Raw genomic sequence first — 110,328 nt, 5'->3', positions numbered from 1 at the left:
CCGGGTCTAAGCGCCCCATGTGAGCGATTGCCATCAACTTCACTTTAGACATACACACCCATCTTCATTTCTGCCAGAAAAATGGAGCTGGGTTTACTGCCTGTATGACCTAGCCACCTGCTTTCAGCAAACCACTTGGTCACCTGCTACACGCGCTCATCTTGTCAGCCGGTGTGCCACATGCTGCCTGAAGCGCTCCAGCCATAACAAGTTCCACGCCAGGTGGGCAATGCTGAAGCTGCCTGCGGTCAGCCTGAATTTCCAGGCGCCATCCCCCGGTCGACAAGCGAGCAGCTACAGCACATGCGAAAACCTGCTTTGCCAAAGACAGCTGCACCAAGTTTGAGAATGCCTACGCATAAGCACTCCTCACGGGAGGCCCTGCAATGCTCGTGCATGCACGCTGCGCGACAAACTGTGTCGGGCGTTATCCAGCACATCCTTTTTGACTATCTGCGGTGACGGTGCGCAATGCATCGACCCGTCAAGCGCCTCTGTTGCGGCCGTACTGCCGGCCAAAGCGACATGCACCGCACAAGCAGCAGCATCCGACTGGATCCCGAACTCTGTTGACGAATGTGCTGCAGCGAAGTCATTTCGGGATCTATTGCGAAATGAAAATTTCATAGCAACAAACATATAAACAACAATGCTTTCCACCATTTAGCATGCCGTTCAAACGGAAAAACTGGCAGGCATATCAGGGTTTTCGATTAAAGATTCTAGAACGAACATTCAATTAACATCGGTCAAGCTAACAGTTTTTAGCCAATGCACTTTGCGCCAAATCAATGAATCAACCATCTCATGAGCGGTTGCTGGATCTTTTGGCAAACAAGGCCACTCCCGAAAGACATTTATGCCAACACTGACCGAAGCAAATACAAGTAAACGCATTCAGACCAAAAGCTGGGACATTCATTACCATGAAGCAGGCAGCGGCCAGCCTCTGATCCTGGTGCACGGTGGCGGCCCTGGCGCCTCTGGCTGGAGCAACTTCCACCCCAATATTCCCTACCTGTCGGAACGCTTCCGTGTGTTCGCCGTTGATCTTCCTGGCTGGGGCAAGTCCCAGTCGGTGAACTACGAACAGCGCGATAACAGTGGCGCCCTGGCCGAATTCATCGAAACCCTTGGCTTGGGCAAGGTTGCCATTGTGGGTAACTCAATGGGCGGCTCTTCCTGCATCCGCTTGGCCTATGAGCGTCCTGACCTGGTTTCACACCTCGTGACGCTGGGCTCTTCTGCAGGCATTCCCAGCATCTTTGATCCTGTGGGCCTGAGCGAGGGCGTCAAAGCACTTGAAGCCGCCTATTTCCATCCCGGCCCGGACTCCATGCGCAAGTTCATTGCAGCCATGGCCTATGACACACGCCATGTCACCGATGAGTTTGTCAACGAGCGCGTTGGCATTCTGCTCTCGCGCCCAGATCACATCGAAGGCTGGAAGAGCGGACACGGCAAGCCGATGGTACGCATTGACCAGACACGTCTGGCGGACATCAAGGCGCCCACCCTGCTGGTGCACGGACGCGATGACCGTACCGTTCCCTTCACAGCCGGGCTGCATCTGGTTCGCCAAATTCCTGACGCCCGACTGCTGCTGGTCACCCGCTGTGGTCACTGGGTCCAGCTGGAACATGCCGACGAGTTCAACCGCTCTGTGGCTTCGTTCATCCAGGGCCACTAAGCACACCACCTGACATGGTTCGCATGCACGCCATCTGAATGCACGGCGTGCATGCAGCACGCCCCATCAGGTGCGTGCTGCTCAAGCAGCGCTACTAGAAAGAATCGCATGATTACGTCACTTGCATATTTTGGAGCGACCTCTCCTGCTTACAAGGAGTGGGAAAAGTTCGGTCCTGAAATTCTGGGCTGTGAACTGGTCACGCCGGGAGAAGACGGCGCAGTACGACTGCGCTTTGACGAAGTCGCCTATCGCATGGCTATTCACCCTGGTGAAAAAGACAGCGTGTCGTACTTTGGCTGGGCCACATTGGGCGAAGACAGCGTGCAGCCCATCTTGGAGCGCTTGTCCACCTATGGCATCCAGGCCCAGAAAGCCAGCGCACAAGAAGCGGCAGCACGTGGTGTGGTCGGTTACTACTGGTTTGTGGATCCGGTCGGCATAAGGCATGAGCTGGCCTGGGGCCAGCTGCGCCCCCGCACCCCCTTCCGTCCAGGGCGTGCACTGAGCGGTTTCCGCACCGGCGACCAAGGATTGGGCCATGTGGTCCTGGCGGTTCCCGACCTGGAAAAAGCCGATCACTTTTACCGCGATGTCATGGGCTTTCACCTGTCGGACACGGTGGTCGATGGACCGATCTACGCGTTCTTCTACCACGTCAACGGACGCCATCACTCGCTGGCCGTTGCACGCTCCCCCAACCAGCGCGCAGCTTTTCTGCATTTGATGGTGGAGGTGAACTCGCTGGAAGATGTCGGCCGCGCCTTGGATCTGTGTGAGGCACAGCAAGTGCCGATCACACGCACCTTGGGCTGTCACACCAACGATCAGATGACGTCGTTCTACATGCAGTCACCTTCCAACTTCCGCATCGAATATGGCTGGGGTGGTTTGGAGGTGCACGACCTCTGGGAACCCCGTTATTACGACCGCACCAGCAGCTGGGGACACAAGCATCAACACAAAGAGCTTTCTCCCTTTCTGGACATCGAACCAGCAGCGCCCCCTACTGCCTCCGCGCAATAACTACAACTTACTCTCACTGGAGATTGAATATGCACCCCGTCGTTGAAGGCCTGCCCAACCTGGCCAATCTGGTGGCCCAAGAGGTTGATGCCAGCGAAGCCCGAGGTTTCATCACTGATCAGGCAGCAACGCTGCTGCGCGAAGCAGGCGTTGTACGCATGCTGCAACCCAAAGATTTTGGTGGTGATGAAGCCCATCCCCGTGACTTTTACGAAGTGCTGATGGAGCTGACTGCACGTGCACCATCCATCGGCTGGGTCAGCGGCGTGGTCGGTGTACACCCATTTGAATTTGCCCAGGCAGACCGTCGTGTTCAAGAAGAGGTCTGGGGACAGGACAAAGACACCTGGATCGCTTCTCCATATGCATTTATTGGTCGCGCCAAGCGTGTCGATGGCGGCTTTTTGCTGAACGGCCAATGGCCCTTCTCTTCCGGCACAGACCATTGCGACTGGGTGGTGCTGGGTGGCCGCGCAGAAAAGGAAGGCGGGCCTGAGAATGAGTTCACAGAACCATTCCACTTCATTTTGCCCCGCAAGGACTATGAAATTCTGCAGGACTCCTGGAAGGTCATGGGTCTGTGTGGCACCGGCAGCAAGGATGTCCTGGTCAAGGATGCCTTTGTTCCAGACTACCGTACCCTGGCTGTGGGCGCGCTCAACTCACGTGAATACGCCAGCAAGAACCGCCCCGGCAATGCCCTGTACCAGGTTCCTTTTGACCTGCTGTTCCCCGGCGCCATTGCAGCTGCCACGATCGGCATTGCGGATGGTGTGGTGCGCCACTTCTCGGACTACTCACGCGATCGCGTCTCGCGCATGGGCATCAAGGCTACGCAGAACCCTTATCACATGTCTGCACTGGGAGCTGCCATTGCCGATATCGATGCCGCCAAGCTGCAGATCCTCTCGGATATCACCCATGCGTACGACGTAGCTGCTCGCGGCGAGCGTGTCACGGATGCCATGCAGGCCCGTGCTCGCGTGCACCAGGTACGAGCCGTGCATCGTGCGGCGAATGCCGCTGCCAACGTATTTAAAAGCGCTGGCGGCAATGCCAATCGACTGTCCAACCCGATCCAGCGCCAATGGCGTGATCTGTCGGTGGCGCTGGGCCATGCATGCAACGTTGAAGACCCCGTCTATGCCGCCTTCGCAGGCTCGCTGTACGGCATTCCCAAGCCCGCAGGCGTAATCATCTAAGCCGTCCTGCAACTACTTGTACAGGGAGTGATACGGCCACTCCCTGTACTGATGCGCTCGCTTGCCCGGATTTCTCAGGCCATGGAAAACAATCAAAGTCACATTAATAGCGAACAGTTTCGTGCGGTGCTTGGCAACTACCCCACCGGTGTGGCTGTTGTCACGGGCCTAGACGCCACAGGCGAACCTCTGGGGATGGTGGTTGGCACTTTCACCTCGGTCTCGCTGGAGCCCCCACTGGTGGCATTCCTGCCAATGAAAACGTCTCGCACATTCAATGTTCTGCGGGAAGCCTCGGACCGTTTCTGCATCAATATTCTGGCCGCTGACCAAGAAGGCATCTGCCGCACCCTGGCCGCGCCCGGCGATCGCAAATTTGACACCGTGAAATGGCATCGCAGCCCTTTGAACAACCCGGTGATAGACGGCGTCGTAGGCTGGATTGACTGCACATATGCCAATGTCGTCGACGGCGGCGACCACTTTATCGTGCTGGGTGCGGTGCAGCATATGGGGTTGGAACGTGATGCCCTGCCTTTGCTGTTCTTCCAGCGTGGCTATGGCCGTTTCTCCACAGTGCCATTGATGCTGAACAATGAACGCGAAGTCCTGCATGCAGTGCGTCTGGCCGAACAGGCTCGTGAAGACATTGAGGCCATCGCCCGGGAGCTGGATGTGGGCTGCAGTGTGGTGGCGCCTTCTGGAACAGATTCCGTCTACGTAGCCGTGGCTGACCACGCATGCGCACAGGGCAGCAACAACCGTTTGGGTGTGCGTGCGCCCTTGCTGCCACCACTGGGAGCACTGTTTATCGGTGCCAGCAATGCCATCTCCGAAGAAGTCTGGCTATCGCGACTGGGCAAATGCCCCCCAGAAACCCAAGAGCGTGCCAAGGAGCAGCTGCAACGTGTGCGCCAGCGCGGCTGGTCCATTTCTTTGCGTGGTGCATCGGTGCAGGAGCTCGATAGTGCTCTGGAGCTGTACTCCTGCCCACACCGCACGCCAGAACAGGAGCGCCGCTTCATGGCGACGGTGTCACGCATGTTCGACATGCATGAGCCCGAACATATCAGCCCTGCGCACAACTACGAAGTGCTGCACCTGAACGTCCCCATCAGGAACGCCAGCGGCGAAACTTTGCTTGCATTGCGCTTGAGCGAGCTGCCCAGTGCGATGCCTGGTGCACAGGTGCTGTCGTATGTAGAAAAGCTGCAAGGCATTGCCGCACGCATTGAAGCCAAGATCGCATGCCTGTCCGCATGACGGCTCAGACATGGAGCCCTGTAGCTCCGTTCTTTTCCCACCAAGCCATGGAGTGATCGTGATGGATATGAGCCAATTGCGCAGCTTTGTTGCTGTGGCGGAAGCTGGCAGCTATATCAAGGCCGCGGACTTGTTGAGCACGCCTCAACCCACGTTGAGCCGCCAGGTGCGCACGCTGGAACTGGAGTTGCGTGCATGCCTCTTTCACCGGCATGGTCGGGGGGTACGCTTGACCGACAAGGGCGCCAAATTCCTGGAATATGCGCGTTCGGTCATCCATACGGTCGAGGCTGCCATCTTGTCGGTCAGAGACAGCGAGTCTGTCTATACCGGCCAACTGGCGATTGGTTTGACTCCCAGTATCGGACGCATTCTGATTCCGACCTTGGTGCCTTTGCTGAAGGCCGAATTTCCATTGGCCTCCATTCGTCTGACCGAAGGTCTGTCTGGCGCCTTGTATGAAAAAGTCTTGCTTGGGCAGATTGATTTCGCCCTGGTATTGAGCCCTGCCAGCTCTCCGCACCTGGCGATCGAACCGCTCGCCACAGAACAGCTGTATCTGATTGGCCCTCCGTCACAAACGGCGCAGGACGACATCAGCCTGAAAGAGCTGGTGGAACTGCCATTGATCCTGCCCCATAGCAACCAATGGACCCGCCCAGCAGTGGAAACCGCTGCTGCACGCCTGGGCCTGCGTTTGCGTATCGAGCTGGAAATCGACTCTACCGCATCCACTTCTGAGATTGTTTCTAACGGGGGTGGTTATTCCATCATGCCCGGCAGCCTGAAGCGACTGCAATCATATCCGCCACTTTCATGGCGCAAGATTGTTAATCCACAGCTTGAAGCAACCATCAGCATGATTACTTCTACACGCCAGCCAAGCAGCAAACTGGTGCAAGCCGCTGCTGATTTAGTCAAAACCACCATGCGGGAAATCATTTAGGCATTTGTTTTTTACAGAGACAAGGTTGCGCTGCCCAGCGCCTCAACATTCAGAACTACACCTATATGAAAATCAAAAAAACGACTTTCAACCTGATTGCCGTGTTAACGGGCCTGGCCCTCACTGCTGCAGTGACACACCATATGGCATCCAACCCGCGTTGGGCAGGCGATAACGGTCCTGGTGTCGGTAAGCTCCCCCGCGAGATTGTGCTCGGGTTTATGACGAGCAGCTATGCATCCGGTCAAGCAGCTCTCGCCATCGAAAAATACATGGCCCCCAAAGCGGTGGATACCGGAGTGCCTGACACACAAAAACAAGACGGCCAACTTGTGAAACAGCACGTCAAGCGCTTTGTTGCCGAAGGCTTGCAGATTGCAGTCTGGCATTGCCTGGACTTTCCAGATGGATCAAGCCAAGAAGTGGTCGATTTTTTCAAAACACGTGATGGCCGCATTCAAGAACGCACCCGAGCGCTGACGCAAGCCTTACCTGAAGGCACTCGTTGCACCGTCCAGGATCGCTGAACCACTTCAAAAATCGATTGCCTTTAATAGCTTCTCTGATCTCTAACGCAGGCCAAGGTACTCAAATCTCATGAACACCTCCAACGATAACCAATACATACCGATTAACGGATGGTTTACCGGAACCTTGATCATCACCTTTTTCCGCTGCATGCTGGGTGCTTGGATGATTGTCAACGGCGTCAACCATTTATTACCCATGGTGGGGCTTCCAAATATTTACCCACAGCCATTGGGAACATTACACCTATCGAATGTCATGCTGGTCAGCATGATTGAGACAGGCCTGTTTGATTATGTGAAAATTGCTGAACTCCTCGTTGGCATTTGCCTTGTTTTCAATCGATTTGTACCGCTCGCATTACTCATTGCATTGCCACTGAGTCTGGTCGTTTTCTATAACTCGATTGTTTTAAATCTGAGATTCGAGCGCTTATTCAGTTTCTATATGGCCGTATGGTGCACATATATGAACATTATTCTCATTTTTGCCTATATAAGATATTACATCCCGATGCTGCAATACAAAGCTCCAGTCGGAAAAGTCGAAGATTTACGACTCATCGGTCAAATTTTCAAATCCGATGACCATCACAAAAATCCATGAATCTGGAGCTGCAATGAGTATGTCTGATACCGTCCAATCGCTGGCGCAACGTCTGCGCGAAGCGGAAGCCAACTGCACCCCTATTGCACCTCTGCGCGACTTGATCGCTCATGACAGCGAAAACCTCGCCTACGCCATTCAACAGTGCAATGTAGAACATGGCGTCGCCCAGGGACGCCCTATTGTGGGCCGAAAGATTGGCCTTACCTCTCCCGCCGTACAAAAACAACTGGGGGTCGATCAGCCGGACTTCGGCACCCTCTTTGCCGACATGCTGTACGGCGACCACGAACCCGTACCGATGCACCGCACATTGCAAGCCAAAGTGGAAGCAGAAGTGGCATTGGTGCTGGAGCAGGATCTGCCTCGCGCAGATACGACTCTGGTGGAGCTGATGCATGCCACTGCCTACGTGCTGCCGGCCATTGAGATTGTCAGCAGCCGTATCGAGAACTGGAACATCCGTTTTGCCGACACCGTGGCCGACAACGCTTCCAGCGCGCTGGTCGTGCTCGGTGGTGTCAAAGTGCCACTGGACAACCTCGACCTCAAACAGGTGCAAATGCAGATGACCCGCAATGGGGAAACCGTGTCACAGGGCCACGGTGCAGCCTGCCTGGGACACCCGCTGAACGCAGCGCTTTGGCTGGCTCGCAAGCTCGCAACACTGGGCCAGCCTCTCAAGGCGGGAGATCTGGTGCTGACTGGTGCTCTCGGCCCGATGGTGCCGGTCAGCGCCGGGGATGTGTTCGAGGCCCAGATCAGTGGCGTGGGCTCAGTTGTTGCCCAGTTTGCCCCCAACCCAGCTTCCTAAATCTGCCTTTCCTCCAGCACCTACAAGGTGCACCCTGATTTCCTTGCAAGGAGCGTGTTATGACGCAAAAACTCAAAGCAGCCATTATCGGCAGCGGCAATATCGGCACCGATCTGATGATCAAGATCCTGCGCCACGGTCAGAACATTGAAATGTCGGTCATGGTGGGCATTGACGCCAACTCCGACGGTCTGGCACGCGCTGCCCGCATGGGTGTGGCAACCACGCACGAAGGCGTACAAGGGCTGGTGAACATGCCAGAGTTCGAAGACATTGACTTCGTGTTTGATGCCACCAGCGCTGCTGCCCATGTACACAACGACGCACTGCTGCGCAGCAAGAAACCAGGCATTCGCATGATTGACCTGACTCCTGCAGCCATCGGCCCGTACTGCATCCCCGTCGTCAACGGAGCGCAGCACCTGGATGCCTTGAATGTCAACATGGTCACCTGCGGCGGGCAAGCCACCATCCCCATGGTCGCGGCTGTTTCGTCCGTGGCCAAGGTCCATTACGGCGAAATCATTGCCTCCATCTCCAGCAAGAGTGCTGGCCCGGGCACCCGCGCCAACATCGACGAATTCACAGAAACCACGTCCAAAGCCATTGAAGTCGTGGGCGGTGCAGCCAAAGGCAAGGCCATCATCATCATGAATCCGGCTGAACCGCCGCTGATCATGCGTGACACGGTCTACACCCTGAGCGAATTTGTCGATGAGCAAAAGGTTGCCGACGCCGTTGAGCGTATGGCAGCCTCGGTTCAAGCCTACGTGCCCGGCTACCGCCTCAAGCAACGTGTCCAGTTTGACCGGATCACCCAGCCCATCCGTATTCCTGGTGTCGGGGATGCCTTGACAGGTCTGAAAACGTCCATCTTCCTGGAAGTCGAAGGCGCAGCCCATTACCTGCCCGCGTATGCCGGCAATCTGGACATCATGACCAGCGCAGGTTTGCGCACCGCAGAACAAATGGCCACGCGCATGCTGGCTGCCAAGGTCGAAGCTTAAGGAGTCTCCATGATCCCCGCAAAAAAAATCTATATCTCCGACGTGACGCTGCGCGATGGCAGCCACGCCATCCGCCACCAGTATTCTGTGGAAAAGGTCAAGCAAATTGCGCGTGCCCTGGATGATGCCAAAGTGGACTCCATCGAGATTGCACACGGCGATGGCCTGCAAGGATCGAGCTTCAACTATGGCTTTGGCGCCCACACCGACCTTGAGCTGATTGAGGCTGTGGCCAGCGAAGTCAAGCATGCCCAAATCGCGACCTTGCTGTTGCCAGGCATTGGCACTGTGCACGACCTCAAGAATGCCTACGATGCAGGCGTGCGCATTGTTCGCGTAGCCACCCATTGCACCGAGGCCGATGTTTCCAAACAGCACATTGAATATGCACGCCACCTGGGCATGGAAGCAGTGGGCTTCCTGATGATGAGCCACATGACCACGCCACAGGCACTGGCCCAGCAGGCCAAGCTCATGGAGAGCTATGGCGCAACATGCTGCTATGTTGTTGACTCGGGTGGCGCCCTGGGCATGAACGACGTGCGCGATCGCTTCAAGGCGTTCAAGGACACCCTCAAGCCTGAAACACAGACAGGCATGCACGCACACCACAACCTGAGCCTGGGCGTAGCCAACTCGATCGTTGCAGTGGAAGAAGGCTGTGACCGCGTCGATGCCAGCCTGGCCGGCATGGGAGCTGGTGCCGGCAACGCCCCCCTGGAGGCCTTCATTGCCGCCATTGATCGCATGGGCTGGAATCACGGCACGGACTTGTACAAGCTCATGGATGCAGCCGACGATATTGTTCGTCCTCTGCAGGACCGCCCTGTGCGCGTCGATCGCGAAACACTGGCATTGGGCTATGCGGGCGTTTACAGCTCTTTCCTGCGCCACTCGGAGTACGCTGCCGCCAAGTACCAGCTCAAGACGGTCGATATTCTGGTGGAACTGGGCAAGCGCCGCATGGTGGGTGGGCAAGAGGACATGATTGTCGACGTGGCTCTGGACTTGCTGCGCAGCAAGCAAGCCGCATAACCTGCGCCAAGCTGGTGGGGAAAGGCTGTGCAACGCAAGTTGCACAGCCTTTTTTCCAGACACGCAACACCTTGTCGCCGATTACTGAAGCGAACCTGACGCCCAGCTATCCGCCAACCTGCTTTCCAGAGGCTGAGAAATGCCATTTCAGCCCTCAAAAAGACCGCGAATTACCCCTACTGCAGGTATTCAATCACAGGGGTTTTCCTCTACTGCACAGCGGTCCAACCTCCCCCTCCAGCAGCCATTTCAGAGGGAGAAAGCACTAGCACAAAATCTATACGCTTCGGACATATCAGAGTTGGTGTTTCTTCGTGTTGATTTGACTCAATGTCAATCTCAGAATTCTAGAAAATAGATTCCAGAATCACTTTCTGGAGAACGACAGGAACGGAGACAACGATGAACTTTGCGCTGCTCAAGCACGCGTGTTGCGACCATGCGCAAGCATTGGCTCATCACGCTGCAGCCTTGCACCAAAGCTGGCGTCAATGGTCCTTGGCTGCTTTGGCGGCGCTCTCCGCCTCGGTCGCATGCGCACAACCGGCTGCCAGCACCAACTCTGCACTCACCGTTGCGGATTACAGAACCTATCTGCCTGACAGTCATTCCGTCCCCCAGGCTCTGCAGCTCCTGGCGCAAAGCTTCAATCAGACCGCTCCAGGCACTACCACACTGCAAGTGGTGCGCAACCCGCTCAGCGGCAGCCCTTTGCAACAGTTGCAGGCACTACAGAAGAACACCGGAGAGGCACCAACCATCATGCTCTCCGCCACGTCCGGCTTGGCAGCGCTGGACCCCGCCTTTGCACTCTTTGATCGCCCTTACGCTATTGAAACTGCCGCGCAGGCTGAAGCTTTCTACGCCAGTGAAGAAGCCGCCGCCATGCTTAAAGCTTTGCATGCACATGGACTCCACGGCTTGGCATGGATGGAAAACGGCTTTCGCATCATCACCGCCGACCGTGCGCTCAAGCAGATCACCGATTTCCGCGAGTTGCAAATTCGCACCGTACCTGTGCAGGAATCGCAACAGCTCTTTGCTGCGCTTGGCAGCCTGCCTGTAAGCCTGCCGGCAGACCAGGTCAAGCACGCTTTGGCCAGCGGTCAGCTACAGGCACAAGAGAGCTTTGTCAGCCTGGCACTGCAGCAGCATGCACAGGCATTCCATCGCCATCTATGGCTGACACAGCATTCCTACGGTGCTCAAGTGCTGCTCATCAACCTGCAAGTCTGGCAAGCACTCTCCGCCTCCGAACAGGAGCGCTTGCAACATGCCGCCACGCACGCAGCCCGAAAGCAGCGCCAACATAACCGAGAAGCTGACCTCCAGGCTTTGCAACAACTGCAGGAACAGGGAGTGCAACTCAGCCAGCCCTCGCTGCTGCTGCTGCGAGAAATGAAAGATGCCACGCGCCACTTGCGCGAGCCCCCCAAAGCGGCCCTCCGTAAAAGCTCAGCATAAGTTTCGACGATGCCGACCCTGACGGAGCCTCTTGCCTGGGTGTTCATAGAAAAACTCCCATCGCGTTCCCACTTGATAAAAAGAGACAGTTGATTCCTATGACAAATACCATTGATGCAGCAGCGCGCGAAACCCAAAAACGCAGGGCCATATTGGCCAGCTATTTGGGAACCACACTGGAGTATTACGACTTCTTGCTGTATGGCATTGCCGCAGCTTTGGTCTTTCCCAAAATCTTCTTTGTCACGCTAGATCCACTCGCCGCAACACTCTCTTCGTTTGCGACATTTGCGGTGGGCTATTTCGCTCGGCCTCTGGGTGCCATTGTTTTTGGTCACTACGGTGACAAACTGGGCCGCAAGAACGTTCTGGTAGTCACCTTGGTCATGATGGGTGCCGCCAGCACGCTGATTGGTCTGCTGCCCACCTATGCCCAAGTTGGCGTCCTGGCCCCCGTATTGCTGGTGGTATTGCGCTTGCTGCAAGGCATTGCCATGGGTGGTGAATGGGGTGGTGCAACCTTGATGTCCATGGAGCATGCCAAGCCCAAAGGCCGTGGATTTGCAGTCAGCCTGGTGAGTGCTGGTGGCCCTACCGGTGCAGTATTGGGCACCTTGGTCATGACCCCCTTCTCTTTGCTGCCCAGCGACCAGTTCCTGAGCTGGGGATGGCGCGTGCCATTCTTGATCAGCGCACTGCTGATGGTCGTTGGTCTCGTGATCCGTCTCAAGGTCACTGAAACACCTGAATACGAAGCTGCACGCAAAGCAATTGCGGAAAAGAAGAGCAGCACCCCATCGATTCCGCTGGTAACGGTCCTGCGCTACAACAAGGGACAAATCCTGTCTGGCGTGCTGGGTGGCCTGGCCCCATTGTCCTTCTCGACATTTGCCGCCGCCTTTTTGCTCAACTACGCAGTGGAAGTGGGTCATTCACGCCCCAGCGCTTTGATCGCCATGACCATCGCGAACTTCTTCAACATCTTCACCCTGCCACTGTTTGGCGCACTTTCGGACCGTGTTGGCCGCCGCCCTCTGATGCTGACGGGCGCCATCGGCGGCATTGTGTTGATCTGGCCCATCTTCCTGCTGGTGCATAACACAAGCTTCTACACGCTTTTGCTCGCGATGGTGCTGGCCATGCCTGTCATTCAAGCGCTGATGGGCGGTGTTTTCAATACCTGGATCAGTGAGAAATTTGCAGCTGATGTGCGCTACAGCGGGATTGCTCTGACCTTCCAGATTGCCTCCACGCTGGGAGCAGGCCTGTCTCCCCTGATTGCAACGTCGCTGCTCTCAGCTTCCAACGGCAAGCACCCAGAATGGGTGGCCGCATACTTTGCTGCCATTTGCTTCATTAGCTGCCTGGCATATTGGTTCAGCCGCGAACGTTTCGACAAAGAACTGGATACACATACCGAAGTTTCTGACGCCCCCAGCACAGGTACAGCCAACTTTCAGAAACAGGCCGCTTAATAAAAAAAATAATAAGCCTTAATCCCTGATTATCTTTATACCCATCCTCATTTTCATGAGGATGGGCATCTTCACCCTGAAATAAGTAAATAAAATATTTGGAGACAACCCGTGAATAAAAAATTGCAAGCTGGACTCTTGATTGGATTAACAAGCACTTTGGCAGTCGCCCAGGATAGTGAAAGCAAAGTTTCCATCTATGGAACCGCTGATCTTGCAATTGCCCACTACAAAACCTCCGGTTTATCCAAAACAGCCATGCACGTCGGAGGCGCTGGCTCACGTCTCGGATTCTTAATTAGCGAAGACCTTGGCAAAGGAACAAAAGTCAATTCTCGCCTGGAAACCGGGATTAATATGGACAACGGCACCACCAGTTCCACCAATGGTATGGCAGGCAGATTCTGGAGTCGGCAAGCTTATATTGAAGTCGAAAACTCCACCTATGGTGCGGTGAGATTTGGTCGCCTGGAAGGACCGACTTATGCGTTTTTCCCCAAGTTTGATCCCATGCTCCTTCCAGCCATGGATGCGTGGGGTGTTTTGACCACCTTGGGATCGCCTGCGCCCGGAACACCTACAGGCCGAGGTGTTTCCAATGGATTCCTGATTAATCCAACACAGCGCACAGACAACACCATTGCCTATATTTCCCCCCGTCTGGGCGGCGTTCAGGCCAAGCTGTCATACAGCCTCAATGAAGGCAATAAGAACAGAGCCAAATTCTTTGAAGGGTCGCTCGATTACGTCAATGGTCCTATCACACTGGGTGCTCTGGTGGTGAAAGCTTCAAGCACCAAAGCTGCTGGCGCCGCCCCCGCATCCGAGGGAGTGACGGAATATGCGCTGGGAGCCAGTTATAAAAAAGGCTGGATTCACCCGTACTTCACCTACATCCATCGAGACAAGACAGATCCGGCCCTCGGCGTCAACGGCCAGGTCATGAATGACCGCTCCGAATCCGTCACGCTGCTGGGTGCCGTCATTCCTGTGAGTCAGCGAGGCAATCTGCGCATGACATATGGCCAGTATTCAAGTGGCAGCGATCAAAGAGATGCCAAAAGCTACGGTCTGGCCTACACCTACGATGTGAGCAAAAAAATGATGCTCATGGCTGCAGTCACACATCTGAAGCAGGACTCCGCCTCCAAATGGCCCGTTTTTCAGAGCCCCTCTCCTAACGCCGGCGCGAATGTGAGCGGAGTTATTTTGGGCATGACAACTCGCTTCTAAATATCACTTTCAAATTCAGTTCTTCAGAGGTTAAATCATGGCAGCCCAATCTCCCTGGTATTACATTGTTCAGTGGTTGCGCCTTTATTTTGGCGCCCACTTGCTTTTCTCTGGCATACGTTACGCAGCAACCGGATATGTTCCGGATATTCCCGGCATCGGTGGTGAGTGGGTACAAGCGAACGCCAATATCTATCTATACCAGATCATCAAGTACCTGGAAATCATTACCGGTGCAATGATTTTCTTTAATCGTTTCACGCTGCTGGGATTGATTCTTGAAATGCCAGCCACCGTGAACATTTTCTGGTTGAACACCATTATTGTGGCCTCTCCAGCCATGCCGCGACAGTACTTTACCGGACCCCAGGAACTTTTCCTCAACGGTGTATTGCTTCTGGCTTACAGCGGGTGGATTTATGCAGCACTCAAACCCAAGCTGGAACCACTGTGGTTGTGGGATGGTGAAAAAGCATACAAAGAGAATATTGGTCGAAAAATCACTAATTAAATAACCAAAGGAATACATCATGGACAAAAACAAATGGATTGCAGTTGCTGTATGCCTTTTTCTCACCGCAGCGGCATTTATCGGCTCCACAGGTTTGTTCTACACAACCTACCGTCCTATCCGTAATTACGATTTGGTGGCATTTTTTGCTTCTTGGGTTGGCCTGATTTATTACCTCTACCGCGATAAAGGCAAGAAGTAAGAAGCCATACGTTCAACCACTGTTGAGGAGACAAAGCATGATTGAGGCCGACAAAGGTCCGTGGAAATACATCGTCCTGTGGCTGAGGTATTACTACGCCATTCACTTTCTAAAGTCAGGTATCAACTTCGCCGTTTTTGGCGTAGTCCCGGATTTCAGCAAGGCTGGGGCCGTTGGACCCTATTTACGGGAAATGCACGAAGTGGGTTTTTACCCATTCGTCAAGTACCTAGAAATTGTTCTAGGGGGCATGCTGCTTCTCAACATTTTGGTCCCTGTTGCCCTGGCTGTGATGGCTGGCATCGCATTCCAGATTATTTACCTGAACCTCTTCATCTCACCCCATCCGAGACAGTTGTTCACCGGAACCCAAGAGCTTTTGCTGTGCGGGTTGCTGATCCTTGCCTACGGCAAATATTTCGCCCACCTGTTCCAGTGGAAATCTTCGCCCAGGTTCCCATGGCAACCCGATATGCCCACACCGCAGGTGTCGAGCACGCCGGTCAACACCCCCCATGCGGCCCAGCGCAAGGACTTCATCATTCTTTTAGCGATTGCAGGTATTTGGACGCTGGTTGTGATTGCCTTTTCCACAACCATGGGCAGCCGGCCGCTTCGCATCTACGACTGGGGCCCACCAGTCGGTGCCTTGTTGCTCGCATACATCAGCATGTGGCGAAGTGGTGCACGTTGACAAACGCAATGCACTGTGCGGATTTCCGCCCACGGCCTTTATCCAATAAGCAAAGGGTACGCCCATGAACTTGAATCGCAGAAAGTTTTCGCAAATTGCCACGTGGCTGGCATCGGCCACCGCTGTCGCCCCTCACCTGGCGTGGGCCGATGCTGCAAAAACTCCGGCCGCTGCCATGCCGGACGCCATTTTTGATTTGGCGGATTACTGCATTGCCACCCAATATTCCGATCTGCCCGCAGACGTTGTCAATGTTACCAAGATCCAGATCATGGATACGGTCGCCGTGGCACTGCCCGCGCTGAACGCCGATGGCATGCGCCAGCTCCTGGCTTTGGCCAAGGAAAGCGGAGGCAAGGAGGAAAGTCTGGTTCTTGGCACGGACATCCGGCTGCCGGTGGAAAAAGCAGCAAGGCTCAACGCTTCGATGGCCGCCACCTTGGAGTTTGATGACACCTATGAGCCCTCGCTCATGCATGCGTCTTGTGTCGTCATTCCGACCGCGCTCGCCACTGCAGACTGGGTCAAACAAGTCAGTGGCCAGGCACTGATTGCTGCCGTTGCCGTCGGCACCGATATTGCCTGCCGACTCTCGCGCGCAGGTTCACCGGGCGTGTCTCCGTTTATCGTGGGCTGGGACCCGACGCCCATGTATGGCTTCCTGGCTTCGACCATGGTTGCCGGAAAAATCATGGGACTCAACCGTGAGCAGATGGTCGCCGCCGTTGGCTTGGCCTATCACCAAATGTCTGGAAATGCCCAAGCCAGCGTAGATGGAACGCTGGCAAAGCGCTTTGGCTCAGGCTTTGCCAGTTACGGAGGTTTGCTATCCGCTCGCTTGGCACAGCAGGGCGTCTTTGGCTCTCAGAATGTGCTGCAGGGAGTCAAGGGCCTGTTCAAGCAGTACCACAAAGGCCTTTACTCCAGGGAAGCCCTGCTGGGTGATTTGGGCAAGGTCTATGCAGGCGTCGATATCGCAGCCAAGCCTTACCCCAGCTGTCGAGGTGGTCATGTGGCGATCGATGGCACCCTCGAGCTGGTGCAACAGCACCAGCTGGCGCCAGCCGACATCGAGAAGGTCGTGATCTACAGCCCTCCTGCTGAGATGATGCTGCTGGGTGCTCCTATCGAGAAGAAACGCAACCCGCAAACCATCGTGGAAGCGCAATTCAGCAATCCATGGGTAGTTGCCTGTGCCATCCAGGACCGTGAAGTGGGCCTGCACCACTTTACCGAGGAGGCATTGCGCAGAACTGATCTCAAGCAGCTCACACAGCGCATGTTCACCATTGAAGACAAGTCCCTGGTGCGTCCTGATGGTGGACCTGGCTTTGTCCGGTTGGAAATCACCACCAGGCAAGGCAGTACCTATACCAAAGTCGTGCAATACGCCAAGGGCGACCCCAAGAATCCAATGTCGCCGGCAGAGTACGAAAAGAAATTCTTTGCCTGCACAACGGCAGCCAGGATGCCACAGCAGCAGGCCCAGAACGTGTTGCGACGAATTCAGCATCTGGAGCAGGAAAAAGACGTTTCGGCCTTGCAATCTACCATGGCTATTGCCAGTTAGAAATTGCCCCAGCTTCTGCTTGTATGTACTTACTTTAAATGTAAGCAATTAATGAAATAATAGAAAACGAGGGGCCTACCAAGGCCCCTCCTATTTTCTTTGATCAATAACTTCGGATGTGTCATGAATTCCAAGGTGACAAGCACTCAGAACCGCACCCGTAAGCATGGCGAACACAGATCTAGTGCGGCAGTTCGTACGCGTATCTTGGAGACCGCGTTTAACGTTATTTCCACCTACGGCTACAGCGGCATGACCATGGCCAAGGTAGCCAGCATGTCTGGTTTACCTGTTGGCAGTGTGTATTGGCATTTTGAAAGCAAGGATCTGCTCCTCAATGCCATGATTGAAGACAGCTTTTCTCGCTGGCACCAGGCCACTGCAGAGCGCAACCAGCCTCAACCAGGCGAAAGCTTTGAGCAGCATGTGACACGCATTTTTGGCGGAACAGATCACCCCCGCTACTTTGCCGCTGATTTCTGGCGGCTGGGTGTCATCCTGAGTGTTGAGAAATCGGTGCCGGAACAAACTGCACGCATGCAGTTCTTGCGCATTCGTGAAACCCAAAGGGATGAACTGGCAAATTGGTGGGCGCAGATTCTGCCGGACAACCTGCTACAGCATTTACCAGCCCTGCCCAAAAAACTCAGCTCATTTACGCTGGCCATGCAGGACGGCAATGCGATTGCCGGTGCATCTGGCGAGTCTCTGGACGATTTTCAGGAAATTCTGCGTACTTGCCTGATTCATCTGGTACAGCAGTCCCTTCAAAAGCTTGAACAGGCACCGGCCACCAAAAAGCCACGCAAACGATGACGAGAATCGTCGCCAGCCAGCGACGAGACACCATCGCTGCTTTGCTTCAGGTAGCGCTGTTTACGCCCGCCTCGCGACGGCGCAAAACCACAGGCTTTCCGCCGAAGCGCTGTTTCGAAAGCCAGTGTGCCAAGGCAGAATCCAAATGTGTGGCATGACCGGGAAACCAGTCCACCAATGCTTCAATCAGGGATCGGCAGATCTGCACATCTCCGGCATCCAGTTTTTCACGCACTTCGGCGACCGACTTGAGAACAGCCGCATGCTCGTCCATATGGCATTGGCGCGGAGGAAAACCGGACTCCTCCATCCACTGGTTTTCTTCAGCGAAATGCTGCTGAAGGTGGACTTCCATGGCCTGTAGCAGGTTCGGCAATTCCGCATCTTCTGCCTGCTCAAGTCGAGTGGCCAGCTCTACGAACTCCTGATGGATATCATCCATCGGCGCGTGCCCCAGCAGTTGGTGGGATCCCCATTGAAGAGTGCTAGTTGATGTCATGTTGGCTGCCTCACAAAGCAATGTGCACCTGCATCTGCAGGCGCACATCACACTTACAGATCCAAGACTAGGCGCGAACTCTTAGCCCCGGAACAACAGACCATCATAGTCTTGTTGGCACAGCGCTCAGCCTCTGTCAGGATGGCATCGCGATGGTCTACATCGCCTTCCAGGACAGCCACCTCACAGCAGCCGCAAATACCCTCTTTGCAGGAAGAGTCAACGGCAATTCCGTTTTCCAGAAGCACGTCGAGCACACTGGCGCCCGTTGGCACTGTCAGCTCCATGCATGAGCGAGCCAGAGAGATGACAAAGCCGCCCTCCACCGCCGCTGCTTGCTTTGCAGCAAAACGCTCGAGGTGCACATACTCTGCAGGCAGATGTGCCGTTGCCGCTTCGTACGCATCCAGCATCGGAGTCGGCCCACAGCAGTAGAAATGTGCGCGGGCAGGCGCTGCCTGGGCAATCGACGCCAGATCAAGGACTGCCCCGGCTTCTTCGTCCACATGAATGTGGACGCGCTCACCCAGTGCCTGCAACTGCACAGCGAAGGCAATATCTGCACGTGTGCGCACGCTGTACCACAGCTCCCAGGATGCGCCCAGTGCCTGCAGGCGTTGCAACATGTTCCAGATGGGTGTGATACCGATGCCACCGGCAATCAGCACACTGTGCGTCGCATCCTCGGTCAAGGGGAAATGATTGCGCGGCGCAGACACCGGCATGAGGCTGCCAACACGCAGTTGCTCATGCACATAGCGTGACCCTCCACGGCTCTTGGCGTCCAGCTTGACACCCACGGTGTAGGAGGAGGGCTGTTCACTGGACTCGACCAGCGAATAGGAGCGCACAATGCCATTTGCCAGATGCAGGTCGATATGCGCTCCTGGCTCAGTTGCAGGCAACGGTGCGCCTGTCGGCTCGACCAGCTCGATCAGATGGGTGTCTTTCGCGGCGTAACGAATCGACTGGACGCGCAGTTGCAACAAGGATGATCCCGACATATTCACTGCTCCGCTGCAACCACACGCACTTGCATTTCACCGATGGAGCTGATCGATGCATGCATCACGTCTCCTGGCACTACAGGCCCCACACCTTCACAGGTGCCCGTCATGATGACGTCGCCGGGATAGAGGGTGTAGTAGCTTGATGCCCACTCGATCTGCTCGGCGATGTACATGATCATCTGCGCAGAGTTGGTGATCTGGCGCACTTCTCCATTGACCGTCAGGCGCAGATCCAGTTGCTGAGGATCAGCAATTTCATCGGCAGTGACCAGCCATGGGCCAAGGACTGAATAAGTATCCAGCGATTTGCGCAAGGAGCGATCCTCCGGACCGCGCACGGTCATATCCAGCGCAATGCTGTAGCCCGCAATGCAATCCAGCGCTTGCGCTTGCGTAACACGCGAGACTTTCTTGCCAATCACTGCGGCCAGCTCGATCTCATGGTGCGTCAGACGCTCTGGCATGGTGATTTCGACCGCCTGGCTGCAGCCGATCAATGAACTGTTGGCCTTGAGAAACAACCCCTGCTCTTTCACGCCGCCGGTGTAGCGTGTGGTGAAGATATGGGCATCGCGCTGCGCTTCTTCCACATGGGCCTGGTAGTTCACAGGCACCCCAATGATCTTGCCAGGCTGTGCGACAGGGCTGAGCAAACGCACCTCTTCCACCCGGTAAGTCGGCGATGTAGGCAGCAAGCTGGTTGCCGCAGCGCGCAAGACGTCAAGATTCGCCACAACCAGGTCGCCGCCGACTTGCGGGTAAGAAGGCTGTGGCAAAGCCTTCAGCGCTTCCGTCACATCGTGCACCAGACCATTTTCGACCACACCCAGACGGTGTTCATTGAACCAGCAAATCTTCATTGTTCTTCCTTGCTCGACACAGCGGTGCCGATTTCTTCACGTAGCAAATTCAGGCGCTGCATGGCATCGGCATCCGAGACCACAAACAGCCGGGCATCCGAGGACTGCGCACGATGGCTCGCCCACTGATGCTGAGGGATGGTGAACACATCACGGGCCGACCACTTGATGCGCTGATCGCCAATCACGCTCTCGCCCTCACCTTCCACCACTGCCACCACCTGGTTGCAGCTGCTCTTGACGGGCAACGACTGCGTCTGTGCATCAATCTGCAGCATGCTGGCCGACAGCAAAGCCATGGCTCCCTGACCATTGAGCGGATTGACGTAATTCACGCGTCGCATGCCATCCTCACCATGCGGCGCATGCTGCAGCGCTCCTACAGCATCGGCATAGGGATAGCGGAACACCGGCGAGTGATCCGTGCGCCCCACTGTGACGCTGGGGCGGATGTTCGGATAGGCAAATGCAGCCTCGGGCATCGTCTCGGGCTGAACCTCGATGGGCCCAGGCTGGAACACCACCGAGCCCATGTACATATGCAGCGGCACATCCAGCACATCCAGCCAGACCACGGGCACGTCTCCGTCATGACGGTGCTCATGCCAGCACATACCAGGCGTAAGCACCAGGTCACCGAACTCCATGGGGCATTCCTTGCCATCCACCAGAGTCACCACCCCAGAGCCTTCCAGCATGAAACGCAGAGCATTCATGGTGTGGCGATGCGGGCGTGCTGTTTCACCGGGCAGCAGACACTGGTAGGCCGCCAGCACATTGCCACAGGTATGCTCATCGGCCAGCGACTGGGCTGCGGGACTGAGCATTTGCAGCACCCGACGCTGCACAGCCTGCGGATTGGTTTCCTGGAAGGCATGCTCAATCAAAGGACGCATATCCTGCCAGCGCCACAGATATGCAGGCACAGGGCTGGGTGGTGGCTTGTGGGCGTTTGGGCTGTCCCACAAAGGAGCCAGACGCGCTGCATGCCATTGCTGCAAGATGGTTTCGCTGTTCGATGACATGGCAGACCTCAGATGCTGAAGCTCTCGAACGTACCGGGGTGGAACATGTCTTCAGGTGTCACCAGACGTGGCGACAGCCCCTGGGCATGGTGGTGCTTGAAGAAGTTCTCCAGCACGTGGCGGTTGGCTTCGATGCCGTAGGACCAGTGATCCTGACCCATCAGGTCGCGGGCCTCCTTCAGACGCTCTTCCACAAAAGGCAGCGTGATCTTGGTGGCGGAAGTCTCGGACAAATGCTCCAGCGCCTTGACCTTGGACTCTTCGAATGCCTTGTAAATCGCGCCAGGCAGCCATGGATGGCGTTCAGCCAGCTCACGGCGCACACCCAGGATGTGCATGATGGGGAAAATCCGGGTACGGCGGTAATAGTCTTTGGCCGCTTCCACTGGATCGCGGAACAGCCAGCCCAGATTCGGCGTACCTTCTGGCACATCGGGAGCGCGGGGTGCGACATAACCATCGATTTCGCCCTTGGCCAACAGGCTGGAAATGGTTTCGCCTTCCGGTGCATCTTCCACACGTACATCATCGGGCAGCTTGATCTTGAGCTTTTCCGGGCGGCCCGCATGCGAAATGCCACCGCGCACCCAGGTCACATCCGAAGGCTTCAGGCCATAGTCTTCTTCCAGAATGGCTCGCACCCAGACGTTGGCAGTCAGTTGGTACTCGGGCAAGCCAATTTTCTTGCCACGCAAGTCCTCAGGTTTCTGGATGCGATCCGTGCGGCAGTAAATTGCCGTATGGCGGAAAGCACGCGAAAGGAACACCGGAATACCCACATAAGGGAAGTTTCCGTTGGCGACCTGAAGGGTCGAGCTGGACAGCGACAGCTCACAAATATCGAATTCCTGGTTGCGGAAAGCGCGAAAGAAAATCTCTTCGGGCGAGAGCGTCATGATGACGGGCTTGACTCCGTCAATCTGCACGGCACCGTCAATCAAAGGGCGGCAACGGTCATAGTTACCAATAGCAAGCGAGAGTTCGAGTTTGGACATGGCGTAAATAGCGTTAAGCAGTCAGTGGCAATGGATGTGTGGGTCAGGCCAGGCCAAACTCACTTCGGATCAGGCTGGTGTGCTCTCCCAGAATCGGGGCTGCCAGTTCCGTCGGTCCTCGCTGCCCGTTGATCTTGACTGGGCGGTGGATGGCGGTCAGAGTGCCATGCTCGGGATGATCAATCGTGTAGAACGATTGCAACTGCGCGACTTGAGGGTCCTGCATGACTTCAGGCACGGTCTTGACAGGAGCAAAAGGCACGTCGGCGGCCGTCAAGCGGGCTTCCCAGTGCGCATAAGGCTTCTGCGCAAATACCTGCCCCACTAGGTCGCTGATGAGCAGATAGTGCTGGGTGCGCAAAGGTGCCGTTTGGAAGCGTTCATCCGTCAATAAATCCGGGCACTCCAGTGCATTGGCAAATGCAGCCCAGAACTTCTCCATGGAGGAAAGGTGAACCGCCAGCAAGCGCTCGTCGGCGCAGCGGAAGGCATAGGACTGGGAGATGGCAACACGTGACATGGGATTGGGAACGGAGCCCAGGCGTGTGAACTGCGAGAAGCCTTCAGGAGAGAAGGCAATCGATGCCTCCAGCATATTGACCTCTACACGAGCACCTTCGCCCGTGCGCTCACGCTGGTGCAAGGCACCCAGGATGCCGTACGCCGCATACATTCCAGTAATGTTGTCGGACAGCGAAGGCCCGTTGAGCACAGGTTTCGCTGGGTCGATTTTCTGGCTGGCCAAGCCACTGATGGCCAGGGCGACAGCGTCATAACAGGGTCGGTCTTTGTAGGGTCCTTCTGCACCAAACCCCGTGATAGAGCAATGCACCAATCGAGGATTCAAGGCTTTCAAGCTGGCCTCATCAAAGCCCAGACGAGGCAGCACGCCCGCACGGAAGTTGTCCAGCAGCACGTCGGCCTTTGCAATCAGCTTGCGCAGATCGGCTTTTCCCGCATCCGATTGCAAATCCAGCTGAATGCTTTGCTTGTTGCGGTTGTAAGCGCTGAAGTGGGGGCTGTACAGCTTGCCTGCATGCCGACGAAACGGATCGCCACCCTCTGGATGCTCCACTTTGATCACACGAGCACCCAAATCTGCCAACATCATTCCAGCCAATGGCGCCGTGAGCACAGTGCCCAGCTCAATGACCAGAATGCCTTGCAATGCATCTTTCATTTACGGCTCCTCAGGCGAACTGCTTCAAGATTTGACGCGCCAACGTGGTGCGTAGCACCTCAGTGGGCCCTTCGGTGATGCGATAGCTGCGCAAATCACGCCAGAAGCGCTCGATGGGCGTGTCGTGGGTCAAGCCCATGCCACCATGCAGCTGCATGCAGGTATCCGTCACACGGAATCCCATCTCCACACCAAACGTTTTGATCATGAACGTCTCCAGTTTTGCATCGACCCCGGCATCCACCTTGCGTGCTGCGTCATAGACCATCAACCGTGTGGCAAAAACCTCGGTGAAGCCATCCGCCAGCATCCATTGCACCCCTTGGCGCTCGGACAGCTTTTCACCAAACGTCTTGCGCTGGGACACGTAGCTGGCCGTCATGGACAAGCAGCGATCAGCCGCGCCCACTGCATGTGCCCCCTGACGGACACGCCCGTGGTTGATATAGCCCTGCGCGAGAGCAAAACCCTTGCCCTCTTGGCCCACCAGATTGGCAGCCGGAATGTCGACGTTTTCCAGAACAATCTCGCACGGCGAGTCGCCCATCAAGGTTTTTTCAGATGTCGCCAGTTGCACACCCGGGGTATTCATATCCACGATGAAGCAGGAAATACCGCCTCGTGCGCCCTTTTCCGGATCCGTCACTGCCATCACCAGCGCGAAGTCTGCCTTCGCTGCTCGCGTGATGAATCGTTTGATGCCATTGAGGCGATACCCCGTCTCTGTCTTGACCGCCCGCGTGCGCATGGCGGAAGGGTCGGAGCCCGCATCCGGCTCCGTCTGTGCAAAGCAAAACCGCTTCTTTCCTTCCACGACGGGGTACAGATAGTCCTCGCGCTGCGCTTCATTCAGTCCCATCAGGATGGGACCCACCATGGGACCAAACAAGCCATGGTCGCGCACCCAGGATGCCACGGTGCTGCGCCCCACTTCCTCCCAGAACACCGCAAGCGGCAACAGCGAAAGCCCCTGGCCGCCGATTTCTTCGGGTACATCCAGCAGCCACAGGCCCGCGGCCTTGGCGCGCTCACGCACTCGCGCCGCGGTTTCTTCATCGAGCAAACCTGCTGCGTTGAGCTTGTTTTCGAGAGGAATCAACTCCCTTTCGACAAAGCGGCGTACGGATTCACGAAACATCAGCAGCTCCTCGGGGAGTGCTTCGTGGGGAGTCATGTCAAGCATCGAAATACCAAGCGATCAATTCAGAAGGTGTGACAAAACCAACCCTCCAGCAAAGGTGGAGGGTTGATACCTAAAGGCTCAGGGGGTTCAGGCCTCGGTTTTTTCCAGCAAGGAGGGGTCTTCCTCCCCTGGCTGGTGCGGCAGCTCCAGCGGTGCTTCGAGCGCCTTCCATGCCTTGATCGGTTGTCCGGCTTTCACCAGATCCAGTTCACGCCAGAACAGTTTGCGCAAGGTCACGATGCCCAGGTCCGAACGCCCAAGAATCTCGTCTTCTCGCTTGGTCACACGCTCTTGACCCCGGATCGACAGATAGTCCTGAGCAGCGGTCAAGCCGACAAAAGTGTCTTCCGGGTTCTTCCAGACACGTGAGCTGAACAACTCGTCATGATGCTCGGCAGGGTCGTACTTGCCATACTTGGCAAAGTACGTCTTGAAACGCATTTGCGAGGCTTCGCTGGCTCCTGGCGGCAGGCTGTAGATCATGAAGCGAGTGGTATTGAGCTCGTCATTCGGCGTCATCCACACAAACACGTCCAGCCATGGGTCCTCGGGCTGCAAGCCTGGAACCGTAATGTGGTTGTTGTTCGGGAACGTCCAGTCACTCTGGCGCACGTTGTCTTTGCTGCGGCGCGCGGTCTGGCGAATGCCGGCCGAAGTTTCTTCGTAGCTCAGCTCAGGAATACCTGTCGTCACCGCCTTGCCAAAAGCACCCACGGTTAGTGCCATGTGCACAAAGCTCACATGTACGGCATCCATGGAGTTTTCCACCTGCTGGAACCAGTTGTTGTCCCAGCGTTCCATACCGTTGGCGACCAGCGCGCCAGGGCGCTCTGTCAGCAACTTGCGCGGCAGATCAAATTCAGGTGGCTCGCCTTCACCCATGTACGCAAACACTAGCCCCTGGTACTCTTTGACAGGGTATCCGGCGATCTTGGTACGCGGCATGCCCGTGTCGGCTTCAGCGGGACGCTTCACGCACGCACCGGTGCTGTTGAATTGCCAGCCGTGATAGATGCAGCGGATTTCCTCACCATCAACCCAGCCGGTATGCAGCAGAGTGCGGCGGTGAGCACAGCGCCCCCCGACCAGGTGCACCTTGCCACTGGTGCCACGGTAGAGTGTCAGCTCTTCACACATGATCTTCAGTGGAATGGCCGCCCCCACTTCCACGCTCTCGCTCAAGGCAACGGGCTGCCAGAACTTACGCAGCAAGCGCCCCATGTCGGTATCAGGCCCCACTTCCGTGAGTCGGTTGAATTGCGCTGCACGCGCCAGGCGGCGCTCATCCATTTGGCTCATTGTTGTCTCCATCGTGCGTTGTAAGAATTAGACGGGCTCACCCAGCAAGTCCGTCAGCGGACCTTGTGGTTCACCGTATTTGGTCCACTGGATTGAACGGGCATAGTCCTTGATATTCAGCGGGTGGTGGCGGCCAGGTGACCATGTGGGATATTTGTGGCGCAAACCACCATCCACGGCCATATCTGAGCCAGTCATGCATGCCGACTCATCGGAGGCCAGGAAAACAGTGGCCCATGCAAGATCGGAGGCTCGCGGGAATCGGCGCAGCGGCATTTGGTCCAGGTATTCCTGGCGCGAATAGAAGCCCTTGCGATCAGGCACCTTCCACTCGGGATCGAACATTTCATCGCGCATCGTGGTCCACAACTGATGCTCCATGGAGCATGGTGTGACACTGTTGACGCGGATACCCAGGTGCGCCAGATCCAGCGCTGATGAACGCACAAAACTCAGCAAGGCGGCTTTGGCTGCGCAATAGGCGGCCCCATCAGCTTCACCAAAATGCGCGGCCGTCGACAGGATGTGAATCATGCTGCCGCCATCCCCCGACTGCATCATGGCGCGTGCGCAGTGTTGGGTGGTGAGCAAGCCCGCTGTTGCAAAGCTGGCCACCGAATCATCCCAGTCATCATGCTGCATATCCAGCACATGGCTCCAGTGCACACGGCCCGCCATGTTGACTGAAATGTCCAGGCGTCCGTAGCGCTCCATGGTGGCGGCTACCGCACGTTGAACATCGGCATCCTTGCGCGCATTGGCTTGCACCGCAAACGCTTCCAGGCCTCGGTCCTGGAGAAACTTCACGGTTTCGTTGGCAGCCACTTCGCTGACATCCGTCACACAAACGCGAGCCCCTTCACGGGCCAGAAAGTGGGCGATCGTGCCCCCGATGTTGGGGCCTGCGCCAAAAACGATTGCGACTTTGTCTTTGAGTCTGTCCATGTGCTTTTTCTTGAAGGTTAGATCGTGCGGATTCAGAGAATTGAGAAGATTCTCGAAAACAAGCCATTACCCAACAAGATGAAAAGCTCAGATTCAGATATTCATTTTTTCAATAAATAAATCCCGCTCTCAATGTGCAAAAACTTCCGTCGCACCAAAGGGAAAACCCCGATATTCTTTAATGACCTTCCAGCCGACTGGTATCGCAAAGTTTGCGCAGCAACTCAGCAAAAACTTGCTGCTCTTTCGCATTGAGTGGCTGCAAGATGCGCGCCTGGGTACGTAGCACGGCAGGCCATGCTTTCTCCAGTTGCGCTTTTCCCTCTGCAGTCAGGTGCAACAGACGTACACGCCGATCTTCAGGGCTCAGACTGCGAGTGAGCATTTGCTTGGATTCCAGCCTATCAATGACAGCACCTATGGTGGAAGTGTCAAAGCTCACAATATGTGCCAGTGTTTTTTGATCCACGCCAGGCTGCAGCGCCAGGGCTTGCAACACTGCAAATTGCACCGGTGTGAGCCCTGTTCCGTCCATTTCCTGCATAAAAAGTGCAACTGCAATTTGCTGCAAGCGCCTGATTCCATGCCCAGGCATGCTGTGCAACTCAGAACCCGATAACGATTCAAAGGGATGACTCATGGTTAATCCTAGGTCGCGTCAAAGACCATCGCCAAAATAATACGTGAACTGATTATTTGTTCACTGCCAATCCGTTTACGGTTCTATTATGCAATTTCACCTCCAAGGGTTTCGTCCCGGCGATCCTCACGTTCAAGATGCCAGTGCCTATGCCTATGCAGTCCCCAGCCACGTTGATGTCCTGATCGTCGGTTGCGGACCTGCCGGGTTGACGCTGGCAGCCCAGCTGGCGCAGTTTCCTGATATCCGCACGGCCATCGTGGAGCAGAAAGAAGGGCCTTTGCAACTCGGCCAAGCGGACGGTATCGCCTGCCGCACCATGGAGATGTTCGAGGCTTTTGGCTTTAGCGAGCGTGTGGTCAAAGAAGCATGCTGGATCAATGAAGTCACCTTCTGGAAACCAGATGCACAGGATGCCAACGCCATCACACGCCATGGCCGTGTACAAGACACGGAAGACGGCCTGTCCGAATTCCCTCACGTGGTGTTGAACCAGGCACGCATTCATGATTTCTATTTGGAAAGCATGCGCAATGCCCCCAGCCGCCTACAGCCTCACTATGGTCGCCGTGTGCAGAACGTGTGCGTTGACCGCAGCCTTGAATATCCGGTCACTGTCACCCTCGAACGTGTGGATGGCCCTTACACAGGCCATACCGAAGTTGTGCACGCTCGCTATGTGGTGGGCTGCGATGGTGCGCGCAGCAGCGTCCGCAAGGCCATCGGCCGCGAGCTGGTGGGCGACTCTGCCAACCACGCGTGGGGGGTCATGGACGTTCTGGCGGTATCGAACTTTCCGGATATCCGCCACAAAGTCGCAATACAGTCGGACAAGGGCAACATCCTGATCATCCCGCGTGAAGGCGGCTACCTGACGCGCTTTTATGTGGAGATGGACAAGCTGGGCGAAGATGAACGTGTGGCCCAGCGCGGCATCACGGCAGAGCAACTGATTGCCTCTGCGCAAAAAGTTCTGCACCCTTACACCCTGGATGTTAAGGAAGTCGCATGGTGGTCGGTCTATGAAATTGGCCAGCGCATTTGCCACCAGTACGACGATAGCAACACCGATGATGAAGAACCTCGCGTCTTCATTGCGGGAGACGCTTGCCACACCCACAGCCCCAAGGCGGGTCAGGGCATGAACTTCTCGATGCAGGACACCTTCAACCTCGGCTGGAAACTCGCCGCAGTGCTGCGTCACCAAGCCCAACCTGCGCTGCTGCGCACATACTCGGCTGAACGGCAGGTCGTTGCACAGCAATTGATTGATTTCGATCGTGAATGGGCGACGATGTTCAGTGATCGTGGCGGCGTTGATCCCAAAGTCTTTCAAAAATACTTTGTGCAACACGGCCGCTTCACAGCAGGGGTGGGTACACAGTACCAAGCTTCCCTGGTTTGCGGTGACACCACCCACCAGCACTTGGCGGCAGGCTATCCGGTGGGCATGCGCATGCATTCAGCACCAGTGGTGCGTGTCTGCGACGCCAAACCCATGCATCTGGGTCATGTCGCCAAGGCCGATGGCCGCTGGCGCCTGTATGCATTTGCCGGAGCTCAGGACCAGACACAGCGCGATCAAGGACTCCATGCCTTGTGCGAGTACCTGGCCCAATCACCTGATTCCCCGATCGTCAAATACACCCCCTCTGGCCAGGATGTGGATGCGATCTTCGATGTACGTGGCATTTTCCAACAGGCATCGCATGAAGTCGATCTGGAGCAGGTGCACCCGCTGCTGCGCCCACAAAAAGGACGCTATCAGCTACATGACCTGGAGAAGGTGTTTGCCGTGGATCTGAAGAACCAACAAGACATTTTTGCCTTGCGCAACATCAACCGTGAAGCAGGGGCCCTGGTAGTGGTGCGCCCCGACCAGTACGTGGCATTGGTCCTTCCCTTGAATGCCCATGCAGAACTCTCGAAATTTTTCGACAGTTTCATGCTGAGCCCTCAGGCTGCCGCTGCATAAAAAAGACTTCCGATGTATTAATCCATACCGCGCAAAGCAATACTTTTGCTGCCATCTTATGTTCGCAATGCCCGCTTACGCGGGCGTTGTCATTTTGGACCTTTGGCAGCCGTTGCAGCAGCCTGCATTCACCAGGGGTTGTGTGCCACAGCACAACAGAGCATCGCACCACGCTAAAGTGCTCGCTGCCAATGTCCAAACTTTGAATATGCTGTTGTGTTCAACCGCCCAGGCAAGAAGTATTCGCCGGGATTTTCTCGTGCCTTCACTGCTTACGGAACATCATTCTTTCGGCAATGCCCGTTCAACGCGCTAGCCATATTGCCGAAGAAGGGTCCGGTTGCGCCATGGCCTTCACTATTTCTTCTGTATGCTGTCCCGCCACGCACATCGCTCCAGGCTCATAGGCCTGGGCGTCAAAGCGGGGTGCCGGTGCAGCCTGCAAAGCGCCTTGTATCTCGCGGTAAACCTCCCTCGCTTGCATATGCGGGTGCTTCGATGCTTCCAGCGGACTCAGCACAGCGCCAAAGCATGCATCTGTGGGCTCGAGCAAATCTTGCCAGTACGCACGTGGCTGCGTCAGAAATAGTGACGCAAGACGGGCGCGGCGCATCGGCCACTGCGCCTTGTCCCATTGATCTCCGACAAAATCCGGATCGTGTGTCAACCCCAGAAGTTCGAGCAGCAAAGCATAGAACTGAGGCTCAAGGGCACCAACCGTCACGTAATGCCCATCCGCACAGACATAGGTGTCATAAAACGGGGCGCTATCGTGAATCGACTGCCCGCGCTCATCTTTGACCAGGCCAGATTGGCGGGCACTCAGCATCAGGTTGAGCATGTGCGCAGCACCATCCACGATCGCTGCATCCACCACAGTGCCGCGCCCTGTCGCCCTCGCTTGCAGCAGGCCCGAAAGCAGACCTGTCATCAAGTACAGTGCACCACCACCGATATCCCCTAAAACAGCGAACGGAGAAACTGGTCGCGCACCGGAGGGGCTGCACCCCCAAAGTGCGCCACTGACAGCGGCATAGTTGGTGTCATGGCCTGCTCGCTGCGCCAAAGGACCACTTTGCCCCCAGCCAGTCATGCGCCCGTACACCAGGCGTGGGTTGATGCGCATACAAACTTCAGGCCCAAGCCCCAAGCGCTCCATCACACCAGGCCGCATCCCCTCGATCAGGGCATCCGCCTCAGCCACCAAGGTCAATACCAGCTGTCGCCCCTCTTGCGTCTTAAGGTCCGCATACACAGAACGTTTGCCGCGATTGAGAATATTGCCTGTCACGCCCTGGGCTTTGCTTTCGCGGACCACCGAAATGACGTCCGCTCCCAAATCAGCCAGATGCATGGCACAGAATGGCCCCGGACCCAAGCCTCCGATCTCGAGCACTCTCACACTGTCAAGAACCTTCACGGCGACTCCTTAGTTATGTTGCTGATTAAAGGGCCTGGTTATGACAAGCCAGAGGTCCCCAATACGCTTTCTACCGAACGCACCAGGGTACGCAACCGAGGACCGACTTCGCTTTCCAGCTTGCCGCACAGAGGGCTGTAGACAGGCAATGTCACAGCAAACACCCACAACTCCCCATCCAGTGGTTTGGACATAGCCACGGCAATGGACTCCAGCTCGCGATGCAGATCACCATGGCTGCGGCAAAAGCCATGCTCTGCAAGGCTCTGGCGCGCATCATCAAGCCTTTGCTCCAGCCATGCTGCACGCTGTGGATCCTTGCTACGCATATCGTCAAGGTAAGCTTCTCGCTCCTGCGCTGGAAGCCCTAGGAGATAAGCACGGCCTGAAGCTGTGCGCGACAGTGACGTGTGCACACCAACCTCCGGCTGAAAAATGGAATTCCCCAGGCAATTGGCCTTCTCCACCAGGCAAAGCTCACTGCGAAATCCAACTGCCAGTTGAACCTGTCCTTCGGTCAGGTTGGCCAGCGCCTGCATTTGCGGGCGAGCCAGCTGGCGTAACGCCAAGCGCGTAAGCACCGGAGAAGACAGACTAAGCAGTCCAAGACCAGGCACGTATTTGGACAGTCTGTCCGAGTAGCGCAGCAGGCCCAGCTCGCACAGCGTTTCAGTCAAACGAAAAAGTGTTGGCTTGGGCAGACCGGTCAAGTCCATCAGCTCTTTAGCACTCAGTTCCTGGCATTTGCTGGAGAAGCAGCGTAATATGGAAACACCTCGGACCAGAGCACTGACAAGCTTGCTATCCGGTTCTGCATTTGCATTCATATCAACCTCAAAAAAACTGAGATTTTCACCTTTTTCTTCTTACTCCCGAATATGCACTCCAGCACGCATGACCCAGAGATGGGTACCTTGGAAGGCAGCACTTTGTCGCCAAGCCAAGTTGCAGACAACCTTTGAGCACCTCCCAAGCTCGCTGAAATTTTCAGCCCAAGGCTTGGCAGCCGCCTGGAAAGCAACCACATGCCCTGTCTACCCAGCGGCTCGAGGCACATAGGATGCGCGCATATCCCGCCCACCACGCAACGATGAGCCTCCATCCACAGGGATCACAGCCCCCGTGACGTAGCCAGCCAGCGGAGAGGACAGGAACAGCGCCATATGCGCGACGTCATCCAGCGTTCCCATTCTTTGCAACGGAACCGAAGCGACTGCCTTTGCAAGTGCTTCTGGGGACGGTGCCAGGCGACGCATCCCTTCCGTGTTCTCTATGGGACCAGGCGCAATCGCGTTCACTCTGATGCCGACTTCTCCCCACTCCATGGCCAACACGCGCGTCATCATGTCAATACCTGCTTTGGCGGCGCAGGCGTGCACCTGATACATCGTTGGATTGATACCTTGCGGGGCCGAGATGTTGATGACACTTGCATTGGGCTTTTTAAGCAGCGGATAGGCCAGACGCAGCACATGGAAGCTGCCGTTGAGGTCAATGTCGATCACGGTCTTAAAGCCATTGGGCGAAAGCTCTGCGGCAGGCGCAATAAAGTTCCCTGCAGCACCGGAAATCAACACATCGATTTCGCCAAACTGTGCATGCGCTTGACGTAGCGCAGCATCTACTGCGCCTGGGTCACGCACATCCGCGCTGATACCCATTGCCTGCGCACCCAATGCATGCAGACCATCCTGCGCTTGCTGCACTTTTTCGGGGGAACGGCTCATGACCGCCACGTTGGCACCCGCGCGTGCAAAAGCCTGGGCGATTCCGAGATTGATGCCACTCGTACCCCCGGCGACAAATACATGTTGGCCACGAAAGGAAAACGACTCAAGCATGACTCCTCCCTCAATCCAGTTGCAGCTTCTGACTACGGATCAATTCACCCCAGCTCAGCCGATCACGCTCCACCATCTTCGAGAACTGCTCTGGCGGCATCCCACCTGGACGGCCACCCAGCTCCTCGTAGCGTTTAACCACTACCGGATCCTGCAAAACAGCAATCAAGTTTTCGGTGAGCTTTTTGACCACATCTGGAGGTGTTTTCGCAGGCAGGAAAAAGCCCATCCACCCCACTTTGTCGAACTCCTTCAGACCCAGCTCAGTCATCGTTGGCACCTCAGGCAGTGCTGGCTCTCGAGTAGTGCTTGTCACTGCCAGCGGGCGCAATTTCCCGTCCTTGATATGGCTGAGCGATCCTGTGAGGTTGTCAAACATGAACTGTGTCTCACCCGCCACAATGGCCATGGTTGCAGGAGCAGACCCTTTGTAGGGCACATGAACCACATCCACATGGGCACTCTGGCGCAACAGCTCGCCCATGAGATGCGTGGTCTGCCCAACACCTGCTGACGAAAACGCGAGCTTTCCCGGCGTGCGCTTTGCCACGGCAATCAGCTCACCCACACTCTTGATGGGCGACTCCGCCGGAACAACCAGCACGTTGGCAAACGAGATCATGTCTGTCAGTGCAACGAAATCTTCTGCCTTGTAACTTAACTTCTGGTACGCGGTGTAATTGATCGCATTGGAGCCTGTGTTCCCCACCAGAACCGTGTATCCGTCTGGCTGGGCACGCGCCACGACGCCAGCCCCCAAAGAGCCTCCCGCACCGGGTTTGTTATCTACGATGACTGCTTGGCCTAGCCGCTCACTGAGCTTTTGTGCCATGAAGCGCACAGGCGTGTCTGTGGTACCGCCAGCCGCACCAGGCACCACAAAGGTGATGGGACGCTTGGGCCAGCCTGCATCCGCCCATGCATGCGAAGAAATTCCCATTGCAAACAAACTCAGCAGAAAACTGGCGCACACCTGTCGGCGTGTACTGTGACGTGAAGACGATGACATGTTTTTGTCTCCTCTTTTGTTAACGGCGCTACGACCTTCTTGCAGCCCACTACCAACTAAATCGCAATCTCCGATGGATAGCCGGACGATCCCAACTTTTTCACTTCAAACACCCTTCCAGACTGGCGCCCGCTTCTCTGCAAAAGCCGCGGCCCCTTCACGCGCATCCTGGGATGCGAATACAGGCGCAGTGATCGCTGCTTGCCTGTCGAACATCTCCGCTTGCGACCAGTCTGCCGACTCCAGCACCACACGCTTGCTGGCGCTCAACGCCAATGGCCCATTGGCAGCCACGCGCTGCGCAAGCTCCAAGGCAGATTCCAGCGCCTGACCGGCCTCAACCAGACGATTCACCAGACCATGTGCCATGGCACGTTCAGCACCCAGCATCTCCCCCGTCAAAATGCACTCCATAGCCAGGTGATATGGCAGGCGCTTGGGCAGACGCAAGAGCCCTCCTGCCACAGCGGCCAAGCCGCGTTTGACCTCGGGCAAACCAAACTTGGCACTTCTGGAAGCAACAATCAAATCGCAAGCCAGTACGGCTTCGAATCCGCCCGCCAAGGCATAACCTTCGACTGCGGCAATGAGAGGTTTGCTAGGCGGTTTTTGCGTCAGCCCCAAAAACCCCCTGCCCGCCAGACTGGGGCGCTTCCCCTGAAGAAAGCCTTTCAAGTCCATCCCCGCGCAAAAAGTGCCTCCTGCGCCGGTAAGGATGCCTACCTGCAGCGCCGGATTGCTGTCCAGCTCATCCAGCGCAGCAGCCAGCGCCTGTGCCATCTCCAGCGTGGCCGCATTGCGCGCCTCGGGATTACTCAAGGTCATGATCTGCACATTGCCGCGCACTTCTACCAATACTGTGGATGCCATAAATAATCCTCTCTCAGTTTCACCGTGTTGCAGTGCTGCCAGCCGTATGCCAAACAGGCACAGTCAATCTGCTAGGCCGTGCTATCGGCCGAGGGCACTCTTCATGCTGCAAAGCCATGCCGTGCAGGAGATATCAACGCTCACAGGGAGCGTTGCTTCAACGAGGCTGCATGCGGATAGCGCCATCCAGGCGGATGGTTTCGCCATTGAGCATGGGGTTCTCCAGGATGTGCAGCGCCGTCATCGCATACTCGCAAGGGTGGCCCAGGCGGGCAGGGTTGGGCACCGAGGCAGCCAGTGATCGGCGTACCTCATCAGGCAACTTGGACAGAATGGGCGTATCAAACAGGCCTGGGGCAATGGTGCATACGCGGATAAACTTGGAGGCAAGGTCACGCGCAGCAACAATGGTCATGCCAATGACGCCCGCCTTGGAGGAAGCGTATGGAATCTGCCCGATCTGCCCCTCGTAACCCGCCACCGAGGCCGTCAGCACACAAACACCGCGCTCGCCATTGTCGGGATCGTTCTTGGCCATGCTCACCGCCGCCAGACGTAGCGTATTGAAGGTGCCAATCTGGTTCACGCGGATGATGTTGATGTACTTCTCCAGCGACCCCGGGCTTCCATCCTTTTCAATCAGACGCACCGTCCCGCCAATGCCAGCACAGTGCACCAGCGCACGGAAGTTGCCAAAGCCTTCCGCAGCAGCAATAGACCTGCTCATCTGCTCGGCATCCGATACATCTGCCTTCACATAGCGCAAGCGGCCAGGGTACTGCTGCTCCAGCGCCATGCCTCGCTCATCATTCAAATCCACAATTACGACGTTCAGCCCACGCTCCAGCAACGCAATCGCTGAAGCTTCTCCCAGCCCCGAAGCGCCACCAGTGACAAGTGCTGTCATCCCTTGCTCTAGCTTCATATGTTTTCCTCTCGTGACTTTCCATAGCTACCGAAACACTGCGCACCATCACAGTCGTTCAATAATGGTTGCGTTGGCCATTCCCCCAGCCTCACACATGGACTGCAGGCCATAGCGCTGTCCGCTGTCTTCCAGAGCGTGAAGCATGGTGGTCATCAGGCGAATACCAGAAGCTCCCAACGGGTGCCCCAAGGCGATGGCTCCACCTCGCGGATTCAAGCGCTCACCGTCGGCCTTCAATTCCTTCTGCCATGCCAGCGGCACAGACGCAAAGGCTTCATTGATCTCGTAGTGCTGGATGTCTTCGAGCGTCATCCTTGCCTTGGCCAGAACCCGCTGCGTCGCAGGAATCGGAGCCGTCAGCATGTACAGAGGGTCATCGCCCACCACATCAAAAGCCACGAAGCGAGCCCGAGGCCGCAGCCCCAGCTGCAAAGCTCGTTGCTCACTCATGATGAGCATGGCGCTGGCGCCATCTGTCATCTGCGAAGCATTGCCAGCTGTCGTGGCCCACTGAATCTCGGGGAAGCGTCTGGAGAGTTCCTCGCTCTCAAACACCGCCTTCAAACTGGCAAGCTTTTCCACCGTGGTTCCGGGGCGAATGGTCTCGTCCATGGATACGCTGCCTGCACAGGTGCGGATTTCCACAATCTCACGCGTGAATCCACCGCTGGATTGCGCGGCATGGGCACGCTGGTGCGAACGTGCGGCATAGGTATCCAGCGCATTGCGCGACAGTCCCCACTTTGCTGCGACCAGATCTGCCGACACACCTTGCCCCACAAGGCCTGGCGCGTAGCGTGCATCAAAGCGTGGCCCTGTGATGCTTTTGCCCATGCGCGAACTCCCCATGGGTACGCGGCTCATGGATTCCACGCCGCAGGCAATCACGATGTCTTGCGTGCCCGCCATGATGGCCTGGGCTGCAAAGTGCACCGCCTGCTGGCTGGAGCCGCATTTGCGGTCAATCGTGGTGGAGGGCACATGGGTGGGCAAACCTGCCGCCAGCCAAGCCATACGGCCCGGTGTACCCGCCTGCTCACCGGACTGACTGACGCAACCACAGACCACATCGTCCACGCTGCCTGGGTCAATACGGTTGCGGGCGATCAGTTGCTCGAGCACCTGGGAAAGCAAATCGACCGGGTGGACATCAGCCAAAGCTCCATCAGCCTTTGCCCGAGCCATCGGACTTCGGATGGCATCAACGATGACAGGAATATTCATATCGCCTCCATACTTTTATGAGACCAATGATCCATTAAAAATAGTTTTGCCATCGTTTATTTGTAATTAAGAGCGTATTTACCCGATATTTTTAAAACAAAACGGCTGAAAGAATGATTTCATAAATTGTTTTATGGAACATCAAATCTGTCTTTGCAGATTGCGTTAAGCAACCAAGAGGACGCACCAAGGAGCAATGTGTGACAGGTATGCAGGACTTCTTTGGCCGCGCGGCAGCGGCACCCGAACGGGTGGTACTGGTCATGGCCGAGACCGGCGCGCACTTCACTGCAAGCGATGTGGCACACAGCGCTTTGCAGATGGCTCAATGGCTCCATGAGCAGGGGCTGAAACCGGGTGAACGTTTCGCGGTTCTTCTGGAAAACCGTGTGGAAATCCTTGCACTCACGCTCGCGGCCCGGCAAGCAGGCCTCTATGCGGCGGTACTGAGCACCCACCTCACGCCACCGGAGATTGCTTACATCGTGCAGGACTGCGATGCGCGATTGGTCATTGCCTCGCACAAGACACTCCCACAACTGTCGGCACTGCCAAACAGCAACCCAGTGCCACTCTGGACCGTCGACGATGCGACACCCCAAGCCCCGTCACTGAAGACAGCGCTGCAAGCCATCCACGTCTTGTCTGCCGACTTTTCCGATCGCCCTCAAGGCCGAGATCTGCTGTATTCATCCGGCACTACAGGCCGCCCCAAGGGCGTGCTCAAACCCCTGCTGTCAGCCCAACTGCGCGGCCACACAGACCCTGAAGCCCTCGGCCTGGGCCGGATCATGGGCATGGACGCCCATACTGTTTATCTCTCCCCCGCGCCGCTATACCACGCTGCACCCTTGCGCTATACGCTGCGTGTGCTGGAGCTAGGTGGCAAGGCCGTCATCATGGAGCGCTTTGATGCCGAAAACGCCCTGGCGCTGATCGAGCGGTACCGCGTTACCCACAGCCAATGGGTGCCCACCATGTTCAGCAGAATGCTCAAGCTGCCTGCGCAGCTTTGCAGCCGCTACGACTTATCCAGTCACCGCGTGGCCATCCATGCCGCAGCGCCCTGCCCGATTGATGTCAAGCACGCAATGCTCGACTGGTGGGGCGACATCCTGATGGAGTACTACGCAGGCTCCGAGGGCTGTGGCACGACCATGATCAGCGCTACCGAGTGGCGCCAGCGCCCTGGCTCGGTGGGCCGCCCAACCACTGGTAAGTTGCACATAGTGGGCGACGACGGACAAGAACTGCCCGCAGGCGAGATAGGGCAGGTGTACTTCTCTGATGGCGGGCAGTTCAGTTACTTGAACGACGAAGAGAAAACTCGCCAGGCCATCAATGAGCATGGCTGGATCACCTATGGCGACATTGGTCATGTAGACACAGACGGCTATCTTTTCCTGAGTGATCGCCGCGCGGACCTGATTCTTTCGGGCGGCGTCAACCTCTACCCACAGGAAATCGAAAACGCACTCATGCGCCACGCAGATGTGCAAGAGGTGGCCGTGGTTGGAGTTCCACACCCTGATTTTGGCGAGTACCCCCTGGCCGTTGTTGTGCTGCGTCCGCAAGCAGAAGCTTCGCTGACCACAGCACACGCAATCACCACCCAGGCCAGCCAGGTACTGGCTCGCATAAAGCTGCCCCAGCGCATGGTTTTCGTTGAAAGCCTGCCACGCCTGGAAACGGGAAAGTTGCTGCGTCGCAAGCTCAAGGAGCGTTTCCGCGAAGAGCCGCAGGCGGGCTTTGCAGTCAGAAGCGCATGAGCACCTCGCTCCTCGTTTCGTTCCATCCCCTCCACACCCACGCTTTGGCCTGACTGAGGCAATTTTTACGGAGACACAGACCATGCAAGACTTGATACACCGCACCGTTTACCGCGAAGACCATGAGCAATTCCGCGAGCAGGTACAGCGCTTTTTTGAAAAGGAAGTTGTGCCGTTTCACGCGCAATGGGAGCGCACAGGCATCGTCCCCAAGGAGGTATGGCGCAAGGCTGGCAGAGAAGGGTTGCTCAACACCATGCTGCCCGAGCCCTATGGTGGCGGTGGCGACTTCGGTCATGCCGCCATACTTATCGAGGAAGTCGGCCGCACAGGCGTTACAGGTCTTGGTTTTCCTTTGCACTCAGACATTGTTGCGCCCTACATCAATGCCTATGGCAGCAAGTCACAAAAGGACCGCTGGCTGCCCAAGATGGCTGCCGGTGAGCTCATCGGCGCCATCGCCATGACAGAGCCCGGAGCGGGCAGCGACCTGAAGTCCGTGCGCACCACGGCAACCCGTGAAGGCAACCATTACGTCATCAACGGCAGCAAGACTTTCATCACCAACGGCATCAACTCCGAAATTGTCATCGTCGTTGCGAAGACTGCTCCGGAGCTCGGTGCAAAAGGCGTATCGCTGATCGTCGTCGAAGAAGGAACACCAGGTTTCAGCAAGGGACGCAAACTGGAGAAGATCGGCCTGATGGCCCAGGACACCTCCGAACTGTTCTTTGACAACGTCAAAGTGCCTGCTGACAACCTTCTGGGCGAAGAGAACATGGGTTTCAAATACCTCATGCACGAGCTGGCCCAGGAACGCCTCGTGGTAGCCGTACGCGCCGCCATGTGCATCGAGAGCTTTCTGCAAAAAACCGTGGACTACACACGAGAGCGCAAAGCGTTTGGGCAGACCGTATTCGAGTTCCAGAACACACGCTTCAAGCTTGCAGAAGCCAAATCACTTGCCACCATGCTGCGCGTGTTCGTGGATGACTGCATTGGCCTGCACATGCAACGCGCCCTCACTCCCGAACGTGCAGCCATGGTCAAGCTCAATGCCACAAGGCTGCAGAACCGCCTGCTCGACGACTTTCTACAGTTGCACGGTGGCTACGGCTACATGACCGAGTATCAAGTCGGACGCGCATGGACTGACGCGCGGATCGGCCGCATTTACGGCGGTAGTGACGAAATCATGAAAGAAATCATCGCACGCACGCTGTAACGCGAACACCGCCATCACCCATCATTCAAAGGAGACACGGCCATGGCATTCACTCGGCGCACAGCCATCGCTTCCTGGCTTTCCCTGGTTGCACTCAGCACCTCGTGTGGCATGGGATATGCGCATGCACAGGAGGCCTACCCAAGCAAGCCCATGCGCATCGTTGTGCCTTACCCAGCGGGTGGCGGCACCGACATCATTGCGCGCTTGATAGGCACGCAGTTAACGCAACGCCTGGGCCAGCCTGTAGTGATCGAGAACAAGCCCGGTGCCAGCGGCATTCTGGGCAACGACACCGTCGCCAAAGCACCGGGAGACGGCTACACCTTGCTCATGGGCATCACCACAGTTGTGCAGATTCCAGCGCTCTACAGGAAAGTGCCCTACAAGCTCAGCGATTTGGCTCCCGTGTCTCAAATTGCCAGGTCTGCCGACCTCCTGATGGTGCCGCGCAGCTCTGGCATCTCTACACTGCAGCAGTTCGTGCAGCAGGCCAAAGCCGAGCCCGGAAAATTCAACTATGGCAGCTATGGCAATGCCACCTCATCGCATATGAATGGTGAGCGTTTCAAGCGAATGGCAGGCATTGATATCACGCATATTCCCTACCAGGGCTCAGGCCCAGAAATGGCGGCGCTGCTCGGCGCACAGGTGTCACTTGCCTTTGTCGACGCAACCGCTGCCTACCCGCATATCCAGTCAGACAAGATCAATATCCTGGCGATTACGGGGGCCCAGCGCCATCCAGCACTGCCAACTGTGCCCACCATGACTGAAGCTGGCTACCCTGGTCTGGGAGCCAATGGCTGGTTTGGCATGTTCTTGCCTGCCTCTACGCCCAAGCCCATTGTCGAAAAGCTGGGTACAGAACTCGCTGCCATCGTCAAGGCCCCAGAGCTCAACAAACGTTTGACAGAGATGGGGTTGATTCCCGTCGGCTCACTGCCTCAGGAGTTTCAGGCTCAGATAGACAAGGACGCCGCACACTGGAAGAGTGTCGCGGAAACCGCTGCAATATCCATGGATTGATGCAGCTTCACACTCCTGCCTTCTCAGAACGTGTTCAAAGTCCCCGAAGCAGGAGTGCCAAGAATGGCAGGTTGATGAACTGCAAGCCGGTGTTTGCCAGCTATTCCAGCTAATTAATGTCGTAAACACTGCCCTAGGATAGATGCGGCTTTCGAAAAGTTCAATTGAATCAGCTGCTCGTCTAAAGTCGTAAACACATACTTTTCCTCTCGAATGACAGATCGCAGCCGCCCCACATTGGTAATCCCTCATTTTTACTTGCCAGACGTGGAGTCAAAGATGCTATAGACAGTTCAGACCAGCAGCAGACAAGCTCGATTGTTGTTGTGAGTTGCACGACATCACGAGATTTGAATGGAGCCCTTCTGCGCGGTTGGTTTCTTGGGGGTGCACACCATGTGCACACTACCGTCTGTAGATGTGCAGTCTGTTCCTAGTTTTACGCCTCTTGAACACCACGGCAGTCAGGTTCACCAAAAAGAAAACCCATCAGCGCTTGCTTTTATGGGAAGTCTCTGCAATGCAACAACCCCTTTTTTAACCTATCAAGAGGGTAAATAGTGTCCACCGCTGACATCCAACTGAGCACCTGTAACCACACGTGCGTAATCACTAGCCAGATATAGCGCAGCATCGGCGCACTCTGCATCGTCTGGAATTTGGTGGCGCAAAGGAATTTGCTTGGCGATGACATCAACCACCGAGGCCAAGGGCAGGCTTAGGCGTTTGGCTTCAGCCTCGAAGTATTTTTTGACCGGTGTGCCCCACATCCAGCCGTTGTAGGTACTGTTCACCCGAATACCAAAGGGCCCCAGATCTTCCGCTAGATATTGCACTGCGGTTTTCAACGCACCCTTAGAGACTGCGTAACCAGCCTCCAACTGATTAGGACGGCGTGTCGCCATGGTGTTGATCATTACAATACTTCCATCTTTTTGTGCCTTCATCTGCGGCACCACGGCTTGGGTCATGTTCATTGAGCCATACAGATTGACTTCCATGACCTTGCGCCAATCGTCCATGGACGAGTTACTGGACGATGCCCACGCACCATGGGCATAGGCGGAGTTGATCAACGCATCAATACGGCCGAATTTCTTGACCGTCAATTCGGCCAGTCGCTTGCATTGCTCAGGCTTAGAAATATCGGTAGCCTCTTTCAGCACCTCACAGGTATAGCCCGCATCTCGGATGACCTTTTCAGTGTCATCGAGCATGGACTGAGTGCGCGCAGCCAGCACCACGGCCTTGGCTTGGTACTGTGCAGCACGCAGTGCCAGCTTGATACCCATGCCTGGGCCAATGCCAGAGATGATGACGACTTTGTCTTTCAACAGCATGTTTGTCTTCCTGTTTTGTTTTTTATGAAAATACGGGCGCCTTAGGCTGCCTGAGTTGCACCAGCTTGGTGCAAGGCTTCGGCACGCACTTTGAGATCGCGCGCCACTTGATCGAAAGCCATCTTTACCCATGCCCCGTGTTCGAACATGATCTTGTCTGCGTTTAGGCCTAAGAACTGATCCGTAGTGAAATAAGTGCAACGCTGCTCATCAATTGCTTCCACATATTGGTCACGGCGCGCAGCGTCTTTGTTTTCAGGGACAGGTCGCTGCTCCCAAGACAGCAATTGCTCGGGCTCGCAAGCGACCAGGTACTCATTGACAAGCCATGTTTCACCCGTGATCGGATGACGAGTTTGCATCTCTACCAAATCATTGATCTGCATGCCACAGCGGATACTGAAACAGAAGCTGTTCCATTCGCCGTACTTGTCCAAGTCTGTAAGCACTTCCCACACAAGGCTGGCAGGGGCATTGATTTCTACCTTGATGGAGGTGACGAGGTTGGCAGCTTTGGTCATAGACAGACTCCGGATGAATTAGTTGATAGGCTTGGAAGTAATTTTCAATTGCTCGCTTAATGGCTGCAGCGTCTCCAGCAAGGTCTTGTAGCCAGTTTCTGCAATCCGCCATCCGCCATCCCTCTTGACGTAGCGGTCTTCGTAAATCGCCCCACCATTCATGTGCGTTTTGTCATCGAGGTTGATGAATACATAGTTCAGATACCAAAGCCCACTCGCTTCATCGCCGTTGACCTCAATTTCAGGTGTATGGCCGTTGTGCATGGCCAAGCGCGTTTTAGTGAATGACGTCTTGTAAAAATCCAGTGTCTTGTCTAAGCCTTCCAGGTGGAATTCGTAAGCAGGGCTTTTAAAAGCAAGCTTAATATCGGGAGTCAGTATGTTCCGCAACATTTCCAAGTCGCAGGTATCTATAGCACGGAAGTACCGCGCCTTGAGTTGCTTGATCAGCTCAATGGCTTCAAGATCCAACATTCATTTGTCTCCTAGTAATAATCGTCAGTTTTTAATTACTGGCTTGGTAAAAACTGGTGAGCACGCAGTCCAAAGAACTGAAATCCATGAAGTGACAGGCAGAATCCGATAGCGCTTGCTCGCGCTCTTACAACAAATTCGCGTCGCCTTGAGCACCATAGAAACCATCCAAGCTGCCAATAGCATCGGAGGGGTAGTGCTCCTCCACAATGGCGTGGATCAGTTGGGCCTGAGGTGTCAACGACTCCACCACGATGTTCTGGCGACAGTCAAAAATCGACTGCAGCGCATACGCATTAAAAGCATGGCAGTCACGCCAGTAGTACATCCACTGCGCAAGCTCCAGCCATGCTGGGCGCTGAAACAACGACTCTTGGCACATCCCCGGCGTACGCTGCCCTATCGCAACGTCTGCCTGCACTTGGGCTCGCCGCATGCTTCGCTTTTCTGGATACGGTACAAATTCATGCACGTGGTAGGCATGTAACCGTGCAGCATGCTTTTGCAAAGCAGCTTGAACAGGGTCGAGCATGTTGCTTTTATCCAGCCACAGACTCACCATGCCCATCAAGGGATCTGCACTGGCTGTCATGCACTGTGCAGCCACTTTATCTACATCGGCATCTACCACCATCACGCTCACCTGCGTGGCATCTATGCGCGCCAAGCTGCCCCCTAGATCCACCAATGCGTCACGCCAGTAAGTGACAGCAAGCCCTTGGGGTTTCCAAAGGCTGAACATGATTTTTTCCATAGGAAAGCCTGACTGTCTCAGTCAGCCGCTTTCAAGTGGCGTGCACGGTAACTGGCGTAATCCGCCTGCATTTGCTGCTCGCTCAAACCAAAGACCTCTAAGCTGTAATCATGGCTAGAACGCTTTTCGCGGCCATTGTTGTTGATCCATTGCTGCGCAGCGGCGCGGGCCTTGTCTGTGAACGGAAGCTCCGCAAATTCATACACACGCTCCAGCACTTCCATTGGCTTGGACACGGTGTCCGCGAAATGGATATCCATGAAACGCGCCTCATTTCCGCTGTCACGTACCTTCATGGTGTGGCGGATCCCTCGCGCCATGCGGGTGTTCCACTGTTTGCCTGCAGACTTCGCATCAGGTGAGTCGCTGTAGATCTGCCACAGCGTATATGCCATGCTGGACATCGACGGAATGGTTTGTGCAGGCTCACGGTGGGTCAGCATGACCTTCGCTTTCGGAAAAACGCTCAACAGAATATCTATCGTGTGCAAATGCTGAGGCGCTTTAAGCAGCCAGCGCTGACTCGGTGCTTCGCCACGCTGAGCCTTTTGCCACTGCAGAAACTGCAGCATCTTTTTCAGCAGTGTGTATACAGGTCGCAAGTCTTGCTGATCAAGCCAAGTGGTGTAGCTGGGAACGTCCGCATAAGCGTCCATGGCGCACAAAAAGGAATGCTCCATCAACATGAACTCTTCATCACACAGCATGGCATCCAGCGGATGAATGGACAGAATCTGTGGAATAGCTTCCACCATTTGTGCAACTTCAGCCTTTGCTTGGCTGATGCGCTGCACCGGCTCTTTCAAAGACTCGCCAGCTAGCGGTGCAGGGTAGCGAGTTTCCCACCAAGCTGCTGAGTAAAAGCGTGAATCGACTGCCAACGTGCGCTGCAGCATGGTCGTGCCAGTACGTGGCAAGCCCACGATGACCAGCGGATCATCGATCTCCATCTTCGCAATTTCTGGGAAGCGCTGGAAGTAATCTTCCACGATCAAACGATTGGCCAGTTGGCTCACCAAACGCTCTCGCATCAGGACAATACCCGTGGTGGACAGTTTGGCTTCTGTATTGAGCGACTTTGTGAGCACTTCCAATGCTTGTCGATAGTTATCGTCACCGAAGTAATCTAAGCCTGCGGCTCTTTCGCGCGCTGCTTGCAGCAATTCATCAACGTCGAGTGCTTGAGAAATGGAGGATGCATTCATACGGTTTCAGCCAGTTGTTCAATAGAAATCAGCTTCGTAGTGGGGTGACACTGGTCTTTGGCACCAACCCATCGCAGGCACATGGTGCCTTGGCGCACACCGGCGGTTTGCAGCCAGTTGGGGACCCCGGGGTCGCGCTCGCTTAGCACCAGCGTTACGCCCCCATTCGCGTCATAGACCGCCTGATGCTTGTTAATGCAAATCTGGTGATAGCGGTAATCCAGCGATTCCATCCAGTAGTTGTTGATTTGCAGATTCCAGAAAGAGCAATCCGGAACTTTGTCGACATGGATGATCAACGCCTCATCTTCCTTGAGCGACCAATGCGAGTGGTAGTAGTAGATGTTGGGATCACCACCCGCTGCTTGGCAGTGCGCTTGATCAGCCGGTGGCAATTCATTGCTATGGGGCAGATAGCTTTGTGCCCAGTCTGCGAATATTCTGGAGGTGCTTTCGACAAAGCTGGAAGCACGCTGCAATGCCTGCACAAACTTCACAGGATCGAGCGGACCTGGCTTGTCTTGGGTGCCAACACGCTCAATCGTCAACTTGGCAGGCACTTCCGTTTTTCGATCCATAAATGTCTGCCGCACCAGCACGGATACAGAGGCCTCTTCCATGGGCAACCAGTTACCGGGCTGTGGTTCCTTGCTGAGGATCAGCTCAAAGTTGCCATGGGCATCTGTCTTCAGTTTGGAGGCATCGATAAATCCTGTGACGGTCATCTTCCCGTCCGTCTCATAGCCACCCTTTTGGGTACTGATACTCAAATAGGACACCGTACCGCGATTGCCGTAGATACGGTAAGTCAGTTCTCCTCGAAGACGCGCGTACTCATAAATGTTATCGGGATTGTCTGCACCGATCTTGGCAGTCTCATGCGAGGTTTTGAAGAAGCTGGGGAATTCCGGATCGGCAAACTCCACATGCATTTCGAGTGCAATACGCAGCAGCCTGCTCAGGTAGCGAAATCCTTCGGCACGAATAGCCGGGTCTGCTGGTGTCTCCAGACGCAGAATCTGCTCGCCGCAGCGCTTGAGGTGATCGCAAAATTCTGCCCAAACTTCTCCAGTAAGTAGCTTTTCATTGATCTCTTGATGTTCCATGTTCTGACTCTTTGATAAGAGCCTGCGACTAGCTTGCTCACAGGCATTAAGCCCCGTTAACACCACCCTTGATACGTCGTTGCTTTGCCTTGCCGTACGTCAGTACTTCCTGCGGCTTCGCGCCTCGTCTCAATCGCAAAACTTCGATTTGGTGGTTGGTGTTCGCGGCTCTAAGAGAGAAACCAGCGCGCCGCTCTTGAAAGATGCGACGCGCACGCTGTTGGAGAGTGCTTACCCGCTCACACCGATGATGCCGCGAGCAGTTAGCTCGGCAATGATCTTGTCCACCGCTTGTTCTGCAGTCATATTTGTGGTCGAAATATGAATATCAGGTTGCGTGGGCACTTCGAACGGAGAATCAATACCAGTGAAGTTCTTGAGTTCACCGCGTCGAACCTTCTTATACAAACCCTTCGGATCGCGCTCTTCAGCAATGCTCAGCGGAGTATCGATAAAAATTTCTAGAAACTCGCCTTCATTGACCAGCTTACGAGCCATGTCTCGCTCTGCTTGGAACGGAGAAATAAACGCGGTGATGGTGATCAAACCTGCATCCACAAACAGCTTGCCCACTTCTGCAACACGTCTAATGTTTTCCACACGGTCAGCATCCGTAAAGCCCAAATCTCTATTTAAGCCATGACGCACGTTGTCACCATCCAGCAAATAGGTGTGACGACGCAGCGTGTACAGGCGTTTTTCGAGCAAATTGGCAATGGTCGATTTACCAGCGCCTGACAGGCCTGTGAACCACAACAGAGCAGGCTTTTGACCAAGGCATTCAGCACGTGCTTTTTTATCGACATCCACATGTTGCATGTGAATGTTGTCCGATCGACGCAGCGCAAAGTCAATCAAACCAGCGCCCACCGTCGCATTGCTGAGACGATCAATCAGAATGAAGCTGCCCGTTTCGCGATTGTCTTGATAAGAGTCGAAAGGAACTGGCTGGCTGGCAGACATATTGCAGACACCAATCTCATTGAGTGCCAATTCCTTCGCCGCCAAGTGCTCCAACGTATTCACATTGATTTTGTACTTTGGCGCAGCAAACGTGACCGGAATAATCTTGCCTCCGATTTTCAGCAGATAAGGGCGGCCACCCAACATAGGCTGCTCATGCATCCAGATCAGTGTGACTTGGAATTGGTCAGCCACGTCCGCAGGCGAGTTAGCCAAAGCAATCACATCGCCTCGGCTGCAGTCCACCTCGTCCGTCAATGTCAGAGTAACGGATTGACCTGCCACCGCCTGCTGCAAGTCCCCATCTTGCGTGACGATTCGGGCCACCTTGGTAACACGGCCGCTAGGCAAAATACGGACTTCATTGCCGGGGTGCACTTTGCCACCTGCAATACGGCCTGCAAAACCACGGAAATCCAAGTTGGGGCGGTTGACCCACTGAACAGGCATGCGGAACGGCAGTCGCTGCTGACGAGCCTCATCGACCTCCACCGTTTCCAGATAACCCATCAAAGTCGTGCCGTGGTACCAAGGCATGTGCTCGCTGCGCTCGGTGATGTTTTCACCGCGCAAAGCAGACATCGGAATCGCAGTGATGTCCTCCAGACCGATCTTTTTGGCGAACTCGCGATAGTCGGCAGCGATGTCGTTGTAGACCTTCTCGGAGTAGTCCATTAAGTCCATCTTATTGACGGCCAGCACAATCTTGCGAATGCCAATGAGCGAAGCCAAGTAGCTGTGGCGCTTGGATTGGGTGAGCACGCCACGGCGTGCATCAATCATGACGACCGCCACATCTGCTGTCGATGCACCAGTGACCATATTGCGGGTGTACTGCTCATGACCCGGCGTATCAGCCACGATGAACTTGCGCTGGTCTGTCGAGAAGAAGCGGTAAGCCACATCAATCGTGATGCCTTGTTCGCGCTCTGCAGCCAAGCCATCCACCAGCAGTGCAAAGTCCAGGTCACCGCCTTGAGTACCGACCTTTTTAGAGTCTACGACCAGCGCATCCATCTGGTCTTCAAAAAGCATCTTGGATTCATACAGCAAGCGGCCAATCAATGTACTCTTGCCATCATCCACACTGCCACAGGTAATGAAGCGCAACAGGCTTTTTTGCTCGTGTGTCTTCAGATATTTCTCGATATCTTCGGAAATCAGATCAGATACGTGTGCCATTAGAAATACCCCTCTTGTTTCTTCTTCTCCATAGATGCTGCCGAGTCGTGATCAATCATGCGACCTTGTCGCTCGGAAGTGCGCGTCAACAGCATTTCCTGAATGATCTGTGGCAGCGTATTGGCATCAGACTCCACAGCACCGGTCAGTGGATAGCAGCCCAAAGTACGGAAGCGCACATTGCGAATCATGGGTACTTCACCACTCCTCAGTGGCATCCGATCGTCATCCACCATTAGCAACGTACCATCGCGCTCAACCACCGGACGAGGTGCTGAGAAATACAAAGGAACGATTGGAATATTTTCCAAATAGATGTATTGCCAGATGTCCAGCTCTGTCCAGTTAGACAGAGGAAACACGCGGATCGACTCACCTTTGTTCTTGCGTGTGTTGTAGAGACTCCAAAGCTCTGGGCGCTGGTTCTTCGGATCCCAACGATGCTGATCCGAACGGAACGAAAAAATACGCTCTTTGGCACGCGACTTTTCTTCGTCGCGGCGGGCACCGCCAAAGGCTGCATCGAAGCGATACTTGTCCAAGGCCTGCTTCAGGCCTTCGGTCTTCATAATGTCGGTGTGCGTTTGCGAGCCGTGCTTAAATGGGTTGATACCCATTTCTACGCCATCTGGGTTGATATGCACCAGCAAATCCATACCCAGCTTGGCAGCCATCTGATCGCGGAAGCGATACATTTCCTGGAATTTCCAGGTGGTGTCCACGTGCAGCAATGGAAAGGGTGGCTTGGCAGGATAAAACGCCTTCATGGCCAAGTGCAGCATGACCGCACTGTCCTTGCCAATCGAATACAACATGACAGGGTTGTCGGCTTCGGCAACCACTTCGCGCATGGCATGAATGCTCTCGGCTTCTAACCGTTGCAAATGCGTAAGCAGCACAGATTTCTCCTTGGTTTTCTGTTTCTGAGGCCTTGCACTGTAGAAGTCGCCTTCTTCAATTTTTTGAGCGATTTGATGTTTTAGAAGCACCTGCGTCATGCTCGCCATAGGTGGCAACGCCTGCGACACCAGGGTTTGTTCGGAGATTTTTTTTTGACTTTTTATCTTGCCCCTGCCTTGCTGTGCTGCTTGTTGTTCTAGGGACCTTTTCAGACTGGCCATTTTGTTTTCAGCAGGTAAGTGAAACAGGCGCAACTTGTCCCACCTGTCACACGTCAGCGAAGAAAATGTCGCAGCACGCTGCCATTGCATGGCCGGGAGCAACGCAAAAATCTTGCGTTCAGCGGAACGCCCCAGCCTGTCGAAAAAATCTTCTAAATGCATCGCCCGCAGGCTTCCCTCATAGGGCTGCCACAGCACAGTCCCGCGGTTATTGACTGCACGCAAAATGCCATGGCGCAATCTCCCTGGGCAATTGTTGTGTGCGCCAAAGTCATCAATCCACATGATGTGCGCCCCCTCTTTGAGGGCTTGCTCACAGATATCTTTGTAGGTACTGGCATACCAGCGTTGTGCAGCACTTGACGCATCTTTCATGCGCTTGACGGGGCGATCCGCACTCAAATTCCAGCGCTGCAAATACTGTGCAGTGGTGCGCTCTGGCAAAACCATCCCGAGACGCTGCTGAATCAGCTGCTGCATTGCATCCAACTGCCACAACAGAAACGGCAACCCATGATCAGCCGGCTGTGTACTCACCAGCTGCACGTAAATATCCTGCTCCTGCACGGCAGACAAGGTGCGCCCCTCTCCCACCCTGCGTCCACGCTCACGGATAGCGACTGCCGGCCAGCCCCCTTTCATCCACGCTTTGTGCGCCGCAATGATGGTGGGTGCCGACAACTGCGTGGCTTGGCTGATCTGTTTCAGCGTCTTTCCCTGTAGACGTAACTTGACTGCATCCACACGCAGTTGATTGATTTTCTCAATGCTGAGATTTCTGCCGATGGACATATGCACTCCTATTAAACATTCACTTGCTAGGTGATGAATACCTGAATGCATTTACTGTCCAACCATCTCGCCGTAGGCGCATAGACCAAATGGACCACAGACAGCAGAAATGAAGGAGATTTTTGTGAGCCACCCCCAAAACCAGAACACACTGCTGGAAAGCGTCATGACAATTGCCCGCGAAGCCGGTGCCTTGATCATGGAAATTTATCAGTCCGATTTTGGAATGCGCAGCAAAGAAGATGCCTCCCCTGTGACCCAAGCAGACGAGCAAGCAGAGCAACTCATACTGACGTGCCTTCGAGCACTCGAACCACAAACTCCCATCGTTTCAGAAGAAGCTGCGGCGAATGGCCACATCCCCAAAACCAACAAACGTTTTTGGCTCGTAGACCCATTGGACGGTACCAAAGAATTCATCCAGCGCAACGGCGAATTCACAGTCAACATTGCACTCATTGAAGATGGTCACCCCATCCTCGGCGTCGTCTATGCCCCAGCACTGGACCGAATGTATGCCGGTGCGCAAGGTTCGGGAGCATGGATGGAATTCAACGGCCAGCGCCAGCCCGTCACATGCCGGGATATTCCTACAGATGGACTGGATGTCGTAGCTAGCCGCTCACACGGTGACAACCAGGCTCTGGATCAGTTTCTTCAAGGTCGTCTAGTACGCTCCATCAAAAGCGCAGGCTCCTCCCTCAAAATTTGCCTCGTCGCCGCTGGAGAAGCCGACATTTACCCTCGCCTTGGCCGCACCATGGAATGGGATATCGCCGCCGGCCACGCCGTGCTGGCCGCCGCAGGTGGCCAGATTCGCACACTGGATGGAGATGTGCTGCGTTACGGAAAATCAGACTTGAGCAACCCTCACTTCTACGCCTGCTCTCAGCAATACGCTTAAGTAGCAGGATCAGCATCAGCTTGACGCCCCGATTCCATGAACCCGTTCAATGCCAGCGCAACTGTATCAGCGGCACAACCCTTTTCTAGGTTGCTGGTGATTCTGATTACCCTGCTCAGAATCCTCGTTGCCATACTACTAGTCTACGGCGTCACCTGCGCCTCACCGGCCATAGCAACAAGTTCCACTAAACCTGTCAAATTAGTAGTGGGCTTTGGGGCTGGCGGGGCCATGGACATCATTGCCAGAGCCATTGCTACCCAGCTTTCTGAGAAGCTACAGCGACCGGTCTACGTGGAAAACAAGGTGGGTGCTGGTGGCGCGATTGCCGCCGCCTATGTGACCAAATCCCGTACAGATGGCAACACCTTGCTGTTGGCATCGCCAGCAGAAATATTCATCAACCAGCTCTTCAACCCTTCGCTGCGACGCAATGGCGTAGACCAGTTGGTTCCGGTCGCCCGCATCAGCGAAATGCCTATCGTTCTGGTCACCAATCAAGAATCACAGATTCAGCAAGTTACAGACATTCGCCAAGCAGCTCACAACAACCCAAAAGGCATCAGCTTTGCCTCATCCGGCATAGGCAGTTCACACCATCTGGCCGGAGAAATTTTCAAGCATTCACTGGGCGTAGAACTCATACATGTGCCCTACAGCGGCGGTGCAAGCGCTACCGCCAGCCTATTGGCCCAACAAGTGGATCTGCTTTTCGCTGGCATTGCGCCGATTGCGTCCCATATCCACAACGAAAAACTACGCCCTCTTGCGATTGCATCCGGTCAACGCTCGCATCTGCTGCCCAACGTCCCCACACTGCAAGAACTGGGGCTCAAAGGATTCCATCCTCTTTACTGGCAGGGCCTGTTCCTCCCCCAGGGCACTCCGGCCGAACTCGCCACTTTTTGGTCTCAGGTAGTTGAAGACCTACTCCAAGACCCGGCACTGGTCCATAAGCTAGAAGACATGGGATTCAGCATCGCATACCAAGAGCGCACAGATTTCATGGCCTTCTTGCATGCAGAAAAGCGCAATTACCAACACGCTACGAAGATAGCTGACCTAACCAATTAGAGGCGTTGTTGCATAAATCAATTTCAGGACAAGCTTCCCCAAACCCAGCCGTGGCTATGCCACGGCCTCCGTCTGAGGACGGCCTAGCTCTGTAAACCGATTCAATATTGCTGCTCGTATGTGCAGCTCGTTCACTTGCCGCTCAACGGTGCGAGACATCACACGCTCGCCCAGTCGCTTGATGCAGTGCTTCTTGGTTTCCACCAAGCTTCGCCTGTGATAGCCAATCCAGCGCTTCCAGATACTGCGCCCTAACCGCCTGCATGCAGTAATGGCCGAATTGCGCTGCTCAAAGACTCTTCCCCTCCGAATTAGAGCATTCTTGCGTGGAGGAATGATTGGGATAGCTCCATGCCTGATGAACGCTTCATAGACTTGCTTGGTGTCGTAAGCTCCATCACCTATGACACTCTCTAAGTTCTCATCCTTAGGCAAGCGTTTTACTGTTTCCAGTTGATGGTGCGGTAGCGAGGCTTAGATGACTGACTCATGTCGCAAGCCTACAGCTTGCGGCAGGTTGATTTATGCAACAACGCCCAACACATACAACCAAGGAATTTTGGGGCCTTGTGCAGGGCACACAGACTAAGACGCACTAACACAACCATTGATACGTCGTCGCTTCGCCTTGTCGTACGCCAGTACTGCCTGCGGCTTCGCGCCTCGTCTCAATCGCAAACCTTCGGTTTGCTGGGTAGTATTAGCGGCTCCAACTAGCCGCCAAAACAAAAAGCGCTCCAAAGGAGCGCCTTTTTCATAGCATTCAAAGCAATGTTGGAAAGCTCGACATTAAGATACTGTAAGAAAAATCGCTCAGATGTTTCTCAGTTTACGACTTTGCAGTTACAAACCCTCACCCCAAAACCTGCATGAATGCTAGTGTGGGGTTTACGACTTTAATTGCGAGTTTACGACTTTAATTATCCAGAATAACAATCGAGGACTTAAAACGGCGATTTACTCCACCGTCACCGACTTCGCCAGATTACGTGGCTTATCCACGTCAGTGCCACGCGCAACTGCCGTGTGATAAGAGAGCAATTGCAGTGGAACTACGTGCAAGATGGGGCTGAGGGCACCGTAGTTTTCTGGCATGCGGATCACATGCATGCCTTCTGCATTTTCGATGTTTGTCTTGGCGTCTGCCAGGATGTACAGCACGCCACCACGTGCGCGCACTTCCTGCATATTGCTCTTGAGCTTTTCCAGCAATTCATCGTTGGGGGCGACGGTCACCACTGGCATGGTGTTGTCCACCAGGGCCAGCGGTCCATGCTTGAGCTCACCCGCAGGGTAGGCTTCTGCGTGGATGTAGGTGATCTCTTTGAGCTTGAGTGCACCTTCCAGGGCAATTGGATAGTGCATGCCACGCCCCAGAAACAATGCGTTCTGGTGCTTGGCAAAGTTCTCCGCCCAGCTCACCACTTGAGGCTCCAGCGCCAGCACCGATTGCAGTGCCACAGGCAGGTGGCGCATGGCGGTCAGGTACTCCTGCTCCTGTTGTTCCGAGAGCTTGCCCTTGGACTGTGCCAAAGCCAGTGTCAGCAGGAACAGACCTGCCAGTTGCGTCGTGAACGCCTTGGTGGAGGCCACGCCGATTTCCACGCCTGCGCGGGTGATGTAGGCCAGCTTGCATTCGCGCACCATGGCACTGGTGGCTACATTGCAGATGGTCAAGGTGTTGGTCATGCCCAGGCTTTGCGCATGACGCAGCGCGGCCAGCGTGTCCGCCGTTTCGCCTGACTGACTGATGGTGACCACCAATGTCTTGGGATTGGGAACGCTGGTGCGATAGCGGTATTCGCTGGCAACTTCCACGTTGCAAGGAATGCCAGCGATGGACTCCATCCAGTACTTGGCCGTGCAACCGCTGTAGTAGCTGGTGCCACAAGCCAGGATCAGCACATTGTCGATTTCCTTGAAAACGCGCCATGCCGCTGTGCCATCAGCGCCGTCAAACAGCTCGGGAGCGATATGGACAATGCCTTCCAGCGTGTCGCCAATCGCACGTGGCTGCTCAAAAATCTCTTTTTGCATGTAGTGACGATAGGGGCCCAACTCCACCGCACCACTGTGCGCATGCACGGTTTTGACGGGGCGCTGCTCTGGCAGCACCGCATGGCCACTCTTGTCTGCAATCCAGTAACGACCTGGCTGCAAATCAACCAGATCCCCCTCTTCCAGATACACGATTTGGTCAGTCACGCCAGCCACAGCCATGGCATCCGAAGCCAGGAAGAATTCGCTATTGTCTTGACCAACACCCAGGACCATGGGAGATCCGGCGCGGGCACCAACTACACGGTGCGGTTCATCGCGGTGCATCACAGCGATGGCATAGGCACCATGCAGCTGTGCGCGCGCAGCCTTGACGGCTTCAAACAAGTCGCCGTTGTAGTGGCTGTCGACCAAATGGCAAATGACTTCCGTGTCTGTCTGGCTGGCAAACACATAGCCCTTGGTTTGCAGATCCGCACGCAGTTGCTCGTAATTTTCGATGATGCCGTTGTGCACCAGTGCAACACGGGCTGGCTTGCCACTATCGACAGTTTCGCCGGGGCCGTAGCTGAAATGCGGATGGGCATTGCGTACCGCAGGTTCTCCGTGCGTCGCCCAGCGTGTGTGTGCAATACCGGTGAGACCTTGCAAGTCATCCTGCTGCACCTGCTCCAGCAATTCAGACACGCGCGATGTGCTGCGTGCACGCTGCAAGCCCTGACTGATCGGTGTGCCAGTCACCATGCGGTGCACAGCCACACCACAAGAGTCATAACCACGGTATTCCAGGCGCTGCAAACCTTGCACCAGCAAAGGAACGATGTTGCGCGTGGAAACTGCGCCGACGATGCCACACATAGAAGGAACTCCGTGGAAAAATTGAAACTGCAACGATGCTAAGACCACATCAAAAAAACTAATGATCTATTTTTCTTTATTTTTGAAATAAAATTTCAGCACAAATTGTCACTGAAATTAATTTTCATATTTTAATGAATCATGAAACAAATATCGCAGATACAGTTCTAGACCTGACTGATCTACAGTTGCTGGATTTACTACAGCGTGATGCGGGATTGAGCAATTTGAAGCTGGCTGAACTGCTGCACATCTCCCCCCCAACCTGTCTGCGCAGAGTGCGTCGACTGCATACGCTGGGACTGATAGAACGCCAGGTAGCCATTGCACGCCCTGAAATGCTCGCGCCCTTGGTTGGTCATGGCTTGCAAGCACTGGTCGAAGTAACACTGGAGCGTCAGAATGCAGAAGCACTGGAAACATTTGAAGCTGCTGCTGTCGCAGAAGACGGCGTGCAGCAATGCTGGCGTGTCTCGCCAGGCCCTGACTTTATGCTGGTGATCGCCTGCAAAGACATGCCTGCATATCTCGCACTGTCACAGCGACTCTTCACGGCTCAGGCCAATGTGCGCAACGTCAAAACGTTTTTTGCCACCAAACGCGCCAAATTCAGCCCGCACTTGCCGCGCCTGGCACCCCTACCTCATACGCCCTGAAGGCATGCAACTCTGCCTGCTGCCCTTAGCCGCTAAATTACATCACCACAGGCCAGTTCAAGAACACCGTGCAGCCCATCTTTGGTTGCGACTGCACTCGCCAGCTTGCGCCGTGACGCTGTGCAATGGTCTGCACCAGAGCCAAGCCACAGCCCACACCGTCAAACTCATTGTCTCGGTGCATACGCTGAAACAGGTCTCCCAAATGCTGGGCGCGTTGATCGTCAAATCCCACGCCATTGTCTTGCACCTGCAATTGCCATCCTGCCGAATCCTGAGGGCGTGCGGCAAGGCTCACATGCGGTTGTGCCTCGCAGGCTGAAAACTTGACAGCGTTATCCAGCAGGGCCTGCATGATGCGGCGCAGTCCGTCCGCATCCGCCATCACCCATACCGGCTGCGTTGGCAAGGTCCACTGCACGCTTGGAAACTGAGCTCGCAACGGCTCCACCAAAGACGACACCAGCGCCGTCCAGTCGAGCGCCTCCCAATGCAGGGGGGCACGGGCGGCGCGGGAAATGGTAGCAAGACCATCGAGCATGGCACTCATCTTGCGCGCAGCATGTTCCATGGTTGCCGCAAACTCGCGAGCGTCCGCAACTGCCTCGATCGCTTGCGGTGCAGCATCGGACAACTCTTCCACAGCTTCTTTGAGCAAAGGCGCAAACGACACCACATGCCGTAGCGGTGCGCGCAAATCGTGTGCCACTGCCCGCATCCAGGCTTCATGCATTGCGTGCAGGCGATCCAACTCAGCCTGCTTTTGCACAATCACGGCCTGTGCAGCTTCCAGTGTGGCGGGGAGGGCAGTGGGCACTGACATGCTGAGTCCTGGTTTATGCCTTGGGCTGCTTGGCAGGACGCTGCCAATTGGCAATCGACACCTGCTTGCCACGTGCCACACTCAGCGCACCAGGCTCTGTGTTCTTGGTAATGGTCGAACCACCGCCCACCGTCCCTCCCGCCCCCAGGGTGACCGGTGCCACCAGCACGCAATTGCTGCCAATGTGCACATCTGCCTCAATCACGGTGCGGTGCTTGTTGGCCCCATCGTAGTTGGCAGTGATTGAGCCTGCGCCGTAGTTCACGCGCTCACCCACCGTCGCATCCCCCAGATAGGCCAGATGGTTGGCCTTGGCACCCGCAGCCATGGTGGAGTTCTTGACTTCCACGAAGTTGCCAATATGCACTTCCTTGCCCAGCAGCGCCCCTGGACGCAAGCGAGCAAATGGGCCAATCAGCGCACCTTCACCCACTTCGGCACCCAGCTTTTCGCCATCAATATGTGTAAAGGGATGAATCACTGCCCCCGCAGCAATCACTGCATTGCTGATGTGACAGCAAGCACCAATGCTGACGCCGTCACCGATCTCCACCTTGCCAGTGAAGATGCAGCCCACATCAATCTCCACATCTTGGCCGCATACCAGCTGCGCAGGATTGCCCCGAACATCATCACGCACATCCAGCCGGGCTGGGTCGGCCAGGCGCACGCCTTGCTCCATCAGTTGTCGGGCTTGGCGCAACTGGTGGGCGCGTTCCAGCTCCGCCAATTGCACAGGGCTGTTTACACCAGCCACCTGCACCTCATCACTGATTCGATGCGCCACCACATCCACACCATCTGCTACCGCCATGGCAACGATGTCGGTCAGGTAGTACTCGCCTTGGGCATTGTTGTTGTTGAGCCTGGATAGCCACTGTGCCAGACGCTTGGCTGGCACAGCCATGATGCCGCTGTAAATTTCGTTGATGGCTCGCTCAGCATCGTTGGCATCTTTTTGTTCCACAATCCGCTGCACGGTACCAGCGGCATTGCGCACGATACGGCCATAGCCTGTGGGATTGGGCAAAGTGACCGTCAGCAGCGCCATGCGCTGGTTGTCTGCTGCGGCTACCAGATCCTGCAAGGTTTGTGCCTGTGTCAGCGGTACATCGCCCGACAACACGACCACCATGCCATCGTCCGCCAGCGCAGGTACGGCCTGCTGCACAGCATGCCCGGTTCCCAGTTGTGGCTCCTGGCGAACGAACTTCAACTCCAGTGCCTGGGCACTACGGCCTTGTGCAATCGCTGCTTCAACCGTTTCTGCCCCATGTCCCGTAATCACCACGGCAGAGCGTGCATGCAACTGAGCGGCAGTATCCAGCACGTGCTGCAACAACGCACGGCCCGCCAGTTTTTGCAGCACCTTCGGTGTCTTGCTTTTCATGCGCGTGCCTTTTCCAGCGGCCATGATGACGATATCAAGAGGAAGTGCGTTCTGAGACATAAAAAAATCGATATTGAAAACAGCAATAACCCACGATTATCCTGCGCAACGCATGCAGATTGCATGACAGCATCTGTAAATGAACGTGAGCCCGGCACAACATTCAATGGTCAGGAGATTGATTTCAAAAAGGGAAGTGCCGCCCCCTTCGTCCCGACACTAGAGATATGTACTTCTTCTAGTTCTAGTAAGAATTGCAGGACGTTTTGCAAGACTTCCCTTGCAGCCCCCTGCGTGCAGAGTATTCAGACTCGCTTTTCCGCCTTAAAACAAAGCTTGATACGCGCGCACAGTTGGCTGGCTTCCAGCACAGCACAGCACAACACTGCAGCGCAACAACACAAGACAATCAATCCAAGCGCCATAAAAAAAGCCACTGCCTCAACCCCAGCAGTGGCTTCACAGCTTGCGCAGACCTTTGTGCTTACGCCAGTGTCACACGCGCAAACTTGCGCTTGCCCACTTGCACCACAAAAGTGCCGGCATCCACCTTCAGGCCACGATCACTGATCACCGCACCATCAATCCGTACACCACCACCGTCAATCAAACGATTGGCTTCACTGGTCGAGGGTGCCAGGTTGGCTTGCTTGAGCAACGCACCAATTCCCATGGGCGCTCCTGACATCGTCAGCTCAGGGATGTCATCCGGTATACCGCCCTTGGCGCGATTGATAAAGTCTTGCTCCGCCGCATCAGCTGCGGCGGCGCTATGAAAGCGTGTGGTGATTTCCTTGGCCAGCGCCACCTTGGCATGCTTGGGGTTGCCACCGGCTTCAATCTCAGCCTTCAAGGCATTGATATCCGCCATGCTCTTGAACGAAAGCAAGGTATACCAGTCCCACATCAGGTCATCGGAAATCGACAGCACCTTGGCGAACATGGTGTTGGCATCTTCCGTGATGCCGATGTAGTTGTTCTTGGATTTGGACATTTTGTGCACACCGTCCAGCCCCACCAGCAAAGGCATTGTTAGCACGCACTGCTGATCTTGACCATATTCCGCCTGCAGATGGCGCCCCATCATCAGATTGAACTTCTGGTCGGTCCCCCCCATCTCCAGGTCCGCCTTGAGTGCTACCGAGTCATAACCCTGCAACAGCGGGTACAGGAACTCATGCAAGCTGATGGAACTACCCTCTGTAAAGCGGGTATGGAAATCATTGCGCTCCATCATGCGCGCCACCGTGTACTTGGCGGACAACTCGATCATGCCGCGCGCGCCCAGCTTGTCGCACCACTCGCTGTTGTAGCGTACCTCGGTCTTGGCAGGGTCCAGCACCTTTGCAGCCTGGGTGTAGTACGTCTCGGCATTCACTTTGATCTGCTCGGCAGTCAGCGGTGGACGTGTGGAATTACGGCCCGAAGGATCGCCGATCAATGTGGTGAAGTCGCCAATCAAGAAAATCACCTGATGCCCCAGGTCTTGGAGCTGGCGCATCTTGTTCAAGACCACGGTATGGCCTAGGTGGATATCTGGCGCCGTAGGATCCAGCCCCAGCTTGATACGCAAAGGCACGCCAGTAGCCTCCGACCGCGCAAGTTTTTGAGCCCAGTCAGCTTCTGGCAATAATTCATCGACACCGCGCAACGTGATTTCAAGCGCTTGTCTTACAGCCTCAGTGACCGGGTATGTTGTAACAGCATTTTGATTCATAAGGGTTTTTTTCCAGCGCGGGGATTAGCCTCCCCGGTATACTTGGGGCTCTATTGCAGTGGTCAATTCTAGTCGGCAAGCCATTTACATACTTGGCAATGGCAACTATGCTGACAGAACGCGTGCCTTCTGCCTCACATGCCTATCCGTTTTCAAGGTACGCACACTTCCCGGGAACCCATGTTTTGACGAACAAACTAGTTTCTGCCGGCAGTGCTTTGCTCGCACAGCTGGCTCAGTCCATACAGCGTCACCCGAAGCGCCTGACTGCCGCCATCGCAGCCCTCATGCTAACCGCCGGAGGCGGCGCATTTGCTGTTGCATCGCTTGGTCCAGACCCTGCAGACATGCCTGTCCGCACACTGACCCAGACCATTCCATCCCTGGTGGATGGCAGTACGCTGGCTGACCTGACTGAACTGAACGAATTTTCGCTATTCCGTACTGACCATACCCGCTCCAGCGACACGCCTGAGTCTTTGCTGCAACGCCTTGGTATTGCCGACCCGAGCGCTTCCGCTTTCTTGCGCAGCAATGAGCTGGCACGCCAGCACATCTTCAGTCGCAGTGGCCGACTGGTTTCCGCTGAAACCAGTAACGACCATCAGTTGCAAAAGCTGACTGTGCGCTGGATTCAAGATGAGAACAGCCAGAACTTTCAGCGCTTGGTGCTGGAGCGCAATGCACAAGGCCAATTTAGCGCAACCGTTTCCAGCGCGCCTCTGGAAGTCAACACACGTTTGACTGGCGGAACCATCCACAGCACGCTGTTTGCTGCTACGGATGCAGCAGGCCTGCCTGATGCTGTCGCAGTGCAAGTGGCGGACATCTTTTCGGATATCAACTTCCACCGTCTGCACAAGGGCGACCGCTTCTCCGTCATCTACGAAACACTGGAAGCCGATGGAGAGTTCCTGCGCGCTGGCCGCGTGCTGGCAGCTGAGTTCCAGAACCGGGACAAGATCCACAACGCCATGTGGTTCCAGGAGCCTGGTCAGCGTGGTGCTTACTACGCCATGGATGGCTCCAGCCTGAGCCGCGCCTATTTAAGCTCTCCCGTGGAGTTTTCACGCGTCAGCAGCACTTTCTCGATGCGCAAGCACCCCATTCACAACACATGGCGCAAGCACCTGGGCACTGACTTTGCTGCTCCCACCGGCACCAAAGTTCGCACCGTGGGCGATGGCGTGGTTGAGTTTGCAGGCTGGCAGAACGGTTTTGGCAACGTGATTTTCGTCAAGCACACCAATACCGCGCACGTCACTGTCTATGCCCACCTCAGCCGCATTGACGTCCAGAAGGGCCAGACGGTTGAGCAAGGCCAAAACATCGGCGCAGTGGGCTCTACCGGCTGGTCTACAGGCCCTCACCTGCACTTTGAGTTCCGCGTCAATGGTACACACCAGGATCCGCAGACCATTATTGCCGACAGCGAAGCCAATGAGATTTCAGAAAAAGTGCGTGAGCAGTTTGCCAAGCACGCCGAGTTCATGCACATGCAACTGGCCTCCGCAGATCTGATTCGCCAAGCCAGCGCCCAATAAGCCTGTGCTACCCTCTCCAGGGCCTCGAGCAATCGAGGCCCTTTTTCTTTGCCTGACTCCTAGCTTGCTGTATGACCACCTTCGCCACACCACCTGCCAACGAGTTGTATATCGGCCTTATGTCAGGCACCTCTTTGGATGGTGTGGATGGAGTCTTGGTGCATTGGGACCAAAGGCAGCACATGCATGTGCAAGCCTATGCCACACAGCCGTTTCCCACAACACTGCGTCAAGAGCTGATGGCCTTGAACAGCCCCCACGGCATCAACGAGCTGCACCGTGCGGCCTTGGCAGGCAATGCGGTGAGCCGCACCTATGCACAAGTAGTTCAGACGCTGCTTGAGCAAAGTGGCACCCCTGCCACTCAAGTGCGTGCCATTGGTGCCCACGGACAAACCGTGCGCCACCAACCTCTGCAGCACGATGGTACGGGCTATACCTTGCAACTGCAGAACCCGGCACTACTGGCCGAACTATCCGGGATCACTGTCGTGGCGGATCTGCGCAGTCGCGATGTGGCAGCAGGTGGACAGGGAGCCCCCTTGGTTCCCGCATTTCATCAGGGTGTTTTTGCGCACGCTGACTGCGCGACAGCGGTGCTGAATATCGGCGGCATTGCCAATATCAGCGTTCTACCGGCCCAGACGGACACACAAACGCCCATCACCGGCTTTGACTGCGGCCCTGGCAACGCATTGATGGATTGGTGGTGTCTGCAGCACACTGGCGCTGCTTACGACGACCAGGGGCGCTGGGCTGCAAGCGGCACCGTCAATCCGCCCTTGTTGCAGCAATTGCTCACCGAGCCTTTTTTGCTGCAGCCACCACCTAAAAGCACAGGCCGCGACCTGTTCAACCCCGCATGGCTGCAAGCGCAGCTGGAATCTATTGCCACACAGCCTTCAGCCCAAGATGTACAAGCCACGCTGACCGCCTTCACCGCACAAAGCTGCGCACATGCCGTGCAGCACTATGCACCTGACAGCAGCCGTTTGCTGGTCTGTGGTGGCGGCGCACTCAACACCGAGTTAATGCGCCAGCTGCAAACATTGCTACCGATGGTAAGCGTCCAAAGTACAGCTTCACAGGGCCTTCACCCATTGCAAGTAGAGGCCGCCGCATTCGCCTGGCTGGCCCGTCAGTGCATGCTGGGCCTGCCAGGAAACCTTCCCGCCGTCACTGGAGCCCACGGCCCACGCATCCTGGGCGCCATTTACCCTGCTTGAACAGCAGGAATGACAGCTTTAACCACTGGCACCACACTCGCTGTGCACGCAAAGCTAGCGATGCAACTCGCGCCGCTCAGTCTCCCGAATCCGGAGCTGAACGCACACGCTCATCATCGTCAAGCTGACTGAACACCAAGGTGGCAGCCAGTGTCATCACACCCACTGTGACAAACGTGGCTTGCAGCGCCAAAAGTTTGTAGCCTTCCCTGGCCTGCCACATCTCGGCATAACCGGAAAGCACTGCGCCTGCCACGGCCACCCCCATACTCATGGCCAGCATTTGCACCATCGAAAGCAGGCTGTTGCCACTGCTCGCGAACTCACCTTCCATATCCTTGAGTGTCACCGAATTCATTGCCGTGAACTGCATGGAGTTGATGCAGCCAAACACAAACAGCTGCACCAGAATCAGCCACTGCGGCTGGTCAGGACTGATCAGCCCCAAAGCAGCAATCATCAAACCCAGCAGAATGGAATTCACCTGCAATACCCGCTTGTAGCCAAATCGCAGCACTGTGCGTACAGCCAAGCGCTTGACCACCATGCTCCCCAGCACTGTTGCCAGCATCATGGTGCCGGCATGAAAAGGTGAAAGCCCCAGCCCCACCTGCAACATCAACGGCACCAGAAATGGTGCAGCACCGCTGCCCAGGCGCGCGAACAAATTGCCCAGCAAACCGACACGCAATGAACGCACGCTGAACAATGCAGGGGCAAACAAGGGCGCAGGGCTACGTAGCGCATGCATCCAGTAAGCAGCCAGGCTGGCCATGCCAAACACCATCAGCACGGCAACCAGCGCATGCCCCATGCCAACGCCGGACAAGCCATCCAGGGCCAGTGACACACCCACCATGCCAAAGGCGAGCAGAGCAAAGCCGACACCATCGAAAGAGCGCTTGGGTTGTTGGTCATTTTTGGGCATCCAGCGCCATGCTGCCCAAACTCCAAGCGCCCCCACCGGCACATTGATCCAGAAGATCCAGTGCCACGATGCGTACTCCACCAGCCAGCCGCCCAGCGTAGGCCCCAGCAGCGGACCAACCTGCCCCGGTATGGCGATAAAACTCATGGCGCGGATGAATGCATCGCGTGGATATGCCCGCAGCACCGCCAAACGCCCAACGGGCAGCATCATGGCGCCGCCCACCCCTTGAACCACACGCGCCATCACCAGAAACTGCAGTGTAGGAGCCAGTGCACACAAGACCGAACCGAGCACAAACAACGCCATGGCTGCGGTGTAAATGCGACGTGTACCAAAACGGTCGGCAACCCATCCCGTGGCGGGAATCAACATTGCCGTGGTCAAGGCATACGCGACTACAACGGACTGCATGTGCAGAGGGCTTTCCCCCAACGATGCCGCCATGCTGGGCAAGGCCGTATTGAGAATGGTGGCATCCAACGTCTGCATGAAAAAGCCAATGGCCACCAACCACAACAAAGGCTCTTTTTCGATAGTTTGCTTGCTCATCGCACTTCTTCCATCACTGCTCTGCACCGACTCCTTACATGCTGCAGGAACTGATAACGCAAAAAAGCCGCTGGCATGCAGCGGCTTTTGGCAGACAAGAGAACTGCAACCGGTTCTTACACCGAGAAGCTGGAGCCGCAGCCACAGGTAGTCGTGGCATTGGGGTTCTTTATCACAAACTGGGCACCTTGCAGATCTTCCTTGTAATCAATCTCTGCGCCAATCAGGTACTGGTAGCTCATGGCGTCAATCAGCAACGACACGCCGTTCTTGGTCATGGTGGTGTCGTCGTCGTTGGTAATTTCATCGAAGGTGAAGCCATACTGGAAGCCCGAGCAGCCACCACCTTGCACAAACACGCGCAACTTCAGGTCTGGATTGCCTTCTTCCGCGATCAAATCCGCCACCTTGGCAGCAGCGCTGTCGGTGAAAAGGATGGGATCGGGCATTTCAGTGGTAGTTTGTTCTGCAACGGCGCTCATGGGGATACTCCGAGTGTTCTTCTGAAAATCGCTTCAAATGGTACTGCAAAGTACTCAGGAATTTGGCAGACGCAATGTTTGACGTCAGTCCCAGTGTGGGCATTCTTGCCCGCCTCAAAACACGGAAACTGTTTGAAAATTCCCACAAAAAAGCCGCCATACCCTGAGGCAACGGCGGCTTTTTTGTGGGAAGGCCATTCCCGGGGAAACAGCCTTCCGGAAGGTCTGAAACGAATTAACGCTTCGAGAACTGCTTGGCGCGACGAGCACCACGCAGACCAACCTTCTTACGCTCGACTTCACGAGCGTCGCGAGTCACGAAGCCGGCTTGGCTCAGTGCAGGCTTCAACGCTGCGTCATAGTCGATCAGAGCGCGTGTCACGCCGTGGCGAACTGCACCAGCTTGACCGGATTCGCCGCCGCCGTGCACGTTAACCAGCACGTCGAAAGCTTCCAGGTTGCCAGTCAGCACCAGAGGCTGCTTAGCGATCATGATGGAGGTTTCGCGGCCGAAGTACTGCTGAATGTCTTTGCCATTCACAGTGATCTTGCCGGAGCCCTTCTTCAGGAATACACGAGCGACGCTAGACTTGCGACGGCCTGTACCGTTGTTCCAATCACCAATCATTGAGGTCTCCTTAGATTTCCAGAGCCTTAGGCTGCTGTGCGGTATGGGGGTGCTCAGCACCGCCGTACACCTTCAGCTTCTTGATCATGGCGTAGCCCAGAGGACCCTTGGGCAGCATGCCCTTAACGGCCTTCTCCAGAGCGCGGCCAGGGAACTTAGCCTGCAGGTCGCGGAAGTTGGTAGCAGTGATGCCACCGGGGAAACCGGAGTGACGGTAGTACACCTTGTCCAGGTTCTTGGTGCCAGTGACCTTGAGCTTGGAGGCGTTGATGATGACGATGTAGTCGCCGGTGTCAACGTGAGGTGTGTAGATTGCCTTGTGCTTGCCGCGCAGACGGAGTGCCACTTCGCTGGCGACACGTCCGAGCACCTTATCGGTGGCGTCAATCACAAACCACTCGTGTTGCACCTCAGCGGGCTTTGCGCTGAATGTAGACATGAGATTCTCTTTCAAGAAGGTTTGAGGGGCCCTTTTCCGCGGTCGGTGCTTCTTCTTCACTTTATTGCTAAAGCAGGAAGCCTCTTAGGCGGGGACTGCCAAGGCACCAGGCCTCAACACTTCGCCGCGGGGCCATAAAATCGCTGCGAAGCCCGCCATTATACAAAATAGCGTCCAATAGCGCCATCAGCACCTTGTGCTGGTGTGGATTTGACCGCACAGGCGGTAATCCCCGCACACTGGCAACACCCTGCGGCTTTGCGCCGCCGCTCCGCTGCAGCCTGACTGCCGCACGAACAGAGAACAATTACGACCTATGTTTAGCTACCGCCACGGCTTTCATGCCGGTAACCACGCCGATGTGCTCAAGCACACGGTTTTAATCGCCGCCCTGCAACACATGGCACAAAAAGACACCGCCATCAGCGTACTCGACACGCATGCCGGTGCGGGCCTGTACCGTCTGGACGGTGACTTTGCGAACACCAGTGGCGAATCCAAAGAGGGTATCGAGCGCTTGCTCGGAACGCCTGAAGAGGAGCTCGCTCCCGCATTGCGCGCCTATGTGCAAACGGTGCGCAGCGTCAACCCGGGCAAAGGCGTCAAAACCTATCCTGGCTCCCCCTTCATCACGCAAAGCCTGCTGCGCCCCCAGGACAAGCTGCGCCTGTTTGAAATCCACCCGACGGACTGGCGCTCTCTCGATGGCAACATGGCACAACTGGAAGCCGGCAAGCAAGTAGAGGTACTGATGGAAGACGGCTTCAACGGTGTCAGGCGCTTCTTGCCCCCACCTTCTCGCCGCGGTTTTTTGCTGTGCGACCCTAGCTATGAGCTGAAGACCGACTATGGCCGCGTGCTGACCATGATTGAAGATGCTCTGGTGCGCTTTGCCACCGGCACCTATGCGGTTTGGTACCCCATCATTCCGCGTCAGGATGCGCACGACCTTCCAAAACGCCTCAAGACCCTAGCCAATAAAGCTGGCAAGGGCTGGCTGCACGCCACCTTGACCGTCAAGGGCAGCAAGATACGCAGCGAAGTCAACGACTGGGGCAACACCACCGAAGGCAAGCGCCCAGGTCTGCCCGCCAGTGGCATGTTCCTGATCAATCCGCCCTTTACACTGCGCGCAGCGCTCAAGGAGGCCCTGCCGCAAATGCAAAAGTTGCTGGCGCAAGATAAAAACGCCACCCATACCTTGGAGTTCGGCGAGTAAACCCTCCGCCCCAAACAAAAGAGCTGCACTGGCAGCTCTTTTTTATTTTTGATGTTTGGTTTGCGGATTCAACCTTTGGCCTGCATCAGTGCTTCTGGGCAATCCTCCTGGCCATCGTCCAGCTTGTAGATTTCGACGGCCTTGACGCCACGGCTCAACATGCCTAGCTCTTGCGCAGCTGCTTTGCTCAGGTCAATCACCCGATTCTTCGCAAATGGACCACGATCATTGACGCGCACCACCACCGCTTGGCCCGTGCTTTTGCTGCGCACGCACAACTGGGTACCAAATTTGTAAGTAGGGTGTGCAGCGGTCAGCTCATACTGGTTGAATCGCTCACCATTAGCGGTCTTGCGACCATGAAAGCCAGGGCCATACCAGGAAGCAATGCCCTGCTGATCCACTTCCGGCATCTCCAGCTCATACAGATGCTCATGCATGGCATCCAGAGGATCCTGCAATTTGTCGGCGCGCACTGGTGGCGGTGCAATTTTCGCTAACGACTCTGGGCCCGCACGGCTGCTGAGGCTGGTACTGTGAGCAGCTTTGCTCTGCGTTACAGCCGGTGCTTGCTTGGAGGGAGATGTCGGCGCACAGGCCGACAAGAACACCGCCAACAACGTTGAAACTACAGGCAGGGCACGTGTACGTGCTACTGGCAAGAAAGACGCGCTTTCGGAAACAGGCTGGCACCCACGTGCTTGCATGGTCTGACCCTTCTAACGGTGAGCGCATGAAAAGCACCACCCAGAAGCCAGCGAGTTCCTCTCAAGAAGCCATTACAGGCCCAAGCGGTCGCACAGCTCCAGAGTGGCAGCGCTCTGGTTCATCGTATAAAAGTGCAATCCAGGTGCGCCTTGGTCACGCAGCTGCTCGCACAAGCGTGTAACCACATCCATGCCAAAGGCACGAATCGAGGTCACATCGTCCCCGTAGGCCTGCAGACGCAAGCGAATCCAGCGGGGAATCTCAGCGCCAGTCGCATCGGAAAAGCGCATGAGTTGAGAGGAATTAAGGATTGGCATGATACCGGGCACAACCGGCGCCTGCACGCCAAGTGCTTGAATCCCTTCAACAAAACGGCAATAAGCGTCGGCATTGTAGAAGTACTGGGTAATTCCGCTATTCGCGCCCGCCTGGATTTTTGTTGCAAAAGCTTTCAGGTCAGCGTCTGGAGACTTAGCCTGCGGATGAGTTTCTGGATAGGCGGCCACCTCGATGTAAAACCAATCACCAAACTCCTTGCGAATAAAAGTCACAAGATCGCTGGCATAGTGAAATTCCCCACCCAAACCGTAGCCACTGGGCAAATCGCCACGCAGGGCCACCAGGCGCTTGACCCCCATATCCTTGAGTTCCTGCAGCTCAGCCCGCACCTTGGCACTGGTAGCGCCAATGCAGGAAAAGTGACAAGCCGCCTGCATGCCTTCTGCCTGGATATCGCGCACCATGCTGAATGTGCCAAGTTGGGTGGAGCCCCCTGCTCCATAGGTTACGGAACAAAAATCGGGGCGACGCGCATACAAATCCTTACGAACTTGCACGTGTTTGGCGGCCCCTTCGGGGGTTTTGGTCGGAAAAAACTCAAAGCTGAGGGGGAAGCTGCTGGTCTGTGCATTGGCCACGGTTAACTCTCCTCGCCTGCCCTCCCGGCAAGCTGTCTGTTGTCACTGCAAGGGCTAACCTGTGCGGTGCACCTTGCGCTGTCATCATTCGGGACGACCCTTTTCGCTCCAGGCCGAGCAAAAGATGGGCCGAACTTACTTGGCGTTTTTGCGTTTGGGACGAGCAGGTCCCGGTACGTTGTAGCCATCTTCTTCGTCGTCAATCACATCAATGCGCTTGAGTTCGCGCAAAACAGTGCGAGAGACACGTTTGGCTGCTGGCGCAGCAGGCTGATCCGGCAACGGTTCACCTTCATTTTTAACGGTTGTGCCTTGAACCGCATGCACAAAGAATTCATGGTTGCCATCGCCGCCTTCGATAGGTGAATCCAACCAACCCCTCACTTCCAGGCCCAATTCCGTCAGACAGGTGCGAATGCGGTCTTCCACTTCCTTGTACAGGGCTGGATCGCGCACGATGCCGCCTTTGCCCACCTGACCGGGCTGCAACTCAAACTGAGGCTTGACCAACATCAACAGATGCCCGTGCGGCTTGAGCAGGCGCACAACAGCTGGCAACACCAAGGTCAGCGATATGAACGACACATCGCCCGTTACAAAGTCAAAAACTGGCGTGATATCTACGTCTGCGTATTCAGCCTTACGGCGGCGCTCGGTCGGCACTGTGCCTTCGGCACGCGCTTTGGCCAGCGCAGCACGCTCGACCTTGAACGCTTCGATGTCGCTATCTTTGGCATCATTGCTATCGTCGTAGTCCTCGTCGACTTCGCCGCCATTGCGCATCCAGGCATAGGGAGCCTGGGGCTGAGTGGTGTTGTCTTCCTCCTCTTCCCAACGCTCCGAAATCACTTCTTCGCAGGCCTCTTCCAGGACTTCTGCGGTCATGGAACGCGCATTCACGCCTTCCACGCAAATCACGCGCACATCGGCACGCAAGCTGTCGTGCAACTGGCCTTGCCCTACATCCACACCAATAACCTGAGCTGCGCCGTGCTTGAGCAGGCAGTCGGTAAAGCCTCCTGTACTCTGGCCCACGTCCAGGCAACGCAAGCCATCCACCTTCAGGCCAGTGGTCTTCAGCGCGCCCTCCAGTTTCAAACCACCGCGCGAGATGAATTTGACCTCGGCATCGTCAAGCAGTTTCAGCTCAGCGCCAGCAGGGATATCGTCACCGTTTTTGACGACTTTCTTCCAAGGTGCCAGTGGCGACAGGCGCCATTCCACGCCCGAAGCAATCAGGCGCTGCGCCTGTGAACGGGTGGTGGCATGACCGTTGTCCACCAAAAATACATCTGCGCGCATTGCGTAGTTCCTTTTATTCACTCAAATTTGGCTCTAGCGCTCAGAAGCCTTGACCCAGTCTCTCAAGGCCAGGTGCCAGAGCAGGCAAAGTCGCCGCCTGTGCGGCGACCTTGCCCCGCTACAGATTAGTAGCGGTAGGTTTCAGGCTTGTAAGGGCCTTCCTTCTTCACACCGATGTAAGCAGCTTGCGCATCGGTCAATTCGGTCAGCATCGCGCCGACCTTCTTCAGGTGCAGGCGGGCAACCTTTTCGTCCAGCAGCTTGGGTAATACATAGACTTTGCCCACTTCATATGCTTCTGGACGTGTGAACAGCTCAATCTGGGCAATCGTCTGGTTGGCAAACGAGGCACTCATCACAAAGCTGGGGTGGCCGGTGGCACAACCCAGGTTTACCAGACGGCCCTTGGCCAGCAGGGTGATCTTCTTGCCGTCAGGGAACTTGATCTGATCAACCTGAGGCTTGACTTCTTCCCACTCATACTTCTCGATCGATGCCACGTCGATCTCATTGTCGAAGTGACCGATGTTGCAGACGATGGCCTGGTCCTTCATGGCAACCATGTGCTCGTGACGAATAATGTCCTTGTTACCAGTTGTGGTCACGAAGATGTCGCACTTGTCGGCGGCATATTCCATGGTCACAACCTTGTAGCCTTCCATCGCTGCTTGCAGGGCATTTATAGGATCAATCTCGGTCACCCACACCTGCGCACTCAGTGCACGCAAAGCCTGTGCACAACCCTTGCCCACATCACCGTAACCAGCCACGCAGGCTACCTTGCCAGCGATCATCACGTCGGTAGCGCGCTTGATGCCGTCCACCAGCGATTCGCGGCAGCCGTACAGGTTGTCGAACTTGGACTTGGTCACCGAGTCGTTTACGTTGATCGCGCGGAACAGCAGGCTGCCGTTGGCCGACATTTCGTTCAGGCGGTGCACGCCGGTGGTGGTCTCTTCGGTCACGCCAATGATCTGAGCGGACTTGCGGGTGTACCAGGTGGGGTCCACGGCCAGTTTGGCTTTGATGGCTGCAAAGACGATCTTTTCTTCTTCCGAGCCAGGGTTGGCCAGCACGGACAGGTCCTTCTCGGCCTTTTGACCCAGGTGCAACAGCATGGTGGCATCGCCGCCGTCATCCAGAATCATGTTGGGGCCTTCGCTGTCGGTGCCTGCGGCGCCAAATTCGAAGATGCGGTGGGTGTAATCCCAATAGTCTTGCAGCGATTCACCCTTGATGGCGAACACGGGGGTGCCCGTGGCAGCAATCGCCGCAGCGGCGTGGTCCTGGGTCGAGAAGATGTTGCAGGATGCCCAGCGCACTTCAGCACCCAGGTCCTTCAAAGTCTCAATCAGCACCGCTGTTTGAATGGTCATGTGCAGCGAACCGGTGATGCGTGCACCCTTCAGGGGCTGTGCCGCCGCGAACTCTTCGCGAATAGCCATCAGGCCGGGCATTTCTGTCTCGGCAATGCGGATTTCTTTGCGGCCCCAGTCGGCCAGGGAGATGTCCGCGATGGCGCGGTCTTGGGTATTGCTCATGGTTTCTCCGTGCGGAAAACAACTTGAAAAAACCACGTTCTGGGGATTTGGGGCTGACAGGCCTCACCGCACAGAAAGCGTGGGTGAGCGTCGTTGCCTAGGAGCGAGTGCACGGTGAAGCACACTGCTGCCCTCCCGAGCCTCACGCCACCGCTGTGTCTGGGTGGTCGCTGCAACGCTCCTCAGGAGGAAATGAAACGTTGATTGTAATCGAGCCCTACAGGGTTTGCTGAAGTTATGCGCCAGCAGGCGCAATACGCATGGGAATCGTCACCGGCCCATCGTTGACCAAGTGAACTTGCATATCCGCACCAAACTCGCCAGTTTGCACCGGGCCCGCACAGTACAGATTTTTGGCTTGCTGGATCATGTAATCGTACAGTCGGCGCCCTTCATCCGGTTTGGCGGCTTGCGTAAAACTGGGACGATTGCCGTTGCTGGTATTTGCTGCCAGCGTGAACTGACTGACTATCAACAAGCCGCCTCCTACATCCTGCACGCTGCGGTTCATTTTTTCATCCTCATCGCTGAAGATGCGCAACTTCAGCAGTTTAGCCAGCAGCTTATCGGCCTCTTTCTCTGTGTCACCCTGCTCCGCGCACACCAGCACGAGAAGGCCTTGACCAATCTGCCCTGCAATGCGACCTGCAATCTCTACGCGTGCAGCTTGAACACGCTGAACAACAGTAATCATGAAATACCCACAAATTTATAGCTCGCATGGATTAAACCCTTGTTTTACTGGCTAAGACATAGCAAGCTTTTTTGTGTTTGCAATGCTCTTCATTCATCCTTTGCGAAAAGCCTATGAGCGGCATGTAGCGGCGGCTGTCAACTTGCCATATCTCAAAGCTTGTATGAGTCAGCAGCGGTATACAAGGAAGACCATGCTCGTGATTGCTCTTGTTCCATTTCATCCCTCTCGGTCTTGGAACCTCATTTCCAACGGCGCCTACTTAGTTTGTTCGCAGCCTGCAGACACCTACCTCAGCGAGGTGCCATGATGCTCACCGCACAACCTCGCACGCCCAGCGAACAGCCACACGACATCTTGCATGCCGTGGCCCTTGCTACAGGTGCACCAGTAGCCTATTTGAGCTGGCCCTCAAGACGCTACATTTGGACCACAGCTTCCTATGCTCACCTTCTTGAGCAAAGTCATCACGACTTGCACGGTAAAGCGCTCCAGAAATATTTGCCTTCATGCGGCTGGAGTAACTGGAAATGCAGCCTCGAACTACTGACTAGCGCCCAGACTCATGGAGCAAGCTTAGAAACACCGCTAATATTTACTCAGAATCAGCTCATTCAAACGCAATTGATAAGCCTTGCGGCAGATGGCGCTGTCTACGCAGTAGTGATTCTCCCGATGCATGGGCGTGCGCCCTCGAACACCTTGCCAGTGGCACAAGGGGAAGACGACAGCATGCGTCGTTTTGTCAATGCCTCCAGCGAATCCGTCATTTTCTTTCGCCACGGCCGCATCTTTTACGCCAATCCTGCCGCCATTGCGCTTACCGGCTACCAGCTTGATCAATTGCTGGATCGCTCAGTGCTGCATTTGCTCCCTCACGTGCTGCGCGCAAGTGCTCAGAACATGTTGGAGCATGGCACCATCAGCGCACAGGAAACTCGACTCTTGCGCCACAACGGCCAGGAGCAGGACGTGGAAATCACCATTACCCTGCAGCCTGAAGAAGGCGGCGATTTGGGTGTCATGGTGCTGCGAGATATCACCGAGCGCAAGCGCGCCGAGGCCGAGATGCACTTTTTGGCCTTTCATGACCCTTTGACACGTCAGCTCAATCGCCAGGGTTTGATGCGACAACTGCAACAAACCCTGGAGCGCGCTACGCAGTTCAACCACCGCTGTGCGGTGTTGTATGTAGACCTGGATCGCTTCAAAGATGTCAATGACTCGATGGGGCATGATGCAGGAGACAAGCTTCTGGTGGAAGCCGCCCGCCGCTTGCGCAGCAAGGTGCATCCCGACGACATCGTCGCTCGTCTGGGTGCCGACGAGTTTGTGGTGGTTTTAGCCTCCCCATTAACAGCTTGCCAACCCGAATGTATCTTGCGGGAAATCCAGTTTCTGATGAACAAGCCCTATGCATTGGTAAAAGGTTTGGCCAATTTACCTGCCTCCATTGGTATCAGCCTCTACCCAGAAGATGGAAACTCAGCCGAAGAGTTGATGCTGAACGCCAGCGCCGCTATGGAAATGGCGAAAAACTTGGGACAAGGCAACCACCAGTACTACAGTGCGCTGATGCATATGCGGCCCAGCAAATGGCTGACCCAGGATCGTTTGCTGCGCGAAGCCATTGAGAAAGACCTGGGCTTAGTCCTGCACTATCAACCGCTTTGGGATCTGAGCCGGGACTGCCTTGAAGGTTTTGAAGCACTGGTTCGTTGGCAACACCCCGAACGCGGACTATTGCCACCATCAGAGTTCATCAGCTTTGCTGAATCTCGTGGTCTCATATCCTTGCTGGATCGCTGGGTCATGCGGGCTGCATGCAAGCAATTACGTGAATGGCGCAATGCGGGGCTACCGCCCGTGGTGGTTTCCGTCAACATGTCCGCCATTGAGTTCAACCAGGTCAATCTGCTGGCCGAAGTACAGCAGGTCCTGACTGACACAGGCATTGATCCTCAATCACTGGAAATTGAGCTCACAGAAACCACGTTGATGAAGCACTCCGAACATGTGCTGAGCACTTTGACCTCCCTACAGAAGCTGGGAATCCGTCTGTCCATTGATGACTTTGGTACCGGCTACTCTTCGTTGGCCTATCTGAAGCGCTACCCCTTGGACAAACTCAAAATTGACCGTGCTTTTGTCAAGGACACGCCGCAAGATCAAGACTATGTCAGCCTTGTGACGGCCATCATTCAGATGGCTCGCAGCCTGAACCTGCGCACGGTTGCTGAAGGTGTTGAAACCAAAGAACAGTGGGATTTGCTGAAGCAGCTGGGTTGTGAGCTGATACAAGGCTACTATCTCTCCCGCCCCATGACTGCCGAAGATGCCTTACGCTGGCAGCAACACCATTGTCAAACACCTGCGCCACAATGAGGTATGAACTACCCACCTTCAATGGCCACTTCACACCCAACAACAGCAGCAGTGTTCACGCATGCAACCGATGCGGTGGCGCACCTGCAGACTTTGTATCAGCAGCAGATTGATCGCCTGCGCACAGCCATGCAAGCTTATGTGGCGGGCCAGGATTTTCCCCATGTGGTGCGCGCCTGGTACCCCATGCTGCGAATCCAAGCACACAGCGTGCGTCGCCCGGACACGGGGCTGGCTTATGGCTTTCTGGACCACCCCGGAGTGTATGAAACCACCATCACGCGCCCCGATCTTTTTGCCGACTATCTGCACACCCAGCTGGATCTTCTGGAGCGCAACCATGGCGTCCAGTTTGAAGTGGGCCTGAGTACCCACCCCATCCCCATTCACTTTTCCTTTGCCGACAATGACCACGTTGAAGGCAGCCTGAGCGCACAGCGTCGCCAGATGATGCGTGAAGTCTTTGACCTGCCAGACCTGGGCGCCATGGATGACGGCATTGCCAATGGCACATGGCGCCCACAGCCAAGCGGGGCCTTGCCGCTGTCCCTGTTTACTGCGCCGCGTATTGATTACTCCTTGCACCGACTGCGCCATTACACGGGAACAGCCCCCGAGTGGTTTCAGAACTACGTACTGTTCACCAATTACCAGTTCTACATCGACGAGTTCATCCGTCTTGGCCATGCAGAAATGGCCAAACCTGATAGCGAATACATTGCCTTCATTGAACCAGGCAACGTGGTGACTCGCCGTACAGGATTACCAACTGAGGAGATAGACGCATTAGGCAGCATGCCACCGCGCTTGCCTCAAATGCCTGCCTACCATCTGGTACGCGCAGACCGCAGCGGTATCACCATGGTCAATATCGGCGTTGGGCCGGCCAACGCCAAAACCATCACCGACCACATTGCCGTTCTGCGCCCTCACGCCTGGATGATGCTGGGTCACTGCGCCGGTTTGCGTAACAGTCAACACTTGGGCGACTATGTGCTGGCACATGCCTATGTGCGCGAAGACCACGTGCTGGACGAAGAACTTCCACTATGGGTGCCCATTCCGGCATTGGCCGAAATCCAGCAGGCCCTGCAACAAGCCGTCGCTGATGTGGCACAAGTCTCCGACGATGACCTCAAGCGCATCATGCGCACCGGCACCGTGGCCAGCACCGACAATCGCAATTGGGAGTTGTTGCCCGACAACCTGCCGCAACGCCGCTTCAGCCAAAGCCGGGCTGTAGCGCTGGACATGGAAAGCGCCACCATTGCCGCCAACGGTTTCCGCTTCCGCGTGCCCTATGGCACGCTGCTGTGCGTCAGCGACAAACCATTGCATGGCGAGATCAAATTACCAGGCATGGCCAATCACTTCTACCGTGAGCGCGTCGACCAACATCTGCGTATTGGCATGCGGGCCGTGGAGCTGTTGCGCGAAGGTGGCTCTCAACGCCTGCACAGCCGCAAACTTCGCAGCTTTTCCGAAGTGGCTTTTCAATAGACTTGTGACTGCGCCCACGGCCTCGGCACCTGGGTGCAGAGGCTGGGTCATCCGTGCTTATCATCAGGCCAGCAGACACGACGACTAACAAGCTCCTCCCTCTATGAGGCTTGCCAACTTTGTTGCCGCAGCAAAGCGGCAGCTTCACGCGCGGCCACACGCCCTTCATCGGTGGGGATGACCCAGATTTCCACAGAGCTATCTGGCGCATGGATGGCACAAGCCGCTTTGCCTGAAGCAGCTTGGTTGCGCTGGTCATCTATGCGAATACCCAGCCAAGCCAGACGTTCGCAAACCTGTGCCCGCAACTCAGCATCGTTCTCTCCAATGCCTCCGCTGAATGCCAAAGCGTCCAGGCCGCCCAGGCAGGCAACCAATGCACCGGTTTCCCGGATCACACGATGTGTGAATTGATGTATGGCCCGTAGCGCATTCACACTGCCATCCGCGCGCAGCTTGCGCATATCGGCAGAAATGCCAGAAACCCCGAGCAAGCCACTTTGTTTGTAAAGCAGCGTTTCCATCTGCGCATGGGTCCAGCCTTGCTCCATCAGATAAAGCAGCACCCCTGCATCCAGGGAGCCGCTGCGGGTGCCCATCATCAGGCCATCCAATGCAGAAAAGCCCATGGTGGTTGCCACACTGCTACCCGCCAAGGCCGCGCACAGGCTGGCGCCATTCCCCAGGTGAGCCATCACCACGCGGCCATTGCCCCGGATGGTTTGTTGCTGCAGCACCGACATGATGTATTGGTACGACAAGCCATGAAAACCATAGCGGCGCACACCCTGGTCTTGCAAAGCCCTGGGCAGCGCGAAGGCATAGTCGACCTCCGGCATGGTGGCATGGTATGCCGTATCAAAACATGCAATCTGCGCCACCTTGGGAAATGCAGCACGAAACTGGCGAATACCTTCCAGGTTATGCACCTGATGCAAAGGTGCCAGCGAATGAAAGCCAGACAAGATGGACAGCACCTCGTCTGTCACGATCACCGAGGCCGTAAAGACTCCACCTCCATGCACAACGCGATGTGCCACTGCCTCTATGTCTGTGGCCTCCAAACGCTGGAGCAACGCTCGCACGGTGCTCAACGCAGCCGCAAAAGCACTGCCCCCATCTTTGGTCGTCAAAGCTTCGGTGTGCTTTTGCCCCAGATACTTCCAGTCCATCGACGGCGAGCCTTGAGGTTCCAGCCCCTGAATGGTTCCCGACAGAACAAAAGGCTGTACCTGACCATCTTTCAATGGGTGCAGGGAAAACTTCAGCGAGGAGGACCCCGCATTCACCGCCAAAATGGCCATTGTTGCTCCTTTCGGGTTTCAGCCTTGTTTCCAGGCATTGGCAGCCTGTTGCCTGCGCCTGTCATGCGCAGCCAGAACAGCCAGCACGCACGACGCCACTCGTGCTCGGGGGCCATCAGCACGGCTGGTCAGGGCAATCGGTACGCGTGCGCCAAGCACCAGACCTGAGCCCGAGGCTCCAGCAAGATACTCCAGTTGCTTGGCAAGCATATTGCCGCTTTCCATATCGGGTGCTGCCAAGATATCCGCCTGGCCAGCCACACCTGAAGCAATGCCCTTGATGCGTACGGCATCCATGGAAATAGCGTTATCAAATGCCAGAGGACCATCCAGCTGCCCACCTTTGATCTGGCCACGGTCAGCCATCTTGCAAAGCGCCGCAGCGTCCAAAGTCGAGGGTATGCTTGGAGTAACGGTTTCCACTGCCGACAAAATCGCCACCTTGGGAGTATCCGTCCCCATCACTCGCGCAAAGTCGATGGCGTTTTGCACAATATCGGCTTTTTCCAGCAAGCTGGGTCGAATATTGATTGCGGCATCCGTGATCAGCAATGGCTTGTCATACAAAGGCACATCAAAACGGAAGATATGCGACAGGCGTCGCTCCGTCCGCAGGGCTGGCTGCGCCAGCACAGCCTTGAGCAGTTCGTCTGTGTGCAAACTTCCCTTCATCAATATCTCTACTTCCTGGCGCGCAGCCATTGCGGCTGCCCTCTCTGCCGCAGCATGGCTGTGCTCGACAGAGATGATTTCCACGCCATCCAGACTGATGCCAGCCTCCTGTGCGATGTGACGGATACGGCCTTCAGGCCCTATCAGCACTGGCTTGATCAAGCCGTGACGAGCTGCATCCATTGCCCCGCTAAGCGATCCCGCATCGCAAGGATGCACCACCGCACAACGCACCGTCTCCAAAGCATCCGCACGAGATAGCAAGTCTTTGAGCCGTGCTTCAGGATCAAACAACTGGATTTGTGGCGCATGGATCTTGGGAACTTTGACCTTGTGCGTAGGCGGCAGCAACTTGGCCTCACCTTTGAGCACCACCTCTCCCTTTTGATTGGTGACCAGGCAGTCCATCTTGACGCGCTTTTTCTCGTCGTCTTTTTCATCCACCGTAACCACCACGGTCAAGGTATCTCCAATACGCACGGGCTTGGTGAACTTCAACTCCTGGCTCAAATAAATCGTGCCAGGCCCTGGAAACTGTGTCCCAAACAGTGCCGATATCAAGGCCGCTGCCAGCATTCCGTGCGCAATAACACCATGGAACATGCTTGCATCTGCGTACTCCTCGTTCAGGTGCGCGGGATTGATATCTCCAGAAACTGCAGCAAACGCTTGAATATCTTCCAGTGCAACCGTGCGTACCAATCTCGCGCTTTGCCCTAGCTGCAACTCCGCATAGGTGACGTTTTCCATCCAGCCAATGGCTGTAGTTTGCGAATTCATAGTCCTCCCCTGGTTGGCATCAGCGGATCATTTCCACTACAACTGGAATGCAGACATATAGGTTTTGCATACCCCAAGCCGCTTCCGAGCTTCATCCTTAAGCGGATGCTGAATATGCAACGCTTTAATCGGCATAGCGCACCATGACGTATTCGCCAGGTGCTTCGCCAAGCACATGTTTTGCCGGAATAGGCTTGGCTTTCACGGCTGGGCCAGAGCGCTGCTTGATCCAATGATCCATGGCCTCCCACCATGAGCCTTGAATCACGGGCGTTTGCGCCACCCAATCATCAGGATCAATCCATCCTGCGCCATCTTCTACACTGCCCATCTGGTAGCTGCGACGTGGGTGACCAGGCTCCGAAATAATGCCTGCGTTATGCCCTCCCGCAGCCAGCACAAAGGTGACGTGCGTATCGGTCTGCAATTGAATCTTGTAGACCGACTTCCATGGAGAAACATGGTCACGTGTGGTACCCACCACCATCATGGGCGCACGGATTTCTCTCAAAGCCACCGTAGCGCCAGCGAAACGGTACTGCCCCGAAGCCAGGGCATTGTTCAAGAACAATGCTGTCAGATATTCGCTGTGCATGCGCGCAGGCAGGCGGGTTTGATCCGAGTTCCAGCTCATCAGGTCAAAGCTCTCGTCTTCCTCCCCCAAAAGGTAGCGACGGGCATTGCGTGACCATACCAAGTCCTTGGAGGACAGAAACTGGAAGGAGCCGCCCATTTGCTTGCCAGAGAGATAGCCCTTTTTGTTCATGCTTTGACGCAGATTGGCCAGCTGGGCTTCGTCTATGAAAACACCCAGCTCACCGGGCTCGGAGAAATCTGTCTGCGCAGCCAGCAAGATCACTGAACAAAGTTGCGGCAAGTCCGCAGGAATCAATGCCTGTTCCTTGGCGTTGCGTGTTTTTTTACGCTCAAGACGGCCAAGCGCGGCCGCAGCAATTGCCAAGAAGGTGCCTCCCAGGCAATAGCCAAGAGTATGAATGCGCGCTGCCCCCGTCACCTGTTTCACGGCAGCCATGGCTTCCAGCACGCCTGCGCTCAGGTAGTCCTGCATTTTCAGGTCTCGATCTGAAGCGTCAGGGTTGCGCCAAGACACAATCAATACCGTGTGCCCTTGTCCGACCAGATACTTCACCATGGAATTGTGCGGAGACAGATCCAGGATGTAGTACTTCATGATGCATGAAGGGACGATCAGCACTGGTTCTGGCAACACTTTGCTCGTGCTGGGGCTGTATTGGATCAACTCGATCAAGTGATTGCGAAACACCACCTTACCGGGTGTGCACGCAACATCTTTGCCAACTTCAAAGGCCAGCGGCGCAAGAACTGCTTGCGACGGCAGCACTTTGGCTGCGCGCGCCGCTTTACGGTCTTGTAGATACAGCGACCAGCCTTTGCGCAGACTCTCTCCACCCGTAGCCTTCGCTTTTGCCAAGACCTCCGGGTTGCTCACCGCCCAGTTGGAGGGGGCCAGCGCATCCAACCACTGTCGGGCATAGAAGTCCACCAACCGCTGGTTGTGCTGCGTCATGCCTTCCACTTGCGCTGCTTCACGCCACCAGCTGTCGCTGGCCTTAAAGCCCTCCTTGATGGCACAGTAAGGCCACTTCTGCCAAACCTCATCCTTGAATCGCGCATCATGTTCTGCAGGAGGTTGAATGCTCGCCTGGACTGCCTTTTGCGCCAATTCAGCTGCGCGCCGAGCCAAGATCATCTGCTTGCCCGGCGCAAAAGCCAGATGCATCCACCAATCCATTGCCGCCAAGCCCATGGATGCAGGGGACAAGCCCATCGTCGTCGCACTCAAAGCCTCACGAATACGACCGTCCAGAGCCTGAGCGGCATCCGCCAGCGTGTCTGCCGGTTTTTTCTCGTCCGTCACATTCACCTCAATGCATAAGTTTCAGTACGTACCCCACAATGCATTCTGAGGAAAAGCCGGATTGACACCAAATGCAAAGCCTCGCTTCTTGATTTCGGTCAACAGCCGCGGACGAGCGCCTCCAAGGGGATTGACAGCCACCTCTTGTGTCACAGAAATGCTGCTTACGTCACACAACTTTCAGCAACAGCTTCAATTTTCGCTGCTTCTAGCACCATATGAGCAGCCTTTTCCGCCACCATGATGGTCGGCGCATTGGTATTTCCGCTGATGATGCGCGGGAAAATCGATGCATCCACCACACGCAGACCCCGCACCCCATGCACACGTAGCTGGCTATCGACCACATCGGTATCTGCTGGCCCCATACGACAGGTACCAACAGGGTGATAAATGGTGTCTGCGGTCTGCCGCACCCATTGCGCAATTTGTGCTGGCGTTTGTGCGGACGCAGAACTCGCCATCTCCCTAGCGCCGTGCTGTGCCAACGCTGGCTGCGCCAGAATCCTGCGCACAATTTGCACACCGTGCACGGTGCGCTGCAAATCGTCTGGAGTACTAAGGAAGTTGGGATCAATCAAAGGCAGTGCCAAGGGGTCTGCACTGCGTAACCGAACAGTGCCACGGCTTTGCGGTCGCAGCACACAAACATGGCAAGAAAAACCATGCCCCCACACAGTTTGGCGGCCATGGTCTATCAGCTTGGCAACCACAAAGTGCAGCTGCAAATCAGGCAGCGATTCTTGCGGACTGCTGCGCAAGAAGGCACCAGCTTCGGCAAAATTGGTGGTTAGCATCCCCGTACGCTGGCGGTGCCACTGCCAGGCACCTTGGGCAATATGCGCCATGCCAGCAACAGACAAACCAAAACTCTGCGTCAGTGCTGGTGCATTCGCCACAAGCACAGCATCCAGGTGGTCATGCAGGTTTTCCCCCACACCCGGCAAGTCATGCAAAGGCTGGATGCCAACATGGCGCAGATGCGCAACTGGCCCAATGCCGGAAAGCATCAGAATTTGCGGTGATAGCAAGGCCCCTGCACTCAGCAGAACCTCCCGCCGAGCATGCACCGTACGGCGTACACCTGCGCACATATATTCCACGCCAGTTGCCCGCCACCCCCCATTGACGGTATGTCGCAAGACAATGCGCAGCACCTGCGCACCGGTGCGCAGGTGCAAATTACTGCGGTGCAGGTGTGGTGTGAGATAAGCCTTCGCCGCACTGAAGCGCTCACCGTTCTTTTGCGTCACCTGATACAAGCCCACACCTTCTTGCGTGTGGCCGTTGAAATCTGGATTGGCGGCATAACCGGCCTGCACACCTGCCGCAACAAAATCCAGACTCAAGGCATTCGGCTGCTGCAGATCCATCACATGGAGGGGTCCACCTTGCGCATGAAAAGCATCTACCCCACGAGCGTTATGCTGTGATTTCATAAACCAGGGTTTGACATCGTCCCACGCCCACCCTGGATTGCCCTGTGTGGCCCAACAGTCATAGTCTTGCGGTTGGCCGCGCAAGTAAATCATTGCATTGATGGAACTACTGCCACCTATACCTTTGCCACGCGGCTGGAAGCCGCATCGCCCCTGCAACCCCGCTTGTGGCACAGTTTCCATGCCCCAGTTGAAGCGCCCTGTTTTGACCATGCCTGCCAGCCCAGCCGGACATTGCACCCACGCAGAAGCATCGCTGCCTCCAGCCTCCAGCACACACACCTGATGCTTTCCATCTTCAGTCAGGCGCCCGGCCAACACACAGCCTGCAGATCCTGCACCAATGACCACATAGTCAAATACCCCCTCCATCGCCGTCGCCTCTAGTGATAGTTGAAGAATGCCTCCAACATTACGCGCTCTGTCAAAGAATTTGGATACCATCTTCCCCGCATGCCAGTCATTAATTAATTAGGGAGATAAGACCATGAGCATTCAAACCGTAGGTATCGTTGGTGCAGGCACCATGGGCAACGGCATTGCACAAGCATGTGCAGTGTCTGGCGTTCATGTGGTGATGGTGGATATTTCGCAGACCGCCGTAGAAAAAGGTTTGGCCACCATTGCAGGCAGCCTGGACCGCCTGATCAAGAAAGAAAAAATCACTGCAGCAGACAAAGACAAAGCGCTGTCTTTGATCAAGACGTCGACCAACTATGACGACCTGAAGTCAGCCCAGCTGGTGATTGAGGCCGCCACAGAAAACTACGACCTCAAAGTCAAAATTCTCAAGCAGCTCGACACTACCCTGCCCCCAGAGACTCTGATTGCCACCAACACCTCGTCTATCTCCATCACCAAGTTGGGAGCGGCAACACAACGTGCGGACAAGTTCATTGGGATGCACTTTTTCAACCCTGTTCCCATGATGGCGTTGGTAGAAATCATTCGTGGCCTGCAAACCAGTGATGCCACACACGACACCGTCAAGGCGCTGTCGGAAAAACTGGGCAAAAGTCCTATCACAGTGAAAAATGCGCCTGGTTTTGTGGTGAACCGCATTCTGGTGCCCATGATCAACGAAGCCTTCTACGTGCTGTCTGAGGGCACAGCCTCTGCCGAAGACATTGATGCCGGCATGAAGCTGGGATGCAACCAGCCCATTGGTCCACTGGCGCTGGCCGACATGATTGGTCTGGATGTCTGTCTGGCCGTAATGGAGGTCTATCTGGAAGAGTTTGGCGATAGCAAGTACCGCCCATGCTACCTGCTGCGCGAGATGGTGGCAGCAGGCCGTCTGGGACGCAAGACAGGTCAAGGTGTATACACCTACTAAATCTTGCGATGAGCATCACTCATCAACGCCCGCTGGCCTGTACCAGCGGGCGTTTTTCATTGGCATGTGGCCTACGCACACCGGCACCGCCATTCTTTACATTGCAGTGTATTGCGTCACTTTAAGGAGATGAACATGCCCCAGGAACTGGACAAGGTGCTCTACACGGCCCGCGTACACACAACAGGTGGCCGTGAAGGTGCTTCGCTCAGCGATGATGGCAAGCTTGACATTCAGCATACGCCGCCAGGAGGCCATGGCACTGGAACCAACCCCGAACAGCTGTTCGCTGCGGGTTACTCCGCCTGCTTCATTGGCGCGCTCAAGGCTGTCGCTGCGCGCCAAAAAATCAGCCTTCCCCAGGACCTGTCGGTTGATGCCGAAGTGGATCTGGGCCCTGTCGGCCAGGCCTTTGGGATTGCGGTGCGCATGCATATTCATTTACCGGGCATGGGCAACGCACAGGCACGACAGCTGGTCGATGCCGCCCACGAGGTCTGCCCCTATTCGAATGCAACACGCGGCAATATTCCTGTCATATTGACCATCGATTGATGGATGAGGCATAGCGGGACATTCAAACGGAGAGTATTGCATCTGGCTGCGCATGGTAGGACTGGGTGTACAGATCGAAATACCCCTCCCAGCTTAAAACACCTGCGATGTCATCTGTCCGATAGCGCGCCAGCCACAGCCCTCGCACCGGAACCGTACACAAAGGCTGCTGCGACAGCCCATCCTGCAAGCGCGGCAGCACATCTGCCAATGGCACTTCGCAGGCATAGTGCCCCACGGTGACATGCGGCACATAGCTCCACCCAGGGTAAGGCGTATGGGCAGCTAAGACTGCATGCACGGTGTGCAAGGCAGCATGGGGGTGCACCGCCAGATAGGGCACGGTTGAGAAACTCCCCACACCTTGCAGCTGCAACTCAAACGCGGACAGCCGAATGGACTGCAATGCCTGCACATCGGCCCGCAACTGTACTGCGTCGAACTCGACGTTCCGGCACATCTGATTCCCTGCCATCAACCCCCTGTATGCCAGCGTGACGTGGGGCTGCCTTTCATAGCGAGACAGCAGCCACGGTGCAATGCAAGCGCGCGCCTGCGCCACTCCTGCAGCCACTTCAGGCACGTCTGCACGCACCACCCACACTGCACACCATGGACAACCACGGTGCCACTCCACAAAATCACGGTCTTCGCAGGCTTGTGTCTGAATCGCTGGGGACATTGGCATAGGTCGTGCAGTGTGCCAGCAAGCCACACGCTGCGCAGCAAATACCTGTAGCTGGCATAGGCGGCCTGGAGGACCCTCCCAGACTTCCAGCCACTCAAAATATTGAGCGCCGAGCCTCCATGACCTTGGCCCGTATTCACCGGGTAATTACCAGTGCACGCTGCAAGCCTCCCGCCAGTTTCAACGTGCAATATTCGTCAGATGAAACTGGCCTTGTTTTCAGACATCCATGCCAACTTGCAAGCTCTGCAAACTTGCATGGTTCATGCGCACGAACAAGGCGCCACACAAATGGCTTTTTTGGGCGATATGGTCGGTTACGGAGGCAGTCCAGCTGAAGTGCTTGATATCGTCATGCAGGCCGTGCAAGAAGGTGCCTGGATTGTGCGCGGCAATCACGATGAGCTGGCTTTTGAGCCCCCCACGCAAGTTCGACACATGGGGGAGCAAGGCGCGCACTGGACACATGCACAACTGACCCCGGCACACCTCCAGTTTCTGCAACAACTGCCGCTGTTAAGCCAGCATGGCAACGTACTGCTAGTTCATGCCAGTGCACACCGACCTGAGCGCTGGCCCTACGTTGACAACAGCACCATGGCCGAACGCAGCATGACAGCTGCCAGTGATATAGATGTCAACATTCACTTCGTATTCAGCGGCCATGTACACCAGCAAGCGCTCTACTATCTGACGCCTACTGCCAAGCTCATGCGCTTTGTGCCACAACCTGGGGTCGCAATTCCTGTCCCCATGCACCGCCAATGGCTGGCCATTGTCGGTGCCTGCGGGCAACCCCGAGACGGTGATGTGCGTGCCATGTATGCCATATATGACAGCAAGGCCTGCACCATGACTTTCCATCGCGTTGCCTACGACCACATGGCCGCCGTACACGCAGTGCACCGCAGCGGCATGCCCGTCAGTTTTGCACAACGTCTGGAGTTGGGACAGTGAAGAAGCTTGAACCAGGCACAGAAATAGACGGTTTTGTTGTGGACGCCTGTCTGCACGCGGGCGGTATGGCTCATATCTACAGTGTGCATTACGCCCATGTGCACCAGCACAGCACTGCGTCCGGATTTCCCATGGTGATGAAAATTCCACGCATGACGGCTGGTGATGGCGCGGAAAACATCGTCAGCTTTGAGGTGGAGTTGCAGATACTCCCAGCGCTGCACGGCCCTCATGTGCCACGTTTTGTCGCGGCAGGAGACCTGGTGCGCCTGCCCTATCTGGTTATGGAGCACATCAGTGGCAATACCTTGCAGCACTGGCTGGATGACACTTCGCCATTGCCTATTGAAACCATTGCCCAACTCGGTGCGGCCATGGCACAAGCGGCGCATAGCTTGCACCAGCAAAACTGCTGCCATCTGGACCTGAAACCTGGGAATGTACTGATTCAAGAAAACGGCAATGCCGTACTGCTGGACTTTGGGCTCTCCTGGCACGCACACTTTCCAGACTTGCTGGCCGAAGAACTGCGTAAAGCCGTCGGCTCACCCGCATGGATTTCTCCCGAACAAATTGTGGGCGTGCGCGGCGATGTGCGCAGTGATATTTTTGCCATAGGTGTCATGCTCTATGAACTGACCACGCGCGAACTGCCCTTTGGGGCGCCGAGCACAACAGGTGGCATGCGCCAACGCATGTGGATGGCCCCCACACCGCCGCGTGCCTTGCGCGCAGATGTGCCTGACTGGATGCAGGAAATCATCTTGCGCTGCCTCGAACCTGCTGCTGCCCAGCGCTACGCTACTGCCGCTGAACTCGCCTTTGACTTGACGAACCCCGAACAAGTACCCATCACCCAACGCGGTATGCGGATGCATGGCCTTCCTCTTTTCCGAAAGCTACGGCGCTGGATCAGCGCTGCCGGCATTCAATACCAACCCAGCCCTTTACCTTCGCAACAAATCGCTGAAGTGCCTATCCTCATGGTGGCCATACCGCACAAAGATGTCAGCGATGCCACTCTCTACAGCCTGCGTCAGGCTGTGGCGCGTTCCTTGTCCACCCGACCGGGGGCTCGGCTTGCGGTTGTGACCGTGATTTCTCCTTCAGCCAGCAGCACCACCGACAGCAGCCGCAGTGAGACACGCCTTCACCGCACCCATCTGGCACGACTCAAGCAATGGGCACAAGGCTTGGAGATAAAGGGGCATGGAGTCAGCTTCCATGTTCTGGAAGCTAGTGATGTAGCCCTTGCCTTGGTGCGCTATGCCCAAGGCAATAATGTCGGGGTAATGATTTTGGGCGCAGCCACCCATGGCTTGCAAATGCAACGCCTGATTGCCACAGTCCCAATGCGCGTAGTCCGTGACGCGCCATGTACTGTCATCTTGGTCAAGCAGCAGCTGCCGTTTCAAGCACTCCGTCAAATACAAAGCCCAGACGGCTCTAGCCTTTGAAAGCAATGACTTACTTGTCAAAAATTCCAATCCAGCTCTGACTCGTCACATAAAATTATCAAAAAAGCTTTAATTTACATATAGATACAAGCGCAAGCAACGGGTTTGCATTCGTTTGCATTGAATGAGTACCACGATGTGAAATTTTTTGTTACAACACTGCCATGCGCATTGCTGTTCTCGACGACGATCCGATTTTTTTGAAGCTGGTAGAAGCCACCATTCACCAAATGGGGCATGCCACTATTTTGTTCGAGACAGGGGAGGATTTGCTGCGCGCTATGCGCCGCGAAAGCTTTGACCTCTTGATCGTAGACTGGCTGCTGCCTGGCCTCAGCGGCATTGAAGTCGTGCGCGCTTTGCGCGATGCAGGCGGTAGCAAACTACCCATCCTGTTTGCCAGCCAGCGCCATGAAGAACAAGACATCGTGGCAGCATTCAGTGCCGGTGCAGACGACTTCATGATCAAACCGCTACGAGTTCAGGAGCTCATGGCACGCGTACATGCACTGATGCGCCGTGCATATCCCGATGTGACCGCCATGCGACTGGAGTTCGAGCCTTACCGGCTTGATCCGATTGCTCGCACGGTATACCTGCACAACACACCCATTGAGCTCAAGCATCGCGAATACGAGTTGGCTGAGTTCTTGTTTCAAAATTGTGGCCGCTTACTCTCTCGCAACCATCTGACCGAGTCCGTGTGGGGGAACATCACTCCTACACCATCGCGTACGCTGGACACCCATGCCTCGCGCCTGCGCACCAAGCTGCAACTCGGCCAATTCCACGGTTCAGGCCAAATCTATCAGTTGAGCGCTATTTATGGCTTGGGCTACCGTATGGAAATTTTGCCTGCTCCCGAAAAAATCACCACGCCAACTTAAATAATGCCGACGTGCATGGTCACTGCAGACCATTGACTCCATCTGAGCTTGGTCTGCAACGCGCACAGCGTATGTTTCTTCCTGCCAAGCGCCAACCACGGCGCGTCGGCACATCCCATTAAGTTGCTGCGCAACGGTACTCGGAGCAAGCGCTTTGCGCAATGACTGCCAATTCGTGCCAGCCTGCCACCCCGCTTTCCTTTTTACAGCACTCTGAGAAGGAAAGCCGTATGCTTTCATTGTCTGCTTGCGCTTAACTCCAAGCCTTACTGCTGCACCCATCGCACAACATGAAGCTGCCACTTTTAAGCTTGACGACCAAGATCGTGCTCATGGTGGCCACCATGGGTCTTGCTTTCGCAATGATCACGTTATATGCGAAATGGCATGTACAGCATATCGAGTCGCAGTATCAGAAGTTGCTTGAACAACAGGCAACCCTTGGCAATCGTTTAGGCCTGGTACGTCAGCACCTAGGTGACACCACAGCTCTGGTGCATATGGTGCCGACAACCGTATATGAAGATCAATTGCATCTCACGCAAGAGCAACTGGCGCAAATGCAAAAAGCTTTTGAGGCCAATTTGGATCAGATCTATACGCTGCTCCCTGACCATGATTTTCAACTGGATCAAGTACTGATCCAATCACGCCATATGTTTGCAGGCGGACAGCGCGTGATCACCAGCCATCTGCGCTGGCGCGACGAAGACGCACTGCTCGCGCTGAGTCAGAGTTTTACGCCTGCTCTGAAAAAACTGAAGGTCGAAATCGATACGCTGCACAACGACGCTCAAAAAGTCTTTGAAGCAGCGTCAAAAAATTTGGAGGCGCATACCCAACAAACCATCAACCACACCACTTTGGCGGGCTGGCTCAGCGTGGTGCTCATTTCTGCATGTGTGGCATGGATTGCGCTGCGTCACGTGTCACGCCCAATAAGCCGTCTCATCGGCAGCATGCAACTTATGAGTCTGCATCATTACGACACGCTGATTAGTGATCAGGAAAGAGGCGATGAGATTGGCTCAATGGCGCGTGAGCTTCAGAACTTTGGGAAATCTTTGCAAGAGGCCGAACGAGTTGAGCGAGAGCTGGCCGTGCAACACCAAAATCTTCTATGGACTGAACGGCTGCAGCAAATGACCAGCGCATTGCCTGGCGCAGTGTTTCAAGTGCAACTGTCACCGGATGGCACGTTAAGCCTGCGCTTTGTCAGCCCGCAGTGGACCCAACTGATGGGGGCGCCACCCCAGACCTGCGCCAGCCTCGAAAAAGCGGTGCAAGTGATTCCCCGCCATGACCGAAAGGCAACCTCGATGGCGGAAAACTGCTTCAAGGAAAGTGCAAAAACATTGGAGCCAGTGGATTTCGATGTCTCCATCGTGATGCTTGATGGCGTGACTCGATGGATCAACACCCGAGCCAACCCGCATCAAGAAAGTGACGGCAGCATAATTTTCAATGGTGTATGGATGGACGTCACCAAAGAGATGATGCAATCGCGTGCTCTGGAAAAGGCAAAGCGGCAAGCAGAACAAAGTGCCATCGAAAAATCCACGCTGCAGGCTAGTATCAGCCATGAGATTCGTACACCGCTCAATGCCATTCTGGGCTTGACGCAATTGCTGCTCAAAGCAGATCTGCCCCAACCACAACGCGAACAACTCCATCACATCTTGCGCGCAGGTCAGCACTTGCGCGGCATTGTCAATGAAGTCCTCGACTTTTCGAAGATTGACGCAGGACAGCTCAAGCTGGAAAGCACTGATTTCAGTCTCGAGAATGTGGTGCAGGATGTGCTCAGCATGTGCCAGGAAGAAGCCAGCAAGAAAGGCCTGTCACTGAGCTACAAGATGGCACGTGAAATGCCCGACAGTCTGCGTGGTGATCCGCACCGCATTGCGCAAATTTTGCTGAACTATGTCAACAACGCCATCAAGTTCACCACCTGCGGCAGCATTCATATCGCCATGCGTCTGGACGCCAGTAGTACCTTACATCGCATCGTGCTGCATGCCAGCGTGAAGGACACCGGCCCAGGAATCCCTGCCGATCGCCTACCCACCCTGTTCGATGCCTTCCAGCAAGCTGACAACTCCATCACACGACGCTTTGGCGGCACAGGTCTGGGACTGACCATCTCCCGCGCACTGGCACAACTTATGGGCGGTACGGCCGGCGTACACAGCACCCTGGGACTTGGTAGCACCTTCTGGTTCACCGCCATACTCGAGCCAGCGCGCATTACGGTGCCGCGCCCACAAACACATGCGCTGGAGCAACAGGCTCACATCAGCACAGATCTCTGGCAGGGCCTGCGCATTTTGGTAGTGGACGACAACCCGCTGAATCGTGCAGTGGCCGAAGGCATGCTGCATGCCCTTGGACTGCAGACTGAAACTGCGGAGGACGGAGCCGAGGCACTGGAGAAATTACAGACCTCAGGTCCCGATTTTTTTGCCTGTATTCTGATGGACATCCAAATGCCGAACATGGATGGAATCAGTGCTACTCAAGCTATACGCCAGCTGTCAGGATTTGAAATACTCCCAATCATTGCCATGACGGCTCACACCGCCGTGCAAGACGTGGAGCACATGCACTTGGCTGGCATGAATGCCCACTTGAGCAAACCCTTGCTGGAATCCGCTTTACACCGTGTGCTGCAGCAGTGGCTGGGCCATGTCCCCCAACTCGAACTATCCAGCAGCGGCCACAACGCTCTCTCAGCACCCTTGCCACCAGAGTTTGATGCGACAGCCATCGACGCGCTGGCGCAACTGTTTGATAGCGCCAAACTTCAGCAGCTGATCACTCAGTTCACGCATGACAGCCTGCAGCGTGCAAGCAGGCTTCTCGCACTGGCATCTCAGCACGACTGGCCAGCCATGCGCGCAGAAGTCCATAAGCTGACTGGCACTGCCGCTACATTTGGATTGATGCGCCTCGGCCACCTGTCATCTGCATTGTCTGGTGCGCTGAAAGCCGCAGATTCCGAGCGAGCCATGGAACTGGCAGAGCAAATTTTCCAGTCTGCTCAAGCTGGCGTGGCTCAACTCCAGACTTATTGTCCCAGGCAAGCTTGACGCTTACTTGCGCCTAACCCATATCGCGGTTTAGTTGATGTGCTGACATCTCATCTTCACGGATGGGAGGCATCCCGTCAATTTCCATGCTGGTGTTCCAGATGCTCATGCGGCAGGAGCATCACACCAGTGCGCAATGCCTGCGCGGCTGCCGCAAGCTGATGGCCCACGGCATCTGACACCTTATGGTCTTTTCAGCGCCTTTCAGACAGCACAAACACAACATAGCTTCTTCGTGTTCAGCCTTGTGAAACGATTAACAGCCTCCGCGCACGCGACACTCTGGCACGAGATTCCCTTGCGCATCCCGCCACTGCATCGCACCAGGAGCCGGCGTCGAGGCTGTCGTATTGCCGGAAGCAGGGACCGCAAGCTTTTGCTGTGGTGCAGCAGACGTTTGCGGATCGTGCAACACGGTGGATGTCCCAACGCCTGCCCCCACACGTGCACCGCCCACAGATGTGGATGCACCCACCCCGGCATTGCCTGTAACCTGCCCCCGCTGATTGACGCCCACGCCCACGCCTACCGGGCCTACGCCGGTGCCAATACCAGCAGACACGCCACCTGTGCCAAGACCCACTCCAATGCTGAAAGGCCCCACAGGTACACCAACCCCGACCCCTGCCGAGGTTGCGCAGCCTGCCAGTAAAAACATCAGTGACATGGACAGCAATAGTTTTCTCATGAGATGCATTGTGCGCAGTTCCTGCCAATTGCACACGCAGCTTTACTATCAGCCCTGTGTCTCGAAGAAAATTTGAAATCAGCAGCAACTTCAATTGTGCAAGCTGAGGAACGATCTTGGGCATGTAAAAAAGCCTTGGCAGCTTTCACTACCAAGGCTTTCAGCACTCAAAGCGGCTGGAGTCTAGACCAGCAGCGCGTTCACACGCTTGACATAGCTGGCCGGGTCTTCAGGAATCCCGCCTTCTGCCAGCAATGCCTGGTCAAACAAGATGTGCGCCAGATCGTGAAAATGAACACTGCCATCAAGCTTTTTGACCAAGGCATGCTCGGGGTTCACTTCCAGCACTGGCTTGCTCTCTGGCGCTTTCTGGCCGGCCTGCTTGAGCATGCGTGCCAGCTGCGCGCTCATCCCGTCTTCAGTGACCACCAGGCATGCAGGGGAGTCCACCAGGCGGGTGGTCACGCGCACGTCTTCGGCTTTGTCCTTGAGCGCTTCTTTCAGCTTGGCCAGCACAGGCTTGAAGGCTTCAGCCGCTTCCTCGGCGGCCTTTTTCTCGGCTTCATCCTGCAGCTTGCCCAGATCCACAGCACCCTTGGCTACCGATTGCAGCGGCGTGCCATCAAAGTGTGTCAGATAGTTCAGCGCCCACTCGTCCACACGGTCCGTCATCAGCAGAACTTCAATGCCCTTTTTCTTGAACACTTCCAGCTGCGGGCTGTTCTTGGCGGCAGCCAAGGTTTCGGCGGTGATGTAGTAGATGGCCTCCTGGCCGTCCTTCATGCGTGCCTTGTAGTCAGCCAGCGAAACGCTGGTGGTGTCGCTTTGCGTGGAGGCAAAGCGCAGCAGTTTGGAAATGCGCTCCTTGTTGGCAAAGTCTTCGCCCAGACCTTCCTTGAGCACCGCGCCAAACTCGGCGTAGAACTTGCTGTACTTGCCTTCCTTGGCCTTGTCATCGGCATCCACCACATCGGTCACGCCATCCGCACCCTCTTGGACCTCATGCTTGTCGTGCTTGGCCAGATCTTCCAGCATGCCCAGCACACGCTTGACCGAACCGTCACGGATCAGCTTCACATCACGGCTTTCCTGCAGCAGTTCACGGCTGACGTTCAGTGGCAGATCGGAAGAATCGATCACCCCCTTCACAAAGCGCAGATAACCCGGCAGCAAGGCTTCAGCATCGTCCATGATGAAGACGCGCTTGACGTACAGCTTCACACCGGCCTTCTTTTCACGGTGGTACAGATCAAACGGTGCCTTGGCCGGGATGTACAGCAGTTGCGTGTACTCCGTGTTGCCTTCAACGCGGTTGTGGCTCCAGGTCAGCGGATCGTCATAGTCGTGGCTGATGGCCTTGTAGAACTCTTTGTACTGTTCCTCGGTCACGTCCTTCTTGGCGCGGGTCCACAAGGCGCTGGCCTTGTTGACGGTTTCCCATTCGCCCGTCTTGACCATCGCGCCGGGCTGATCGTTTTCACCTTCTTTCCACTCTTCCTTTTCCATCAGGATAGGCAGGCTGATGTGGTCGGAGTACTTGGTAATCAGCTGTTTGAGCTTCCAGCCGTTCAAAAAGTCGTGCGCATCTTCGCGCAGGTGCAAGGTGATGCTGGTGCCGCGCTCGGCACGCTCGATTTGCTCCACCTCGAACTCGCCCGTGCCGCCGCTCACCCAGCGCACGCCCTCGCTGGCAGGCAGACCAGCGCGACGGGTCTCGACGGTGATCTTGTCAGCCACGATGTAGCCGGAGTAAAAGCCCACACCAAACTGACCAATCAGTTGCGCATCGCTCTTTTGGTCACCCGAGAGCTTGTCCATAAAAGCCTTGGTGCCGCTCTTGGCGATCGTGCCCAGGTTATCAATGGCTTCTTGCTGGCTCATGCCAATACCGGTATCGGCAATGGTGATGGTCTTGGCATCTGGATCGAACGAGATCCGCACTTCCAGGTTGGGCTGATCCCCGTAGAGGCTGCTGTCGTTCAACGCTTCAAAACGCAGCTTGTCGCACGCATCCGAAGCATTGGAGACCAGCTCGCGCACAAAGATCTCCGGATTGGAGTACAGCGAATGGGTCACCAAATGCAGCAGCTGGGCAACTTCGGCTTGGAAAGAATGGGTCTGTTTGCTCATCGTTCTATCTTTTGCAGTCTTACGTAAACACCAATTATGCAAAGCCAGCAGGCTGGCACAGGCAGGCATATGAGGCTGCACGCCCAGAATTCAAGACCTCCGATTCGTTGCGCCAAGGCAACGCATTGGAGTAACAACAAAAAAGTTAAAAAGAATTGTTCTCAGTCAAACATAGAATTGATACACCTCAAAATCAAGAGGCACCAACTTCAAATTCCCCATGCCCAACGCCACAAAAACATCTAACAAGGCGGGACTGCACTGCGAGCTGACTCAACTGGCTTTGGCCACAGGTCTGTGCGTGGTGGGTGCGTCCGCTTTTGCGCAAGACGCCACCTTGTCTACCGTGACCGTCCAGGACAGTGCCGCCGCATCTGTCAAGGTCGATGAAGCACCCTCCGCCAAATTCACTGCCCCGCTGCTGGATACACCCAAGACCGTACAGGTCATCAACCAGGAATTGCTTCAGCAAACAGGTGCCACCAGCCTGCAAGAAGCACTCAAGGCGACACCGGGCATCACTTTCGGTAATGGCGAGGGCGGCAACCCAAGCGGCGACCAACCTTTTATCCGCGGTGCAGATGCGCAAAGCAGCACATTTGTGGATGGTATGCGTGATATCGCAGCCGGCAGCCGCGAAGCCTTCAACCTGGAATCGGTGGAAGTGATCAAAGGCGCTGATTCGGCCTATGCAGGCCGTGGCGGTGCAGGTGGGTCAATCAACTTGACCACCAAAAAAGCCAAGAACGACAACTTCATCGCTGGCGATGTGGGCCTGGGCACAGACAGCTACAAGCGCGCCACTCTGGATCTGAACCGCAAGTTCAACGAAACCACCGGTTTTCGCTTGAATGCCATGGCCCACGACGCCGATGTAGCAGGCCGCAAAGGGCCTGAGAACAAGCGCTGGGGCATTGCTCCTACTGTGACATTTGGCATGGGGACACCCACAGAAGTCACACTGTCATGGCAACACCTGAAGACCGACAATATTCCGGATGGCGGCGTGCCTTACGCACTGAGCAACACCGCCATGGCCAAATTGCCTGGAGGCAGCAAAGTACGCCCCACGTACGGCAACAGCCGCGACAACTGGTACGGACTGACCAAGCGCGACTTTGAAAAAGAAGAAAGCGATCTGTTCACTGCCTCGGTTGAGCACAAGTTCACGGAAAACAACAAGTTCCGCAACAGCCTGCGCTACAGCAAGTCGGAACAGGACTACCTCTGGACACAGCCTGACGACAGCAAGGGAAATGTGGCCAACGGCTATGTATGGCGCCGTGGAAATGCACGCCAGGCCGAAGTCACCACTTTGCAGAACGTCTCCGAATTCATCGGCAAGGCGCAAACTGGCACGGTGAGCCACAGCTATGCCATCGGCTTGGAACTGTCCAAGGAAAAGTCGGATGTTCGCTCTGCCGCCGTGCAAAGTGGCGGCACCTGCACTGCCATCGGCACCTGGTGCGCATCACTCAACAATCCCAATGGCAACGAGCCTTGGGACTTTGCGTACAAACTGCCCGACCAAGCCACCCGCAACCAGATCGACACCATCGCCTTGTATGGCTTCGATACGCTCAAATTCAACGAGCAATGGTTGCTCAACGCAGGATTGCGTGTGGACCACTACCGCATCAAAACCTCCGGACCTGCCAGCACCGGACGCAATCCGGCCCCCGCTTATGATCTCAGCCGCAGCGACACCTTGTACAACTACCAGTTGGGCATCGTGTACAAGCCTGCCAGCAACGGCAGCATCTACGCCAGCATTGGCACTTCCTCTCGCCCCGGCGGCTCCAGCCTGGGCAATGGCAATGAAGATCTGGTCATCAATACCGATGTTCTGGCCGATCTCAAGCCAGAGAAGACTCGCTCCATCGAACTGGGCACCAAGTGGGATCTGCTGAACAACAAGCTGGCGCTCAACGCAGCACTGTTTCGCAACGAAGTCTCCAATGTGCGCATCACCGAAAACGGCTTGACCTATATGGGTGGCAACAAGGTGGTCAACGGTGTGGAGCTGGGCTTCAGCGGCCAGATCACTGCGGGCTGGAATGTGTTTGGTGGCTACACCTACATGGATAGCGAGCAAAAAGACATGGGCGCAGGCAATGTTGCCAACGGCCAGCCTTTTGCCAACACGCCCAAGCACAGCTTCAGTCTGTGGACCAGTTACAAACCCATGCAGAAGCTGACACTCGGTCTGGGTATTTATGCCCAAAGCAGTGTGAACCAGGGTTATGTCCGCTCCACCGTGGATAACGGCCTGGTCACCAAGGGCGCCAGCGGCTATACACGCTTTGACGCTATGGCCAGCTACCAGTTCAACCCCAATCTGGCGCTGCAGCTCAATGTCTACAACCTGAGCGACAAGGTGTATTACAGCGGCGTTCGCTCGCCCCACTACGCCAATATCGGCGCAGGGCGTTCAGCTGTCGCCACGCTCAAGTTCACGTACTAAGTGCATCTAGCGGCGTACTTGCCGTGCTGGGGCTAGAACAGGTTCAGCTCATATATCCAGGCCCCGCCAGCAGTAGCTGCTGCGGGGCTTTTCCGTAGATACTTGCACAACAGTCCACGCAATTGCGGGTAGAAAAAAGGTTGTTTTTGCCATGATGCTGCGTATCCCCGCCCTTCTTTCACCTGAAGAGGTACAAGAATGTCGCCAGGCCCTGGAATCGGCTCAGTGGCAAGATGGACGTGCCACCGCTGGCCACCTGGCGGCTAAAGTCAAAGCCAATCTGCAACTCCCTATTGACAACCCTTTGGCCGCCAAGATGGGCCAACTTATATTGGACAAGCTGGGGCACAACCCGCTCTACCTGTCCGCAGCCCTGCCGTTGCGCGTTCTACCGCCCCGCTTCAACCGCTATGAAGGCGGCGGCACTTACGGCAATCACATTGACAGCGCTCTTTTTGTCATACCGGGCACCGCCATCAAAGTGCGCAGTGACATTTCCACCACCGTGTTCTTCAGCGACCCCGATGAATACGAGGGTGGAGAACTGATTGTCGAAGACAGTTTTGGCCATCAGAGCGTCAAGCTCGCTGCCGGAGATGCCATTGTTTATCCTGGTACCAGCCTGCACCGCGTCAACCCAGTCACCAAAGGCACGCGCTACGCTTCGTTCTTTTGGACGCAAAGCCTGGTCAGGTCTGAAACCCAGCGGCGCTTGCTGTTTGATCTGGACCAGTCCATCCAGCAACTCACCCTTGATCACCCTGATCACCCCAAGATTTCTGCGCTATCGGGCACGTACCACAACCTGCTGCGCATGTGGTCGGAGGCCTGATGCACAGCAGCATTCGCAACGCACTGGGTGAGCCTCTGCGCGCAACCCACAAGCAGATTCCGGCCAACATCGCATGCGCGGCAGATTACGAGGCCCATGCCATCCACCACATGGAGGCCAGCGCATGGCTGCACCTGCAAGAAGGTGCTGACCAGAACATAACGCTTGCGCACAACCGCGCTGCATTCAACGCACTGCGCCTGCTGCCTCAACCTGTAGGCGATCTGCGCGCTGCGCACACCCGCACCCGCCTGCTTGGTCATGAACTGGCGTGCCCCATTTTGTTGGCACCCGTGGCTTACCAGCGTTTGGCGCATCCTGAAGGAGAGTTAGCCACCATGCGAGCGGCCATGGCCTTGCAAACAGGCATGGTGGTGAGTACGCTGTCCAGCTACACGCTGGAAGCAATTGCACTCGCTGGGCAAACCGCCCAAGCCGAGGTTGGAGCTGGAGCACCACGCTGGTTTCAGCTGTATATGCAGCCCGACCGCGCGCACAGCCTGGAACTGGTGCGCCGTGCGGAAGCAGCAGGCTACAGCGCCATTGTCTGGACTGTGGACGCCAGCATGAAACGCTCTGGCTATACGCTACCTGCAGGTGTTGAGGCAGCCAACCTTCAAGGCATGCCCCCCAACCAGCACACCAGCGCTTTGCAAGGCCCCATGCTGTTCGGCACCCCACTGATCGCCCAGGCGCCTCGCTGGGACGACTTGCGCTGGCTGCGCGCGCAGACCCAGTTGCCTCTCCTGGTCAAAGGCGTGCTCTCGCCCAGTCAAGCCCGCTGCGCTGTGGAGCTGGGCGCCGACGCATTGGTGGTATCCAACCACGGTGGCCGCGTTCTGGACGGTGTGGTCAGCCCTGTGGACGTCTTGCCAGCGATTGCCCAGGCCGTGGGCAGGCATGTGCCTTTGCTACTGGACAGTGGTGTGCGCTCTGGCACAGATGTGGTCAAGGCCCTGGCTCTAGGTGCCAGCGCAGTATTGGTGGGACGCCCTCAAATGCATGCTTTGGCCACGGCAGGCTTGTTGGGCGTTGCCCATATGCTGCACTTGCTACGTGCGGAGCTTGAGCTGACCATGGCGCATTTGGGCTGCGCTGCTATCGCAGATATTTCTCCTGCTGTGCTCTGGAATCCTTCCGGAGGTTGATTGTCTAGGCTGCAGTACGAACCGCTGCAGATTGTGAAATTTGTCAACGCAACACCACTGGCGGCCACGGTTTGATTTTTCTTGACAGTTGCAGGCTTCCCTCTCAGAGTTCTCCTCTCTAGCATGTGCCGAAATTGGCAGAAGGACTGCCAATTGTTGTCAATTTGCATATAGAAAAGAAGGAGCCGGTATGCATACCTCGGTTCAAAAATGGTCCGCTGAATTCATTGGCACGCTGTGGCTGACTTTGGGCGGCTGCGGCAGTGCCGTGCTGGCGGCTGCATTCCCAGAAGTGGGTATTGGTCTGGTGGGAGTCTCACTGGCATTCGGTCTGACCGTTGTCACGGGCGCTTATGCCCTGGGTCCTATTTCTGGCGGGCACTTCAACCCCGCCGTCTCCGTGGGCCTGGCCATGGGTGGCCGCTTTGCATGGCGTGAACTGCCTGGCTATGTCATTGCCCAGGTGCTGGGAGCCATTGTTGGCGGTGGCATTTTGTACGTCATTGCCACAGGCAAGCTCAATGCGGATCTGGGCAATTTTGCGACCAACGGTTTTGGTGATGCATCCCCAGGCAAGTACAACCTGACTGCTGCCTTGACGACAGAAATCGTCATGACCGCACTGTTCCTGATTGTGATCCTGGGTGCAACGGCCAAGCGCGCTGCTGCCGGTTTCGCAGGATTGGCCATCGGTTTGTGCCTGACGCTGATTCACTTGATCAGCATTCCTGTCACCAATACCTCTGTCAACCCCGCTCGCTCTACCGGAGTGGCCGTATTTGGCCCTGAAATTGCCATGAGCCAGCTATGGCTGTTCTGGGTGGCACCAATTGTGGGGGCCATCATTGGCGCAGTGATCTACAAGTGCTTGTTGGCCAATCGCGCTGAAGACTGAGACCACTCAACCACGTCAACCCTCGTAAAAAGGGAGCTGTATATGCAGCTCCCTTTTTTCTTTTCCAAGTCCTCGGCACGTGAAGAATGTCCTCCCATCACTGCGCCAAGACCTAGGTTTTAGAACTTCTTCTTGGGGGTGTCATCGCCGTGTTCCGGGCGGATCACCTTGATGGGCGCTGCCTTGCCCTTCAACGCCGCGGGTGCCCGATAGGTGCGAATACCACTGAACGAGCGGCGAATTTCACCTTCATTGCGTGCATAGTCTGGGCGCTCTTCACGCACCGGCTGATTGCGTGCCCGATCGCGGCCCAAATTGCCTTCCTTGCTGAAGCGAGGGCGATCTCCTCCGGCCCCGCCTTCGCGCCGGGACCCTCGTTCACCGTCAAAGCTGCGCTCGGAGCGAGGACCACGCTCATCGCGGTTGAAATGTGGGCGGTCACCGCCTTCTGGGCGTGGGCCACGTTCGTTGCGGTCGTTGAAACGGGGGCGATCCGAGCGGCCAAAGCCACCTTCTTCACGCCGCGGACGGTCGCCAAAGCTGCGCTCGGAGCGAGGACCACGCTCATCGCGGTTGAAACGTGGGCGGTCACCGCCTTCTGGGCGTGGGCCACGTTCGTTGCGGTCGTTGAAACGGGGGCGATCACCGCCACCCAAGCCGCCTTCACGACGCGGAGCGCGCTCGTCGTTGAAACGGGGACGATCCGAGCGGCCAAAGCCACCTTCTTCACGGCGCGGACGGTCGCCAAAGCTGCGTTCGGCGCGAGGGCCGCGCTCATCGCGGCTGAAACGTGGGCGGTCACCGCCTTCTGGGCGTGGGCCACGTTCGTTGCGGTCGTTGAAACGGGGACGATCGCCGCCACCAAAACCGCCTTCACGGCGCGGTGCACGCTCGTCATTGAAACGGGGACGGTCCGCGCGGCCAAAGCCAGCTTCTTCACGGCGCTGACGGTCGCCAAAGCTGCGTTCGGTGCGAGGGCCGCGCTCATCGCGGTTGAAACGTGGGCGGTCACCGCCTTCTGGGCGTGGGCCACGTTCGTTGCGGTCATTGAAACGGGGGCGATCACCGCCACCAAAGCTGCCTTCACGGCGGGGTGAGCGCTCATCGCGTGCGCCAGTGCGGCGCTCAGAACGTTCACCCGCGGGGCGGGCGGGACGGGAGGCACCGTCAGACTTGGGGCCTCGGGAATGTGGATGGTCTTTGAAAGACATGCTCGGCTCTTGGAGTTAGGCCGCTATTGTCACCCCGCTTGCACAGCCTTGCTGGCCGCTCAGACTATGTCCCCGCTACCAGGGATTCTGCTGCGCTATTGCGTTTGGTCGTAGCAAAACGCCCTTCCCGCAGAGCCTGCAGATCCAGCACGCGCAACCCACCGTATTCCACCACGATGGCCCCATGTGTCTCCAAGGTCGCCAAGGCCTCATTCACCCGCTGGCGTGATAAACCGACCAAATAGGCCAACTCTTGCTGCGTAATTCGAAGCACCGAACCTGTGGCCGGATAAAGCACCGGATTGAACAATGCCGCCAGACTGCGAGCTACCCGCACATCTGGGTTGCTGATACGGTCAATCTCCCGCGCCGCAATGAACTGCCCGAGGCGTTCATTGAGCTGATTCATGATGAAGCGGTTGAATCCCAAAGAGTTGTCCAGCAACCATTGAAAAGTGTCCAGTCCAATCCCTGCAATCACACTTTTACGCAAGGCTTGAATGTTGTAGCGATAAGGCTCTCTCTTGATACAGGTGCCTTCTCCAAACCAACCGCCAGGGGGCACACCGGTGAACGTCATCGTCAAGCCATCAACGTTGTCCGCACTCATTTTCAGCAAGCCTTCAACCAGCCCCAGCCAGTACGTCACCGGTTTTCCCGCATGGCACACGTATTCCCCTGTGCATGCATGCGTGACCTGCAGGGCATCAATCGCGCGCTCGCGCTCATGCGGCAGCAAGGAATGCATCCAGGGAATGGCGTCGATTTCTTCTGCCGTAGCAGCGCGCCGACGTTGGTACAAGGAGGTGCGTAAGCTCATAGTGCATAAGCATGTGCGCGACGGCTTTGTCGTGGCAATGGGGTTTGCCACGACAAGCGCACATGCTCATTGTCTTGCCAGGCTGATTCAAGTCAAAAGCCGGTAAACGCACGTCATATTTCGTCAACTTCCACGTAAAAACCCGATTAGGTCTTTCCCGGGAAAGTCGTCGCAAAGACAAGAAAACGTCAAAGCACTGCCTACGATGCCTTCAATTCGTGAACTTGAGGCGCTTCGGGCGCTTGTTCATTCGGCGCTCGATTGCATCAAACTTTGGGGATCTGCAATGGCATCAACATTTCCGCATCTGCTGCTGCAGCATGCCGCTGCAAGGCCTGGCGCTGCGGCGCTGCGCGAGAAGGAATACGGAATCTGGCAAACCAAGACCTGGTCCGATGTGGCCCAAGACGTGCGCCATATGGCTTGCGGCTTGGCTGCGCTGGGTTTGTCCAAAGGCCAGAACCTGGCTTTCATCAGTGACAACCGCCCACATCTGTACATGGGGTTCATTGCCGTACAAAGCCTCGGAGCTGTCCCCATTCCCCTCTACCAGGACGCGGTGGCACAGGAAATGTGTTTTGTGATGCAGGATGCAGACATCGCATTTGCCTTTGCCGAGAACCAGGAGCAGGTCGACAAATTGCTGGAAGTGCGCGAAACCGTGCCTGGCATTCAGCACATCATCTATGACGACCCCCGCGGTCTGCGCAAATACCAAGATACGGGCTTGATCAGCACCGCCCAGCTCAAGCAGTTGGGACAACAGTGGGACGCCGCCAACCCGGGTGCCTGGGAAGCCAGAGTGCAAGCCGTCAAAACCGATGACGTTTCCGTCATCCTCTACACCTCTGGTACAACGGGCAAACCCAAAGGCGTCTGCCAGACCCATGCCAGCTTTATTGGTGCGGCCCAAGGCGGGGTCGAGGTGGATGGACTGACGCCCAGTGACAACATCATTTCTTACCTGCCTCCAGCCTGGGTGGGAGACCACCTGTTTTCCGTGGCGCAATGGCTGGTGGCAGGCTTCACCATCAACTGCCCAGAGTCGGCCAGCACGGTCAACATCGACCTGCGTGAAATCGGCCCGACATACTACTTTGCGCCACCCCGCGTGTTTGAGGGCATGCTGACTTCGGTTTCCATCCGCATGGAAGATGCGGCCAAGCCCAAGCAATGGCTCTACGAACAATGCATGAGCCTGGCCAAACGTGTCGGCGCCGACATTCTGGACGGCAAACCCGTGGGTGCATGGGATCGTTTCAGGTACAGCCTGGGCGACTTTTTCATCTATGGGCCGCTACGCAATGTACTGGGGCTGTCACGCATTCGCGTTGCCTACACCGCCGGTGCAGCCATTGGGCCAGATCTGTTCAAGTTCTTTCGCTCCATCGGCATCAACCTGAAGCAACTCTATGGTCAAACTGAGACCTGCGCCTATGTCTGCATCCAGAAAAACGGCCAGGTCAAGCTCAATACCGTAGGCCAGGCTGCGCCCGGCATCGAGCTGAAGATTGCCGACAACGGCGAGGTGCTGGTCAAAGGCATTTCGGTGCTCAAGGAATACTACAAGCGCCCCGATGCCACCGCAGAAGTGATTGACGAAAACGGTTACTTCCATACGGGTGATGCGGGCGTGCTGGATGCTGATGGGCACCTGCGCATCATCGACCGCGCCAAAGATGTGGGCAAGACCAACAAAGGTGCCATGTTTGCGCCCAACTACATCGAGAACAAGCTCAAGTTCTTCCCACAAATCAAAGAAGCCGTGTGCTTTGGCAATCAGCGTGACCAGGTCTGTGCCTTCGTCAATATCGACTATGAGGCCGTGGGCAATTGGGCCGAACGACAGGGCATTCCGTATGGCGGCTATGTGGATCTTGCCTCCAAACCCAAGGTACTGGAGCTGATTGCCGATTGCATCAACCAGGTCAATGCCGATCTGGCCACCGAGACCGGGATGGCCGACACGCAAGTTGCACGCTTCTTGGTATTACACAAAGAGCTGGATCCGGATGACGACGAGCTGACCCGCACACGCAAAGTGCGTCGCAACTTCATTGCTGAGAAATACGCCGTACTCATCGACGCGCTGTACAGCGACAAACGGGAGCAGTTCATTGAGACCCAGGTGAAGTTTGAAGACGGGCGCACCGGCAGCGTGAGCGCCACGCTTCAGATCATTGATGCCAGAACCTTCCCCGCCGCACGCGCCGCTGCGTGAGAGTGACTCTGTGAAAGACCAGCAGCTATGACTGAAAAGAAGATTGGCGATGTCATCCTGGACATCCAAAACATCAGCCTGCGCTTTGGCGGGGTGAAGGCGCTGACGGACATCTCGTTCAATGTCCGCGAGCATGAGATCCGCGCCATCATCGGCCCCAACGGTGCAGGCAAGAGCTCCATGCTCAACTGCATCAACGGGGTGTACACCCCATCGGAAGGTTCCATTACCTTCCGTGGCCAGAAGTTTGACCACATGAACAGCCGTCAGGTGGCTGAAATGGGTGTGGCACGCACTTTCCAGAACCTAGCACTGTTCAAAGGCATGAGCGTGATCGACAACATCATGACCGGGCGCAATCTGAAAATAAAAAGCAATCTGCTCATGCAGGCGCTGCGCTGGGGCCCTGCCGAGAAAGAAGAAATTGCGCACCGCGAGTTTGTCGAGCACATCATCGACTTTCTGGAAATTCAGGCCTACCGCAAGACGCCCGTCGGTCAATTGCCTTACGGCCTGCAAAAGCGCGTGGACCTGGGCCGCGCACTGGCCATGGAGCCCCAGGTGTTGCTGCTCGACGAGCCCATGGCAGGCATGAACGTGGAAGAAAAGCAGGACATGTGCCGCTTCATTCTCGACGTCAATGACGAATTCGGCACCACGATTGTGTTGATCGAACACGACATGGGCGTGGTGATGGACATCTCCGACCGCGTCGTGGTGCTCGACTACGGCAAGAAAATTGGTGATGGGGTACCCGATGAGGTACGTAGCAATGAAGACGTGATCCGCGCCTATCTGGGCACGAGCCACTGAGCGGGGAGACATACAACATGGCATTCTTTCTGGAAACTCTGTTCGGTGGCCTGATGGCCGGCATGCTCTATGCGCTGGTAGCTCTCGGCTTTGTACTGATCTTCAAAGCCTCCGGCGTCTTCAACTTTGCTCAAGGTGCCATGGTGCTGTTCGCCGCCCTGGCCATGGCCCGCTTTGCGGAATGGATGCCGCAGTGGACGGGCATCGAAAGCAAAGTTTTTGCCAACGTAGCTGCTTTCGTTCTGGCTGCGGCCATGATGTTCATCAGTGCCTGGCTGATCGAGCGACTGGTGCTGCGCCATCTGGTCAACCAGGACGCGGCCACACTGCTGATGGCCACACTGGGCATCACCTACTTCATGGAAGGCGTGGGTCAGACCCTGTTTGGCAGCGAAATCTACACCATCGACATTGGCATGCCCAAGGACCCCGTATTCATCCTGGACTCGGTGTTTGAAGGCGGTGTGATGATCAACCAGGAAGACGTGATTGCCGCGGTGATCGCAGCCTGTCTGGTCGCGGCCCTGTCCGTGTTCTTCCAGAAAACCAGCACGGGTCGGGCGCTGCGCGCGGTGGCTGACGACCATCAGGCTGCGCAATCCATCGGCATTCCACTGAACCGCATCTGGGTCATTGTCTGGTGCGTGGCCGGCGTCGTGGCACTGGTGGCCGGGATGATCTGGGGCTCCAAGCTGGGCGTGCAGTTCACCCTGACCACTGTTGCGCTGCGCGCTCTGCCCGTGGTGATTTTGGGAGGACTGACCTCCGTTCCCGGCGCCATCATCGGCGGCCTGATTATCGGTGTGGGGGAGAAGCTATCCGAGGTGTACCTCGGCCCTTACGTCGGTGGCGGCATCGAAATCTGGTTTGCCTATGTGCTTGCACTGGTGTTCCTGCTGTTCCGCCCCCAAGGTTTGTTTGGAGAAAAGATCATTGACCGTGTGTGAAAACACAGTCAGCCCGGAGGGCGCTTTGCACACAGTGCAAAGCATGATCTTCCAGCGAGGCGCACACCGCGCACCTCTGCTCAAGGATCGTTGGCTCCGGTTGAAAAAATGAGGAGACACACATGTTCTATCGTGAAAACGGCCAATTCAAGACCAACTATCGCACCGACCAGCAGGTCTTCCCCATCCGCCAGGACAAGATCGCTGTGTGGCTGCTGATTGCCGCAGCATTTGTAGTGGTGCCGGTGTTCGCCACCGACTACTTTTATCTCGCCATCCTGACGCCACTGGTGATCATGTCGCTGGCCGCTCTGGGGGTGAACATTCTGGTGGGCTACTGCGGACAAATCTCCTTGGGCTCCGGCGCTTTCATGGCGGTTGGTGCCTACGGCGCCTACAACTTTGTCGCACGTGTTCCCGACATGCCATTGATTCCGGCACTCATTTTGGGCGGTCTGTGCGCCACCTTCTTTGGCATCCTGTTTGGTTTGCCAAGCCTGCGCGTCAAAGGCTTGTACCTGGCAGTTGCTACCTTGGCCGCTCAGTTCTTTAGCGACTGGATGTTTCTGCGCATCAAGTGGTTCACCAACGATTCGCCCTCTGGCTCCGTCTCGGTGAACAACCTGGAGGTGATGGGCATGTCCATCCAGACGCCTCAGTCCAAATACTTGTTCTGTCTGGCCATATTGGTGGTCATTGCCATCCTTGCCAAAAACCTGGTTCGAAGCGCGATCGGCCGCGAATGGATGGCCATTCGCGATATGGACGTCGCCGCCAGCGTGATCGGCATTCGTCCCATGTACGCCAAGCTTTCAGCATTTGCGGTCAGCTCCTTCATTGTGGGTGTGGCCGGTGCGCTGTGGGGCTTTGTGCACCTGGGAGCCTGGGAGCCTGCAGCGTTTTCTGTGGACATTTCCTTCAAGCTGCTGTTCATGGTGATCATCGGCGGCCTGGGTTCCATCATGGGCAGCTTCTTTGGGGCGGCCTTCATTGTGGTGCTGCCCATTTTGCTGAACCTGCTGCTGCCAGCACTTGCAGGCATGTTCGGCATGACGATTTCCACGGCAGGCATCTCGCACGCGGAATTCATCATCTTTGGCGCCCTGATTGTCTGGTTCCTGATCGTCGAGCCACATGGCATCGCCAAGCTGTGGTCCACCGGAAAGCAGAAGATGCGCGTCTGGCCTTTCCCCCACTAAGTGCCCGCGCTGATTAACAAGAGATACCCCGACAACAAGCACATTCGTTCCACAACGAGGAGACAACCATGAACCTGCAACGTCTGATTCTGACGGCCACACTAGCAGCAACAGGGACTGGCTTTACAGCCGGTGCTGCGGCACAGGCCAAGGAGCAGTTCTTCCCCCAGCTGACCTACCGCACCGGTGCGTATGCGGCCTACGGTATTCCGTGGTCCAACGGCAAGGTGGACTACATCAAGATGATCAACGCTCGCGACGGTGGCGTGAACGGCGTCAAGCTCACCTACGAGGAGTGTGAGACTGCCTATGCCACCGACCGTGGTGTGGAGTGCTACGAACGCCTGAAAACACGTCCTGGTGTCGCTGTAGTCGAGCCACTGGCCACCGGTATCACCTTTGCGGTCACCGAAAAAGCCCCGGTCGACAAGATCCCGTTGATGACGCAAGGTTACGGTCTGTCGATTTCCCAGGACGGTAACGCCTTCCAGTGGAACTTCCCATTTCTGGGCAGCTACTGGACGGGTGCCGACATCCTGATTCAGCACATAGGCAAACAAGCTGGCGGCATGGACAAGCTCAAAGGCAAGAAGATTGCCTATGTCTACCATGACAGCCCCTTTGGCAAAGATGCCATTCCACTGCTGGAAAAACGTGCCCAGATGCACGGCTTCACCCTGCAGCTGATGCCAGTGACAGCTCCAGGCGTGGAGCAAAAATCCACCTGGCTGCAAGTGCGCCAGAACCGCCCTGACTACCTGCTGCTCTGGGGCTGGGGTGTGATGAACTCCACCGCACTGAAGGAAGCACAGGCCACAGGCTTTCCCCGCGAAAAGATGTTCAGTGTCTGGTGGGGAGGTACTGAACCTGCTGTGCGCGACGTAGCCAGTGGCGCCAAAGGCTTCAATGCATTGTCACTCCACGGCCATGGCACACAGTCCAAGGTCATGCAAGACATCCTCAAGCATGTTCACGATGCCAAGCAAGGCACAGGCCCACGCAACGAAGTGGGTGAAGTCTTGTATGTGCATGGCGTGATCACGCAAATGCTGGCCGTTGAAGCTGTGCGCATTGCCCAAGAGAAGTTTGGCAAAGGCAAGGTCATGACGGGCGAGCAAGTGCGCTGGGGCATGGAAAACATCAAGCTCGACGCGCAGCGCCTCAAGGAACTGGGCTTTGACGAAGTCATGCAGCCACTGTCCACCTCCTGCGCCAACCACATGGGCTCCAGCGCAGCACGCGTGTACGCCTGGGATGGCAAGGAATGGAAATACACCTCGGATTGGTACCAGGCCGACAAGAGCGTGATTGATCCACTGGTGAAGGAACACGGTGACAAGTATTTGGCGGAAAAGAAGCTGACCCGCCGCACAGACTGCAAATAAGCAGAACCCACGGCATGCGCACGGGGGTGTGCAGGCCGTTTCAACCCTTGGCATTCCACCCGCAAAAGGAGACAAGCATGAAACTACATCGTCTGACATTGGCTGCGACCTTGGCTCTGACGAGCATGGGCTTTGCCGCCAGCGCTGCTGCACAGGCGCAGGAGCAATTCGTCCCTTTGCTTTCCTACCGTACCGGACAGTTTGCCCCCCTGGGAATTCCATGGGGTGACGGCAAGCTTGATTATCTGAAGCTGGTGAATGCCAAAGGCGGCATCAATGGCGTCAAGATTTCCTATGAAGAGTGTGAAACAGCTTACGACACCGGTCGTGGCGTGGAATGTTATGAACGTCTCAAAGGCAAAGGCGGTGGTGCTGCAGGCTTTGACACACAGTCCACCGGCATCACCTTTGCCGTGAGCGAAAAAGCGCCCATCGACAAAATCTCTGTGGTCACTCCTGGGTACGGGCTTTCGCAATCGGTGGATGGCAAGGTGTTTGAGTGGAACTTCCCACTGCTTGGCACCTACTGGACCGCTGCGGACTCCATCGTGCAAGACATCCTGAAGAAGGAAAAAGGCAGCCTCAAAGGCAAGAAAATCGCCCTTGTCTACCACGACTCCCCCTACGGCAAGGAGCCCATTCCCCTGCTGGAAAAACGCGCTGCCAAGGAAGGCTTTGAGTTCATCAAGCTGCCCGTGACAGCACCTGGTGTAGAGCAAAAAGCCACCTGGCTGCAAGTGCGCCAAAGCCGCCCTGACTATGTGATCTTGTGGTCTGCCGGGGTCATGACGCCCACTGCAATCCGTGAAGCCCAGGCTACCGGCTTTCCACGTGAAAAGATGTACGCCATTTGGTGGGGCGGCTCGGACCATGACGTCAAAGGCATTGATGGTGCCAAGGGCTACAACACCGTCACCATTCACAACACGGCCGAGCGTGACAAGGTCCACGACGAAGTCAAGACCATGCTCTACGACAAGGGCCAAGGCGCAGCCAGTGATGTCAAAGAGCTTGGCGCCCTCGCACACACACGCGGCATGATGATTGCCATGCTGCAGGTCGAAGGCATTCGTGCCGCGCAAGAGAAATATGGCAAGGGCAAGGTGATGACTCCCGAGCAGATCCGCTGGGGCATGGAAAACATCAACATGACCCAGGAACGCCTGAACGAGCTGGGCTTTGGCAAGATTTTGCGCCCCTTCAAAACCAGTTGCGACAACCACATGGGCGCGGACTGGGCACGCATTGCTCAGTGGAACGGCAGCAAATGGGTGGTGACATCGGACTGGTATCAGGCCGACAAGACGCTGCTTGATCCTTTGGTCAAGGAGTACTCTGACAGGTATGCCAAGGACAAGAACATCAAGGCACGTACCTGCAGCTAAACGCTGCCCACCCCTGTCTGAGTGAAATCACCACTCGGACAGGGCCTGCATTTGCCCAATGCATTCATCCTGCGTCTGACTCACCAGCGCAGCAAGTTTTCCCCGTCGAGACATCAGGTGATGGTATGACCGAACCCCTACACACATCTTCCGCCCCAGCCACATCCACCCCACTGGTCGAAGTCAATGGCATCGAGGTCATCTACAACCACGTGATCCTGGTGCTCAAAGGCGTTTCACTGCAAGTCCCCCACCAAAGCATCGTCGCCTTGCTAGGCGGCAACGGGGCGGGGAAAACCACCACGCTGCGAGCCATCTCCAACCTCCTTAAAGGCGAACGCGGAGAAGTCACCAAAGGTGGCATCACGCTGGAGGGCGAGCAAATCGCCAACCTCTCTCCCGCTGAACTGGTCAAACGCGGGGTGGTACAGGTGATGGAGGGACGCCACTGCTTTGCCCACCTCACCATTGAAGAAAACCTGCTTACCGGCAGCTACACGCGCACGGATAAAGGCGAAATCGCAGCCAATCTGGAAAAGGTCTACACCTACTTTCCGCGCCTGAAAACCCGGCGTGCCAGCCAGGCTGCCTACACCTCGGGCGGTGAGCAGCAAATGTGCGCCATTGGTCGTGCCTTGATGAGCAACCCACGCATGGTGCTGCTCGATGAGCCCTCCATGGGCCTGGCCCCGCAAATCGTGGACGAAGTGTTCCACATCGTCAAAGACCTCAACAGCAAGGAAAAAGTCACCTTCTTGCTGGCCGAGCAGAACACCAATATGGCGCTGAAGTACGCCGACTATGGCTACATCATGGAAAGTGGCCGCATTGTGATGGATGGCAAGGCCAGCGATCTGGCCAACAACGAAGATGTCAAAGAGTTCTACCTGGGTGTAGGTGGCAGTGAGCGCAAGAGCTTTCGCGATGTCAAGAGCTACAAGCGCCGCAAACGCTGGTTGGCTTAATTTCACACCTTCAATGACTAGGCAGTCATTCACCGCCATTCGAGGAATTCAAGCATGTCCGAGCATTTCGACGCACTGGAAACACGTTCAACACAAGACCGCGAAGCCGCTTTGATGGCCGCCCTGCCAGACCATATTGCGCATGCACAAACCCACTCCCCAGCCTTCGCGGCCATTCTCCAAGGCATAGACGCTGCACAGATCAACAGC

At 56.0% G+C, this 110,328-nt stretch carries 95 protein-coding genes, 2 pseudogenes and 1 riboswitch (1 of these 98 running past the window's edge); of the genes and pseudogenes, 48 read left to right on the top strand and 49 right to left on the bottom strand.

The genetic code is table 11. The features are described from left to right. Window positions 1-859 precede the first annotated feature (859 nt). The 18 genes from QEP11_RS15625 (at window position 860) to QEP11_RS15540 (ending at window position 18,082) form a co-directional block, all read left to right on the top strand. Window positions 860-1,690, top strand: a complete 831-nt coding sequence (locus QEP11_RS15625; protein WP_284337571.1) for an alpha/beta fold hydrolase — start codon at window positions 860-862, stop codon at window positions 1,688-1,690. 108 nt (window positions 1,691-1,798) lie between these two features. Beyond that, on the top strand, window positions 1,799-2,716 hold the full coding sequence (locus QEP11_RS15620; protein ID WP_284337570.1) for a VOC family protein: 918 nt from the start codon (window positions 1,799-1,801) through the stop codon (window positions 2,714-2,716). A 29-nt stretch (window positions 2,717-2,745) separates the two neighbouring features. After that, complete coding sequence (locus tag QEP11_RS15615; protein ID WP_284337569.1) at window positions 2,746-3,918, top strand: acyl-CoA dehydrogenase family protein; 1,173 nt, start codon at window positions 2,746-2,748, stop codon at window positions 3,916-3,918. Window positions 3,919-3,999: 81 nt separating this feature from the next. After that, a complete protein-coding gene (locus QEP11_RS15610; RefSeq protein ID WP_284337568.1) occupies window positions 4,000-5,181 on the top strand; it encodes a flavin reductase in 1,182 nt (393 codons plus the stop codon). Between the two features lie 61 nt (window positions 5,182-5,242). Beyond that, window positions 5,243-6,127, top strand: coding sequence for a LysR family transcriptional regulator (locus QEP11_RS15605; protein WP_284337567.1), 885 nt, complete (start codon window positions 5,243-5,245; stop codon window positions 6,125-6,127). Between the two features lie 65 nt (window positions 6,128-6,192). Continuing rightward, window positions 6,193-6,654, top strand: a complete 462-nt coding sequence (locus tag QEP11_RS15600; protein ID WP_284337566.1) for a hypothetical protein — start codon at window positions 6,193-6,195, stop codon at window positions 6,652-6,654. 70 nt (window positions 6,655-6,724) lie between these two features. Then, window positions 6,725-7,261 (top strand): DoxX family protein, encoded by a 537-nt coding sequence (locus QEP11_RS15595; RefSeq protein ID WP_284337565.1) that lies wholly within the window; start codon window positions 6,725-6,727, stop codon window positions 7,259-7,261. 13 nt (window positions 7,262-7,274) lie between these two features. Then, window positions 7,275-8,075 carry a 2-keto-4-pentenoate hydratase gene (mhpD, locus tag QEP11_RS15590; protein ID WP_284337564.1) on the top strand — a complete coding sequence of 267 codons (801 nt, stop codon included), beginning with the start codon at window positions 7,275-7,277 and terminating at the stop codon, window positions 8,073-8,075. A 59-nt stretch (window positions 8,076-8,134) separates the two neighbouring features. Further along, complete coding sequence (locus tag QEP11_RS15585) at window positions 8,135-9,082, top strand: acetaldehyde dehydrogenase (acetylating) (RefSeq protein WP_284337563.1); 948 nt, start codon at window positions 8,135-8,137, stop codon at window positions 9,080-9,082. Between the two features lie 9 nt (window positions 9,083-9,091). After that, entirely contained in the window at window positions 9,092-10,117 is a 1,026-nt protein-coding gene (dmpG, locus tag QEP11_RS15580; RefSeq protein ID WP_284337562.1) for a 4-hydroxy-2-oxovalerate aldolase, read from the top strand. A gap of 402 nt (window positions 10,118-10,519) precedes the next feature. After that, window positions 10,520-11,581 carry a TRAP transporter substrate-binding protein DctP gene (gene dctP / locus QEP11_RS15575; protein ID WP_284337561.1) on the top strand — a complete coding sequence of 354 codons (1,062 nt, stop codon included), beginning with the start codon at window positions 10,520-10,522 and terminating at the stop codon, window positions 11,579-11,581. 98 nt (window positions 11,582-11,679) lie between these two features. After that, window positions 11,680-13,056, top strand: a complete 1,377-nt coding sequence (locus tag QEP11_RS15570; RefSeq protein WP_284337560.1) for an MFS transporter — start codon at window positions 11,680-11,682, stop codon at window positions 13,054-13,056. A 111-nt stretch (window positions 13,057-13,167) separates the two neighbouring features. Then, the gene (locus QEP11_RS15565; protein ID WP_284337559.1) at window positions 13,168-14,289 is read left to right on the top strand and encodes a porin; all 1,122 of its coding nucleotides are present in this window, start codon (window positions 13,168-13,170) and stop codon (window positions 14,287-14,289) included. A gap of 37 nt (window positions 14,290-14,326) precedes the next feature. After that, a complete protein-coding gene (locus QEP11_RS15560; protein WP_284337558.1) occupies window positions 14,327-14,800 on the top strand; it encodes a hypothetical protein in 474 nt (157 codons plus the stop codon). Window positions 14,801-14,819: 19 nt separating this feature from the next. Continuing rightward, window positions 14,820-15,002 carry a hypothetical protein gene (locus QEP11_RS15555; RefSeq protein ID WP_284337557.1) on the top strand — a complete coding sequence of 61 codons (183 nt, stop codon included), beginning with the start codon at window positions 14,820-14,822 and terminating at the stop codon, window positions 15,000-15,002. A 37-nt stretch (window positions 15,003-15,039) separates the two neighbouring features. Then, complete coding sequence (locus QEP11_RS19025) at window positions 15,040-15,696, top strand: hypothetical protein (RefSeq protein ID WP_349816779.1); 657 nt, start codon at window positions 15,040-15,042, stop codon at window positions 15,694-15,696. Window positions 15,697-15,760: 64 nt separating this feature from the next. Beyond that, window positions 15,761-17,266 (top strand): MmgE/PrpD family protein, encoded by a 1,506-nt coding sequence (locus QEP11_RS15545; RefSeq protein ID WP_284337556.1) that lies wholly within the window; start codon window positions 15,761-15,763, stop codon window positions 17,264-17,266. A gap of 123 nt (window positions 17,267-17,389) precedes the next feature. Next, complete coding sequence (locus QEP11_RS15540; RefSeq protein ID WP_284337555.1) at window positions 17,390-18,082, top strand: TetR/AcrR family transcriptional regulator; 693 nt, start codon at window positions 17,390-17,392, stop codon at window positions 18,080-18,082. A gap of 46 nt (window positions 18,083-18,128) precedes the next feature. On the opposite strand, the gene QEP11_RS15535 is transcribed toward QEP11_RS15540, so the two are convergent. The 10 genes from QEP11_RS15535 to QEP11_RS15490 form a co-directional block, all read right to left on the bottom strand. Then, a complete protein-coding gene (locus QEP11_RS15535) occupies window positions 18,129-18,581 on the bottom strand; it encodes a bacteriohemerythrin (protein ID WP_284337554.1) in 453 nt (150 codons plus the stop codon). 53 nt (window positions 18,582-18,634) lie between these two features. After that, window positions 18,635-19,585, bottom strand: a complete 951-nt coding sequence (locus tag QEP11_RS15530; RefSeq protein WP_284337553.1) for a PDR/VanB family oxidoreductase — start codon at window positions 19,583-19,585, stop codon at window positions 18,635-18,637. 2 nt (window positions 19,586-19,587) lie between these two features. Continuing rightward, a complete protein-coding gene (locus tag QEP11_RS15525) occupies window positions 19,588-20,451 on the bottom strand; it encodes a fumarylacetoacetate hydrolase family protein (RefSeq protein ID WP_284337552.1) in 864 nt (287 codons plus the stop codon). Further along, window positions 20,448-21,476, bottom strand: coding sequence for a cupin domain-containing protein (locus tag QEP11_RS15520; RefSeq protein ID WP_284337551.1), 1,029 nt, complete (start codon window positions 21,474-21,476; stop codon window positions 20,448-20,450). Before QEP11_RS15520 ends, QEP11_RS15525 begins: the two co-directional genes overlap by 4 nt. A gap of 8 nt (window positions 21,477-21,484) precedes the next feature. Beyond that, complete coding sequence (locus QEP11_RS15515; protein ID WP_284337550.1) at window positions 21,485-22,471, bottom strand: ABC transporter substrate-binding protein; 987 nt, start codon at window positions 22,469-22,471, stop codon at window positions 21,485-21,487. A 43-nt stretch (window positions 22,472-22,514) separates the two neighbouring features. Continuing rightward, window positions 22,515-23,651 carry a CaiB/BaiF CoA transferase family protein gene (locus QEP11_RS15510; RefSeq protein ID WP_284337549.1) on the bottom strand — a complete coding sequence of 379 codons (1,137 nt, stop codon included), beginning with the start codon at window positions 23,649-23,651 and terminating at the stop codon, window positions 22,515-22,517. A 10-nt stretch (window positions 23,652-23,661) separates the two neighbouring features. Further along, complete coding sequence (locus QEP11_RS15505) at window positions 23,662-24,825, bottom strand: acyl-CoA dehydrogenase family protein (RefSeq protein ID WP_284337548.1); 1,164 nt, start codon at window positions 24,823-24,825, stop codon at window positions 23,662-23,664. A 96-nt stretch (window positions 24,826-24,921) separates the two neighbouring features. Then, window positions 24,922-26,133, bottom strand: a complete 1,212-nt coding sequence (locus tag QEP11_RS15500; RefSeq protein WP_284337547.1) for a Rieske 2Fe-2S domain-containing protein — start codon at window positions 26,131-26,133, stop codon at window positions 24,922-24,924. Between the two features lie 27 nt (window positions 26,134-26,160). After that, a complete protein-coding gene (locus QEP11_RS15495) occupies window positions 26,161-27,078 on the bottom strand; it encodes an SDR family NAD(P)-dependent oxidoreductase (protein WP_284337546.1) in 918 nt (305 codons plus the stop codon). Window positions 27,079-27,256: 178 nt separating this feature from the next. Beyond that, window positions 27,257-27,718: a MarR family winged helix-turn-helix transcriptional regulator gene (locus tag QEP11_RS15490; RefSeq protein ID WP_284337545.1), complete on the bottom strand. Its 462-nt coding sequence runs from the start codon at window positions 27,716-27,718 to the stop codon at window positions 27,257-27,259. Between the two features lie 88 nt (window positions 27,719-27,806). Here QEP11_RS15490 and QEP11_RS15485 point away from each other — a divergent pair, with 88 nt between their 5' ends. Beyond that, a complete protein-coding gene (locus QEP11_RS15485) occupies window positions 27,807-29,693 on the top strand; it encodes an FAD-binding monooxygenase (RefSeq protein ID WP_284337544.1) in 1,887 nt (628 codons plus the stop codon). Window positions 29,694-29,997: 304 nt separating this feature from the next. Here the strand turns inward: QEP11_RS15485 and QEP11_RS15480 are convergent, their stop codons facing one another. The 7 genes from QEP11_RS15480 to QEP11_RS15450 all read right to left on the bottom strand — a co-directional run bounded on the left by QEP11_RS15480 (window position 29,998) and on the right by QEP11_RS15450 (window position 36,985). Continuing rightward, a complete protein-coding gene (locus QEP11_RS15480; RefSeq protein WP_284337543.1) occupies window positions 29,998-31,113 on the bottom strand; it encodes a CaiB/BaiF CoA transferase family protein in 1,116 nt (371 codons plus the stop codon). 38 nt (window positions 31,114-31,151) lie between these two features. Then, window positions 31,152-31,940, bottom strand: coding sequence for an IclR family transcriptional regulator (locus QEP11_RS15475; protein ID WP_284337542.1), 789 nt, complete (start codon window positions 31,938-31,940; stop codon window positions 31,152-31,154). Window positions 31,941-32,147: 207 nt separating this feature from the next. Then, a complete protein-coding gene (locus tag QEP11_RS15470) occupies window positions 32,148-32,954 on the bottom strand; it encodes an SDR family oxidoreductase (RefSeq protein WP_284337541.1) in 807 nt (268 codons plus the stop codon). Between the two features lie 10 nt (window positions 32,955-32,964). Continuing rightward, window positions 32,965-33,894: a Bug family tripartite tricarboxylate transporter substrate binding protein gene (locus QEP11_RS15465; protein WP_284337580.1), complete on the bottom strand. Its 930-nt coding sequence runs from the start codon at window positions 33,892-33,894 to the stop codon at window positions 32,965-32,967. A 174-nt stretch (window positions 33,895-34,068) separates the two neighbouring features. Continuing rightward, window positions 34,069-34,833, bottom strand: a complete 765-nt coding sequence (locus tag QEP11_RS15460) for a crotonase/enoyl-CoA hydratase family protein (RefSeq protein ID WP_284337540.1) — start codon at window positions 34,831-34,833, stop codon at window positions 34,069-34,071. Between the two features lie 157 nt (window positions 34,834-34,990). After that, window positions 34,991-35,758, bottom strand: coding sequence for an SDR family NAD(P)-dependent oxidoreductase (locus QEP11_RS15455; RefSeq protein ID WP_284337539.1), 768 nt, complete (start codon window positions 35,756-35,758; stop codon window positions 34,991-34,993). A 48-nt stretch (window positions 35,759-35,806) separates the two neighbouring features. Next, a complete protein-coding gene (locus QEP11_RS15450; protein WP_284337538.1) occupies window positions 35,807-36,985 on the bottom strand; it encodes a thiolase family protein in 1,179 nt (392 codons plus the stop codon). Window positions 36,986-37,194: 209 nt separating this feature from the next. On the opposite strand from QEP11_RS15450, the gene QEP11_RS15445 reads away from it, so the two are divergent. The 3 genes from QEP11_RS15445 to QEP11_RS15435 all read left to right on the top strand — a co-directional run bounded on the left by QEP11_RS15445 (window position 37,195) and on the right by QEP11_RS15435 (window position 41,008). Further along, window positions 37,195-38,754 (top strand): AMP-binding protein, encoded by a 1,560-nt coding sequence (locus tag QEP11_RS15445; protein WP_284337579.1) that lies wholly within the window; start codon window positions 37,195-37,197, stop codon window positions 38,752-38,754. A gap of 82 nt (window positions 38,755-38,836) precedes the next feature. Next, window positions 38,837-39,979 carry an acyl-CoA dehydrogenase family protein gene (locus QEP11_RS15440; RefSeq protein WP_284337537.1) on the top strand — a complete coding sequence of 381 codons (1,143 nt, stop codon included), beginning with the start codon at window positions 38,837-38,839 and terminating at the stop codon, window positions 39,977-39,979. Window positions 39,980-40,021: 42 nt separating this feature from the next. After that, on the top strand, window positions 40,022-41,008 hold the full coding sequence (locus QEP11_RS15435) for a Bug family tripartite tricarboxylate transporter substrate binding protein (RefSeq protein WP_284337536.1): 987 nt from the start codon (window positions 40,022-40,024) through the stop codon (window positions 41,006-41,008). A 545-nt stretch (window positions 41,009-41,553) separates the two neighbouring features. Here the strand turns inward: QEP11_RS15435 and QEP11_RS15430 are convergent. From QEP11_RS15430 to QEP11_RS15390, 9 genes and pseudogenes are all read right to left on the bottom strand, one after another. Beyond that, window positions 41,554-42,348: an SDR family oxidoreductase gene (locus QEP11_RS15430; RefSeq protein WP_284337535.1), complete on the bottom strand. Its 795-nt coding sequence runs from the start codon at window positions 42,346-42,348 to the stop codon at window positions 41,554-41,556. Window positions 42,349-42,389: 41 nt separating this feature from the next. Further along, window positions 42,390-42,869: an SRPBCC domain-containing protein gene (locus QEP11_RS15425; RefSeq protein WP_284337534.1), complete on the bottom strand. Its 480-nt coding sequence runs from the start codon at window positions 42,867-42,869 to the stop codon at window positions 42,390-42,392. An 18-nt stretch (window positions 42,870-42,887) separates the two neighbouring features. Beyond that, a complete protein-coding gene (locus tag QEP11_RS15420) occupies window positions 42,888-43,343 on the bottom strand; it encodes a nuclear transport factor 2 family protein (protein ID WP_284337533.1) in 456 nt (151 codons plus the stop codon). Between the two features lie 127 nt (window positions 43,344-43,470). Next, entirely contained in the window at window positions 43,471-44,085 is a 615-nt protein-coding gene (locus QEP11_RS15415) for a hypothetical protein (RefSeq protein WP_284337532.1), read from the bottom strand. A gap of 29 nt (window positions 44,086-44,114) precedes the next feature. Next, window positions 44,115-45,302 (bottom strand): sulfotransferase family protein, encoded by a 1,188-nt coding sequence (locus tag QEP11_RS15410; protein ID WP_284337531.1) that lies wholly within the window; start codon window positions 45,300-45,302, stop codon window positions 44,115-44,117. Beyond that, on the bottom strand, window positions 45,299-46,408 hold the full coding sequence (locus tag QEP11_RS15405; RefSeq protein WP_284337530.1) for a DUF1214 domain-containing protein: 1,110 nt from the start codon (window positions 46,406-46,408) through the stop codon (window positions 45,299-45,301). The genes QEP11_RS15410 and QEP11_RS15405 overlap by 4 nt, the downstream gene beginning before the upstream one ends. Before the next feature lie 231 nt (window positions 46,409-46,639). Beyond that, window positions 46,640-48,553, bottom strand: a complete 1,914-nt coding sequence (gene cysN, locus QEP11_RS15400) for a sulfate adenylyltransferase subunit CysN (protein WP_284337529.1) — start codon at window positions 48,551-48,553, stop codon at window positions 46,640-46,642. Further along, window positions 48,553-49,551, bottom strand: coding sequence for a sulfate adenylyltransferase subunit CysD (gene cysD / locus QEP11_RS15395; RefSeq protein ID WP_284337578.1), 999 nt, complete (start codon window positions 49,549-49,551; stop codon window positions 48,553-48,555). Before cysD ends, cysN begins: the two co-directional genes overlap by 1 nt. Window positions 49,552-50,034: 483 nt before the next feature. Continuing rightward, window positions 50,035-50,316, bottom strand: a pseudogene (locus tag QEP11_RS15390) (winged helix-turn-helix domain-containing protein); the annotation flags it as partial. A gap of 274 nt (window positions 50,317-50,590) precedes the next feature. On the opposite strand from QEP11_RS15390, the gene cysQ reads away from it, so the two are divergent. Continuing rightward, complete coding sequence (cysQ, locus tag QEP11_RS15385; RefSeq protein WP_284337528.1) at window positions 50,591-51,370, top strand: 3'(2'),5'-bisphosphate nucleotidase CysQ; 780 nt, start codon at window positions 50,591-50,593, stop codon at window positions 51,368-51,370. A 36-nt stretch (window positions 51,371-51,406) separates the two neighbouring features. Beyond that, window positions 51,407-52,444, top strand: coding sequence for a tripartite tricarboxylate transporter substrate binding protein (locus tag QEP11_RS15380; RefSeq protein ID WP_284337527.1), 1,038 nt, complete (start codon window positions 51,407-51,409; stop codon window positions 52,442-52,444). A 54-nt stretch (window positions 52,445-52,498) separates the two neighbouring features. Here QEP11_RS15380 and QEP11_RS15375 read toward each other — a convergent pair. Together QEP11_RS15375 and glmS are read right to left on the bottom strand one after the other, a co-directional pair. Then, window positions 52,499-52,882, bottom strand: a pseudogene (locus QEP11_RS15375) (transposase); the annotation flags it as partial. Window positions 52,883-53,401: 519 nt separating this feature from the next. Further along, window positions 53,402-55,300, bottom strand: a complete 1,899-nt coding sequence (gene glmS, locus QEP11_RS15370) for a glutamine--fructose-6-phosphate transaminase (isomerizing) (RefSeq protein ID WP_284337526.1) — start codon at window positions 55,298-55,300, stop codon at window positions 53,402-53,404. 134 nt (window positions 55,301-55,434) lie between these two features. On the opposite strand from glmS, the gene QEP11_RS15365 reads away from it, so the two are divergent. Next, complete coding sequence (locus QEP11_RS15365; protein ID WP_284337525.1) at window positions 55,435-55,956, top strand: Lrp/AsnC family transcriptional regulator; 522 nt, start codon at window positions 55,435-55,437, stop codon at window positions 55,954-55,956. Between the two features lie 37 nt (window positions 55,957-55,993). Here the strand turns inward: QEP11_RS15365 and QEP11_RS15360 are convergent, their stop codons facing one another. From QEP11_RS15360 to tyrS, 3 genes are all read right to left on the bottom strand, one after another. Next, the gene (locus tag QEP11_RS15360) at window positions 55,994-56,779 is read right to left on the bottom strand and encodes a sensor histidine kinase (RefSeq protein ID WP_284337524.1); all 786 of its coding nucleotides are present in this window, start codon (window positions 56,777-56,779) and stop codon (window positions 55,994-55,996) included. 13 nt (window positions 56,780-56,792) lie between these two features. Beyond that, window positions 56,793-58,229: a bifunctional UDP-N-acetylglucosamine diphosphorylase/glucosamine-1-phosphate N-acetyltransferase GlmU gene (gene glmU, locus QEP11_RS15355; RefSeq protein ID WP_284337523.1), complete on the bottom strand. Its 1,437-nt coding sequence runs from the start codon at window positions 58,227-58,229 to the stop codon at window positions 56,793-56,795. A gap of 424 nt (window positions 58,230-58,653) precedes the next feature. Then, on the bottom strand, window positions 58,654-59,886 hold the full coding sequence (gene tyrS / locus QEP11_RS15350; RefSeq protein WP_284337522.1) for a tyrosine--tRNA ligase: 1,233 nt from the start codon (window positions 59,884-59,886) through the stop codon (window positions 58,654-58,656). A gap of 185 nt (window positions 59,887-60,071) precedes the next feature. On the opposite strand from tyrS, the gene QEP11_RS15345 reads away from it, so the two are divergent. Together QEP11_RS15345 and QEP11_RS15340 are read left to right on the top strand one after the other, a co-directional pair. After that, on the top strand, window positions 60,072-61,430 hold the full coding sequence (locus tag QEP11_RS15345; protein ID WP_284337521.1) for a M23 family metallopeptidase: 1,359 nt from the start codon (window positions 60,072-60,074) through the stop codon (window positions 61,428-61,430). A 71-nt stretch (window positions 61,431-61,501) separates the two neighbouring features. Further along, a complete protein-coding gene (locus QEP11_RS15340) occupies window positions 61,502-62,656 on the top strand; it encodes an anhydro-N-acetylmuramic acid kinase (protein WP_284337520.1) in 1,155 nt (384 codons plus the stop codon). 76 nt (window positions 62,657-62,732) lie between these two features. Here the strand turns inward: QEP11_RS15340 and mdtD are convergent, their stop codons facing one another. The 4 genes from mdtD to rplM form a co-directional block, all read right to left on the bottom strand. Further along, the gene (mdtD, locus tag QEP11_RS15335; protein ID WP_284337519.1) at window positions 62,733-64,136 is read right to left on the bottom strand and encodes a multidrug transporter subunit MdtD; all 1,404 of its coding nucleotides are present in this window, start codon (window positions 64,134-64,136) and stop codon (window positions 62,733-62,735) included. Between the two features lie 116 nt (window positions 64,137-64,252). Next, window positions 64,253-64,618: an iron-sulfur cluster insertion protein ErpA gene (gene erpA / locus QEP11_RS15330; RefSeq protein WP_284337518.1), complete on the bottom strand. Its 366-nt coding sequence runs from the start codon at window positions 64,616-64,618 to the stop codon at window positions 64,253-64,255. 235 nt (window positions 64,619-64,853) lie between these two features. Beyond that, entirely contained in the window at window positions 64,854-65,246 is a 393-nt protein-coding gene (gene rpsI / locus QEP11_RS15325) for a 30S ribosomal protein S9 (protein ID WP_284337517.1), read from the bottom strand. A 10-nt stretch (window positions 65,247-65,256) separates the two neighbouring features. Beyond that, on the bottom strand, window positions 65,257-65,685 hold the full coding sequence (gene rplM / locus QEP11_RS15320; RefSeq protein ID WP_003059004.1) for a 50S ribosomal protein L13: 429 nt from the start codon (window positions 65,683-65,685) through the stop codon (window positions 65,257-65,259). 316 nt (window positions 65,686-66,001) lie between these two features. Between rplM and QEP11_RS15315 the strand changes: the two genes are divergently transcribed. Continuing rightward, on the top strand, window positions 66,002-66,904 hold the full coding sequence (locus QEP11_RS15315) for a 23S rRNA (adenine(2030)-N(6))-methyltransferase RlmJ (RefSeq protein WP_284337516.1): 903 nt from the start codon (window positions 66,002-66,004) through the stop codon (window positions 66,902-66,904). Between the two features lie 68 nt (window positions 66,905-66,972). Here the strand turns inward: QEP11_RS15315 and QEP11_RS15310 are convergent, their stop codons facing one another. The 5 genes from QEP11_RS15310 to dtd all read right to left on the bottom strand — a co-directional run bounded on the left by QEP11_RS15310 (window position 66,973) and on the right by dtd (window position 72,066). Beyond that, a complete protein-coding gene (locus tag QEP11_RS15310; RefSeq protein WP_284337515.1) occupies window positions 66,973-67,611 on the bottom strand; it encodes a septal ring lytic transglycosylase RlpA family protein in 639 nt (212 codons plus the stop codon). Window positions 67,612-67,683: 72 nt separating this feature from the next. Further along, complete coding sequence (metF, locus tag QEP11_RS15305) at window positions 67,684-68,529, bottom strand: methylenetetrahydrofolate reductase [NAD(P)H] (protein WP_284337514.1); 846 nt, start codon at window positions 68,527-68,529, stop codon at window positions 67,684-67,686. Window positions 68,530-68,664: 135 nt separating this feature from the next. Beyond that, the gene (locus QEP11_RS15300) at window positions 68,665-69,831 is read right to left on the bottom strand and encodes a TlyA family RNA methyltransferase (RefSeq protein ID WP_284337513.1); all 1,167 of its coding nucleotides are present in this window, start codon (window positions 69,829-69,831) and stop codon (window positions 68,665-68,667) included. A 125-nt stretch (window positions 69,832-69,956) separates the two neighbouring features. Then, window positions 69,957-71,372, bottom strand: a complete 1,416-nt coding sequence (gene ahcY, locus QEP11_RS15295) for an adenosylhomocysteinase (RefSeq protein ID WP_284337512.1) — start codon at window positions 71,370-71,372, stop codon at window positions 69,957-69,959. 78 nt (window positions 71,373-71,450) lie between these two features. Further along, window positions 71,451-71,562: riboswitch (S-adenosyl-L-homocysteine riboswitch) on the bottom strand. Window positions 71,563-71,607: 45 nt separating this feature from the next. After that, window positions 71,608-72,066, bottom strand: a complete 459-nt coding sequence (dtd, locus tag QEP11_RS15290) for a D-aminoacyl-tRNA deacylase (protein ID WP_284337511.1) — start codon at window positions 72,064-72,066, stop codon at window positions 71,608-71,610. Between the two features lie 732 nt (window positions 72,067-72,798). Between dtd and QEP11_RS15285 the strand changes: the two genes are divergently transcribed. Together QEP11_RS15285 and QEP11_RS15280 are read left to right on the top strand one after the other, a co-directional pair. Next, a complete protein-coding gene (locus tag QEP11_RS15285) occupies window positions 72,799-74,451 on the top strand; it encodes a putative bifunctional diguanylate cyclase/phosphodiesterase (protein WP_284337510.1) in 1,653 nt (550 codons plus the stop codon). A gap of 21 nt (window positions 74,452-74,472) precedes the next feature. Then, complete coding sequence (locus QEP11_RS15280; RefSeq protein ID WP_284337509.1) at window positions 74,473-75,951, top strand: AMP nucleosidase; 1,479 nt, start codon at window positions 74,473-74,475, stop codon at window positions 75,949-75,951. 101 nt (window positions 75,952-76,052) lie between these two features. On the opposite strand, the gene QEP11_RS15275 is transcribed toward QEP11_RS15280, so the two are convergent. The 4 genes from QEP11_RS15275 to QEP11_RS15260 form a co-directional block, all read right to left on the bottom strand. Further along, window positions 76,053-77,255, bottom strand: a complete 1,203-nt coding sequence (locus QEP11_RS15275) for an acetate/propionate family kinase (RefSeq protein WP_284337508.1) — start codon at window positions 77,253-77,255, stop codon at window positions 76,053-76,055. An 18-nt stretch (window positions 77,256-77,273) separates the two neighbouring features. Next, on the bottom strand, window positions 77,274-78,707 hold the full coding sequence (locus QEP11_RS15270; protein ID WP_284337507.1) for a bifunctional enoyl-CoA hydratase/phosphate acetyltransferase: 1,434 nt from the start codon (window positions 78,705-78,707) through the stop codon (window positions 77,274-77,276). Between the two features lie 124 nt (window positions 78,708-78,831). Continuing rightward, a complete protein-coding gene (locus QEP11_RS15265) occupies window positions 78,832-80,607 on the bottom strand; it encodes a PHA/PHB synthase family protein (protein WP_284337506.1) in 1,776 nt (591 codons plus the stop codon). A 164-nt stretch (window positions 80,608-80,771) separates the two neighbouring features. Beyond that, the gene (locus QEP11_RS15260; RefSeq protein ID WP_284337505.1) at window positions 80,772-82,418 is read right to left on the bottom strand and encodes a GMC family oxidoreductase; all 1,647 of its coding nucleotides are present in this window, start codon (window positions 82,416-82,418) and stop codon (window positions 80,772-80,774) included. A 115-nt stretch (window positions 82,419-82,533) separates the two neighbouring features. On the opposite strand from QEP11_RS15260, the gene QEP11_RS15255 reads away from it, so the two are divergent. Beyond that, on the top strand, window positions 82,534-83,382 hold the full coding sequence (locus QEP11_RS15255) for a 3-hydroxybutyryl-CoA dehydrogenase (protein WP_284337504.1): 849 nt from the start codon (window positions 82,534-82,536) through the stop codon (window positions 83,380-83,382). Between the two features lie 135 nt (window positions 83,383-83,517). Continuing rightward, entirely contained in the window at window positions 83,518-83,937 is a 420-nt protein-coding gene (locus QEP11_RS15250; protein WP_284337503.1) for an organic hydroperoxide resistance protein, read from the top strand. 22 nt (window positions 83,938-83,959) lie between these two features. Here QEP11_RS15250 and QEP11_RS15245 read toward each other — a convergent pair whose 3' ends face one another. Beyond that, the gene (locus QEP11_RS15245; protein ID WP_284337502.1) at window positions 83,960-84,619 is read right to left on the bottom strand and encodes a 2'-5' RNA ligase family protein; all 660 of its coding nucleotides are present in this window, start codon (window positions 84,617-84,619) and stop codon (window positions 83,960-83,962) included. 207 nt (window positions 84,620-84,826) lie between these two features. Between QEP11_RS15245 and QEP11_RS15240 the strand changes: the two genes are divergently transcribed. The 4 genes from QEP11_RS15240 (at window position 84,827) to QEP11_RS15225 (ending at window position 91,015) form a co-directional block, all read left to right on the top strand. After that, window positions 84,827-85,582 carry a metallophosphoesterase family protein gene (locus QEP11_RS15240; protein ID WP_284337501.1) on the top strand — a complete coding sequence of 252 codons (756 nt, stop codon included), beginning with the start codon at window positions 84,827-84,829 and terminating at the stop codon, window positions 85,580-85,582. Further along, window positions 85,579-87,039, top strand: a complete 1,461-nt coding sequence (locus QEP11_RS15235; RefSeq protein ID WP_284337500.1) for a serine/threonine protein kinase — start codon at window positions 85,579-85,581, stop codon at window positions 87,037-87,039. The genes QEP11_RS15240 and QEP11_RS15235 overlap by 4 nt, the downstream gene beginning before the upstream one ends. A 164-nt stretch (window positions 87,040-87,203) precedes the next feature. Next, window positions 87,204-87,926 carry a response regulator transcription factor gene (locus tag QEP11_RS15230; protein WP_284337499.1) on the top strand — a complete coding sequence of 241 codons (723 nt, stop codon included), beginning with the start codon at window positions 87,204-87,206 and terminating at the stop codon, window positions 87,924-87,926. Between the two features lie 290 nt (window positions 87,927-88,216). Then, window positions 88,217-91,015: an ATP-binding protein gene (locus QEP11_RS15225; protein WP_284337498.1), complete on the top strand. Its 2,799-nt coding sequence runs from the start codon at window positions 88,217-88,219 to the stop codon at window positions 91,013-91,015. Window positions 91,016-91,271: 256 nt separating this feature from the next. Here the strand turns inward: QEP11_RS15225 and QEP11_RS15220 are convergent, their stop codons facing one another. Both QEP11_RS15220 and htpG read right to left on the bottom strand, forming a co-directional pair. Next, on the bottom strand, window positions 91,272-91,703 hold the full coding sequence (locus QEP11_RS15220) for a hypothetical protein (protein ID WP_284337497.1): 432 nt from the start codon (window positions 91,701-91,703) through the stop codon (window positions 91,272-91,274). A 183-nt stretch (window positions 91,704-91,886) separates the two neighbouring features. Beyond that, entirely contained in the window at window positions 91,887-93,833 is a 1,947-nt protein-coding gene (gene htpG, locus QEP11_RS15215) for a molecular chaperone HtpG (RefSeq protein ID WP_284337496.1), read from the bottom strand. A gap of 220 nt (window positions 93,834-94,053) precedes the next feature. Between htpG and QEP11_RS15210 the strand changes: the two genes are divergently transcribed. The 4 genes from QEP11_RS15210 (at window position 94,054) to aqpZ (ending at window position 99,172) form a co-directional block, all read left to right on the top strand. After that, window positions 94,054-96,297, top strand: a complete 2,244-nt coding sequence (locus QEP11_RS15210) for a TonB-dependent receptor (protein WP_284337495.1) — start codon at window positions 94,054-94,056, stop codon at window positions 96,295-96,297. A 151-nt stretch (window positions 96,298-96,448) separates the two neighbouring features. After that, the gene (locus QEP11_RS15205; protein ID WP_284337494.1) at window positions 96,449-97,129 is read left to right on the top strand and encodes a Fe2+-dependent dioxygenase; all 681 of its coding nucleotides are present in this window, start codon (window positions 96,449-96,451) and stop codon (window positions 97,127-97,129) included. Beyond that, a complete protein-coding gene (locus QEP11_RS15200; protein ID WP_284337493.1) occupies window positions 97,129-98,277 on the top strand; it encodes an alpha-hydroxy acid oxidase in 1,149 nt (382 codons plus the stop codon). Before QEP11_RS15205 ends, QEP11_RS15200 begins: the two co-directional genes overlap by 1 nt. Window positions 98,278-98,467: 190 nt before the next feature. Next, on the top strand, window positions 98,468-99,172 hold the full coding sequence (gene aqpZ / locus QEP11_RS15195; RefSeq protein WP_284337492.1) for an aquaporin Z: 705 nt from the start codon (window positions 98,468-98,470) through the stop codon (window positions 99,170-99,172). Between the two features lie 119 nt (window positions 99,173-99,291). On the opposite strand, the gene QEP11_RS15190 is transcribed toward aqpZ, so the two are convergent. Together QEP11_RS15190 and QEP11_RS15185 are read right to left on the bottom strand one after the other, a co-directional pair. Beyond that, window positions 99,292-100,383, bottom strand: coding sequence for a hypothetical protein (locus tag QEP11_RS15190; protein ID WP_284337491.1), 1,092 nt, complete (start codon window positions 100,381-100,383; stop codon window positions 99,292-99,294). Between the two features lie 64 nt (window positions 100,384-100,447). Then, window positions 100,448-101,203, bottom strand: coding sequence for a Crp/Fnr family transcriptional regulator (locus QEP11_RS15185; RefSeq protein WP_284337490.1), 756 nt, complete (start codon window positions 101,201-101,203; stop codon window positions 100,448-100,450). Window positions 101,204-101,489: 286 nt separating this feature from the next. Between QEP11_RS15185 and QEP11_RS15180 the strand changes: the two genes are divergently transcribed. The 8 genes from QEP11_RS15180 to QEP11_RS15145 form a co-directional block, all read left to right on the top strand. Continuing rightward, on the top strand, window positions 101,490-103,424 hold the full coding sequence (locus QEP11_RS15180) for an AMP-dependent synthetase/ligase (protein ID WP_284337489.1): 1,935 nt from the start codon (window positions 101,490-101,492) through the stop codon (window positions 103,422-103,424). A 27-nt stretch (window positions 103,425-103,451) separates the two neighbouring features. Next, complete coding sequence (locus tag QEP11_RS15175) at window positions 103,452-104,237, top strand: ABC transporter ATP-binding protein (protein ID WP_284337488.1); 786 nt, start codon at window positions 103,452-103,454, stop codon at window positions 104,235-104,237. 17 nt (window positions 104,238-104,254) lie between these two features. Beyond that, window positions 104,255-105,184 carry a branched-chain amino acid ABC transporter permease gene (locus QEP11_RS15170; RefSeq protein ID WP_284337487.1) on the top strand — a complete coding sequence of 310 codons (930 nt, stop codon included), beginning with the start codon at window positions 104,255-104,257 and terminating at the stop codon, window positions 105,182-105,184. Between the two features lie 122 nt (window positions 105,185-105,306). Next, entirely contained in the window at window positions 105,307-106,383 is a 1,077-nt protein-coding gene (locus QEP11_RS15165; RefSeq protein WP_284337486.1) for a branched-chain amino acid ABC transporter permease, read from the top strand. A gap of 68 nt (window positions 106,384-106,451) precedes the next feature. Beyond that, window positions 106,452-107,768: an ABC transporter substrate-binding protein gene (locus tag QEP11_RS15160; protein ID WP_284337485.1), complete on the top strand. Its 1,317-nt coding sequence runs from the start codon at window positions 106,452-106,454 to the stop codon at window positions 107,766-107,768. Between the two features lie 77 nt (window positions 107,769-107,845). After that, window positions 107,846-109,153, top strand: a complete 1,308-nt coding sequence (locus QEP11_RS15155) for an ABC transporter substrate-binding protein (RefSeq protein WP_284337484.1) — start codon at window positions 107,846-107,848, stop codon at window positions 109,151-109,153. Window positions 109,154-109,278: 125 nt separating this feature from the next. After that, entirely contained in the window at window positions 109,279-110,118 is an 840-nt protein-coding gene (locus QEP11_RS15150) for an ABC transporter ATP-binding protein (protein ID WP_284337483.1), read from the top strand. A 54-nt stretch (window positions 110,119-110,172) separates the two neighbouring features. After that, window positions 110,173-110,328 carry the 5' end (the start) of a phenylacetate--CoA ligase family protein gene (locus tag QEP11_RS15145; RefSeq protein ID WP_284337482.1) on the top strand. It continues 1,092 nt past the right edge of the window, so the window shows 156 of its 1,248 coding nt (coding positions 1-156); the start codon lies at window positions 110,173-110,175; the stop codon falls past the right edge of the window.

It is taken from the genome of Comamonas halotolerans (genome assembly GCF_030162935.1).
GTDB lineage: Bacteria > Pseudomonadota > Gammaproteobacteria > Burkholderiales > Burkholderiaceae_C > Comamonas > Comamonas halotolerans.
This window is presented reverse-complemented; position numbering and strand designations above follow the sequence as displayed.

Bases quoted from the DNA above. Each gene is read 5' to 3' on its own strand.
- QEP11_RS15620 (WP_284337570.1), top strand. From the start codon at position 1,799: ATGATTACGTCACTTGCATATTTTGGAGCGACCTCTCCTGCTTACAAG.
- QEP11_RS15560 (WP_284337558.1), top strand. From the start codon at position 14,327: ATGGCAGCCCAATCTCCCTGGTATTACATTGTTCAGTGGTTGCGCCTT.
- QEP11_RS15255 (WP_284337504.1), top strand. From the start codon at position 82,534: ATGAGCATTCAAACCGTAGGTATCGTTGGTGCAGGCACCATGGGCAAC.
- QEP11_RS15500 (WP_284337547.1), bottom strand. From the start codon at position 26,133: ATGAGCCAAATGGATGAGCGCCGCCTGGCGCGTGCAGCGCAATTCAAC.
- QEP11_RS15310 (WP_284337515.1), bottom strand. From the start codon at position 67,611: ATGCAAGCACGTGGGTGCCAGCCTGTTTCCGAAAGCGCGTCTTTCTTG.
- QEP11_RS15185 (WP_284337490.1), bottom strand. From the start codon at position 101,203: ATGAGCTTACGCACCTCCTTGTACCAACGTCGGCGCGCTGCTACGGCA.
- QEP11_RS15455 (WP_284337539.1), bottom strand. From the start codon at position 35,758: ATGAAGCTAGAGCAAGGGATGACAGCACTTGTCACTGGTGGCGCTTCG.
- QEP11_RS15450 (WP_284337538.1), bottom strand. From the start codon at position 36,985: ATGAATATTCCTGTCATCGTTGATGCCATCCGAAGTCCGATGGCTCGG.
- QEP11_RS15440 (WP_284337537.1), top strand. From the start codon at position 38,837: ATGCAAGACTTGATACACCGCACCGTTTACCGCGAAGACCATGAGCAA.
- QEP11_RS15360 (WP_284337524.1), bottom strand. From the start codon at position 56,779: ATGTCAGTGCCCACTGCCCTCCCCGCCACACTGGAAGCTGCACAGGCC.
- cysN (WP_284337529.1), bottom strand. From the start codon at position 48,553: ATGGCACACGTATCTGATCTGATTTCCGAAGATATCGAGAAATATCTG.
- QEP11_RS15535 (WP_284337554.1), bottom strand. From the start codon at position 18,581: ATGACATCAACTAGCACTCTTCAATGGGGATCCCACCAACTGCTGGGG.
- QEP11_RS15280 (WP_284337509.1), top strand. From the start codon at position 74,473: ATGGCCACTTCACACCCAACAACAGCAGCAGTGTTCACGCATGCAACC.
- QEP11_RS15220 (WP_284337497.1), bottom strand. From the start codon at position 91,703: ATGAGAAAACTATTGCTGTCCATGTCACTGATGTTTTTACTGGCAGGC.
- QEP11_RS15570 (WP_284337560.1), top strand. From the start codon at position 11,680: ATGACAAATACCATTGATGCAGCAGCGCGCGAAACCCAAAAACGCAGG.
- QEP11_RS15485 (WP_284337544.1), top strand. From the start codon at position 27,807: ATGCAATTTCACCTCCAAGGGTTTCGTCCCGGCGATCCTCACGTTCAA.
- QEP11_RS15415 (WP_284337532.1), bottom strand. From the start codon at position 44,085: ATGTTCAGCCTTTGGAAACCCCAAGGGCTTGCTGTCACTTACTGGCGT.
- QEP11_RS15470 (WP_284337541.1), bottom strand. From the start codon at position 32,954: ATGCTTGAGTCGTTTTCCTTTCGTGGCCAACATGTATTTGTCGCCGGG.
- QEP11_RS15315 (WP_284337516.1), top strand. From the start codon at position 66,002: ATGTTTAGCTACCGCCACGGCTTTCATGCCGGTAACCACGCCGATGTG.
- QEP11_RS15200 (WP_284337493.1), top strand. From the start codon at position 97,129: ATGCACAGCAGCATTCGCAACGCACTGGGTGAGCCTCTGCGCGCAACC.
- QEP11_RS15425 (WP_284337534.1), bottom strand. From the start codon at position 42,869: ATGACCAAAGCTGCCAACCTCGTCACCTCCATCAAGGTAGAAATCAAT.
- QEP11_RS15175 (WP_284337488.1), top strand. From the start codon at position 103,452: ATGACTGAAAAGAAGATTGGCGATGTCATCCTGGACATCCAAAACATC.
- QEP11_RS15625 (WP_284337571.1), top strand. From the start codon at position 860: ATGCCAACACTGACCGAAGCAAATACAAGTAAACGCATTCAGACCAAA.
- QEP11_RS15365 (WP_284337525.1), top strand. From the start codon at position 55,435: ATGAATCATGAAACAAATATCGCAGATACAGTTCTAGACCTGACTGAT.
- QEP11_RS15420 (WP_284337533.1), bottom strand. From the start codon at position 43,343: ATGTTGGATCTTGAAGCCATTGAGCTGATCAAGCAACTCAAGGCGCGG.
- QEP11_RS15530 (WP_284337553.1), bottom strand. From the start codon at position 19,585: ATGTCGGGATCATCCTTGTTGCAACTGCGCGTCCAGTCGATTCGTTAC.
- QEP11_RS15445 (WP_284337579.1), top strand. From the start codon at position 37,195: ATGCAGGACTTCTTTGGCCGCGCGGCAGCGGCACCCGAACGGGTGGTA.
- QEP11_RS15545 (WP_284337556.1), top strand. From the start codon at position 15,761: ATGAACTTGAATCGCAGAAAGTTTTCGCAAATTGCCACGTGGCTGGCA.
- QEP11_RS15585 (WP_284337563.1), top strand. From the start codon at position 8,135: ATGACGCAAAAACTCAAAGCAGCCATTATCGGCAGCGGCAATATCGGC.
- QEP11_RS15555 (WP_284337557.1), top strand. From the start codon at position 14,820: ATGGACAAAAACAAATGGATTGCAGTTGCTGTATGCCTTTTTCTCACC.
- QEP11_RS15165 (WP_284337486.1), top strand. From the start codon at position 105,307: ATGTTCTATCGTGAAAACGGCCAATTCAAGACCAACTATCGCACCGAC.
- aqpZ (WP_284337492.1), top strand. From the start codon at position 98,468: ATGCATACCTCGGTTCAAAAATGGTCCGCTGAATTCATTGGCACGCTG.
- erpA (WP_284337518.1), bottom strand. From the start codon at position 64,618: ATGAGCGCCGTTGCAGAACAAACTACCACTGAAATGCCCGATCCCATC.
- QEP11_RS15270 (WP_284337507.1), bottom strand. From the start codon at position 78,707: ATGAATTCGCAAACTACAGCCATTGGCTGGATGGAAAACGTCACCTAT.
- QEP11_RS15490 (WP_284337545.1), bottom strand. From the start codon at position 27,718: ATGAGTCATCCCTTTGAATCGTTATCGGGTTCTGAGTTGCACAGCATG.
- QEP11_RS15205 (WP_284337494.1), top strand. From the start codon at position 96,449: ATGATGCTGCGTATCCCCGCCCTTCTTTCACCTGAAGAGGTACAAGAA.
- QEP11_RS15160 (WP_284337485.1), top strand. From the start codon at position 106,452: ATGAACCTGCAACGTCTGATTCTGACGGCCACACTAGCAGCAACAGGG.
- QEP11_RS15495 (WP_284337546.1), bottom strand. From the start codon at position 27,078: ATGGACAGACTCAAAGACAAAGTCGCAATCGTTTTTGGCGCAGGCCCC.
- QEP11_RS15505 (WP_284337548.1), bottom strand. From the start codon at position 24,825: ATGACTCCCCACGAAGCACTCCCCGAGGAGCTGCTGATGTTTCGTGAA.
- mdtD (WP_284337519.1), bottom strand. From the start codon at position 64,136: ATGAGCAAGCAAACTATCGAAAAAGAGCCTTTGTTGTGGTTGGTGGCC.
- QEP11_RS15410 (WP_284337531.1), bottom strand. From the start codon at position 45,302: ATGAATGCATCCTCCATTTCTCAAGCACTCGACGTTGATGAATTGCTG.
- QEP11_RS15510 (WP_284337549.1), bottom strand. From the start codon at position 23,651: ATGAAAGATGCATTGCAAGGCATTCTGGTCATTGAGCTGGGCACTGTG.
- QEP11_RS15525 (WP_284337552.1), bottom strand. From the start codon at position 20,451: ATGAAGATTTGCTGGTTCAATGAACACCGTCTGGGTGTGGTCGAAAAT.
- QEP11_RS15540 (WP_284337555.1), top strand. From the start codon at position 17,390: ATGAATTCCAAGGTGACAAGCACTCAGAACCGCACCCGTAAGCATGGC.
- cysD (WP_284337578.1), bottom strand. From the start codon at position 49,551: ATGACGCAGGTGCTTCTAAAACATCAAATCGCTCAAAAAATTGAAGAA.
- rpsI (WP_284337517.1), bottom strand. From the start codon at position 65,246: ATGATTGGTGATTGGAACAACGGTACAGGCCGTCGCAAGTCTAGCGTC.
- QEP11_RS15150 (WP_284337483.1), top strand. From the start codon at position 109,279: ATGACCGAACCCCTACACACATCTTCCGCCCCAGCCACATCCACCCCA.
- QEP11_RS15380 (WP_284337527.1), top strand. From the start codon at position 51,407: ATGAACCCGTTCAATGCCAGCGCAACTGTATCAGCGGCACAACCCTTT.
- rplM (WP_003059004.1), bottom strand. From the start codon at position 65,685: ATGTCTACATTCAGCGCAAAGCCCGCTGAGGTGCAACACGAGTGGTTT.
- QEP11_RS15435 (WP_284337536.1), top strand. From the start codon at position 40,022: ATGGCATTCACTCGGCGCACAGCCATCGCTTCCTGGCTTTCCCTGGTT.
- ahcY (WP_284337512.1), bottom strand. From the start codon at position 71,372: ATGAGCAATACCCAAGACCGCGCCATCGCGGACATCTCCCTGGCCGAC.
- QEP11_RS15300 (WP_284337513.1), bottom strand. From the start codon at position 69,831: ATGCGCGCAGATGTATTTTTGGTGGACAACGGTCATGCCACCACCCGT.
- QEP11_RS15285 (WP_284337510.1), top strand. From the start codon at position 72,799: ATGCGTCGTTTTGTCAATGCCTCCAGCGAATCCGTCATTTTCTTTCGC.
- QEP11_RS15605 (WP_284337567.1), top strand. From the start codon at position 5,243: ATGGATATGAGCCAATTGCGCAGCTTTGTTGCTGTGGCGGAAGCTGGC.
- QEP11_RS15275 (WP_284337508.1), bottom strand. From the start codon at position 77,255: ATGGCCATTTTGGCGGTGAATGCGGGGTCCTCCTCGCTGAAGTTTTCC.
- QEP11_RS15260 (WP_284337505.1), bottom strand. From the start codon at position 82,418: ATGGAGGGGGTATTTGACTATGTGGTCATTGGTGCAGGATCTGCAGGC.
- QEP11_RS15155 (WP_284337484.1), top strand. From the start codon at position 107,846: ATGAAACTACATCGTCTGACATTGGCTGCGACCTTGGCTCTGACGAGC.
- QEP11_RS15465 (WP_284337580.1), bottom strand. From the start codon at position 33,894: ATGGGAATTTCTTCGCATGCATGGGCGGATGCAGGCTGGCCCAAGCGT.
- glmU (WP_284337523.1), bottom strand. From the start codon at position 58,229: ATGTCTCAGAACGCACTTCCTCTTGATATCGTCATCATGGCCGCTGGA.
- QEP11_RS15180 (WP_284337489.1), top strand. From the start codon at position 101,490: ATGGCATCAACATTTCCGCATCTGCTGCTGCAGCATGCCGCTGCAAGG.
- mhpD (WP_284337564.1), top strand. From the start codon at position 7,275: ATGAGTATGTCTGATACCGTCCAATCGCTGGCGCAACGTCTGCGCGAA.
- QEP11_RS15615 (WP_284337569.1), top strand. From the start codon at position 2,746: ATGCACCCCGTCGTTGAAGGCCTGCCCAACCTGGCCAATCTGGTGGCC.
- QEP11_RS15190 (WP_284337491.1), bottom strand. From the start codon at position 100,383: ATGTCTTTCAAAGACCATCCACATTCCCGAGGCCCCAAGTCTGACGGT.
- QEP11_RS15430 (WP_284337535.1), bottom strand. From the start codon at position 42,348: ATGCTGTTGAAAGACAAAGTCGTCATCATCTCTGGCATTGGCCCAGGC.
- QEP11_RS15515 (WP_284337550.1), bottom strand. From the start codon at position 22,471: ATGTCCAAACTCGAACTCTCGCTTGCTATTGGTAACTATGACCGTTGC.
- QEP11_RS15210 (WP_284337495.1), top strand. From the start codon at position 94,054: ATGCCCAACGCCACAAAAACATCTAACAAGGCGGGACTGCACTGCGAG.
- QEP11_RS19025 (WP_349816779.1), top strand. From the start codon at position 15,040: ATGATTGAGGCCGACAAAGGTCCGTGGAAATACATCGTCCTGTGGCTG.
- QEP11_RS15595 (WP_284337565.1), top strand. From the start codon at position 6,725: ATGAACACCTCCAACGATAACCAATACATACCGATTAACGGATGGTTT.
- QEP11_RS15170 (WP_284337487.1), top strand. From the start codon at position 104,255: ATGGCATTCTTTCTGGAAACTCTGTTCGGTGGCCTGATGGCCGGCATG.
- QEP11_RS15240 (WP_284337501.1), top strand. From the start codon at position 84,827: ATGAAACTGGCCTTGTTTTCAGACATCCATGCCAACTTGCAAGCTCTG.
- dmpG (WP_284337562.1), top strand. From the start codon at position 9,092: ATGATCCCCGCAAAAAAAATCTATATCTCCGACGTGACGCTGCGCGAT.
- QEP11_RS15600 (WP_284337566.1), top strand. From the start codon at position 6,193: ATGAAAATCAAAAAAACGACTTTCAACCTGATTGCCGTGTTAACGGGC.
- QEP11_RS15245 (WP_284337502.1), bottom strand. From the start codon at position 84,619: ATGTCCCCAGCGATTCAGACACAAGCCTGCGAAGACCGTGATTTTGTG.
- QEP11_RS15405 (WP_284337530.1), bottom strand. From the start codon at position 46,408: ATGGAACATCAAGAGATCAATGAAAAGCTACTTACTGGAGAAGTTTGG.
- QEP11_RS15250 (WP_284337503.1), top strand. From the start codon at position 83,518: ATGCCCCAGGAACTGGACAAGGTGCTCTACACGGCCCGCGTACACACA.
- QEP11_RS15225 (WP_284337498.1), top strand. From the start codon at position 88,217: ATGAAGCTGCCACTTTTAAGCTTGACGACCAAGATCGTGCTCATGGTG.
- QEP11_RS15230 (WP_284337499.1), top strand. From the start codon at position 87,204: ATGCGCATTGCTGTTCTCGACGACGATCCGATTTTTTTGAAGCTGGTA.
- htpG (WP_284337496.1), bottom strand. From the start codon at position 93,833: ATGAGCAAACAGACCCATTCTTTCCAAGCCGAAGTTGCCCAGCTGCTG.
- QEP11_RS15475 (WP_284337542.1), bottom strand. From the start codon at position 31,940: ATGAATGCAAATGCAGAACCGGATAGCAAGCTTGTCAGTGCTCTGGTC.
- dtd (WP_284337511.1), bottom strand. From the start codon at position 72,066: ATGATTACTGTTGTTCAGCGTGTTCAAGCTGCACGCGTAGAGATTGCA.
- QEP11_RS15340 (WP_284337520.1), top strand. From the start codon at position 61,502: ATGACCACCTTCGCCACACCACCTGCCAACGAGTTGTATATCGGCCTT.
- QEP11_RS15610 (WP_284337568.1), top strand. From the start codon at position 4,000: ATGGAAAACAATCAAAGTCACATTAATAGCGAACAGTTTCGTGCGGTG.
- tyrS (WP_284337522.1), bottom strand. From the start codon at position 59,886: ATGAATCAAAATGCTGTTACAACATACCCGGTCACTGAGGCTGTAAGA.
- dctP (WP_284337561.1), top strand. From the start codon at position 10,520: ATGAACTTTGCGCTGCTCAAGCACGCGTGTTGCGACCATGCGCAAGCA.
- QEP11_RS15460 (WP_284337540.1), bottom strand. From the start codon at position 34,833: ATGGCATCCACAGTATTGGTAGAAGTGCGCGGCAATGTGCAGATCATG.
- QEP11_RS15520 (WP_284337551.1), bottom strand. From the start codon at position 21,476: ATGTCATCGAACAGCGAAACCATCTTGCAGCAATGGCATGCAGCGCGT.
- glmS (WP_284337526.1), bottom strand. From the start codon at position 55,300: ATGTGTGGCATCGTCGGCGCAGTTTCCACGCGCAACATCGTTCCTTTG.